Annotated in this window: 105 protein-coding genes and 4 pseudogenes (2 of these 109 running past the window's edge); 54 read left to right on the plus strand and 55 right to left on the minus strand. The window is 60.6% G+C overall.

Annotation, left to right across the window (positions count from 1 at the left end; translation table 11 throughout):
* Positions 1-455: the 3' portion of a PhzF family phenazine biosynthesis protein gene (locus tag ACJ8M3_RS06145; protein WP_089197025.1), read on the plus strand. It extends 442 nt beyond the left edge of the window; 455 of the gene's 897 nt are visible here — the last part of the coding sequence; its start codon lies beyond the left edge, outside the window; it ends in the stop codon at positions 453-455.
* Between the two features lie 48 nt (positions 456-503).
* Here ACJ8M3_RS06145 and ACJ8M3_RS06150 read toward each other — a convergent pair whose 3' ends face one another.
* The 11 genes and pseudogenes from ACJ8M3_RS06150 to ACJ8M3_RS06200 form a co-directional block, all read right to left on the minus strand.
* Positions 504-857, minus strand: coding sequence for a hypothetical protein (locus ACJ8M3_RS06150; RefSeq protein ID WP_089197024.1), 354 nt, complete (start codon positions 855-857; stop codon positions 504-506).
* Between the two features lie 141 nt (positions 858-998).
* Positions 999-1,232: pseudogene (locus ACJ8M3_RS06155) on the minus strand (RHS repeat-associated core domain-containing protein); the annotation flags it as partial.
* An 87-nt stretch (positions 1,233-1,319) separates the two neighbouring features.
* On the minus strand, positions 1,320-1,586 hold the full coding sequence (locus ACJ8M3_RS06160) for an immunity protein TriTu family protein (protein WP_071845145.1): 267 nt from the start codon (positions 1,584-1,586) through the stop codon (positions 1,320-1,322).
* 19 nt (positions 1,587-1,605) lie between these two features.
* Positions 1,606-1,887: pseudogene (locus ACJ8M3_RS06165) on the minus strand (RHS repeat-associated core domain-containing protein); the annotation flags it as partial.
* 108 nt (positions 1,888-1,995) lie between these two features.
* Entirely contained in the window at positions 1,996-2,472 is a 477-nt protein-coding gene (locus tag ACJ8M3_RS06170) for a hypothetical protein (protein WP_089197023.1), read from the minus strand.
* 394 nt (positions 2,473-2,866) lie between these two features.
* Positions 2,867-3,346: pseudogene (locus ACJ8M3_RS06175) on the minus strand (RHS repeat-associated core domain-containing protein); the annotation flags it as partial.
* A 44-nt stretch (positions 3,347-3,390) separates the two neighbouring features.
* A complete protein-coding gene (locus ACJ8M3_RS06180) occupies positions 3,391-4,002 on the minus strand; it encodes a hypothetical protein (protein WP_145957724.1) in 612 nt (203 codons plus the stop codon).
* 10 nt (positions 4,003-4,012) lie between these two features.
* Positions 4,013-5,132 (minus strand): annotated as a pseudogene (locus tag ACJ8M3_RS06185) (RHS repeat-associated core domain-containing protein); the annotation flags it as partial.
* A 148-nt stretch (positions 5,133-5,280) separates the two neighbouring features.
* Complete coding sequence (locus tag ACJ8M3_RS06190) at positions 5,281-5,634, minus strand: hypothetical protein (protein ID WP_016927808.1); 354 nt, start codon at positions 5,632-5,634, stop codon at positions 5,281-5,283.
* Between the two features lie 3 nt (positions 5,635-5,637).
* Positions 5,638-9,936, minus strand: a complete 4,299-nt coding sequence (locus ACJ8M3_RS06195) for an RHS repeat-associated core domain-containing protein (protein ID WP_089197022.1) — start codon at positions 9,934-9,936, stop codon at positions 5,638-5,640.
* 31 nt (positions 9,937-9,967) lie between these two features.
* Positions 9,968-10,399, minus strand: coding sequence for a DcrB-related protein (locus ACJ8M3_RS06200; RefSeq protein WP_089197021.1), 432 nt, complete (start codon positions 10,397-10,399; stop codon positions 9,968-9,970).
* Positions 10,400-10,631: 232 nt separating this feature from the next.
* On the opposite strand from ACJ8M3_RS06200, the gene ACJ8M3_RS06205 reads away from it, so the two are divergent.
* Positions 10,632-11,636, plus strand: coding sequence for an alpha/beta fold hydrolase (locus ACJ8M3_RS06205; RefSeq protein ID WP_089197020.1), 1,005 nt, complete (start codon positions 10,632-10,634; stop codon positions 11,634-11,636).
* Positions 11,637-11,705: 69 nt separating this feature from the next.
* Positions 11,706-12,356, plus strand: a complete 651-nt coding sequence (locus ACJ8M3_RS06210) for a dihydrofolate reductase family protein (RefSeq protein ID WP_047026155.1) — start codon at positions 11,706-11,708, stop codon at positions 12,354-12,356.
* 41 nt (positions 12,357-12,397) lie between these two features.
* Here ACJ8M3_RS06210 and ACJ8M3_RS06215 read toward each other — a convergent pair whose 3' ends face one another.
* The gene (locus ACJ8M3_RS06215) at positions 12,398-14,014 is read right to left on the minus strand and encodes a serralysin family metalloprotease (protein ID WP_042784449.1); all 1,617 of its coding nucleotides are present in this window, start codon (positions 14,012-14,014) and stop codon (positions 12,398-12,400) included.
* A gap of 411 nt (positions 14,015-14,425) precedes the next feature.
* Here ACJ8M3_RS06215 and ACJ8M3_RS06220 point away from each other — a divergent pair, with 411 nt between their 5' ends.
* Positions 14,426-14,779 carry a protease inhibitor Inh/omp19 family protein gene (locus ACJ8M3_RS06220; RefSeq protein ID WP_033650455.1) on the plus strand — a complete coding sequence of 118 codons (354 nt, stop codon included), beginning with the start codon at positions 14,426-14,428 and terminating at the stop codon, positions 14,777-14,779.
* A gap of 4 nt (positions 14,780-14,783) precedes the next feature.
* Here ACJ8M3_RS06220 and ACJ8M3_RS06225 read toward each other — a convergent pair whose 3' ends face one another.
* Together ACJ8M3_RS06225 and ACJ8M3_RS06230 are read right to left on the minus strand one after the other, a co-directional pair.
* Positions 14,784-15,305, minus strand: a complete 522-nt coding sequence (locus tag ACJ8M3_RS06225; protein ID WP_033644268.1) for a chromate transporter — start codon at positions 15,303-15,305, stop codon at positions 14,784-14,786.
* Positions 15,302-15,868: a chromate transporter gene (locus tag ACJ8M3_RS06230; protein ID WP_089197691.1), complete on the minus strand. Its 567-nt coding sequence runs from the start codon at positions 15,866-15,868 to the stop codon at positions 15,302-15,304. The genes ACJ8M3_RS06225 and ACJ8M3_RS06230 overlap by 4 nt, the downstream gene beginning before the upstream one ends.
* A 103-nt stretch (positions 15,869-15,971) precedes the next feature.
* On the opposite strand from ACJ8M3_RS06230, the gene ACJ8M3_RS06235 reads away from it, so the two are divergent.
* Positions 15,972-16,883 (plus strand): LysR family transcriptional regulator, encoded by a 912-nt coding sequence (locus ACJ8M3_RS06235; RefSeq protein WP_033643004.1) that lies wholly within the window; start codon positions 15,972-15,974, stop codon positions 16,881-16,883.
* A gap of 290 nt (positions 16,884-17,173) precedes the next feature.
* A complete protein-coding gene (locus ACJ8M3_RS06240) occupies positions 17,174-18,343 on the plus strand; it encodes a cupin domain-containing protein (RefSeq protein WP_042784444.1) in 1,170 nt (389 codons plus the stop codon).
* A gap of 37 nt (positions 18,344-18,380) precedes the next feature.
* On the opposite strand, the gene ACJ8M3_RS06245 is transcribed toward ACJ8M3_RS06240, so the two are convergent.
* Genes ACJ8M3_RS06245 through ACJ8M3_RS06255 form a run of 3 tightly spaced genes read right to left on the minus strand, consistent with a single transcriptional unit; the run spans position 18,381 to position 22,377 of the window.
* The gene (locus ACJ8M3_RS06245) at positions 18,381-19,685 is read right to left on the minus strand and encodes a c-type cytochrome (RefSeq protein ID WP_089197019.1); all 1,305 of its coding nucleotides are present in this window, start codon (positions 19,683-19,685) and stop codon (positions 18,381-18,383) included.
* 11 nt (positions 19,686-19,696) lie between these two features.
* Positions 19,697-20,155, minus strand: coding sequence for a (2Fe-2S)-binding protein (locus tag ACJ8M3_RS06250; protein WP_046687003.1), 459 nt, complete (start codon positions 20,153-20,155; stop codon positions 19,697-19,699).
* Positions 20,155-22,377: a xanthine dehydrogenase family protein molybdopterin-binding subunit gene (locus ACJ8M3_RS06255; RefSeq protein ID WP_089197018.1), complete on the minus strand. Its 2,223-nt coding sequence runs from the start codon at positions 22,375-22,377 to the stop codon at positions 20,155-20,157. The genes ACJ8M3_RS06250 and ACJ8M3_RS06255 overlap by 1 nt, the downstream gene beginning before the upstream one ends.
* 361 nt (positions 22,378-22,738) lie before the next feature.
* Here ACJ8M3_RS06255 and ACJ8M3_RS06260 point away from each other — a divergent pair, with 361 nt between their 5' ends.
* Positions 22,739-23,878, plus strand: coding sequence for an acyltransferase family protein (locus ACJ8M3_RS06260; protein ID WP_047026160.1), 1,140 nt, complete (start codon positions 22,739-22,741; stop codon positions 23,876-23,878).
* A 25-nt stretch (positions 23,879-23,903) separates the two neighbouring features.
* On the opposite strand, the gene ACJ8M3_RS06265 is transcribed toward ACJ8M3_RS06260, so the two are convergent.
* From ACJ8M3_RS06265 to ACJ8M3_RS06285, 5 genes are all read right to left on the minus strand, one after another.
* Positions 23,904-24,998, minus strand: a complete 1,095-nt coding sequence (locus tag ACJ8M3_RS06265) for a P1 family peptidase (protein ID WP_442514629.1) — start codon at positions 24,996-24,998, stop codon at positions 23,904-23,906.
* 172 nt (positions 24,999-25,170) lie between these two features.
* Complete coding sequence (locus ACJ8M3_RS06270; RefSeq protein WP_089197016.1) at positions 25,171-27,270, minus strand: peptidase domain-containing ABC transporter; 2,100 nt, start codon at positions 27,268-27,270, stop codon at positions 25,171-25,173.
* Complete coding sequence (locus ACJ8M3_RS06275) at positions 27,263-28,537, minus strand: HlyD family secretion protein (protein WP_060660749.1); 1,275 nt, start codon at positions 28,535-28,537, stop codon at positions 27,263-27,265. The genes ACJ8M3_RS06270 and ACJ8M3_RS06275 overlap by 8 nt, the downstream gene beginning before the upstream one ends.
* Before the next feature lie 263 nt (positions 28,538-28,800).
* Entirely contained in the window at positions 28,801-29,079 is a 279-nt protein-coding gene (locus ACJ8M3_RS06280) for a hypothetical protein (RefSeq protein ID WP_069100763.1), read from the minus strand.
* A gap of 315 nt (positions 29,080-29,394) precedes the next feature.
* Positions 29,395-30,138, minus strand: a complete 744-nt coding sequence (locus tag ACJ8M3_RS06285; RefSeq protein WP_033642997.1) for a sulfite exporter TauE/SafE family protein — start codon at positions 30,136-30,138, stop codon at positions 29,395-29,397.
* A 107-nt stretch (positions 30,139-30,245) separates the two neighbouring features.
* Here ACJ8M3_RS06285 and ACJ8M3_RS06290 point away from each other — a divergent pair, with 107 nt between their 5' ends.
* Complete coding sequence (locus tag ACJ8M3_RS06290; protein WP_089197015.1) at positions 30,246-31,127, plus strand: LysR family transcriptional regulator; 882 nt, start codon at positions 30,246-30,248, stop codon at positions 31,125-31,127.
* Positions 31,128-31,133: 6 nt separating this feature from the next.
* On the opposite strand, the gene ACJ8M3_RS06295 is transcribed toward ACJ8M3_RS06290, so the two are convergent.
* The 4 genes from ACJ8M3_RS06295 to ACJ8M3_RS06310 form a co-directional block, all read right to left on the minus strand.
* Positions 31,134-34,703, minus strand: a complete 3,570-nt coding sequence (locus ACJ8M3_RS06295) for a molybdopterin cofactor-binding domain-containing protein (protein WP_089197014.1) — start codon at positions 34,701-34,703, stop codon at positions 31,134-31,136.
* Positions 34,696-35,238 (minus strand): (2Fe-2S)-binding protein, encoded by a 543-nt coding sequence (locus ACJ8M3_RS06300; RefSeq protein WP_046686997.1) that lies wholly within the window; start codon positions 35,236-35,238, stop codon positions 34,696-34,698. Before ACJ8M3_RS06300 ends, ACJ8M3_RS06295 begins: the two co-directional genes overlap by 8 nt.
* An 85-nt stretch (positions 35,239-35,323) precedes the next feature.
* Positions 35,324-35,797 (minus strand): MarR family winged helix-turn-helix transcriptional regulator, encoded by a 474-nt coding sequence (locus ACJ8M3_RS06305; protein WP_028128198.1) that lies wholly within the window; start codon positions 35,795-35,797, stop codon positions 35,324-35,326.
* A gap of 66 nt (positions 35,798-35,863) precedes the next feature.
* The gene (locus ACJ8M3_RS06310) at positions 35,864-36,922 is read right to left on the minus strand and encodes a 2,5-dihydroxypyridine 5,6-dioxygenase (RefSeq protein ID WP_089197013.1); all 1,059 of its coding nucleotides are present in this window, start codon (positions 36,920-36,922) and stop codon (positions 35,864-35,866) included.
* A 326-nt stretch (positions 36,923-37,248) separates the two neighbouring features.
* On the opposite strand from ACJ8M3_RS06310, the gene ACJ8M3_RS06315 reads away from it, so the two are divergent.
* The 5 genes from ACJ8M3_RS06315 to ACJ8M3_RS06335 all read left to right on the plus strand — a co-directional run bounded on the left by ACJ8M3_RS06315 (position 37,249) and on the right by ACJ8M3_RS06335 (position 42,051).
* A complete protein-coding gene (locus ACJ8M3_RS06315) occupies positions 37,249-38,400 on the plus strand; it encodes an FAD-dependent monooxygenase (RefSeq protein WP_033645813.1) in 1,152 nt (383 codons plus the stop codon).
* On the plus strand, positions 38,397-39,191 hold the full coding sequence (locus ACJ8M3_RS06320) for an alpha/beta fold hydrolase (RefSeq protein WP_046686995.1): 795 nt from the start codon (positions 38,397-38,399) through the stop codon (positions 39,189-39,191). The genes ACJ8M3_RS06315 and ACJ8M3_RS06320 overlap by 4 nt, the downstream gene beginning before the upstream one ends.
* A 15-nt stretch (positions 39,192-39,206) precedes the next feature.
* Complete coding sequence (locus tag ACJ8M3_RS06325) at positions 39,207-39,959, plus strand: maleate cis-trans isomerase family protein (protein WP_016927838.1); 753 nt, start codon at positions 39,207-39,209, stop codon at positions 39,957-39,959.
* A gap of 9 nt (positions 39,960-39,968) precedes the next feature.
* Entirely contained in the window at positions 39,969-40,598 is a 630-nt protein-coding gene (locus tag ACJ8M3_RS06330; protein WP_033634448.1) for an N-carbamoylsarcosine amidohydrolase, read from the plus strand.
* A 142-nt stretch (positions 40,599-40,740) separates the two neighbouring features.
* Entirely contained in the window at positions 40,741-42,051 is a 1,311-nt protein-coding gene (locus ACJ8M3_RS06335) for an MFS transporter (RefSeq protein ID WP_016927840.1), read from the plus strand.
* Positions 42,052-42,122: 71 nt separating this feature from the next.
* Here the strand turns inward: ACJ8M3_RS06335 and dcp are convergent, their stop codons facing one another.
* Complete coding sequence (dcp, locus tag ACJ8M3_RS06340; RefSeq protein WP_089197012.1) at positions 42,123-44,324, minus strand: peptidyl-dipeptidase Dcp; 2,202 nt, start codon at positions 44,322-44,324, stop codon at positions 42,123-42,125.
* 292 nt (positions 44,325-44,616) lie between these two features.
* Between dcp and ACJ8M3_RS06345 the strand changes: the two genes are divergently transcribed.
* Positions 44,617-45,870, plus strand: coding sequence for an anti-phage deoxyguanosine triphosphatase (locus ACJ8M3_RS06345; protein ID WP_042784434.1), 1,254 nt, complete (start codon positions 44,617-44,619; stop codon positions 45,868-45,870).
* 64 nt (positions 45,871-45,934) lie between these two features.
* Here the strand turns inward: ACJ8M3_RS06345 and guaD are convergent, their stop codons facing one another.
* Positions 45,935-47,245 (minus strand): guanine deaminase, encoded by a 1,311-nt coding sequence (gene guaD / locus ACJ8M3_RS06350; protein ID WP_060660754.1) that lies wholly within the window; start codon positions 47,243-47,245, stop codon positions 45,935-45,937.
* Complete coding sequence (locus tag ACJ8M3_RS06355) at positions 47,202-47,531, minus strand: hypothetical protein (protein ID WP_139120357.1); 330 nt, start codon at positions 47,529-47,531, stop codon at positions 47,202-47,204. Before ACJ8M3_RS06355 ends, guaD begins: the two co-directional genes overlap by 44 nt.
* A gap of 142 nt (positions 47,532-47,673) precedes the next feature.
* On the opposite strand from ACJ8M3_RS06355, the gene fecI reads away from it, so the two are divergent.
* From fecI to ydfG, 5 genes are all read left to right on the plus strand, one after another.
* Positions 47,674-48,198 carry a ferric citrate uptake sigma factor FecI gene (fecI, locus tag ACJ8M3_RS06360; RefSeq protein WP_046686988.1) on the plus strand — a complete coding sequence of 175 codons (525 nt, stop codon included), beginning with the start codon at positions 47,674-47,676 and terminating at the stop codon, positions 48,196-48,198.
* On the plus strand, positions 48,195-49,151 hold the full coding sequence (gene fecR, locus ACJ8M3_RS06365; RefSeq protein WP_042784431.1) for a ferric citrate uptake sigma factor regulator FecR: 957 nt from the start codon (positions 48,195-48,197) through the stop codon (positions 49,149-49,151). Before fecI ends, fecR begins: the two co-directional genes overlap by 4 nt.
* A 114-nt stretch (positions 49,152-49,265) precedes the next feature.
* On the plus strand, positions 49,266-51,617 hold the full coding sequence (gene fecA, locus ACJ8M3_RS06370) for a TonB-dependent Fe(3+) dicitrate receptor FecA (RefSeq protein ID WP_084710291.1): 2,352 nt from the start codon (positions 49,266-49,268) through the stop codon (positions 51,615-51,617).
* A 199-nt stretch (positions 51,618-51,816) separates the two neighbouring features.
* Positions 51,817-52,338, plus strand: coding sequence for a GNAT family N-acetyltransferase (locus tag ACJ8M3_RS06375; protein ID WP_060660756.1), 522 nt, complete (start codon positions 51,817-51,819; stop codon positions 52,336-52,338).
* Between the two features lie 125 nt (positions 52,339-52,463).
* Positions 52,464-53,213 (plus strand): bifunctional NADP-dependent 3-hydroxy acid dehydrogenase/3-hydroxypropionate dehydrogenase YdfG, encoded by a 750-nt coding sequence (ydfG, locus tag ACJ8M3_RS06380; RefSeq protein WP_089197011.1) that lies wholly within the window; start codon positions 52,464-52,466, stop codon positions 53,211-53,213.
* Between the two features lie 36 nt (positions 53,214-53,249).
* Here the strand turns inward: ydfG and ACJ8M3_RS06385 are convergent, their stop codons facing one another.
* Positions 53,250-53,576 (minus strand): YnfA family protein, encoded by a 327-nt coding sequence (locus tag ACJ8M3_RS06385; RefSeq protein WP_033650474.1) that lies wholly within the window; start codon positions 53,574-53,576, stop codon positions 53,250-53,252.
* A 148-nt stretch (positions 53,577-53,724) separates the two neighbouring features.
* Between ACJ8M3_RS06385 and ACJ8M3_RS06390 the strand changes: the two genes are divergently transcribed.
* Together ACJ8M3_RS06390 and ACJ8M3_RS06395 are read left to right on the plus strand one after the other, a co-directional pair.
* Positions 53,725-54,093 carry a DUF1283 family protein gene (locus ACJ8M3_RS06390; protein WP_033633135.1) on the plus strand — a complete coding sequence of 123 codons (369 nt, stop codon included), beginning with the start codon at positions 53,725-53,727 and terminating at the stop codon, positions 54,091-54,093.
* Positions 54,094-54,182: 89 nt separating this feature from the next.
* The gene (locus ACJ8M3_RS06395; RefSeq protein ID WP_033642988.1) at positions 54,183-54,482 is read left to right on the plus strand and encodes a DUF1161 domain-containing protein; all 300 of its coding nucleotides are present in this window, start codon (positions 54,183-54,185) and stop codon (positions 54,480-54,482) included.
* A 50-nt stretch (positions 54,483-54,532) separates the two neighbouring features.
* On the opposite strand, the gene ACJ8M3_RS06400 is transcribed toward ACJ8M3_RS06395, so the two are convergent.
* Complete coding sequence (locus ACJ8M3_RS06400; protein ID WP_442514630.1) at positions 54,533-56,020, minus strand: MDR family MFS transporter; 1,488 nt, start codon at positions 56,018-56,020, stop codon at positions 54,533-54,535.
* A 509-nt stretch (positions 56,021-56,529) separates the two neighbouring features.
* On the opposite strand from ACJ8M3_RS06400, the gene ACJ8M3_RS06405 reads away from it, so the two are divergent.
* The 5 genes from ACJ8M3_RS06405 (at position 56,530) to clcB (ending at position 61,390) form a co-directional block, all read left to right on the plus strand.
* Positions 56,530-57,246 (plus strand): ABC transporter permease, encoded by a 717-nt coding sequence (locus tag ACJ8M3_RS06405; RefSeq protein WP_033642986.1) that lies wholly within the window; start codon positions 56,530-56,532, stop codon positions 57,244-57,246.
* Between the two features lie 64 nt (positions 57,247-57,310).
* Entirely contained in the window at positions 57,311-58,168 is an 858-nt protein-coding gene (locus tag ACJ8M3_RS06410) for a glycine betaine ABC transporter substrate-binding protein (protein WP_223524993.1), read from the plus strand.
* Positions 58,169-58,176: 8 nt separating this feature from the next.
* Positions 58,177-58,827: an osmoprotectant ABC transporter permease OsmW gene (gene osmW / locus ACJ8M3_RS06415; RefSeq protein WP_004938544.1), complete on the plus strand. Its 651-nt coding sequence runs from the start codon at positions 58,177-58,179 to the stop codon at positions 58,825-58,827.
* Complete coding sequence (gene osmV / locus ACJ8M3_RS06420) at positions 58,824-59,963, plus strand: osmoprotectant ABC transporter ATP-binding protein OsmV (RefSeq protein WP_033642984.1); 1,140 nt, start codon at positions 58,824-58,826, stop codon at positions 59,961-59,963. The genes osmW and osmV overlap by 4 nt, the downstream gene beginning before the upstream one ends.
* Before the next feature lie 125 nt (positions 59,964-60,088).
* Positions 60,089-61,390 (plus strand): voltage-gated ClC-type chloride channel ClcB, encoded by a 1,302-nt coding sequence (clcB, locus tag ACJ8M3_RS06425; protein ID WP_089197010.1) that lies wholly within the window; start codon positions 60,089-60,091, stop codon positions 61,388-61,390.
* Here the strand turns inward: clcB and ACJ8M3_RS06430 are convergent.
* Complete coding sequence (locus ACJ8M3_RS06430) at positions 61,387-61,779, minus strand: helix-turn-helix domain-containing protein (protein WP_033642982.1); 393 nt, start codon at positions 61,777-61,779, stop codon at positions 61,387-61,389. The two genes, clcB and ACJ8M3_RS06430, sit on opposite strands and share 4 nt — an antisense overlap.
* Positions 61,780-61,848: 69 nt before the next feature.
* On the opposite strand from ACJ8M3_RS06430, the gene ACJ8M3_RS06435 reads away from it, so the two are divergent.
* A complete protein-coding gene (locus tag ACJ8M3_RS06435; RefSeq protein WP_033642981.1) occupies positions 61,849-62,343 on the plus strand; it encodes a DUF2938 family protein in 495 nt (164 codons plus the stop codon).
* A gap of 5 nt (positions 62,344-62,348) precedes the next feature.
* Here ACJ8M3_RS06435 and bioD read toward each other — a convergent pair whose 3' ends face one another.
* The 3 genes from bioD to ACJ8M3_RS06450 form a co-directional block, all read right to left on the minus strand.
* On the minus strand, positions 62,349-63,014 hold the full coding sequence (gene bioD, locus ACJ8M3_RS06440) for a dethiobiotin synthase (protein ID WP_033642979.1): 666 nt from the start codon (positions 63,012-63,014) through the stop codon (positions 62,349-62,351).
* 144 nt (positions 63,015-63,158) lie between these two features.
* The gene (mlc, locus tag ACJ8M3_RS06445) at positions 63,159-64,376 is read right to left on the minus strand and encodes a sugar metabolism global transcriptional regulator Mlc (protein WP_033642978.1); all 1,218 of its coding nucleotides are present in this window, start codon (positions 64,374-64,376) and stop codon (positions 63,159-63,161) included.
* Positions 64,377-64,535: 159 nt separating this feature from the next.
* Positions 64,536-65,426 carry a LysR substrate-binding domain-containing protein gene (locus tag ACJ8M3_RS06450; protein ID WP_442514631.1) on the minus strand — a complete coding sequence of 297 codons (891 nt, stop codon included), beginning with the start codon at positions 65,424-65,426 and terminating at the stop codon, positions 64,536-64,538.
* A 147-nt stretch (positions 65,427-65,573) separates the two neighbouring features.
* On the opposite strand from ACJ8M3_RS06450, the gene ACJ8M3_RS06455 reads away from it, so the two are divergent.
* On the plus strand, positions 65,574-66,842 hold the full coding sequence (locus ACJ8M3_RS06455) for an MFS transporter (RefSeq protein ID WP_169539675.1): 1,269 nt from the start codon (positions 65,574-65,576) through the stop codon (positions 66,840-66,842).
* A 50-nt stretch (positions 66,843-66,892) separates the two neighbouring features.
* Here ACJ8M3_RS06455 and ACJ8M3_RS06460 read toward each other — a convergent pair whose 3' ends face one another.
* Both ACJ8M3_RS06460 and ACJ8M3_RS06465 read right to left on the minus strand, forming a co-directional pair.
* Entirely contained in the window at positions 66,893-68,179 is a 1,287-nt protein-coding gene (locus tag ACJ8M3_RS06460) for a glycoside hydrolase family 10 protein (protein ID WP_033642975.1), read from the minus strand.
* Positions 68,180-68,305: 126 nt separating this feature from the next.
* On the minus strand, positions 68,306-70,102 hold the full coding sequence (locus ACJ8M3_RS06465; RefSeq protein WP_089197009.1) for a glycoside hydrolase family 3 protein: 1,797 nt from the start codon (positions 70,100-70,102) through the stop codon (positions 68,306-68,308).
* 366 nt (positions 70,103-70,468) lie between these two features.
* Between ACJ8M3_RS06465 and tus the strand changes: the two genes are divergently transcribed.
* A complete protein-coding gene (gene tus / locus ACJ8M3_RS06470) occupies positions 70,469-71,407 on the plus strand; it encodes a DNA replication terminus site-binding protein (protein WP_033642973.1) in 939 nt (312 codons plus the stop codon).
* Here tus and ACJ8M3_RS06475 read toward each other — a convergent pair.
* The 5 genes from ACJ8M3_RS06475 to ACJ8M3_RS06495 all read right to left on the minus strand — a co-directional run bounded on the left by ACJ8M3_RS06475 (position 71,397) and on the right by ACJ8M3_RS06495 (position 74,865).
* Entirely contained in the window at positions 71,397-71,765 is a 369-nt protein-coding gene (locus tag ACJ8M3_RS06475) for a VOC family protein (protein ID WP_028128189.1), read from the minus strand. The genes tus and ACJ8M3_RS06475 overlap by 11 nt on opposite strands.
* Positions 71,766-71,855: 90 nt before the next feature.
* Positions 71,856-72,545 carry a helix-turn-helix transcriptional regulator gene (locus ACJ8M3_RS06480; protein WP_033642971.1) on the minus strand — a complete coding sequence of 230 codons (690 nt, stop codon included), beginning with the start codon at positions 72,543-72,545 and terminating at the stop codon, positions 71,856-71,858.
* A 61-nt stretch (positions 72,546-72,606) separates the two neighbouring features.
* Positions 72,607-74,004, minus strand: coding sequence for a class II fumarate hydratase (gene fumC, locus ACJ8M3_RS06485; protein WP_089197008.1), 1,398 nt, complete (start codon positions 74,002-74,004; stop codon positions 72,607-72,609).
* Between the two features lie 228 nt (positions 74,005-74,232).
* Positions 74,233-74,565 (minus strand): hypothetical protein, encoded by a 333-nt coding sequence (locus tag ACJ8M3_RS06490; RefSeq protein ID WP_033642969.1) that lies wholly within the window; start codon positions 74,563-74,565, stop codon positions 74,233-74,235.
* A 33-nt stretch (positions 74,566-74,598) separates the two neighbouring features.
* Positions 74,599-74,865: a hypothetical protein gene (locus ACJ8M3_RS06495; protein ID WP_145957723.1), complete on the minus strand. Its 267-nt coding sequence runs from the start codon at positions 74,863-74,865 to the stop codon at positions 74,599-74,601.
* Positions 74,866-75,041: 176 nt separating this feature from the next.
* Between ACJ8M3_RS06495 and manA the strand changes: the two genes are divergently transcribed.
* Together manA and ACJ8M3_RS06505 are read left to right on the plus strand one after the other, a co-directional pair.
* The gene (manA, locus tag ACJ8M3_RS06500; protein ID WP_089197007.1) at positions 75,042-76,220 is read left to right on the plus strand and encodes a mannose-6-phosphate isomerase; all 1,179 of its coding nucleotides are present in this window, start codon (positions 75,042-75,044) and stop codon (positions 76,218-76,220) included.
* Between the two features lie 141 nt (positions 76,221-76,361).
* Positions 76,362-77,894 carry a YdgA family protein gene (locus ACJ8M3_RS06505; RefSeq protein ID WP_089194699.1) on the plus strand — a complete coding sequence of 511 codons (1,533 nt, stop codon included), beginning with the start codon at positions 76,362-76,364 and terminating at the stop codon, positions 77,892-77,894.
* Positions 77,895-77,939: 45 nt separating this feature from the next.
* Here the strand turns inward: ACJ8M3_RS06505 and ACJ8M3_RS06510 are convergent, their stop codons facing one another.
* Complete coding sequence (locus tag ACJ8M3_RS06510; protein WP_089197006.1) at positions 77,940-79,094, minus strand: serine hydrolase domain-containing protein; 1,155 nt, start codon at positions 79,092-79,094, stop codon at positions 77,940-77,942.
* Between the two features lie 103 nt (positions 79,095-79,197).
* Between ACJ8M3_RS06510 and ACJ8M3_RS06515 the strand changes: the two genes are divergently transcribed.
* Complete coding sequence (locus tag ACJ8M3_RS06515) at positions 79,198-80,103, plus strand: LysR family transcriptional regulator (RefSeq protein WP_033650491.1); 906 nt, start codon at positions 79,198-79,200, stop codon at positions 80,101-80,103.
* 29 nt (positions 80,104-80,132) lie between these two features.
* On the opposite strand, the gene blaSRT is transcribed toward ACJ8M3_RS06515, so the two are convergent.
* Positions 80,133-81,269: an SRT/SST family class C beta-lactamase gene (gene blaSRT / locus ACJ8M3_RS06520; protein WP_069100787.1), complete on the minus strand. Its 1,137-nt coding sequence runs from the start codon at positions 81,267-81,269 to the stop codon at positions 80,133-80,135.
* Positions 81,270-81,475: 206 nt separating this feature from the next.
* Here blaSRT and ACJ8M3_RS06525 point away from each other — a divergent pair, with 206 nt between their 5' ends.
* On the plus strand, positions 81,476-82,357 hold the full coding sequence (locus tag ACJ8M3_RS06525) for a LysR family transcriptional regulator (protein ID WP_033650493.1): 882 nt from the start codon (positions 81,476-81,478) through the stop codon (positions 82,355-82,357).
* Here ACJ8M3_RS06525 and ACJ8M3_RS06530 read toward each other — a convergent pair.
* Entirely contained in the window at positions 82,354-83,385 is a 1,032-nt protein-coding gene (locus ACJ8M3_RS06530; RefSeq protein WP_033642962.1) for a Mal regulon transcriptional regulator MalI, read from the minus strand. The two genes, ACJ8M3_RS06525 and ACJ8M3_RS06530, sit on opposite strands and share 4 nt — an antisense overlap.
* Positions 83,386-83,608: 223 nt before the next feature.
* Between ACJ8M3_RS06530 and malX the strand changes: the two genes are divergently transcribed.
* Entirely contained in the window at positions 83,609-85,228 is a 1,620-nt protein-coding gene (malX, locus tag ACJ8M3_RS06535; RefSeq protein WP_046686982.1) for a maltose/glucose-specific PTS transporter subunit IIBC, read from the plus strand.
* The gene (locus ACJ8M3_RS06540) at positions 85,221-86,402 is read left to right on the plus strand and encodes a MalY/PatB family protein (RefSeq protein ID WP_046686981.1); all 1,182 of its coding nucleotides are present in this window, start codon (positions 85,221-85,223) and stop codon (positions 86,400-86,402) included. The genes malX and ACJ8M3_RS06540 overlap by 8 nt, the downstream gene beginning before the upstream one ends.
* Positions 86,403-86,434: 32 nt before the next feature.
* Here ACJ8M3_RS06540 and ACJ8M3_RS06545 read toward each other — a convergent pair whose 3' ends face one another.
* Entirely contained in the window at positions 86,435-86,803 is a 369-nt protein-coding gene (locus tag ACJ8M3_RS06545) for a hypothetical protein (protein WP_033640470.1), read from the minus strand.
* Positions 86,800-87,396 (minus strand): NUDIX domain-containing protein, encoded by a 597-nt coding sequence (locus ACJ8M3_RS06550; protein WP_033642958.1) that lies wholly within the window; start codon positions 87,394-87,396, stop codon positions 86,800-86,802. The genes ACJ8M3_RS06545 and ACJ8M3_RS06550 overlap by 4 nt, the downstream gene beginning before the upstream one ends.
* A gap of 96 nt (positions 87,397-87,492) precedes the next feature.
* On the opposite strand from ACJ8M3_RS06550, the gene ACJ8M3_RS06555 reads away from it, so the two are divergent.
* The 3 genes from ACJ8M3_RS06555 (at position 87,493) to ACJ8M3_RS06565 (ending at position 90,045) form a co-directional block, all read left to right on the plus strand.
* Positions 87,493-88,248 carry a DeoR/GlpR family DNA-binding transcription regulator gene (locus ACJ8M3_RS06555; RefSeq protein WP_060660765.1) on the plus strand — a complete coding sequence of 252 codons (756 nt, stop codon included), beginning with the start codon at positions 87,493-87,495 and terminating at the stop codon, positions 88,246-88,248.
* A gap of 135 nt (positions 88,249-88,383) precedes the next feature.
* Complete coding sequence (gene add / locus ACJ8M3_RS06560) at positions 88,384-89,382, plus strand: adenosine deaminase (protein WP_089197005.1); 999 nt, start codon at positions 88,384-88,386, stop codon at positions 89,380-89,382.
* 117 nt (positions 89,383-89,499) lie between these two features.
* Positions 89,500-90,045 carry an AAA family ATPase gene (locus ACJ8M3_RS06565; protein WP_089197004.1) on the plus strand — a complete coding sequence of 182 codons (546 nt, stop codon included), beginning with the start codon at positions 89,500-89,502 and terminating at the stop codon, positions 90,043-90,045.
* A gap of 11 nt (positions 90,046-90,056) precedes the next feature.
* On the opposite strand, the gene ACJ8M3_RS06570 is transcribed toward ACJ8M3_RS06565, so the two are convergent.
* Positions 90,057-91,061, minus strand: coding sequence for a bile acid:sodium symporter family protein (locus tag ACJ8M3_RS06570; RefSeq protein ID WP_033640474.1), 1,005 nt, complete (start codon positions 91,059-91,061; stop codon positions 90,057-90,059).
* Between the two features lie 73 nt (positions 91,062-91,134).
* Positions 91,135-92,175: an oxidoreductase gene (locus ACJ8M3_RS06575; protein WP_442514632.1), complete on the minus strand. Its 1,041-nt coding sequence runs from the start codon at positions 92,173-92,175 to the stop codon at positions 91,135-91,137.
* Between the two features lie 224 nt (positions 92,176-92,399).
* Between ACJ8M3_RS06575 and ACJ8M3_RS06580 the strand changes: the two genes are divergently transcribed.
* The 4 genes from ACJ8M3_RS06580 (at position 92,400) to rsxC (ending at position 96,548) form a co-directional block, all read left to right on the plus strand.
* Positions 92,400-92,840, plus strand: coding sequence for a DUF2569 domain-containing protein (locus tag ACJ8M3_RS06580; protein ID WP_004938446.1), 441 nt, complete (start codon positions 92,400-92,402; stop codon positions 92,838-92,840).
* A 135-nt stretch (positions 92,841-92,975) separates the two neighbouring features.
* Entirely contained in the window at positions 92,976-93,557 is a 582-nt protein-coding gene (gene rsxA, locus ACJ8M3_RS06585; RefSeq protein ID WP_004938443.1) for an electron transport complex subunit RsxA, read from the plus strand.
* Positions 93,557-94,129, plus strand: coding sequence for an electron transport complex subunit RsxB (gene rsxB, locus ACJ8M3_RS06590; RefSeq protein ID WP_004938428.1), 573 nt, complete (start codon positions 93,557-93,559; stop codon positions 94,127-94,129). The genes rsxA and rsxB overlap by 1 nt, the downstream gene beginning before the upstream one ends.
* Complete coding sequence (rsxC, locus tag ACJ8M3_RS06595) at positions 94,122-96,548, plus strand: electron transport complex subunit RsxC (protein ID WP_089197002.1); 2,427 nt, start codon at positions 94,122-94,124, stop codon at positions 96,546-96,548. The genes rsxB and rsxC overlap by 8 nt, the downstream gene beginning before the upstream one ends.
* A 33-nt stretch (positions 96,549-96,581) precedes the next feature.
* On the opposite strand, the gene ACJ8M3_RS06600 is transcribed toward rsxC, so the two are convergent.
* Positions 96,582-97,475 (minus strand): helix-turn-helix domain-containing protein, encoded by an 894-nt coding sequence (locus tag ACJ8M3_RS06600; protein WP_033642950.1) that lies wholly within the window; start codon positions 97,473-97,475, stop codon positions 96,582-96,584.
* Between the two features lie 365 nt (positions 97,476-97,840).
* Here ACJ8M3_RS06600 and rsxD point away from each other — a divergent pair, with 365 nt between their 5' ends.
* The 5 genes from rsxD to dtpA all read left to right on the plus strand — a co-directional run bounded on the left by rsxD (position 97,841) and on the right by dtpA (position 103,020).
* On the plus strand, positions 97,841-98,926 hold the full coding sequence (gene rsxD, locus ACJ8M3_RS06605) for an electron transport complex subunit RsxD (RefSeq protein WP_033652582.1): 1,086 nt from the start codon (positions 97,841-97,843) through the stop codon (positions 98,924-98,926).
* A 9-nt stretch (positions 98,927-98,935) separates the two neighbouring features.
* Positions 98,936-99,565: an electron transport complex subunit RsxG gene (rsxG, locus tag ACJ8M3_RS06610; RefSeq protein ID WP_033652583.1), complete on the plus strand. Its 630-nt coding sequence runs from the start codon at positions 98,936-98,938 to the stop codon at positions 99,563-99,565.
* Complete coding sequence (locus tag ACJ8M3_RS06615; protein ID WP_033642947.1) at positions 99,562-100,260, plus strand: electron transport complex subunit E; 699 nt, start codon at positions 99,562-99,564, stop codon at positions 100,258-100,260. Before rsxG ends, ACJ8M3_RS06615 begins: the two co-directional genes overlap by 4 nt.
* Entirely contained in the window at positions 100,260-100,901 is a 642-nt protein-coding gene (nth, locus tag ACJ8M3_RS06620; protein WP_089197001.1) for an endonuclease III, read from the plus strand. Before ACJ8M3_RS06615 ends, nth begins: the two co-directional genes overlap by 1 nt.
* 604 nt (positions 100,902-101,505) lie before the next feature.
* On the plus strand, positions 101,506-103,020 hold the full coding sequence (gene dtpA / locus ACJ8M3_RS06625) for a dipeptide/tripeptide permease DtpA (protein ID WP_033642946.1): 1,515 nt from the start codon (positions 101,506-101,508) through the stop codon (positions 103,018-103,020).
* 75 nt (positions 103,021-103,095) lie between these two features.
* Here the strand turns inward: dtpA and ACJ8M3_RS06630 are convergent, their stop codons facing one another.
* Together ACJ8M3_RS06630 and ACJ8M3_RS06635 are read right to left on the minus strand one after the other, a co-directional pair.
* Complete coding sequence (locus ACJ8M3_RS06630; protein WP_089197000.1) at positions 103,096-105,189, minus strand: prolyl oligopeptidase family serine peptidase; 2,094 nt, start codon at positions 105,187-105,189, stop codon at positions 103,096-103,098.
* A 194-nt stretch (positions 105,190-105,383) separates the two neighbouring features.
* Entirely contained in the window at positions 105,384-105,947 is a 564-nt protein-coding gene (locus ACJ8M3_RS06635; protein WP_033642943.1) for a helix-turn-helix domain-containing protein, read from the minus strand.
* Between the two features lie 115 nt (positions 105,948-106,062).
* Here ACJ8M3_RS06635 and ACJ8M3_RS06640 point away from each other — a divergent pair, with 115 nt between their 5' ends.
* Positions 106,063-107,250 carry a benzoate/H(+) symporter BenE family transporter gene (locus ACJ8M3_RS06640; RefSeq protein WP_089196999.1) on the plus strand — a complete coding sequence of 396 codons (1,188 nt, stop codon included), beginning with the start codon at positions 106,063-106,065 and terminating at the stop codon, positions 107,248-107,250.
* Between the two features lie 100 nt (positions 107,251-107,350).
* Positions 107,351-107,854 (plus strand): cupin domain-containing protein, encoded by a 504-nt coding sequence (locus ACJ8M3_RS06645; RefSeq protein ID WP_033652588.1) that lies wholly within the window; start codon positions 107,351-107,353, stop codon positions 107,852-107,854.
* On the opposite strand, the gene ACJ8M3_RS06650 is transcribed toward ACJ8M3_RS06645, so the two are convergent.
* Entirely contained in the window at positions 107,819-108,673 is an 855-nt protein-coding gene (locus ACJ8M3_RS06650) for an aminoglycoside phosphotransferase family protein (protein WP_033642940.1), read from the minus strand. The two genes, ACJ8M3_RS06645 and ACJ8M3_RS06650, sit on opposite strands and share 36 nt — an antisense overlap.
* A gap of 181 nt (positions 108,674-108,854) precedes the next feature.
* Here ACJ8M3_RS06650 and ACJ8M3_RS06655 point away from each other — a divergent pair, with 181 nt between their 5' ends.
* Complete coding sequence (locus ACJ8M3_RS06655) at positions 108,855-109,235, plus strand: RidA family protein (protein ID WP_033644265.1); 381 nt, start codon at positions 108,855-108,857, stop codon at positions 109,233-109,235.
* Between the two features lie 791 nt (positions 109,236-110,026).
* Here the strand turns inward: ACJ8M3_RS06655 and ACJ8M3_RS06660 are convergent.
* Positions 110,027-110,407, minus strand: coding sequence for a nuclear transport factor 2 family protein (locus ACJ8M3_RS06660; protein ID WP_033642939.1), 381 nt, complete (start codon positions 110,405-110,407; stop codon positions 110,027-110,029).
* 276 nt (positions 110,408-110,683) lie between these two features.
* Between ACJ8M3_RS06660 and ACJ8M3_RS06665 the strand changes: the two genes are divergently transcribed.
* Positions 110,684-110,953 (plus strand): hypothetical protein, encoded by a 270-nt coding sequence (locus tag ACJ8M3_RS06665; protein WP_033642938.1) that lies wholly within the window; start codon positions 110,684-110,686, stop codon positions 110,951-110,953.
* Here the strand turns inward: ACJ8M3_RS06665 and ACJ8M3_RS06670 are convergent.
* Positions 110,950-111,342, minus strand: coding sequence for a nuclear transport factor 2 family protein (locus ACJ8M3_RS06670; protein WP_033642937.1), 393 nt, complete (start codon positions 111,340-111,342; stop codon positions 110,950-110,952). The genes ACJ8M3_RS06665 and ACJ8M3_RS06670 overlap by 4 nt on opposite strands.
* Before the next feature lie 200 nt (positions 111,343-111,542).
* Between ACJ8M3_RS06670 and ACJ8M3_RS06675 the strand changes: the two genes are divergently transcribed.
* The 3 genes from ACJ8M3_RS06675 to dapA all read left to right on the plus strand — a co-directional run.
* The gene (locus ACJ8M3_RS06675) at positions 111,543-112,238 is read left to right on the plus strand and encodes an HD domain-containing protein (protein ID WP_080273387.1); all 696 of its coding nucleotides are present in this window, start codon (positions 111,543-111,545) and stop codon (positions 112,236-112,238) included.
* Positions 112,239-112,333: 95 nt separating this feature from the next.
* Positions 112,334-112,597 (plus strand): DUF3811 domain-containing protein, encoded by a 264-nt coding sequence (locus ACJ8M3_RS06680; RefSeq protein WP_033642935.1) that lies wholly within the window; start codon positions 112,334-112,336, stop codon positions 112,595-112,597.
* A gap of 362 nt (positions 112,598-112,959) precedes the next feature.
* Positions 112,960-113,097, plus strand: partial view of a 4-hydroxy-tetrahydrodipicolinate synthase gene (gene dapA / locus ACJ8M3_RS06685; RefSeq protein WP_089196998.1) — the beginning only. Its footprint extends 747 nt past the window's final position; 138 of the gene's 885 nt are visible here — the first part of the coding sequence; it begins with the start codon at positions 112,960-112,962; the stop codon falls past the right edge of the window.

Below are 113,097 nucleotides of genomic sequence, written 5' to 3' on the forward strand. Positions count from 1 at the left end.
TACAGCCGGCGGTGATTGAAGCCGATACCCTGCCGGTTATTGTCAACATGGGCATCCGCTGGCTGATGATGCGCCTGCCGGATGCGCAATCTTGCCTGGCGGTGATGCCGGATCAGGCCATGATCGAACGGTTGCAAACCGCCTGTGATGTGGATGGCGTAGTGATTTATGGCGCCTGTTCTGCGGCCGAACCGGCAGATTACGAAATGCGCGCATTTATGGTGGAATGCGGCGCCTTGATCGAAGATCCGGTAACGGGCAGCGCCAACGCCTGCCTGGCGCGCTTGCTGAAGGCCAACCGCTTCCCCGACGGCGACCGAACCGCGCAGGGCTACCTGGTGCGCCAGGGCACCCAACTGAAGCGAGATGGCCGCGTGAGCGTGCGCTTTATTGACGGCGAGCCCTGGATCGGCGGGCAGTGCTGCACCCTGATTAACGGCACATTGGGTATTTAGTATGCCTCCTACCGTTTCGAACTTTTTCTGCGGCACAAAATGCCGCCATTATTCATACAATATTTTAAAACTACCTGTAACATCGAAAACATGATCATAGGTACTTAACGCAACCCTTGCTTTTCCTGAACTGTATTCCTCCAGCAGGTCAAAGCTTGACTCTGAATACTTCTCATAAGGATAGTCATCGACTTTATAGATAGACATCCTTTCTATATCACTAAAAAAGAACTCTATTTTCACATCAGCCTCATTCAAAACCTCTAACTCGCATGCTGATGACGAAAGCAACGCTTTAATTTTAAATGTGAAAGGAGAAAGACTCACTTCATGTTCAGAGATAATCAAGGCATCTCGCCCTTGAATGAACCCATACTTAGTCTTTATTGCTTGCACCTTCATCTTTAGCTCACTCTCTACTTAAATGATAACTAAGAAAGACATTGCGCTGTATATTCCAGACAAGCTAGTCGTCATATCGGTTAATTTCAATACCGCACTTTTCAGAAGCATTTTATCCCCTGGGAGTTGGTCTCTTCTGCTACTCAATCCCAGCGGATCCACCCACATCCGCGGGTTCGTAGTAGCTGAACTGTAGTGCAGACCGCTTTCGTCGTCCTGATATTGCCCGGCGTAGCACAGCGGCTTCTGGTATTGCGCGCCCTGCCGCTTCGCCGCGTTGGTTACTTCCAGCGGCGCGCTATTCAGATCGGTTTGATACCAGTAAATATCCGCCGAGCGGCTGTCACCCGCCTGCTCCAACGCCGCCAGCGGGCTCGCCGCATCGTTATTCAAAAGTCCATCAGTGCATAAAGCCGAGCATTTAAAATTAGTATGTCAAAATCAGATCAATAATCTTTATAACTAAGTTCTAAGCAACGATACAAACTCTTTAAATGCTTCTATTACAGTTTCCTCGTCTGATAATTCTCTTCGTTCATTAATTATATAGTTCCCGGTTTCAACATCAATGATCTCCAACATACAAGATGCATCATCCCACACCGTAAAACGCGCAATCTTCGTATCGTCATCTATATCAACAACCAGACTATCTGTAAAATCATTAGCATTGTACTTAACTTCATAATGGCTATTGGATAAGATACAATCACTTATTTTTTTGAGCATGTTGAAGTTCCCGTTGTGCTGTTGTGCTTTGCACAACCTTACCTGTGGAAACCTTTTTTTCATATTCTGCCGGTCCCATCCAGCGACCAACAGTAACCTCAGTCAACCCATACGGGTCCATCCACATCAGCGGGTTCGGCGCATACTGATACAGGTTCAACCCGCCGCGCAGCCCTATCGGATCCTGCGTGGTGAAACGCCCCACCTCGGGTTCGTAGTAACGGAACAGGTTGTAGTGCAGGCCGCTTTCGTCGTCCTGATATTGCCCGGCGTAGCGCAGCGGTTGCTGATATTTCGCGCCCTGCCGCTTCGCCGTGCCGGCTATCGTCTGGCCCTGCAACTTGCCAGCTTAGCTCATCATTTCATAGAAATAAACTTTCATCTATGCCACTCACTTTCGTTTAAAGCCTCACCAACTTTTTTCATTTTTTATAGATATGTTATTGTTAGTTATATCAAAAAAGATATAGAAACCCAGCGTAGATTGAAAATAAACACATTTGCCAGCCTCTATAACGTTAACAAAAGGATTAGATGTTGTTGAGTACATGGACCATTTTAATCTATTAGTTCCATCTGTACGTGCAATAAACCCTTCATTGCCCATTTCACCCTCACCACATAACAAGAAATCACCGTCAGGAAGTTGCACTTTGTTATTCACTTGAATCTCTGACCACACCTCGTCATACTGTTCAATCAATGCATTCAAGGTTGTCTCATTACCTAATAAGACTTTATACTCTTTATTAAAGGTGCCTTTGAATTTATAATTCATCTCGAATTCAATATCTATTTCCCTTACAACACCTACATCATTAATGATTACATCTAATCCGACTAGTTGATTGTTTTCCCACTTACTCTGCATTTCTTTAGCTATCATTTGCAACTCCCCATTTTTTTGTTCTTGCTAACAATTGTTGGCTTCTTAGGTGTTCCAGTTGCTGGTAACTGGACCCTAGGAACATCAGAATTCTTAGGTTTAGAGTTCAGTTTTTTATTGAGATTACTCCCATACGTACCTCCAGTTGCTGGTGGTGGTAACGGATCAGATAAATTGACCCTCTTAATTGGTACAGATTCTACATTAGCCATTTGCGCTGCATATAACCTGCGGTTGTCTAGAGAGACTAATTGCCCATCTACTTCGGCAACATTTAATGGTCCACTTCGATTCCAATCCCAATTATTATTAGACATATCAGTATATATCCAGTTACGTTATCAGATATATATGCTTGAGAATAATTTAACGACGAAGGATTAACCCATTCAATACTCAACCCCAGCGGATCCACCCACATCAGCGGGTTCGGCGCATACTGATAAAGGTTCAGCCCGCCTTCCAACCCTATCGGATCCTGCGTGGTGAAACGCCCCACCTCGGGTTCGTAGTAGCGGAACAGGTTGTAGTGCAGGCCGCTTTCGTCGTCCTGATATTGTCCGGCGTAGCGCAGCGGCTGCTGATATTGCGCACCCTGCCGCTTCGCCGCGCCGGCCACCGTCTGGCCCTGCAGCTTGCCGAAGGTGTCGTATTGCCCGGACCAGCACAGGTTGCCCGCCGCGTCGGTCACTTCCAGCGGCGCGCTGTTCAGATCGGTGTGATACCAGTAAATATCCGCCGAGCGGCTGTCGCCCGCCTGCTCCAGCGCCGCCAGCGGGCTCCACGGGCTGGCCGGATCGTAGATCCAGCTGCGGCGGCTGCCGTCGTCGCGCTGCTCCTGCAGCAACCGGTAGCCCTGCCACAGGAAGCATGTAAATAACTAAAGTCGCCCTGTCAATTAAGAATCAACTTAATATCCTAGCGAGGATATATAACAACCTTTCCCTTATTGTTATTAAAATAAATTTCACTAATTTTACCATCATCATAAACACATGATAAAATAACATATGGTAAAGGAGAGTAATTACTTACCGTCAATATACTATCGATTCTGCCATCTTTATAAAAGTAATGATAACCAGATAAATTGCCATCATCATTTGCAAAAAAAGCTTTAGATGGCTGCCCTTGAGAGTTTAAAAAAACTCTACTTATAGCTAAATAGTTGCCCTTTACATCCTGTCTTATTTCAAGAACCTCATCACCATCTCTAATGACATAAGATGTATCCGCCACAACTCCTTTTGAGTTATAGCTGTCGATTTTATTTACAAGGCCATCATTTGAAAAATAGCAATATGCATTACTTTTGTTCTTAGGCTCTTTACTCAATATTTCTCCGGTTTTAAAGCCGGTTAACTCATTGTAAAATGGAATAATACTAAAGGCATTAGTTTTAGACCAAGATACAACCTTTGATTCCGTATGGCTAATAGAAGATATTTTTTCAGCTAATAGCTCTTCATTCGAAAAAAGAGACTGCACTTCATCTAAATCAGCCCTTATACCATCAGCTACTTCTTTCATTTTATCACCATTATAAAGTAGGGATTCTACCATTTGCAAGAGGAAATACCTTACCTCCCTCAAGCTCACTTTTTATTTGCTTAAGAGAAGATAAGAACTCTTTATCCGTCTGACTGTTAATAAGTTTATCATAAACATATTGTTTATATGCATTGCCATGTATCCCATTGCCTTTGTGGGCAGTCGTTAAAGTACCTTCTATACGGTCAGCCCTAGTATTAGGAAGCCAAACTCCATTCTTTGAATTATTAATATCAATATCGAGATCATCCATTCGTTTTCTTAATGCAACCATTCGGGCATCAGAAGAGTTGGACATTATAATATGGTGCGCATCATATTTCCCTCCCCCCATAGGTTGTGGCCCCAGATTTCGGGCAAGCTTAGCTGCATCAGTCGAGCAACTCATCAACCCCAACGGATCCACCCACATCAGCGGGTTCGGCGCATACTGATAAAGGTTCAGCCCGCCGCGCAACCCTATCGGATCCTGCGTGGTGAAACGCCCCACCTCGGGTTCGTAGTAACGGAACAGGTTGTAGTGCAGGCCGCTTTCGTCATCCTGGTATTGCCCGGCGTAGCGCAGCGGCTGCTGATATTGCGCGCCCTGCAGCTTGCCGAAGGTGTCGTATTGCCCGGACCAGCACAGGTTGCCCGCCGCGTCGGTCACTTCCAGCGGCGCGCTGTTCAGATCGGTGTGATACCAGTAAATATCCGCCGAGCGGCTGTCGCCCGCCTGCTCCAGCGCCGCCAGCGGGCTCCACGGGCTGGCCGGATCGTAGCTCCAGCTGCGGCGGCTGCCCTCGTCGCGCTGCTCCTGCAGCAACCGGTAGCCCTGCCACAGGAAACGGGTCGTCTGTTCGGTTTTGCCCTTGTAGCGCACCGCCTTGCGGCTGCGGCGGCCCAGCGCGTCGTAATGATACTGCGCCTCGAATTCGCCCTGCGGGCCGCGACCGTGCGCCTGCACCAGCCGGTTGTCGGCGTCGTAGCGGTAGTGCTGTTCATACAGGCCGTTGCGCCGGCTGATCAGGTTGCCCTGCGCTCGCCCAGCAGGTTATCCGCCAGATCGTACACCAGCCGCGCGCCCGCTTTGCCTGATTGGGTTCGCGGTGTTGCAGCAGGCGGCCTTTGATGCAACTAACAATCTAATGTTTTTACTCTTCCTTTTTTATTTTTAAAGAACCTAATATCTCCTTTTCAAGCTTTGATCTTATATCTCATATTTAATGCTGCACACTAAAGAGCCCCAAAGAAAGGATCCTTTCGACAGCTTGTCGGTCACTCTTCTTCGATGCACTCATCACTTATGATCGATAATCCATCAAGTTGATTAAACGCATTCTTCAAGAATTTGTACCTGCTGAGTTTTTCTGGATTCTTCCCATTAGTGAAAGACACCTTAATTATCGTGCTAAACTCTTTGTTATCTTCCTCTAACCACTCATTAGAGTGAGGAATATAATTATCAGTAATGGTTAACTTGTCCGCATAAAGGCCAGTATATGCAAAGTAAACACCAAAATAGGAACTATCATACTCCGAGCAAGTTATATCCCATTTATCGTCCAGTAATTTGCTCGCTTCTTTTTTTGATATAACACTGCCATATTTTAAAAAATATAATTTTTTCATAATTTATCCACCACATTTACCAGGTATTCTAGTTCCCTTTCCTTTAGCCTTAACTTCAGCAGCAGACTCAAAGACCATTGCGTTCACAGGTCTACCTCCTGACATTTTGGATAATTTTTGCAATGTATCATCAATACCTAATTTCTTAGCCATTTCACTACCCATATCAATTGGTCCAGTGCGCCCTCCTTTTCCTATTCCCAACTGCTCTGCTTTTTGATATAGCTCAGGATGTGAAATAGCAACGTCAAAATCACTAACACGGCCAACATCAAATGGTTGACCTGTAGAGAAACTTACCCCCGATACGGAGCTTCCTTGCATATATGAAACTGTGCCGGGATATCCTAATTTACTCATTCCTGCCTGTAATGCTTCACCGAACTGTTTAAATTGGCCGAAACTATTAAAGCCATGTGGAACTCCTTCTACAGATAACCCCAGCGGATCCACCCACATCAGCGGGTTCGGCGCATACTGATAAAGGTTCAGCCCGCCGCGCAACCCTATCGGATCCTGCGTGGTGAAACGCCCCACCTCGGGTTCGTAGTAACGGAACAGGTTGTAGTGCAGGCCGCTTTCGTCGTCCTGATATTGCCCGGCGTAACGCAGCGGCTGCTGATATTGCGCGCCCTGCCGCTTCGCCGCGCCGGCCACCGTCTGGCCCTGCAGCTTGCCGAAGGTGTCGTATTGCCCGGACCAGCACAGGTTGCCCGCCGCGTCGGTCACCTCCAGCGGCGCGCTGTTCAGATCGGTGTGATACCAGTAAATATCCGCCGAGCGGCTGTCGCCCGCCTGCTCCAGCGCCGCCAGCGGGCTCCACGGGCTGGCCGGATCGTAGCTCCAGCTGCGGCGGCTGCCGTCGTCGCGCTGCTCCTGCAGCAACCGGTAGCCCTGCCACAGGAAACGGGTCGTCTGTTCGGTTTTGCCCTTGTAGCGCACCGCTTTGCGACTGCGGCGACCCAGCGCGTCGTAATGGTACTGCGCCTCGAATTCGCCCTGCGGGCCGCGACCGTGCGCCTGCACCAGCCGGTTGTCGGCGTCGTAGCGGTAGTGCTGTTCGTAAAGGCCGTTGCGCCGGCTGATCAGGTTGCCCCAGGCGTCGTAACGATAAAACAGTTTTTGCCAGTGCGTCAGACGATTGTCGGCGATCGGCGCCAGCGGCAGATGCGCGTCGATGTCGCTCTGCGGGCTGCGCTCGCACAGCAGGTTATCCGCCAGATCGTACACCAGCCGCGCGCCCGGTTTGCCCTGATTGGGTTCGCGGTGTTGCAGCAGGCGGCCTTCGGCGTCATAACCGTAGTGCACTTCGCCGCGCAGCGCGTCGCTCACCCCGGCCAGCTCGCCGCGGCCGGTGTAGCGATAAGCGCGCCACAGCACGCCGTCTTCCGGCCGGGTCAGTTTGTCGTGGCCAAAGGCACTGCTCTGCCAGCTGCGGCGGCCCATGGCGTCGTAACGCCGCTGCTGCTGCAGCGCGCCCTGGCTGCGGCCGGTTTCCCGGTGCAGGCGATCGCGGGTGAACTCGCTCACCACCTGCTGGTTGAATTTGATGGCGCTGGCGTGGCCGGAACCGTAATACAGCCACTGCAGGCGATCGCCCTGGGGCAGCGTCAGCGCCTGCAGGTTGGCCAGCGCATCCCATTGGTATTGCAGTTCGCCATTCACGCCCTGCTCGCCGAGCAGCCGCCCGGCGGCGTCATAGCGCATCTGCACGCTGTCCGGCTCGATGCCCAGCGCCGCGCCGCTCGCCGTCGGCAGGCGGTTCAGCTCGCGCAGCCGCCCCATGGCGTCGAAACGGTAATGCCATTCCGCGCTGGCGTTGCCGCGCCAGACCAGTTGCCCGGCCTCGTCGAAGCGGAAGCGCTGTTCGCGCTGCGTCAGCTCGCCCGCGCTGCCCGGCAGGCCGACCTCACGGTGCTCTTCCAGCAGCCCGGCCGCGCCGTAGCGATAATAGTGGCGGGTGTCGTCCGGGCGCTCTTCGGTCAGCACGCGGCCCACCGCATCGTAGCTGAAGCGGTATTCGCCGCCGTTGCCGTTCTCCAGCCGCGTCAGCCAACCCTGCGGGCTGTAGTGATAGCGCCGGGTGCGGTTGATGCGATCGGTGATGCTGACCGGCAGCCCCAGGGCGTTGTACTGCCAGCGGGTCTGGCTGCCCAGCGCGTCCTGATGTTCGGCCAGCTGGCCGTGCGCGTTCCAGTTAAAGCGCTCTTCGCCGCCGTCCGGGTGGATCAGGGTATGCAGGCGGCCGCCGTTATCCCACAGGTAGCGCGTCTGATGGCCTTCGGCATCGGTCTGCGCCGTCAGTTGCCCCAGCGCATCGTAGGTATAAGCCGTGACGCTGCCGGAACAGTCGGTGTAGCGCGTCAGCTGGCCGCGGGCGTCCCACTCCAGCTTCACTTCCCCGCCCAGCGCGTCGATCACGCTGGCCGGCAGGCTCTCTTCGTCATCCGGATAGCGGTACAGCGTGGCATTGCCCAGCGCATCGACATAACGCGTCGGGCGCCCCAGCGTGTCCCAGTGCTGCGCCTCGCTGCTGCCGTCCGGGTACGCGACGGCGAACAGCCGGCCGCTGTTGCGCGAATATTGATAGCGCGTCACGCGGCCGAGCGGGTCGGTCTCCGACAACAGGCGGCCGTAAGGGTCCCATTCGCTCTGGCGCTGCGCGCCGCCGGGCAGCAGCACGCTGCACAGCTCGCCGCGTTGGTAGATAAAACCGTAGCGGCGCTGGTCGAAATCGGTGTACTGCGCCACGTTGTCGTCGTCATCCAGCCGCCACTCCGCGCGCTTGCCGTCGCCGCGCACCGCGCTGCGGCGCCCGCCGGCGAAGTCATAGCCGAACTCAAGGGATTCTCCGGCGCTGTTGCGATAGGCCGTCACGCGCGGCACGCCGTCGATCTCTTGCCATTGGTATTCGTTCAGCAGCCCGGCGGCGTCCTGGTGGCTGATCATCAGGCCGTCGCGCCAGCCAAAGCGGCGCGTTACCTCACCGGCGCGGTTGCTCACCGTCGTCAGTTGGCCCTGCTCATCGTAACCGTAGCGCGCCAGCGTCCGTTCGCCTTCGGCGGTTTGCAGCGCCACTTCGCGCAGGCGGCCCTGCGCATAGCGGCACATCAGGCGCTGCCCGGCGCTGTCCACCAGTTCGCTCAGCAGCCCCTCGTCGTCGTAAAACAGCGAGGTGGCGTTGCCGATGGCGTCGGTGATCATGCTGAGCCGGCTCGGCTGCTCGCCCGCCAGCGGCGGGTAGTGGAAAATCTGTTCGCCGACGTCAAACAGCTGCCAGCTGCCGTCGTCGTTGTGCATCAGCCAGCATTTTTCGGCTTCGCAATAGGTTTTGTGGCCGCGCGGCACCCTGGGGAAAGCGACGAAGTCGCCGGAAGGCGCGCGCCACACCAGGCCGTCCTGATACGGCTGCAGGCTGCTCTCCCAGAACAGGTTCCAGCCGCGGCCCAGCACGCCGTCGCCGGGGTTACCGCTGCGCCAATAGCGCTGCCAGGCGACCGGCAGGCGCGATGGCAGCACGAAATCGAGATCGTCTTCGCCGTCGAGGAATTTCTGGCCGCTGACGATATCCACCGGCCGGGCGATAATGCCGACGGCGGCGGTCGCGGTCATCAGGGTGCCGGCTCGGCAGGCGATGCGCGCCAGTTTGTTGATGCCGGGCAGTTTGCCCAGCAGTTTGCCGAGCGCCCCCAGCTTGCCGGCGGCGCCGCCCACGCCGCCCACCAGGCCGGCGAACAGCAGCGTCAGATCGGAGACCTTATACAGCCAATCCGGCACTTCGGGCTTGATCGGCAAGGTGGTGACGGTGCCGCCGCCGATAAACACGTTGGGCGAACCTTCCATCACCTGCGCGTCGCAGTTGGTTTTGTCCCCCACGCGCGAGGCGGGCTGGCCGTTGATGCTGACCTTGTCGGAGCCCTGCGCCATCTGCATGCTCGGGCCGTCGTCGCTGCAGGCCACCTGGCTGTTGGTGGCGAGCGCGGCGGGTTTGCCGTTGATGAAGACGTTGGGGGAACCGGTGACGATAGTGCCTTTGGGGGTCAGGCTACCGGCACCGGCGTCGGCAATGCCGTCGCGCGCCACGGTGGCCGCCTCCCCGGTGAGATACCCCACCGCCAGGCTGGCGCCGATGAGCAGCACGCCGACGCCGATACAGGAAGCCGCCAGGCCGGCGACGAACAGCGCACCCGCCGCCACCGCGCCTGCGGCGGCGATCAGGCCGCCGACAATCGTGCCGGCAATCATGCCGGCCAGGGCATGGGAATGCCCGATAATATCGCCGACGCGAGCCGCTTCGGTCATCGTAAGTTCCTTTTACGCAAAGAGTTCATCGTTAGGCCGCCCGGTAGCTGCTCAGCACCTGCAACAGCAGCGCGTCGTCTTGCGGCGTCAGCTTGCGCGCCATCGCCAGGGTGAACACCAGCACCCGGCCTTCCGCCAGCGCGAACACCGCCTGGTTTTGCCAGATGCGTTTGCCGTCGCGCAGGTAGCTGGCGCGCACCCATTCACCGGCGGCCAGCCCGTCACCCAGCGTCGCCGGCTCGCGGCTTTTGAACGCCCAGCCTTTCAGCCCCTGCGCCAGCGCATCAAGCTGGCGAGTGACGTAGCTTTCCAGATTCTCCGCCGGCTGCAGCGCATCGCGGGAAATATTGACTGAGGGGGAAACATCATCGCCGGCCAACAGCACGTTGACGGTGCGATCGGCATAGCCTTCCGGCAAAGCGACGCTGCCTTCGCTGAAAGCGCAGCGGGATAAAGCGGACATGCGAGGATCCTTTTGCATAAATAATGCTTAAGCATCGCATAACTTAGCCTTGAAATAAAACCATCAGATACTGCGAATGTTGCACGGCGTGACCCCGTTCACTGTGAAAAAGACCGTTGTCGGAATCTTGCCGGGAATCAAACCTTAATATTACAGAATTATCTGAAAACACTGGCGCGCCAGCGCGCCGATTGTGGCTATACTCGGCTATCGCCCTTTTCAGGAGATCAGGATGCTGAGATTAACCCGCCGCGCGCTGTTGTGCGCCACGTTGGCCGCGTTCACCGCCGGCGCTACCGAAACGCCGAAATTCGGCCCGGAGCTGCAGGGCTTTCACTACCCCTACCCGTTGCAACAATTCAGCTTCACCTCGCAGGGGCAGCCGTTAAAAATGGGCTATATGGACGTGCCGCCGGAAGGCGCCGCCAACGGCCGCACCGCGCTGCTGCTGCACGGTAAAAACTTCTGCGCCGCCACCTGGCAGGACACCATCAAGGCGCTGAGCAAGGCCGGTTACCGCGTCATCGCGCCCGATCAAATCGGCTTTTGCTCCTCCACCAAGCCGGCGCATTACCAGTACAGCTTCCAACAGCTGGCGCAAAATACCCACGGCCTGCTGCAGAATCTGAACATCAGCAAGGCCATCGTCATCGGCCACTCCACCGGCGGCATGCTGGCCACGCGCTATAGCCTGATGTATCCGCAGGCGGTGGAACGGCTGGTGATGGTCAACCCGATCGGCCTTGAGGACTGGAAGGCGAAAGGCGTACCGTGGCGCAACGTCGATCGGTGGTTCGAGCGCGAGCTGAACACCACCGCCGAGGGCATCCGCAACTATGAGCAGCGCACCTACTACGGCGGCCGCTGGAAGCCGGAGTACGATCGCTGGGTGGATATGCTGGCCGGGCTGAACAACGGGCCGGGCCACCGCCTGGTGGCGTGGAACTCGGCGCTGATCTACGACATGATCTTCACCCAGCCGGTGTATTACGAGTTCAAGGATCTGCAAACGCCCACCACGCTGATGATCGGCACCGCCGACACCACCGCCATCGGCAGCGATATCGCCCCGCCGGCAGTCAAGGCCAAGATCGGGCACTACGCGGTGCTGGGCAAGCAGGCGGCGAAACTGATCCCGCACGCCACGCTGATCGAATTCGCCGGGCTGGGCCATGCGCCGCAAATGGAGGAGCCGGCGCGCTTCCATCAGGCGTTGCTCAAGGCGCTGCAACCCTGAGCGGCCGGTTGGCGCAGCCGGCGCGCGGCGGCTAAACTTTCAGCTGGCACTCAATTGCAGGAGACAGCCATGCGACAGATTATTGCCAGCGCGTTCGTCAGCCTCGACGGCGTGATGCAGGCGCCCGGCGGGCAGGACGAAGACCGCAGCGGCGGCTTTCGCTTCGGCGGTTGGACCGCCCCCTACTGGGATGACGCCGTCGCGGAAACGATGGGCGAACTTTTCTCTGCGCCTTTCGATCTGCTGCTCGGGCGGCGCACCTACGATATCTTCGCCGGCTACTGGCCGCATATCACCGACGAGGCCGACCCGTTTTCCGCCGACATCGCCCGCGTGTTCAATCAGGCCACCAAGTACGTCGCCACCCACCACGGCGAGACGCTGACGTGGGAGAACAGCCAGTGGCTGGGGCAAGACATCCTCGCCCGGCTGCGTGAGCTGAAGCGCACCCAGGGGCCGGTGCTGCTGGTGCAGGGCAGCAGCACGCTGATGCAACAGCTGCTGGCCAACGATCTGGTGGATGAACTGCGCTTGCTCACCTACCCGGTGCTGCTCGGCGGCGGCAAGCGGCTGTTCGATGACAACGCGGCGCCGGCGGCCTTCACGCTGACCCACTCGGTGGTCTCGCCCGGCGGCGTCATTGTGGCTCACTACCGCCGCGCCGGCGCGGTGAAAACCGGCTCTTTCGTGGCGGAAAGCGCCGCGGCGGCCCAGTCGTAAAAAAAGGGCCGGTCGGCCCTTTTCTCTTCCCCTTCCTCACCTCAGGCAAACAAAATATCGCTCTGCTCCACCTGCCCGACCACGTGGATCTTGAAGTCGGCGGCATAGCTGTTGCTCTGGGTGTTCATCAACAGATCGGTGGTGCCGTTGAAGGCGTCGAAGTTGAGCTGGATCTCGCCTTTCTGGCCGCTGAAGGCGCTGCCGCTGTCGATAAAGCGCAGCTCGCTCAGGCTATTGTTGAAGCGCAGGCCGGAGAGATCGATCTTGTCGATGCCGTGCTCGAAGTCTTCAATCACGTCGAACGCCGCCACCGTCGACTCTTTGGCGTTGAGATAGACGAAATAGTCGGTGAAGTTGTTGGCGTCTTTGCCGCCCCACAGATGGTCCGCCCCCCGCCCGCCGTACAGAATGTCTGAACCGGCGTTGCCCGCCAGCAGGTTGTCCTGATCGTTGCCGATGAGCAGATCGCGCCCGCTGCCGCCGATGGCGTTCTCGATGATCGCCCCGCGCGCGATGGCGACGTTCTGCGTGCCGCCGCCGACGCTGGAGAACGCGCCGTCGTTCAGGTTGATCATCTGCTGCTGGCTGTAGCCGGAGAAGTCCAGCGTGTCGTTGCCGCCGGCGTCCCACACCGCGAAGTTGACCGGTTTGCCGTTGTCCGCCGTGGCGGTCAGGAAATCACGGCCGGTGTTGGAGTTGAAGCCGTACACCGTGTCGCCGGTGCGGGTGTTCATGTTGGCGCCGTACAGCTTCTGGATCGCGGCGATGTCATCCACCATCGGCCCATAGCCATACACCCCTTTGGTGTCGGCGCCGGTGTAACCGGCGTTGAAATAGCTCATGATCGAGTATTGCAGCGAATCCTGATAATAAGCCGCGTCATTCTGATAACTCGGGTTGCCTAACGATGCGTCATAAGATCCCGGATGCGCCAGCCCCAGGGCGTGTCCCAGTTCGTGGGTGAAGGTCTGGCTGCTGAAGTCGCCGCTAACCGGCGCCTTATGGGTGGCGAAATTTTTGTTGAACCACACCGTGCCCGCAAAGGCGTTATCGCTGCCCGATTTGGAACTCGGCGGGTAATAGGCGTAAGCGTTGATGGCATTCGGGCCGCTGCCGGCTGCGGTGCTGCCGTCGGCGCGCTGCGTGAAGTAGGCGAAGGTGATATCCGCGCGGTGGTTGATATCGGTGGACGCCGCCTCGGTGAAGGTTACGTTCGCCACGTCGGCCCACGCCTGCATCGATTTCAGCGCCTGAGCCTGCGCCGCCTGGGTCAACGGCTGCAGCCCCTTGTCGCCGTCACCGGTCTGGCCGATGCGGTTCAGCGCGCTTTGCGTCAGGAAGGAATAGGTCAGCGCGACCGGCTGGTGATACACCTGGTCGCCGTTGTGCGTCAGGCCCGGCCGCGTCAACTGATCGGCGGCGCGATCGAAGCTGAAGTTATCACGGATTTTACCCAAATTATTAATCGCCGCCCCGCCGCGCTGGTTACTGTACAGGTTAGCGTTGTCCAGCGTGAACAGCGCGCCGTAGCCCAATCCGTCATAGGGGCTGCCGGGCTGGTGATAGTAAAACTGATAGTTATGATCGTTGGGGGATGTGGCGGCCAGGCTGGTGAACTCATCGTCATCTTGCAAAATGTCGTTGTGGCGACTGCTCATTGCATTCTCCTTTTACACACTAGGAATCCACTCGATTTGTAAGACTATTCATCAGTCGTTCTTATCTAAGCCGAGGCTTAGGATTGACCAGTATAGTGACTCACTCCGGCGGCGCGAGCCCGCCCAGCCTGGCTTCACCGCGCCGGGCGTTAAGAAGGAGATAACCATAACAATTTGTATTCTCACTATATTAATGAGAAAAATAAGCGCAATAACAGGTTAATCACTCGTCTTTTCGCGCCTTTTAGCGACGGTTAGATCAGAATAATCGAGGATTAAAAAACCTAATCCTTGCCTCATCATCCCGCCGGGAACGTGCTAAGGTGTGAACGGACAGCCGAAAGGAGTGACCCGATGCCAACCCATTTCCTTATGCGCGCCTTGCGCCGCGCCAGCCTGACAGGAGTCGTTATGAGCGTATTGTGCAGCAGTGCCCTGGGCAGTTCACTGCCGTTGCTGGAACCCGCCGCGCTGAAGGGCGACTGGCAGCTCGCCGCCATCGGCGACGGTAAAGCCGTCTGCGAGGTGCAGCTGAGCGACGAAACGGTAGCCAACACCAACGCTTTCCGCTTCAGCGCCTCCGCCGAGTGCCTGCAGCCGCTGGCGCTGCACGCGCTGCCAGTCGCCTGGCGGCCGACGCCGGACGGCATGACGCTGACCGACGCTGAAGGGAGCATGGTGGCGTTTCTGGCCCTGACCGCGCCGAAGCGCTATGAGCTGATCGACCGCAACGGCCCTTCACGCTTTGTGCTGATCCCGCGCTAATCCTTCAGGCAAACAGCAGGCCGAGCAGCGCGCCGCCCGCCAGCACCCACAGCGGATGGAGGCGCTTGCTCATGCTCAATCCCGTCGCCAGCGCCACGATCGCCGCCAGCCGCCAATGGGGCGCGGAAGCCTCGGCGATCAAAAGGCCGCTGGCCACCACCAGCCCCACGGTCAGCGGCACCAGCCCGGCCTGCACGATGCGGCGCCACGGACGATCCTTAAAGCGCCGCCAGGCGCCCATCACCAATAGCGTAACGATGGAAGACGGCCCGAACTTGGCGATCGAAGAAACCAGCAGCCCCGCCCAGCCGGCCACGTGCCAACCGACCAGCGGCACGATCATCATGTTCGGCCCCGGCGCGGCCTGCGCCATGGCGAACAGCGCGCTGAACTCCTGGGCGCTCATCCACTGATGCACCTCTACCACCTGCCGCTGCATCTCCGGCAGAATGGTCATGCCACCGCCGAACGCCAATAAAGAGAGCTCGGTGAAGATCAGCGCCAACGCCATCAACACCCCGCTCATGACGGCCACCGCCACATCAGCAGAATGCTCAGCGGCGCCAGCACCAGCATGGTCGGCAACAGCGGCAGGCGCAGCCAGGCAATGGCGATCAGCGCCAGCGCGACGATCGCCAGCGCCGGCCATTTGCCGCGCAGCGGCAGCAGCATCTTGATCCCGGTCGAGAGCAGCAGCCCGGCGGCCGCGGCGGCCAGCCCGGCGAACACATGCTGCACATGGGGATCGTTTTGGAAGCGGGCGTACACCACGCCCAGCCCCACCACGATCGCCGTCGGCGCGCTGATGAGGCCCAGCAAGGCGCACAGCGCGCCGCGCAGCCCGCGAAATTCCATCCCCACCGCCACCGACAGGTTGATCACATTGCCGCCGGGCAAAAACTGGCACAGGCCGAGCAGCTCGGTGAACTGTTCCGCGTTCAGCCAGCGCCGGCGTTCCACCAACATGCTGCGCGCCATCGGCAGTACGCCGCCGAAGCCGATCAGCCCCAGCCACAGAAAGCCCAAAAACAGCGCCGCGTTGCCCGGCGCTACCGCCGGGTGCGGTTTTAACGTATTGATATCTGACATGACATTGCCGTTCCACATCGCTTGTTTTGATGTCTGGTATCATGCGCGTCGCCGTGCCATGATGTCTAATGCATTCCGGAACAAAGAAAGATACCTTTGAGGTATGGCAATGATTGAACTGCGTCGCCTGCGGGCGTTCGTCACCGTGGTGGAAGAAGGCAACATCACCCGCGCCGCCGAGCGGCTGTTTATCCAGCAGCCGCCGCTGACCCGCCTGTTGCAGGGGTTGGAAGACGAATTGGGCGTGAAGTTGTTACAGCGATTGCCGCGCGGCGTGCGCGTCACCGAAGCGGGCGGCGTGCTGTTCGAAGAAGCCCGCGCCCTGCTGGCGCGCGCCGAACGCCTGCGTGAAGCGGTGCAGCGCGCCGCCCGCGGCGAGCAGGGCCACATCGCTATCGGTTTCACCAGTTCCGCCGCGCTGCACCCGTTCGTGCCCAACCTGCTGCGCCGCTACCGCGACATCCTGCCGGGCATCACCACTCAACTGGAAGAAGCCGGCAGCGGCGAACTGATGGAGGCGTTGCTGGAACAGCGCCTCGACGCCGCCTTCGTGCGCTCGCCGGCCAACGGCATTCCCGGCCTGAGCGTCGAGCCAGTGCTCAGCGAGCCGATGATCGTCGCCCTGCCGCTGGGCCACCGGCTGGCGCAAGAAACGCAGCAACCGCTGCCGTTGGCCGAACTGGCCCACGAGGCGTTTATTCTCTATCGCCGCCCGGCCGGCCAGGGGCTGTACGACGCTATCCTGGCCGCCTGCCACCGCGCCGGCTTCAGCCCGCGCATCGTGCAGGAAGCGCCGCGCCTGCCGGCCACCCTCAGCCTGGTCGGCGCCGGATTAGGGGTGTCAATCGTGCCCGGTTCCATGCGGCGGCTGGGCGGCGACGGCATCGTCTACCGCACTCTCGCCGCAGAAGCGCAGCTCAGCGCCCCGCTTTACCTGGCGCTGCGCCGCAGCCCGGCCTCGCCGATCGTCGAGCGCTTTCGTCAGCTGGTGCTGGAGACCGTGGGGCAGTCATAAAAAGCCCGAACGGCCAATAAAAAATGACGTTCGTTTATTATTTATTTAAGCCTGTGAGCGGTGAAAATTAATTCCAATCCATGACTATTCAACTTCCGGTTAATTAATTAAACCCGCTCTCACTTAGTAACAAACGCAAACAAATAAGCGCCTACGCAATACATTCCAGCCGCTAGGATTTAAGGGTCACAGCCTATTCCCGCCGATGACAAAAAATCATTTCAATGGCGATCGCGCCTTCCCTGTCGCCTGCTGCTGCAGGCGCACGGTTTTATATTGGAGAAAACGCTATGCTATCACGTCGTGATATATTGAAAGTCTCCGCCGTCAGCGCGGCCGCCGCCGGCATGATCGGCGGCATCGCCAAAAATGCCGCTGCCGACGACCATCGCAATATCGTGCCCCCCAGCAGCTATCAGCCGCCTGCCGATGCGCAGCATCTCTATAAATACAAATTCACCGACAGCAAAAAGCGCAGCCTGCCCAACGGTTGGGCGCGCGAAGCCACCGTCGAGCAATTCCCGATCTCCGAAGGCGTGGCGGGCGTCGACATGACGCTGGAGCCGGGCGGCGTGCGCGAACTGCACTGGCACGCCATCGCCGCCGAATGGGCGTTTATGCTGGAAGGCCATGCGCGCATCACCATCCTCGATCCCGAAGGCAAATGTGAGGTGGCGGACTTCGGCCCCGGCGACGTCTGGTATTTCCCGAAAGGCTATGGCCATTCCATTCAGGCGCTGGCGGACGGCGCGCATTTTATTCTGGCGTTTGATAACGGCCACTTCTCCGAATTCGGCACCTTCAGCATTACCGATTGGGTGGCGCATATGCCGAAAGAAGTATTGGAAAAAAGCGTCGACATGCCGGCGGCGGTATTTTCCAAGGCCAAACAGGGCGAGGCTTATATTGTCGGCGGCGCCGTTCCGCCCACATTGCCATTGCCGAAAAGCGACGGCGGATTAAATAACGCCCCGCTGACCCATCGCTATGAATTAATGAAGCAAAAGCCGTTCTTTGAAAATGACGCCGGCAGCGTTCATTTGGTGTCGTCGAAAGAATTTCCCATTTCCACCACCATGACCGGCATCATCGAGATCGTGAAACCCGGCGCAATCCGGGAATTGCACTGGCACCCCAATGCCAACGAATGGCAATACTATATTGCCGGCAAAGGCCGCATGACGGTGTTCAGTTCGCACGGCCACGCGCAGACGGAAGAGTACGCCCCTTCGGACGTCGGTTACGTGCCGCAGGGCTTCGGCCATTACATCGAGAACATCGGCGATGAGGATTTGAAGGTATTGATCGTGATGGACAACGGCATTTATCAGGATATTTCGTTGTCCGACTGGCTGGCGAAAACCCCGGCCTACCTGCTGGCGGACAACTTCAATAATCAGGTTGAGGACTGGCAGGATAGACCGAAAGACAAACGGGTGATGTCACGGCGCAGCCGCTGACGCTGCGGCGAGGGAGAAACTCCCTCGCCGCTTTTCGTTACTGCTTGCGCTGCTCCGCCACCTGTTTGGCGGTGACCTTGCCCTGCTTGTCGCCGAAATGGCCGACCACAAAGTTGGCGACCGCCGCCACTTCCTCGTCGGAATACGCGCTGCCGAACGCCGGCATCATCTCATGCCGCTCGCCGACGCTGATGCTTGTCCCCTTCAGGATGGCCTGCACCACGCTGCGCCCCTGCGGATCGTTCACCGCCGTGCTGCCGACCAGCGACGCATACTCACTCTGGCGGCCCGGCCCGTTCCACTGGTGGCAGCCGCTGCAGTCGTTGGCGAACACCCGGCGCCCGAGCGAGCTGTCTTGCCCGCCCGGCAGGATCGGCGTGGAAGCCCCCGCGCCCTTCGGCTGCAAGTTCACCGCTGCGGCGCCGTCGCCGGCGATCGGCTCGATATCGCGCAGGTATTTCACCAGCGCCAGATTATCTTCCGGCGTCAGGAACTGCAGGCTGTTTTCCACCGCTTCCGCCATCGGGCCGCCGGCGCTGCTGCGCCCCGGCGCATGACCGGTGGCCAGATATTGCGACAGCTGCTGGTCGCTCCAGCCGCCGATGCCGGTCTGTTTGTCCGGCGTGATGTTGGCGGCGAACCAGCCCTGCACCACTTCACCGCTCAGGTGCTTGCTCTGGTTGAGGCCGAACCCCAGATTGCGCGGCGTATGGCACTCGCCGCAGTGGCCGAGCGCCGTCGCCAGATAAGCGCCGCGGTTCCACTGCTCGTCCTTGTTGAGATCCGGCGCGAAGCGCTGCTCCTGAAAGAACGCCAGGTTCCAGAATTTCATGCCCCAACGCTGGTTGAACGGGAACGACAGATCGTTTTGCGGGTTGGCCTGTTTCACCGGCGGCAGGCTGAACAGATAATCCTTGATCGCCAGCACGTCGTCGCGGCTCAGCCCGGTGTACGAGGTGTACGGCATCGCCGGGTACAGGTTGCCCTGCGGGCCGATGCCCTCACGCACCGCGCGCACGAACTGATCGTCGCTCCAGTTGCCGATGCCGGTTTCCTTGTCGGCGGTGATGTTGGTGCCGTAAATGGTGCCGAACGGCAGTTTAAAGGCGAAGCCGCCCGCATAAGGCGCGCCGCCCGGCGCGGTATGGCACGCCACACAGTCGGCGGCGCGCGCCAGGTACTCGCCGCGCGCCAGTTTATCGGTCATGCCGGCCGGCGCCCCGGCGATCGGCGCCGCAGGCTCCGCGCCGGCAGGCCGCAGCAGGGTATACAGCGCGTATCCTCCCGCCAACACCACCACGGCGATAATCAGCCATAACAGCCCTTTCAAGGCGTTGCTCATCACGTCTCTCCCTAACCCAACGCCTTGGCGGCCTGGTGGATGGCGGCGCGAATGCGCACATAGGTGGCGCAGCGGCAGACGTTGCCGCCCATCGCCGCGTCGATGTCCGCATCGCTCGGGTTCTTGCTTTGCGCCAGCAGCGCGCTGGCGCTCATGATCTGGCCGGACTGGCAGTAGCCGCACTGCACCACGTCCAGATCAAGCCAGGCTTCCTGCACCGCCTTGCCTTCCGGCGTGGCGCCGACGGCTTCGATGGTGGTGATTTTCTTGCCGGCGGCGGCGGAGACCGGCGTCATGCACGAACGCACCGGCACGCCGTCCAAATGCACGGTGCAAGCGCCGCACATGGCGATGCCGCAGCCGAACTTGGTGCCGGTCAGGCCGGCTTCGTCACGCAAAAACCACAGCAGCGGCATGTGCGGATCGCCCTCGAAGGTCAGCGGCTGCTCGTTTACGGTTAAATGAATCATCAGGTTCTCTCCTTGTCAGACGCCGGATTCGCAGTGGGATTATGCAGCGGTAGGCTCAGCGAGGCGCGCGGCCGCCCGAGCAGCGCCAGCGCGTTGCCGACCGCCGGAGCGATGGTCGGCACCCCCAGTTCGCCCACGCCGGTCGGTTTCTCGGTCGAGGGCACGATGATCACCTCAACCTCCGGCATCTCATTGATGCGCAGCGGGCGGAAATTATTGAAGTTGGACTGTTCGACCACGCCGTCTTTCAGCGTGATATTGCCGTACAGCGCCAGGTTCAGGCCGTAGCCGATACCGCCCTCGATCTGCGCGCGGATCACATCGGGATTCACCGCCACGCCGCAGTCCACCGCGCACCACACTTTATGCACTTTCGGGATGCCGCCTTCGCCGATCGACACCTCGGCCACCTGCGCCACATAGGTGTCGAACGCCTTGGCGACGCCCACGCCGCGCGCGCGTCCGTCCACCACCTTGGCACCCTGCCAGTCAGCGGCTTTCGCTACCGCGCGCAGCACGCCCGCCGCACGCGGCGCATCGCCCATCAGCGCCAGCCGCCCTTCGACCGGATCCTGGCCGGTTTCCTGCAACAGCTGATCGATAAAGCTCTCCACCGCGTGGCCGGTGTGGGTGCTGGCGACCGACCGCAGCGAGGTGGTCGGCACCTTGCCGGGCACGATATGTGCATCGCAGCGGAAGGCTTCGAAGGTATAAGGCACCTCGCTGGCGCCCTCGACCATCATCTGATCGAGGCCGTTGACCACCAGCGCATCCATCGCGCTGTGGCGCGTCCAGGAGTGGCCGACTACGGTATCGGTCCAGCCCACCACCTTGCCGCCGCGAATGGCGCCGCGCAGGCGATGCAGGATCATCGGGCGATACCACCCGTTGCGGATGTCGTCCTCGCGCGTCCATACCACCTTCACGCCGTGGCCGGGGCCGATGCCCTTGGCGGCCGCCGCCATGTCGGCCGCCAGATCCGGCCCCAGCGTCGGGTTGCCCAGATCGATACGCCGGCCGAAGCTGCCGCCCGCCAGAATGGTTTCAATCTGCACCTTCTCCGGCGGCAGCTCGAACAGATCGCACAGCTGCTTGTGGTCGAGCGTCTGGATTTGGCAGCCGTAGCGCGCCTTGACGCTTTCGCCGTCCCAGAACAGATAGCCGTCCAGCGGCTCCATCGGCGCGTGAGCGACGTAGGGGAAGGTGTATTCGGCCTCGATCACCTTATCGGCCTTGTCGAACACCTCGTCCGGCTTACCGAGACTCTTCGCCACTACGCCGGTTTTCTGCGCCACCTGGCGGAATTCGGCGTAGATTTCCTCGGTGTTGCGTCGCTCCGCCTGCGCATCGTCCCAGGTGACCCTAAGCCGATCCCGCCCCTGGATCGCCGCCCAGGTGTTTTTGGCGTAAACCGCCACGCCGGTGGCAACCTGTTTCACCGCCACCACGCCCGGCACCGCCAACGCACGGTCGGCGTCAAACGTCGCCACCTTGCCGCCGAAGCGCGGCGGTTTCTTGAGGGTGACGGTCAGCATGTCCGGCTCGTGGATATCCTGCGAGAACTGCGCGCTGCCGTTGGTTTTCGCCAGTGAATCGACGCGGTGCAGACCGCGCGTTTTGCCGATCAGGGTGAAATTGGCCGGATCCTTCAGCGCCAGGCTGGCGGGATCGGGCGGCGGCAGCGTGGCGGCCAACTCGGCGAACTCGCCGAAACCCGCTTCGCGCCCGCTGGCGGCATGGCGGATCTTGCCCGCCTGCACGGTGATTTCCTGCGCGGAGGTTTTCCAGCTCTGCGCGGCGGCCTGCACCAGCAGCGCGCGCGCCATGGCGCCCATGCGCCGCATCTGTTCATAGGCGTTGGCCACCGAGCTGGAACCGCCGGTGCCCTGGAATCCGAACGCCAGGTTCTTGTAGACGGCGGTGTCCACCGGCGCGGCCACGACCCGCACCTGCGCCCAGTCGGCGTCGAGCTCTTCGGCGACCAGCGTCGCCATGCCGGTATAGACCCCCTGGCCCACTTCGGTGTGTTTACTGATGACGGTGACGATGCCGTCGGCGCCGATCTGGACGAAGGCGTTGGCGTCAAACGCCGTCGCGCCGGCGGCGGCCGGGGCGTTCGAGCGCGCCAGCGCGCCGGTGGACGGCAGATAGGCGCCGATCACCAACGCCCCGGCGCCGACGATAAACCGCCGCCGCGAAAGCGGAACTTGGGATATGCTCATTGCTCATGACTCCAAAAAAACCGAAGGCGTCACTGCCTTCGGCGAAACAGCGCTAATTATGGGAATGGCTTGCCGCGCCGGTCAGGTGACATAGCACAACAGAGCAATAATTAGCGTAGCCTATTATCCAGTAGGCTTAATGTTGAAGAGGGATTTTCTATTGGAGAATCGTGCGGTTCAACGGTGTGCTGTTATCGGATCGCCGTCTGGCCAAAAATCTGAGCAACGCCGTGCATGGCTTCTGTGCTCGTCGAACAACAATTCGTTGCATTGCCTTCAGGTTTACGCTCCCGGCATTGGAATAGGATATACTCCCGACCAAAATACATCGTCACCATTTGGTTCATTTTGGATGTTTTTCATGCAGCAATCCGCCATATCAAAAAAAAATCATGATATCGAAGTATTAAGAACCGTCGCGATCGTTTTCGTCATTCTGGCGCATGTCGCGGGGATACTCAGCCCGGATTCGCTCTACTGGCGAATTTTGGACTATGCACGCTTCGGCAGCGGCGTCGATCTCTTCTTCTGCGTATCGGGCTTTATTATCACCTCGTCAATTTTGTCAACGGTGCCAAAAGACAAAAGCCTCAGTGCTTTTGCCAACTTTACCGTGCCATTCTGGAAAAAACGGTTTTGGCGACTCATGCCTTCGGCTATTTTTTGGATCTTTATCGTTCTGTTGCTGGCTTTTATTTGGGGCGGGAAAGGCCAGATTATTCCCTTTGAGAACATGTTCACTTCGGCGTTGCATGCCCTTACTCAAACGCAGAACTTTTACTTTATCGAGTGTCGGCCCGCAGGCACCTGCGGCGAACTAGGCATTTACTGGAGCCTGTCTTTAGAAAATCAGTTTTATCTGCTCTTACCCCTTCTCGCCTTCTTCTTGACTGACAGGAAGCTTGCGCTCTTTTTCTTCGTCGTTTTTATCATCCAAGTTTTCTTGCCGAGAACATTGAACGCGGCAACGCCAGTCATGTGGCCGTTAAGAACGGATGCGGTCGCACTGGGGGTCATTATTGCAATCTTTGCACATAACGCCCCCTCGTCACGTCCCTATCCCAGACTGCTTGAGAGCAAAGCCTTCTGCGCCGGGGCTTTCATGATCGCGTTGCTCTTGCTGGCTTTGCTTTCCAGCCCTCAACCGTTCCTCAGTTTTTCGGTCGGTATCACCGCCGTGGTTTCCGGCTTTTTAGTGTTACTCGCCAGCTATAACCGCGGTTGCTTTTCAAGTCATCCCACCGTGCGCGTGTTTTGCGATTACATCGGTTCCCGCTCGTACTCTATCTACTTAACTCATGTGGTCGCACTGTCCCTCACCAAAATCCTCTTCTTTTCCGCCGCTACCCGCTACGACGGCCTGCACACCGCCCTGTACCTGGCGTTTTTCTTGGTCGCAACGCTGCTGATGTCGGAATTCAATTACAGAATCATTGAAATGCCGTTAAGAGCGCTTGGCAGGAAGAATAAGCTGAAAAAACCGGTGGCGCCCTTCATTTAGCGCACACCAAGCGTCAGCCCTGCCGTCAGGTTATGCCGCCCGCTGCCAGCCGATCGAGCAGCGGGCCCAGCGCCACGCGCGCATGCTGCTCGAAGCCGCTGACGCCTTCGGCGCTGAGCAACGCATCCAGCACCGCGTATTCGGTGGCGTCCGCCGCCGCCGCGAACAGCGGCTCCAGCCGTTCGTCCGGCAGCGTCGCCCCCAGTAACCGAGTGGAGAACGCCAGCGCGATGTCGCCGGAGCCGTGCCCCCAATGGCTGCCCACCCGCCCCAGGCCCGCGCCCGCGCGGCGGGCGATGCGGTTCAGCTGGCGGCTGTCCAGCGCCCGATCGCAGGCGATGATGATGATGACCGAACCGGCGTCCACCTGCGGCGGCGGATCCGCCAACAGCTTGCCCAGCGCCTGGCCGACGCGCACGCCGCTCAGCGTCAGCGAGTCGAGAGTGCCGAAGTTGGCCAACACCAGCACGCCGAGCGTGGTGCCGAGCCCCGGGCAATAGCGCGAGGCGGTGCCGAGCCCCGGGCAATAGCGCGAGGCGGTGCCGATGCCCCCTTTCAAGCCGAAACTGCTCATGCCGCGCCCGGCGCCGACGCTACCGCGCGCAAAGCGGGTGGAATGGTTATCCAGCGCGCTGAAGACGTGTTCCTCACGCACCGCCATCGCCTGAATATCGTTGAGGTAGCCGTCGTTGCACTCCAGCACCAGCGGGTTGATGGTGGCGCTGCCGCGGCCGATCTGCGGGTAGCGCCGGCAGCTGCGCCGCACCATGGCGTTGAACAGCGTGCCGACCGCGAAGGTGTTGCTCAGCAGGATCGGCGTTTGCAGCACCCCCAGTTCGTTCAGCTGCACCAGCCCCAGCGGCTTGGCGAAGCCGTTGAGCACCGCGCTGCCGCACGGCAGCGGCTGGTTGAACAGATCGCCCGGCGGCACGATGGCAGTGACGCCGGTCTGACATTCGCCGTCGGCCAGCGTGTGATGCCCGACGCTGACGCCCGGCACGTCGCACAGGGTGTCGGTCGGGCCGGCCGGATAACGCGCGCCCGGCAGGCGGCGGTGGCGCCGCCAATAGCTCAGCAGATTATCGAGGCTTTGTTGTTCAAATGCCTGGCTGTCTGTCATGGTTCCCTCATCCGCCGTTAGCCCATCAGAAAACCAGAATATCGCGCAATGCGCCGCGCCGTAAATTGAAAGCGGAAGCGAGCAGTAAAAATAGCCTTGCCCCATCGCCACTTATTGGGTTTTTAGGGAGAAAAGCAATGTAAATGGCTTGTGGCGCAGGTGATATCCCCCCTTATCCAATATGGATAACCCGATCTGCCGACGCAATGGTCGTTTCACGGTGGGCAATGATCAGCTTAGTGATATTGAGTCTCTTAATTGCCTGATTCACGGCAGCTTCGCTCTCCTTATCCAGCGCACTGGTGGCCTCATCCAGGAACAAAATAGCCGGTTTCTTGTAGATTGCCCGGGCTATGAATAGCCGTTGTTTTTGCCCGCCGGACAACCCTTCCCCCAACTCGCCGATCGGGGTTTCATACCCCATCGGCATGCGCATGATCACCTCATGCAGATAGCTGGCACGGGCACAGGCTTCCATCCAGGCATCATCCATCTTGTCCGCGAACCCGCAAATATTTTCGCGGATTGAGCCGGAGAACAGTTTGTCGTCCTGCATCACGCAGGCAATCATTTTGTGGTAGTTGTTGATGCCGAGCTGCCGGATATCGACGCCGTTCACCTCAACCCGCCCTGCAGCCGGGGTAAACAGTCCGCACAACACCTTCATCAGCGTGGTTTTTCCGGCGCCGGACGGGCCCACGATGGCCACGCTTTCGCCCGGCGCAACGCTGATGTCCAGGCCATCAAAGATAGCCGGTGACTGGCTGTCGTAACGATAGCTCAGGGCATGGGTCGTCAATCCCAAAGGTTGCAGGCCCGCCGTGTAAGGGTGATCGGGTTTACGCTCCTCCCGCGGATGCAGGGCGATATCGGCAATGCGCTCGTTATGCAGGCTCATCATGCGCAACTGCAGCAAAAATTCCGTCAGCGACCCGATTCGGTCGGAGAACTGCCCCCGAAAGGCGCCGAACGCCACGAACATACCGAGGGTCATCTGGTTATCGATCACCAGGCTAGTTCCCAACCACAGAATGACGATCTGGTCACACGCCGCTATAAAGGTGTTGATCCCGCCAAACAGCATGTCCATTCGGGTGACGCGGATCCCCGTGTTGATGGTGTCGATTTCAAGGTTTAGCCAGTGAGCGATGCGGCGTTCTGCCATGCCCTGCATCTTGACGGTAGCGATACCGTACAGCGTTTCCATAAAATACGAGCCGGCCCGAGCCTCTCTCACCAGCGCCTCCTCAGACAGCTGACGGTAATAGCCGTAGGTCAGCAGTCGCATCAACACATAAAGCGCAGTGAAAGTGAGCACTACCCAGGTCAGCCAGCCGCCATACAGCGCCATCATCACCAGCACACCGATCACCATGATGCCGTCCATGATGGCGCCGACGATGCTGGTGGTGAAAGTGCTGCGCAGCGTATCCAGTGAACCGAAGCGTGACTGAATGTCCCCCAGCTTACGACGTTCAAAGTAACCGAGCGGCAGGCGCAGCAGATGGGTGAACAACCCGGACTGCCACTGAACGTTGATAAGCGTCGCCATGACCAATCCTGACCATGCCCGCACCATGCCGATGGCGGCCCGCAACAAGATAAACAGCATCAATCCGGCGCAGATGAGCGACAGTAACCCGCGATCTCCGGCAGGAATAGCATGATCCATCACCAGCTGCGTGCCGATGGGCATCACCAGGTTGATGGTTTCGAATACCAGAGACAGGCAAAAAATTTTGCCGAGCGCCCCCTTGAGGCCATGCACGCTGCCGATCAGCGTGCGAAGATGAATGCGATGGCGGACGCTGTCGGCGGTGAATTCGCTGCCAGGCCAGGCCTCAAGCGCTACGCCGGTGAAACTGTGCGACAGTTCCGTCAGGCTGACGGCCCGGCGCCCGCGCGCCGGATCATGCAGCACTGCGCGGTGGCCTTTGACGCTGACCAGCACCACAAAATGGTTGAATTCCCAGTGCAGAATGCAGGGCAGTTTTAGCGCGCCGAGTTCGTCCAGATCCAGAGACAGGGGACGGGTACTCAACCCCAATTGCTCGGCGATACCGGTCAGTCCAACCAGCGTTGCACCGCGGGTTGACAGGTTGAACTGCCGGCGCAGCGCGATCATGTCGATATTTTTGCCGTAATAACCGCAGATCATCGCCAGACAGGCCAGCCCGCATTCCGACGACTCGGTCTGGTGCACCATCGAAACCCGGTGGCGCAACCGCAGATCCAGTTGGCTGACCCGTTGTTTGAATGTGGCCCTACTCATTGACTGGCCCCGTCGCGCTGTGTTTCATGTCGTAGAACGGCGACAGCATCCATTGATAAATCTTCCTTTTTTCCAGAAACAGGGTGCTTTGCGCTTTCATGCCGTTTTCCAGGCTCAGACGTTTACCGTCATAGGCAATGGCCTGTTTCTCCGGCATGACGATCACTTTGTAGTACGGCACGGCGGCGGTCAGCGCCGCTTTGGGCGCTCCCTGATAGGTCAGCATTTCCTGCGGCGAGGCCGGGGCTTTGGAGATGACGGCCACCGTACCGGCAAACTGGCCAAATTTCTCCGCCGGAAAAGCGTCATAGCGCACATTGACCTTATCGCCGGCGGCGATGTAGGGGATAGCGTCGTTGGGCACCCACAGTACCAGGGCATAGCGATCGATGTTTTGCGGGATAATCTGCAGCAGACTGTCGCCGACGTTGACCATTTGGCCAACCGTGACGCTCAGCGAATCGATACGGCCGCCGGCCAGCGCGCGAACGATAATATCGCCAGTGGCATCTATGTTTTGCCGCTCTTTTTGCAGCTCGTAGCGCTGCAGCTCCATCTGGTAAATCTGGTTGTCGAATTCGGCAGCCTGGATATGGATCTGGCTTTCCAGCGCGGTGATCTGCAGCGCATTCTGTTCGTTCTGGCCGGACAGGCCCAGCAGGTTGTTCTGCTGCTGGTAATACAGCGCCACCTGGTTGGTGAGCTGATCCTTATTGATCAGCCCCTTGGTCTGATAGTGCCGGTAGTTCTCCATGTTTTCCTTCATGATGCGAATCCCTTCCTGGGCGCGTTTGAGGATATCGGTGGAACGGGTGAATGCAGCGGTGTATTGCGCCTTCTGTTGTTCCAGCATGATAAGCGTGGCCTGCTTGCTGCTTTCCAGTCGGTTGATGATTTGCGCAATGCGTGCCAGCTGGCCGTCGATATCCCGGCGCTGGTTGTCGCTGATCACACCGCTACGGGTACTCTTGCTGACGTCGATCTGGTAAATGGGGGCACCAGCGGCAATCACCTGCCCTTCGGTGACGAATTGCTTGACCACTATCCCCTGGACGGCGGAATAGACGTTGGCGGCGCGCGGATAAGTGCTGATCTCGCCGGTCACGTTGACCCGCCGGGTATAAGTACCGGCGATCGCGAAGGTGAGAAAGGCGATGAAGAAAAACAGGCAGAGCCCTGTCGTGCCCCAAACGGGAATACCGGGTAGCAGGAGCGCCCTGCCACGCCACTTCATTTTCTGATTCTCGATCGCTTCCTGGCGAAACATGAGCAGCGTCCCTTAGTGATAGCTAACATTCAAATTCACAGACTACTGTATTGACAATAAAATAAGCTGAAGGTCAGTTAATTTTGGTGAGAGGATATGAAACTATTAAAATAAACACCTTTAAATCTTCTGAGTGATTCCTGGCGCCAATAAATTTTTATGAACGTATGCTTCACCCAATAGCAGTATCATATCCAGAGAAAATCCGAGAGATCCAGTTCGACAAGCCTTTTTTATTTTTTTAAATCCTACAGTATCTACTTCTAACTCATTTTCATCGTAGCAAAATAGACGATCGTCATAACAATAACAAAAATAGAACAGAACAATAAATCACCTGAAAAACCTCTCAATGAATCCAAATAATCATTGCTGTTCTTATTTAATTTTTTAATGGCATCGCTTTCGTTCTCAGCCTCTACTTCGATATGATGCTTTCTGAACCCCTTCTGCTTCATGACTTTAATTATTTCTCGCGTAACCACTTCCTTTTTTAGCACTTTTGATTCATCACTCTTTATAAAAACAACATATCTATTCATCATATACCCCATCTCCGTTATCAGACGCTCTTTTTCCACTCCTATCTCGATCCTGCCGTCCACCTGACACCGCATCGAATTGGCTGCTTAAAATTTCCTTCATAAATACTCTCCTATGGGTTTACTGGTTTTACAGTCATTAAAAACAGCTGCAGTGGCAAATGTAAAACACACTAATAACAATCCATAACCACCCTGTATTCCATGAAAAAAACCAATAAGAAAAGTGTGTTCTAAACATTGCAACTCATCATATTAAAATAAACCCCAGAATAATATATCGAACCTAATTACACGCGCATGCTATCGATTCAATTAATTGAATCGCCAAATAATCTCAACGCCCAAGATTAATAACCCAATAAAGAAGAGGCGGCGGAACAGCTGCGGGCGACAATGACGACGCACCCTCTCCCCCAGCCACATGCCGCCCAACGCCGGCAACAGCGCCAACAGCGAACCGCCGAGCAGCGTGGCGGGCAGCGCCTGATGCCAGGCTAAACCGGCGGCCAGCGCCAGCGTCGAGACGGTGAACGACAGCCCCAGCGCCTGCACCAGATCGTCGCGCGCCAGGCCCAACGCATTCAGGTAAGGCACCGCCGGAATGACGAACACTCCGGTGGCGCCGGTCAGCGCACCGGTCACCAGGCCGCACAGCGGCCCCAACCAGGGTTCCGCCGCAGCGGAAACGCGCCAGTCGAAACGGGTAAAACCCAGCAGCGCATAACCGATCAGACACACGCCCAGCGCCAGCGGCGCCAGGCGGCCGTCGCCGGCAGTGAGCGCCCCCGCGCTCAACACCGTGCCAAGCGTGACGCACAGCATCATCGGCCAGAGCCGGCGGCACAGCGCCCCCAGCCGCGCCCCGCGCAGCAACTGCCACAGGTTGGTGATCAGCGAAGGCAGCAACAGCAACGCGGCGGCCTGACCCGGCGGCATCATCAGGCTGAGCAGCCCCATCGACACGGTCGGCAGCCCCAGACCGATCGCTCCTTTGACCGTGCCGGCCAGTGTAAAAATGCCCGTCAGGGCGATAATCTCGAGTAGCGTCAGCGACATGCGTCTATCCTTATGGCGAATCAACGGCTCGATTGTGGCCGGCGGTATGGCGCGGCACAATGCGGCAATGGCAGAGCCTGCCTGCGGCAAAGACAGAGGGAAAACGCATGCATTTTGACTTTATCGATCTGCGGCTGTTGGCGGCGGTGCTCGAGACCGGCAGCATCACCGCCGGCGCCGAGCGCGTTGGGCTGTCGCTGGCCGCCGCTAGCGCCCGCATGCGCGGGCTAGAGCAACAGGCCGGCGTAGCGCTGCTGACGCGCAATCCGCGCGGCGTCCAGGCGACGCCCGCCGGTGAGCGCCTGTTGCATCACGCGCGAGTGCTATTGCAGCAGCGTGAGCGATTGCGCGGCGACCTGGCCGAGTTCGCGCCGGGCCAGCGCAGCCGGCTGCGCATCGTCGCCAATACCGTCGCCGCCGACGCTTTTCTGCCGGAGCTGTTGGCGGATTTTCTGGTGCTGCACCCGCATACCGATATTGTACTGGAGGAGCTGCCCAGCCCGGCCATCGCGCAGGCGATCGCTGAACAGGCAGCGGATATCGGCATCGCGGCGGATCACGCCGATCTGCGTGGGCTGGCAAGCTACCCTTTTCGCCAGGATCGTCTGGTGCTGGCGTTGCCGCCGGGGCATGCGCTCAGCGGCCGCCGCACGCTCAGCTTTGCGGACGCCCTGCCTTTTGATTTCATCGGCCTGCCGGAAGAGAGTGCGCTGCAACAGCATCTGGAACAGCTGGCGATACGCAGCGGCGGCCCGATGCGGCTGCGGGCGCGCGCGGCTCATTTCGACGCCATCTGCCGCATGGTGCTGCGCGGTGCCGGGCTGGCGGTGATGCCGGAAGAGAGCGCCCAACGCCATCCGCAAATTCGGCACAGCGCACTGACGTTGACAGACGAGTGGGCGACCCGGCGCCTGTCGATCGCGGTGCGTGACCTGGCGCAGCTGCCGCTGCCGGCGCAGCGGCTGGTGGCATTCCTGCGCCAAGCCTGAGGCGGCTCAGTGCGTGCCCGGCTCTGCGCGCAGCCGCGCCACCTGAGCCTCCACGTCGCGCCAGGCCGGTTTGTCGCCGGCATAGCGATGGCGCAGATAATTCACCAGCGCCGTCACCTGCCGATCGGAAAAGCTGTCCTTAAAGCCCGGCATAAAGCCCAATTCGGCGGTGGCCGGTTTGGGGATCCCTTGCAGGATCACCTTGATCAGGTTATCGGGGCGATCGCTGAAGATATTGGTGTTATTGGCCAGATCCGGGCTGACGCCGAACAACTGCGGCCCGCCGGCGGCGGCGCTGTGACAGGCCTGGCAAGCGCCCTGAAACAACCGCTCGCCCGCCAGTTGACCCGCAGGCAACGCGCGGGCCGCCAACTGCGCCTGCGGTTCCACATTCAGCGTCGCCTTGGCGCTCAGCGACATCACATAGTTGGCCATCGCCCGCAGATCGCTCTGCGGCAACGTCGCCAGTTCGCTGACCACCGGCCCCATCGGCCCGGCCGCCACGCCGTGCTCGGCGGAATGCCCGCTGCGGAAGTACTGAAACAGCTGTTCCTCGGTCCAGGGTTTGTCCGCGTTGGCCAATTGATTCAGCGCCGGCGCTTCCCACCCGTCCACCATCCCCCCCGCCAGGAAAGCCGCGCCGCCCTTTTCCGCCCCCAGCAGATTGCGCGGCGAATGGCAGGCGGCGCAGTGGCCGAGCCCGTTGACCAGATAGGCGCCGCGATTCCACTGCGCGCTTTGTTGCGGATCGGGTTGAAATTCCCCCTGGCGCAGGAACAGCGCGTTCCAGCCCGCCATCAGCGGCCGCAGGTTAAACGGGAAGCGCATCTGATTGGCCGGGTTGCTCTGGCGCACCGCCGGTTGCGACATCAGATAAGCGTACAGCGCCTGCATGTCGCCGTCGGTCATTTTGCTGAAGGCGGTGTAAGGAAATGCCGGATAGAGGTGGCGACCGTCGCGGGCGATGCCTTGGCGCATCGCCCGATCGAATGCGGTAAATGACCAGTTGCCGATGCCGGTTGCCACGTCCGGGGTAATGTTGGTGCTGTAGAGCGTGCCGAACGGCGTCGCCATCGCCAGCCCGCCGGCGTTGGTCGCCCCTTCCGACGCGGTATGGCAAACCGCGCAGTCTCCGGCGGCGGCCAATTGACGGCCGCGCTCCAGCGTGGCGGCCGACCAGGTGCCGGCGCCGGGCGTCGCCACCGGCGAGATCTCCGCCCGCCACGGCAAGGCGCTGCCGGCGATGCCCAGCACGGCACCGAACAGCCCCGCCGCGCCGCCGAACCACCATTTGCCGCGCTTCTTTTTCTTGGGCGGCGCGGCCTGCCGCTCGGCGTCCGGCCCGTTCAGCGCCTCACGCAGCTTGTCCGAGGTGATCGGCAGCTCGCGAAAACGAATGCCGGTGGCGTCGAACACCGCGTTGGCGATGGCCGCCGCGCTGGGCACCGACGCCGACTCCCCAGCGCCCAGCGGCGGATCGTAAGGGCGAGGCATCATCACCACGTCCACCTCCGGCACCTCCGGGAAGGTCAAGATCGGGTAAGCCCCCCACTCTTTGGCGGAGACCGTCGATTCCTCAAAGGTCACGCGCTCTTTCAACACCCGACTGGTCGATTGCAATACGTTGCCGTGAATTTGGTGGCGCACGCCGTCCGGGTTAACCATCATGCCCGCGTCGTGGCCGACCACGATGCGCGTCACCGCCACTTCGCCGCTGGCTTTGTCGATCGCCACGTCGGCCACCCAGGCGGCCCAGGCCGCGCCAAAGCCGGGAAACTTGCTGTGGATGTAACGGGCATAAGCAAAGCCGCGCCCGCGCAGCACGCCGTCTTCCGCCGGGGTCTGCATCGGTTCGGTGTGCGGCGTCCAGCCGGCGCGTTCTGCGGTGCTGCGCATCAGTTCACTGGCGCGTTCGTCATGGATATAGCGCAGCCGATATTCCAGCGGATCGACGCCGGCGGCGTGGGCCAGCTCATCGATATAAGATTCGTGGGCGAAGGTGTTCGGCAAGGCGGAAACGCCGCGCATCCAGGAGGCGCGCACGATCGGCGCCATGTCCTCGATGCTGACGCGCAGCGCCGGATACTCATAAGGTGGCACCGAGGTGCGGTCGCCCATTTCATAGGCCACCGGCAGCGGTTCGACCCGGCCGGTCAGCAGCAGCGCCAGCGTCGGCGCGCCGTTGGAAGGATAATAGGTGCGAAAATCGTAGGCGACCGGGTGCCCGGCGGCGTCCAGCCCGCCGTCCACCTCCATCAGCTGCGCCGTGCCCTTCGGTTCCCACACATGTTCTTGTTCGCGGGTCAGCTGCACCCGCACCGGCCTGCCCACCGCGCGCGACAGCAACGCCGCGTCGGCGCAGACGTCATCGGCGCAATTGCGGCCATAGCAACCGGCCGCCTCCATGCGAACGATCTCGATCTGCGCTTCCGGGTACTCCAGCAGCCAGGCCAGATCGGCGCGCAGCAGGTGCGGGTTCTGGCTGCCTGACCAGACCTGCAGGCGCTCCGGCCGGTAGTCCGCCAGTGCGCAGGAAGGGCCGATCGAGGCATGCAGCTGATACGGCCACAGGTAGCTGCGGGTGAAACGCCTGTCGGCCGCCGCCAGCGCCGCGTCCACATCGCCGGTATCGTGCACCACCCGGGTCGAGTGCGGATTGTCGCGCAGCGCCTGCGCCACGTCGGTCATCTGCGGCAAATTGCGGCGCCAGTCTTTCCAACTGACCTGCAGCGCCTGCGCCGCCTTGATCGCCTGCTCTTCGCGCTCGGCGACAATGCCGATGAAATCGCCGATCACCACCAGTTTGACGATGCCGGGAATATGCGCGATCGAGGTTTCGTCCACCGCCAGCAGGCTGGTGCCGACAAATTCGCCGCTGTCGTACCCGGCATAGGGCGGCCGCACCACCCGGCCATGCAGCATGTTCGGCAGGCGCATATCGTGTACGTAGGTGGTTTCGCCGGTCGCCTTGGCCGGAATATCGACGCGCGCGGCGCTGGTGCCCACCAGGCGATATTCCGCCTGCGGTTTCAGCGGCGCGTCGCCGGAAATCGGCAGTTCGACATGGTCGCCGGCCACCAGCTCGGCGTAGCTGAGCGCCTGCCCCTGCGGGCTGCGGATCACGCCCTCTTTCAGCGTCAGCTGTTCCACCGGCGCATCGAAGCGCTGCGCCGCTTGGCGCAACAGCCAACGGCGCGCCTCGGCGGCGGCGTTGCGCAGCGGCACGGCGGCGATCTGCAGCGTGGCGCTGGCGATGGTGGCGCCCTGATTCGGCGCGCGTTCGGTATCGCCCAACACCATTTGCACCTGATCCATGCGCAGGTACAGTTCTTCGGCGACGATCTGCCCGAGCGCGGTGCGCACGCCAGTGCCGAGATCGACATGGCCGTTAAAGGCATAGATTTCGCCGCTGCCGCACAGGGCGATAAACAGCCCCTGCTCTTTGGGCTTCAGCACCGGCGTTTGCCCCTTGGGCACCAGCCCCGGCGGCGGTTGCACGCTGTCGACGATCAGAAGCACGCCGTCGCGCTGCAGCAAGTCGGCCTGGCTCGGCGATGGGACACGGGAATCAGTCATGGGCGTGGGCGTCCTCATCGCGGCAGAGAATGATGGCGCGCTGAACCGCACGCAGGATTTCGAGATGGGTGCCGCAGCGGCACAGGTTGCCGGACAGCGCCTGACGGATCTCCGCCTCGCTCGGGGCGGGATTGCGATCCAACAGGGCTTTGGTGGTCATGATCATGCCATTGAGACAGTAGCCGCATTGCGCCGCCTGCTCTTCGATAAAGGCACGCTGCACCGGGTGCAGGCGCTGGCGATCGCCAAGTCCTTCCAGGGTCACGATCGCCCTGCCGGACACGCCGAACGCCGGGATCACGCAGGAGCGCGCCGCCACGCCGTCGATCAACACGGTACACGCACCGCATTCGCCCAGACCGCAGCCGTATTTCGGACCGTTGAGCGCCAGATCGTTGCGCAGTACCAGCAAGAGCGGCGTATCCGCCATCACCTGCGCATGAAGCTGTTCGCCGTTCACCGACAGCATCAGCGGATGCTCCGTCAGCGTGGTTTTAGCGCCGTCCCTGGGCGATTGCACTTCAGATATCGCCATTGTTCGCGTCTCCGCCTGCACGTGATGATCTTATGGGCTGGCCTCTCGCCACCGACCACCAGGCAACCGACGTTGCGCGGGCGAATCAGCCGGTGGCAGGTTCTTCCAGCATTTTATTCAGCAGGAATATCAGCGCTATCCGTTCGGCCGGGTTCAGCGTACCGAACGTCAGTTCTGTGATTTTCGCCGCCTGCGGCACCGTTTCCGCCAGCAGCGCGCCGCCGGCGTCGGTGAGGCCGACCACCACCTTGCGCCGATCGATCGGATCCGGCGTTACCGTGATCAGATCGCGCGCCTTCAGCCGTTCGACGATGCCGCGGATGGTGGCCTGATCCACCGCCGTCACCTGCACCAGCTCGGTCAGCGAGCTCGGCCCCATATCGCGCACCGCGCACAGGGTGATGAACTGCACCGCCGTCAGCTGCGAATCGCCGACGTTTTGCTGGAAAATCGCCACGTGGCGCTGATAAACCTTGCGCAGCAGGTGCCCGACTTGCTCGGTAAAATGATAATTTTCGGGTTGGCCGCTCACGGCTGACGGGTATTCGGGGGGCGTCATTGCGTTACTCTCACCATCTATGGAATCCACGAGAATAGTACAAACCCCCGCCGTTGGCAGCAACGATTACGCCCGGCGCACGCGCGACGCCTCCGGCGCCACCACTTCACCGTCCGCCACCACCGTTTGCCCGTCGAGGCGAATGTCGCAGCGGCGCAGCGCGATATCCATATGGCAAGGCGTTTTGCGCGTGCCGCCCACTTCGGTGTTCGGCCCGGTGGAGAACAGGAAGTTGCCGTAGAACGCGCGCGCGTCCATGCACATACCGTCGTTCTTGTCGTGCAGGCCCATCGCCGTCCACTGGGCGCGCGGCTGCAGGCCCCAGCCGATGTGCGAGATGCCGTACACCTCCGGATCGTCGAAGTATTTCATATATTCGCGCAGGTATTCCGCCTCGAAGCCGCCGTGAATGCGGGTGACGAACCCTTTTTCGATCTCCAGCGTGATGCGTTCGCGCGCATAGCTTTTGAACGGCAGCAAAATATCGCCGACCTCCAGCACCAGCACCCCTTCCGCCTGCTCCTCATTTGGCCAGGTGAACAGGAAACCGCTCGGCCAGTGATCCCAGCGCCCCGGTTCATCGGCATAGCCGTACTCGGTCACCGTCGGGTATTGCCCCAGCGGCGCGCGGAAATCGCTGCCGGCGGCGGAGGTTACCTGCATCAGCTTCGCCTGCTCCAGCACGGCGGCGGCGGCCAGCACCCGCGCCTTGTCCTCCGCGTTGGGCAACATGCGCGCCAGCACCTCCGGCGGCTCCACCGCCAGCAGGATGCGGGTGCCGGTTTTCAGGATCTGTTCCTGCTCCGGCGAATGCAGCAGCATCATGGTATCGACGATCAGGTCGGCGGCCTCCAGCGCACGCTGCGCCGCCAGATTGCCGGTCAGCGCGGTATCGCCGCAATAGGCGGTCATGTCGTTGCCCATCGCTCGCGGATGGTTGAACGCCGGCAGTTCGACGGCATACACCTTGGCGCCCAGCCGCAGCGCCGCGTCGGTCGCGGCGCGCACCGTGCGCGCATCGGAATAATGGCTTTTCAAAATCGCCACGCTCTGCGAAGCATCGACCTTCGACAGCGTAAGCACCTGCTCGAACAGCTGTAACAACTGGGTTTCATTGACCGCCATGGCCTGTCTCCTGTCTCGTCAAGGGTGACCGACGCCCGCAAGGCGACGGTTATTTTTCAAACAATTTAAAGTGAACACACTCGTTTTATCTAAGTCAAAAAAGCAAAGGAAAGCAAGCTGCGAATATCCACCATAAGAAAGTCCTATTTCATCCCGCGTCAATCCTGTGATTAACATGAGCTTAACAGTAATACGCCGTCAATTAGCGTGAGCAAGATCTGATTTAACACTTTTGCAACTTTGCGTTATCTAGCGTGTGCACTATAAATCGATCGTCCAGCCATGCGTTGGACCTACGCTGAAAAAAGCCAACAGACAGGGGAAACATGATGAGCAAACAACCACGCATCGCCGTCGTCGGCGCCGGGCTGGGGGGCGCCGCTGCCGCCGGGCTGCTGCAAAAAGCCGGCTTTACCGTCGATCTGTATGAACAGAGCCCGGCGTTCTCACGCCTCGGCGCAGGCATTCACATGGGGCCGAACGTACTGAAGATTTTCCGCCGCCTCGGTATTGAGCAGCGGTTGGAGCAGATGGCGTCTCATCCCGATTTCTGGTTCAGCCGCGACGCCGAAAGCGGCGACTACCTGTCGCGCATCGAACTGGGCGCCTTCGCCCGCCGGGAGTACGGCGCCGCCTATGTGACGGTACACCGCGGCGATTTGCAGGCGTTGCAGCTCTCCGCGCTGCAGCCCGGCACCCTGCACTTCGGCAAATGCCTGAGCAAAATTGAAGATCGCGGTGACGAGGTGGTGCTGAACTTCGTCGACGGCACCTCGGCCCACGCCGACATCGTGATCGGCGCCGACGGCATCAATTCGCGCATTCGTGAGCACCTGCTGGGCGCTGAAGCGCCGACCTACAGCGGCTGGGTGGCCCACCGCGCGCTGATCCGCGGCGAGAAGCTGGCGAAATACAATCTGACGTTCGAAGACTGCGTAAAGTGGTGGTCGGCGGATCGCCATCTGATGGTCTACTACACCACCCAACGGCGCGACGAGTATTACTACGTCAGCGGCGTCCCGCACCCGGCCTGGGATTTCCAGGGCAGCTTCATCGACAGCAGCCGCGAAGAGATGTTCGAGACCTTCGCCGGCTACCACCCGATCGTGCAGGCGCTGATCGAATCCAGCGAGCAGGTCACCAAATGGCCATTGCTGAACCGCAAACCGCTGCCGCTGTGGAGCGAAGGCCGCCTGGTGCTGCTCGGCGATGCCTGCCATCCGATGAAACCGCACATGGCGCAGGGCGCGGCGATGGCGATCGAAGACGCCGCCATGCTGACCCGCTGTCTGCAGGAAACCGGCCTCGGCGACTACCGCACCGCCTTCCAGCTGTATGAAGCCAACCGCAAGGAGCGCGCATCAAGGGTGCAGGCGGTGTCCAACGCCAACACCTTCCTGCGCACCCAGGAAGATCCGGCCTGGGTCTACGGCTATGACCTGTACGCGCAAGCGCTGAAATCGGAGAACGCCGCATGAGCACCTTCCTCTACGGCGCCCACGTTCACGCCAACGACATTCGCCAACATTACCTGCGCTACGGCGGCCACGGCCCGGCGCTGATCCTGGTCCCCGGCATCACCAGCCCAGCGATCACCTGGGGCTTCGTCGCCGAGCGACTGGGGGAAAAATACGACGTCTACGTGCTCGACGTGCGCGGCCGCGGTTTGTCGTCCAGCGGCCCGGAGTTGGCTTATGACGCAGAGACCTGCGCACAGGACGTCAACGCCTTCGCCGCCGCGCTGAACCTGGGCAGTTACGCCCTGCTCGGCCATTCGATGGGCGCCCGCTTCGCCCTGCGCGCCGCCGCTTTGCAGCCCGACGGCGTGCGACGGCTGGTGCTGGTCGATCCGCCGGTTTCCGGCCCCGGCCGCCGCGCCTATCCCGGCCAATGGCCGTGGTACGCCGACTCCATCCGGCAGTCGCTGCCGGGCATGAGCGCCGAGCAGATGCGCGCCTTTTGCCCAACCTGGAGCGAAGAACAGCGCCAGCTGCGCGCCGAGTGGCTGCACACCTGCTACGAGCCGGCGATCCAACGCGCCTACGACGATTTTCATCAGGTGGACAGCCACCGCGACTACCCGCAGCTGACCATGCCGACGCTGCTGATGGCCGCGGGCAAAGGCGGCGTCATTCAGCCCGAAGACCGGGCGGAGATCCGCGCGCTGCAGCCGGAGATCGCCATCGTCGAGGTCGAGAACGCCGGACACATGATCCCGTGGGACGATTTCGACGGCTTCTTCCGCGCCCTGGGCGATTTTCTGGATTAACTGAGGAACACCGACATGAGCAACCACTACCGCATCGGCCAGATCGTGCCCAGCTCCAACACCACGATGGAAACCGAGATCCCGGCAATGCTGGGCGCGCGCCAACTGATACGCCCGGAGCGTTTCACCTTTCACTCCAGCCGCATGCGCATGAAACACGTCAATAAAGAAGAATTGGCGGCGATGGACGCCGAGTCCGATCGCTGCGCGCTGGAGCTGTCCGACGCGCGGGTCGACGTGCTCGGCTACGCCTGCCTGGTGGCCATCATGGCGATGGGGCTGGGTTACCACCGCGAATCGCAGGCCCGGCTGGCGCAGGTGACGAAAGACAATCAGGCCGCCGCGCCGGTCATCAGCAGCGCCGGCGCGCTGGTCAACGGCCTGAAGGTGATCGGCGCCAAACGCATCGCGCTGGTGGCGCCCTACATGAAACCGCTGACCCAGCTGGTGGTGGACTACATCCAGCACGAAGGCATCGAGGTCAAAGTATGGCGCGCGCTGGAGATCCCGGACAACCTCGACGTCGGCCGGCACGATCCGGCCAGGCTGCCGGGGATCGTCGCCGAGATGGACTTACGCGAGGTCGATGCTATCGTGCTGTCCGCCTGCGTGCAGATGCCTTCGCTGCCGGCCGTCCCGACGGTGGAGGCCCAAACCGGCAAACCGGTGATCACCGCCGCCATCGCCACCACTTACGCGATGCTGACCGCGCTGGAGCTGGAACCGATCGTTCCCGGCGCCGGCGCCCTGCTGTCCGGCGCTTATTGAGGAGGCAGAATGAACGACACCCTCAGCGACAACTATCGCGGCGTCTGGGGCCAGCGCATCGGCTTCGGCCGGCGCCCGGCGCTGCTGGCGATCGACTTTATGCAGGCCTACACCACCGAAGGCGCGCCGCTGTTCGCGCCGGGCGTGGTGAGCGCGGTCGAGGAAAGCCGCGAGCTGCTGGCCTGCGCGCGCCGAACGGGAATTCCGGTGATCCACACCCATATCCGCTATCATGCAGGCCATTTTGCCGATGGCGGCTTGTGGGTGAAGAAAGCGCCGGTGATGAAAGACATGGTGGCGGGCAACCCGCTGGCGGCGTTCTGCCCGCCGGTGGCGCCGCTGGCCGATGAGGTGGTGCTGAGCAAGCAATACGCCAGCGCCTTCTTCGGCACCGCGCTGGCGCCGCTGCTGGTGGCGCAAGGGATCGACACGCTGCTGATGATCGGCTGCTCCACCAGCGGCTGCATCCGCGCCAGCGCGGTGGATGCGGTGCAGCACGGCTTTCGCGCCATGGTGGTGCGCGAGTGCGTCGGCGATCGTCACCCCGGCCCGCACGAAGCCAACCTGTTCGACATCGACAGCAAATACGGCGATGTGGTGCACAAACGGGAGGCGCTCGACTACCTGAACCGGTTATGAGTCAACGATTCACCTGCAACGACAATAACGAAGGCGCAAACAGCGCCTCACGCGACCGCCCGAAACAGGGCGGCGCCCATGCAACGCAAACACAACAGGCGCCTCCTGCGGAGGCCAACACGCACCACCTGGAGACAACATCATGGCCATTGTCGACACCCCGCTGGCGGGGAAAGCGGACGCAGAATCGCTGCTGCTGTACCGCAAAATCACCTGGAAACTGATCCCGTTTCTTTGCCTGTGCTACCTGGCGGCCTACCTCGATCGCATCAACGTCGGGCTGGCCAAGCTGCAGATGGCCGACGCGCTGCAGCTGAGCGAAGCGGCCTTTGGTCTGGGCGCCGGGCTGTTCTTCGTCGGCTATATTCTGTTCGAGGTGCCGAGCAACCTGATCCTGCAGCGCGTCGGCGCCAAGATGTGGATCGCCCGCATCATGATCACCTGGGGGCTGCTGTCCACCGCCACCATGTTCGTCACCACGCCGACCCAGTTCTACGTCATTCGCTTTTTGCTCGGCGTGGCGGAGGCCGGTTTCCTGCCCGGCGTGCTCTTTTACCTGACGCTGTGGTTCCCGACCTATCGCCGCGGCCGCATCATCGCGCTGTTCATGATCGGCCTGCCGCTCTCCAGCGTGATCGGCGGGCCGCTCTCCGGCTGGATCATGGGCCATTTCGACATGCGCCACGGGCTGCACGGCTGGCAGTGGTTGTTTTTGCTGGAGGGCATTCCCAGCGTGCTGTTGGGCGTGCTGACCTTCTGGCTGTTGCCTAACACTTATCAGCAGGCCAAGTGGCTGACGCCCGAGGAAAAACAGCGCATCGCCGACGATTTGGCGCGTGACGACGCCGAGGCCGATCACGGCAAGCACAGCTTCCGCGACGGCTTCTTCAACCTGAAAGTGTGGATGCTCGGCGGCATCGACTTCGCTATTCTGCTCAGCGCCTACGCCATGGGCTTTTGGATGCCGACCTTCATCAAAACCGCCGGCGTCACCGACATCACCACCATCGGCTACCTGACGGCGATCCCCAGCGTCGCCGCCCTGCTCGGCATGCTGCTGATCGGCAGCAGTTCGGACCGGCTGCGCGAACGGCGCTGGCATATCATCGTGCCGTTTATCATCGGCGCGCTGGCGATGGCCGGCAGCACCTTCTTCACCCACAATGCGTTGGCCACGGTGCTGCTGTTTTCCATCGCCCAGGCGGCGATCATCGGCGCGGTGCCGGTGTTCTTCAGCCTGCCGGCCACCTTCCTGCGCGGCACGGCGGCGGCGACCGGCTTCGCGCTGGCCTGTTCGCTGGCCAACATCGCCGGGCTGGTTAGCAATTCGCTGATGGGGTTGGCGCTGGATCTGACCGGCAAGAGCGGCGGCGCGCTCTGGGCCTTCGCCGGCTGCCTGCTGCTCAGCTCGCTGCTGGTGGTGGCCCTGCCGGCCAAGGTGGTGAACCGCTGAGCGTCGGCCACGCCAAAAAGACGAAGGGCGCATAATGCGCCCTTCTGTTTGCTTACCGGGAATGGACGAACTTACTCGTCCTTCAGCCCGCGGTTGATCAGCATCGGCTCGATGCTCGGCTCTTTGCCGCGCCAGTCGATGTACAGCTTCTCCAGATCCTGGCTGTTGCCGCGCGACAGGATCATGTCGCGGAAGCGCTGGCCGTTTTCGGCGGTCAGGCCACCGTGTTCGGTGAACCACTGGAAGGCGTCGTCCGCCAGCATTTCCGTCCACAGATAGGCATAGTAGCCCGCGGCGTAGCCGTTACCCCAGATGTGCTGGAAGTAGCTGGAACGGTAACGCGGCGGCACGTAGCTGAGATCCACCTTGTCTTTTTGCAGCGACTCGGCCTCGAACTTGTCCACATCCTGCTGCGGCTGATCGGCGGTCAGCATGTGCCAGTGCATATCCAGCAGCGCGGCGGACAGCAGCTCGGTCATGCTGTAGCCCTTGTTGAACTTGTCGGCCTTCTTGATCTTGTCGACCAGTTCCTGCGGCATCGCCTCGCCGGTCTGGTAGTGCTTGGCGAAGTGGCTGAACACTTTCGGATCGCTGACCCAGTGCTCGTTGAACTGCGACGGGAACTCGACGAAGTCGCGCGCGGTGTTGGTACCCGACAGGCTCGGGTATTCCTGATCGGCGAACATGCCGTGCAGCGCGTGGCCGAACTCGTGGAACATGGTGATTACGTCGTCATACGACAGCAGCGCCGGCTGCCCCGGCGCCGGTTTGGTGAAGTTGGCGACGTTGTAGATCACCGGCTTGGTGCCATTGAGCTTCGACTGATCGACGAAGTTGCTCATCCAGGCGCCGCCGCCCTTGTTGTCGCGCTTGAAGTAGTCGGTATAGAACAGCGCCAGCGATTTGCCGTCCTTGTCGAACACTTCATACACCTTAACGTCCGGCTGGTAGACCGGAATGTCCTTGCGCTCTTTGAAGCTGATGCCGTACAGCAGGTTGGCGGCGTAGAACACGCCGTTGTTCAGCACGTTGTTCAGCTCGAAGTAAGGTTTGATCTGCGACTCGTCCAGATCGTACTTGGCCTTGCGCACCTGTTCGGCGTAGAACTGCCAGTCCCAGGCCTGCACCTTGAAATCGCCTTTCTGCTGGTCGATCACCGCCTGAATGTCTTTGGCTTCACGTTCGGCGCGCGCGGTGGCCGCCGGCACGATGTTGCGCATAAAGCTCAGCGCGGCATCCGGCGTCTTGGCCATCTGGTTTTGCAGTTTCCAGGCGGCGTAGTTCGGGTAACCCAACAGCTTGGCCTGCTCGGCGCGCACCTTGGCCAGTCGGGAAATGGTCTGGCGGGTATCGTTGCCGTCGCCCTTCTCCGCACGCGTCCAGGAGGCGTCGAACAGCGCTTTGCGGGTATCGCGATCTTTCAGGCTCTGCAGCAGCGGCTGCTGGGTGGTGTTCTGCAGCACCAACAGCCACTGTTTCTCCAGCTTGCGCTCGGCGGCCGCCTGCGCTGCCGCGGCCAGCTCACCTTCGGACAGACCGTCCAGCTTCGCCGGGTCGGTTATCGCCAGCGCGCCGTTTTTGCTCGCCGCCAGCAGTTTGTTGGTGAACTGGGTGCTCAGCGTCGCCGCTTCCTGGTTCAGCGCCTTCAGCTTGGCCTTGTCGGCGTCCGACAGGTTGGCGCCCGCCAGCTCGAAGTTCTTATAGGTGACTTCCACCAGCCGACGTGACTCCGGATCCAGCTTTAGCGCATCGCGATCTTGATAGATGGCCTTGATGCGCGCGAACAGCTTGCCGTTGAGCATGATGTCGTCGTTCAGCGCCGCCAGCTTCGGCGAGGTTTCTTCATCCAGCTTCTGCAGCGCATCGCTGGTATTGGCCGAGGTCATGGCGCCGAACACGTTCATCACCCGCGTCAGCAGCGAACCGGCCTGCTCCAGCGCCACGAAGGTATTTTTAAAGTTAGGCTTGGCCGGGTTGTTGGCGATCTTCTCCACCTCTTCCCGCTTTTGCTTGATGCCCGCTTCGATCGCCGGCGCGTAGTCGCTTTCCTTGATCAGGTTGAACGGCGGCGCCTGGAACGGCAGACGGCTTTGATAGAAGAACGGATTCTGAGTCTTTTGCTTGTCGTGCTGATTGGCTTCACCGGTCACGGTAGCCTCCTTCGCCTGGCCGCTGGGCAGCGCGCTATGGTCGGCGTGAGGTTGGGTTTCTGCTGCCTGTGCCTGCGAGCCCAGCGCCATGCCGATCGCCAGCACCAATGTGGTTAAACGCATCAAATCGAAACTCCTCCATGTTCACGGAATAAGGTCTCGGGGAATGGCTCCCTCTGAGTCATCACCTAGCTTAGGCGCAGTTGGCAGTTTGAGCAAAAACAAGTGATTAGATAAAAAATAGCTTAATATTGATGGTATTCTTTAAGTGTGACAGAATTTTTAATAAATATCACTTAGTAAAGGTAATGTTATTAATTCTAACATTATGATTGCTATAGTATAGTGGAATGTCATTCACGAAATGTATGATGCTTTAATTAATTAATATAAAATCATTAACAAAGGAACAAAAATGGCAAATAAATGGTTAGAAAGAAAAGAGCCTCCATCAACTCAATGGAATGATTATGCTCGAGATCGAGCGAGAATAATTCACTCCGCTTCATTCCGTCGGCTACAAGGTAAGACACAAGTTCTTGGTGTTGGCGAAAGTGATTTTTATAGAACACGCCTAACTCATTCTTTAGAGGTTGCTCAAATTGGAAGTGGAATTACTGCTCACTTGAGTAAGAAATACAAAGACGATTTACCCATAAGAGATTATCTACCAGACGCAAATTTAATCGAAGCTCTAGGGTTGGCCCATGATATTGGTCACCCTCCGTTTGGGCATAAAGGAGAAGCAGCTCTTTCTGAGAAAATGTGGGATTTTGGAGGTTTTGAGGGGAACGGGCAGACATTAAGAATTTGTACAAGACTAGGAGAGTCATCAGAATACAACGGTCTTAATCTAACACGCAGAACACTATTGGGGCTATTAAAATACCCTGGTGTATTTAATGATCTTAAAGCATTAACAGGCCCAACAGAAAAGCCACCTAAGTGCATTCTTGACACAGAAAGAGGAGAGTTAGCTTGGATTATTGATATATTGCCAAATAGTGACAAGGATGAATTCCTAAGAATAGACAATATAAACCCCAGCAATGAAAACGGAAGAACAATTTATAAATCATTTGATTGCAGTATCATGGAGCTATCAGACGATATAGCCTATGCAGTACATGACTTAGAAGACGCTATCGCATTAAAAATAATCAATGCCGAAGATTTTCGCCTCTGGGCAAATGAAAATAATATAGAGGGATATATGAAATACATTGATGATTTGTTCGGCACAAACCACCCCAAAAGAAAGAAAGTCATAAGCGACATGGTACACAGATTTATTGATAGTGTTGAGGTGAAAAAACAAGGGTTGTTTAAGGAGCCACTAATAGACTTAAAGGCTTTTGTTAAAGAAGATATTTCCAAGGAAATCTCCGCATTAAAACGGCTAACTTATAAAAAGGTGGTAAATAAATATGAAATAAAAACAATAGAATTTAGAGGAGGGAGATTAATATCTGAATTATTTGATATTTTAAATCAAAATACTGAAAAACTTTTACCTGAGCGATATATAAACAGAATAAAAGAAAACCCTCAAGTACCAAAAGAAAGATTCGTATGTGACTTCATTGCCGGAATGACGGATAACTATGCATCAATGCTTTATGACCGCATATTTACCACAAACAGTGGCTCTATATTCTCGAAACTTTAACATCCTCAGATGCATCATATAATTGATGCATCTGAATTACATTCCCTTTCAAACACTCTAATATTTAACTTTGATAAACCACCTTACCGTCCACATAGGTGCGATAAATGTTGCGATCGTCCCCCAGGGTCATCAGCACAAACCCTTGCTCCATCAGCGTGGCGCTGTTGGCGTGACGCAGCTGCTGCAGCGGCGTGACCGCCGGATCGAGCACCACGAAATCCGCCTCTTTGCCGACGTTGAAGTTGCCGATTTTGTCGTCCAGCGCCAGCGCGCGCGCGCCGCCCAGGGTGGCATGATAGAACGCTTCTACGGCGGAGAGCCGGTAATGCTGCAGCTGGCCGACCTTGTACGCCTCGCCTAACGTGCGCAGCATATTGAAGGTGGTGCCGGCCCCCACGTCGGTGCCGATGCCGAGCTTCACCCGCTTGCGCCAGGCCTGCTGCAGGTCAAACAGCCCACTGCCGAGAAACAGGTTGGAGGTGGGACAAAAGGCGATCGCCGAGCGGGTATCGCACAGGCAATCCCACTCCTGCTCCTCCAGATGCAGGCAATGGGCGAATACGCTTTTATCGCCGGTCATGCCGTAGCGGTGGTAAACATCCAGATAGCTGCGGTGTTGCGGGAACAGCGCTTTTACCCAGGCCACTTCCTGCGGATTCTCGCTCAGGTGCGTCTGCAGCCAAACGTCGGGATATTCTTCGCGCAGCCGCTGCACCTGCGCCAGCAGCGCCGGCGTACTGGTGGGCGCAAAGCGCGGCGTAATGGCGTAACCAAGGCGGCCTTTGCCGTGCCAGCGTTCGATCAGTTCGCGCGTCTGGCGATAACTCTGCTCCGGCGTTTCCAGCAGCGCCTCCGGCGCATGGCGATCCATCATGACCTTGCCGGCGATCAGGCGCATGTTCAGCGCTGCCGCCTGGCTGAACAGCGCATCGACCGACTGTGGATGCACGGTGCCGAACACCAGCGCGGTGGTGGTGCCGTTACTCAGCAACTGCTGCAGAAAGAAAGCCGACATCGCGTCGGTGTGCTGCTCACAGTCGTAACGGCTTTCTGTCGGGAAGGTGTAATTGTTTAACCAGTCCAGCAGTTGATCGCCATAGGCGCCAATCATTTCGGTTTGCGGATAGTGGATATGGGTATCGATAAAACCCGGCACGATCAGCTTGTCGCGATACTCCGTGACCGCGAAGCCCGGCGGCAGCAGCGCCTCGCCCTGCCGCCAGCTGCCGAACCAGACGATGACGCCGTCGTTCAGCAGCAGCAAACCGTCGGGAACATGCCGCAGGCGTTCTTCGAGCTGTTGCGGCGCCTCCACACAGGCTGCGATATCAAAAAAATTGCCACGAATAGCCGTGGTGAATTGCAGTGCCATTATTTTCTTCCTTGTGACGACCGGCCAAGCCCATCCGCATAATAAATTGCGATGATGAAACAAGGCCCTTTTTACCCAAACGCAAAGACCGGATTAAGCATAGCAAGCCGTGTGCCAACAGGCGGCGATAAAATACATTTTTAAATAAAAACAATTGATTGGTAATTAACCTAAAAGCATAGGCCAGCGAAAGAGAATAAGACCCACGCTCAGTCTTCGACGGCAGATAAATAGCAACCGTTTGCTTGCCGAAATAACACCGCGCCGCTGCACCTTTAATGGGCAAACGACGCTCTTTACGACCGTCCGCTTTATTTCAACGCCGCGTCCGGGGGCGGAACCCCAGCCTGGAGGCAACGGCTAAACTTGAAACGATAACTATTCTCAATTATCATCCGCGCATCTTTTTGACCAGCAATGCGAAAACCATGTCCGCCACCGCCTCTGCCCCGCACGCCGCGCTGTCGCGCCTTTACGCCACCCACCACGCCTGGTTGCAGGGATGGTTGCGTCGGCGGCTGGGCTGCGCTTTCGACGCGGACGATGTGGCGCAGGACACCTTTATGCGCCTGCTGAAAAGCGACGCCGCGGCGACCCTGCGCGAGCCGAAAGATTTTCTGGTCACCGTCGCCAAGCGGGTGATGGTCGATCTGTTCCGCCGCAGAACGCTGGAGCGCGCCTATCTTGAGATGCTGGCGCTGATCCCGGAAGGCTACGCCCCGTCGCCGGAGCAGCGCCAGAGCCTGCTGGAAAGCCTGCAGCAGATCGACGCCATGCTCGACGGCCTGGGGCCGAAGGTAAAACAGGCCTTTCTGTTGTCGCAGCTCGAAGGCCTGGGCTATGCGGACATCGCCGCGCGCCTCGGCGTGTCGGTCAGTTCGGTTAAAAAATACATGGCCAAAGCCACCGAGCATTGCCTGCTGTTCATCCTCGAAAACGACGTTTATTCATGAGCAACGCCATCACCCCCGAGCAGCGCCAGGCGCTGAAAATGGCCGCACACTGGTATGCCCTGCTGTGCGACGAGCACGTCACCGAACGCCAGCGCCAACAGTGGCAAGCCTGGCACCAGCAGCATGACGATCACCGCTGGGCCTGGCAGCGCGTCGAAGCGTTGCAGAGCCAGCTGCAGGGCGTGCCGGGCAAATTCAGCTATCGCGCGCTCGATCGCGCCGGCCGTCAATCGGCGATCGATCGCCGCACCCTGCTGAAAAGCCTGCTGCTGTTGCTCGGCGTGGGCGGCGGCGGCTTCTTCTACCGGTCGCCGCTCGGCCAGGAGCTGCGCGCCGACTACCGCACCGCCACCGGCGAAATCAAACCCATTGTGTTAAGCGACGGCACCCAGCTGGTGCTGAACACCGCCAGCGCGGTGGACGTGCATTACGACGATCGCCAACGGCTGATCCGCTTGCACGCCGGGGAAATCAGCCTGGTTACCGGACGCGATGCCCGGCCGCTGTGGGTGCAGAGCCCGCAAGGGGCGATGCGCGCGCTCGGCACCCGTTTTTTGGTGCGCGAGAGCGGCGGCGAAACGCGCCTGACGGTGCTGGAGCATGCAGTCGAAGCGCAGCTGGCGCAAGACGCGCAACAAAAGCGCCGGGTGAACGCCGGCGAACAGATAAGCTTCAGCGCGGCGGCCTTCAGCGATAAGCAACCGGCTACGGCGGAAGACGGCTGGCTGCACGGGGTGCTGAGCGTCAGCCAGTGGCGGCTGGACCGGGTGATCGCCGAACTGGCGCGCTATCGGCGCGGCCACCTGAGCTGCGATCCGGCCGTTGCCGGCCTGCGCGTCAGCGGCAGTTTCCCGCTCAACGATACCGATCGCGCCCTCGCCCTGCTCAGCCAGACGCTGCCGGTACGCCTGCAAAGCTTTACCCGCTATTGGTTGCAAATCGTCCCCGCCTGAATTTTTTAAATGAAAATGATAAAAAATCGCATTCTTGATTGTCCCTTTTGCTTTGCTCATCCGACTCCCAGGAAAACACTGCAGCAATAAATAAAAAATGATTCAGGAGAAGGTATGAACAACGCTTGGGGAAAGGTCGCTCCGGCTTCGCTTTGGGGAAAACGGGCCACGCCGCTGGCCGTGGCCATTGGCCTGGTCTTCGCTGCACCGCAGATGGCGAGCGCCGCCAGCACCGCTGCCGCCTATCACATTCCGGCCGGTGAGCTGGACGGCGCGCTGAACGCTTTCGCCGCGCGCGCCGGCATCGCGCTCTCGGTGGACGGCGCACTGACCGCCGGTAAACGTTCGCCGGGCCTGAGCGGCAGCTACGGCGTCGATGACGGCCTGAACGCCCTGCTGGCGGGCAGCGGCCTGCAGGCTAAAGCGCTCGGCAACAACGGCTACACGCTGGCCAAACTGCCGCAGCCGCAGAAAGAAGAAGACATCACCGTGGTCGGCGACTGGCTGGCGGAAGGCCGTCAGGCAGACGTGTTCGAACACCCCGGCGCGCGCGACGTAGTGCGCCGCGAAGACTTCGTCAAAACCGGCACCACCACCGTGCGTGAAGCGTTGAACCGCGTGCCGGGCGTGGTGGCCCCGGAAAACAACGGCACCGGCAGCCACGATATGGCGCTGAACTTCGGCATACGCGGCCTCAACCCGCGCCTCGCCAGCCGCTCCACCGTGCTGATGGACGGCATCCCGGTGCCCTTCGCCCCTTACGGCCAGCCGCAGCTGTCGCTGGCACCGGTCTCGCTCGGCAATATGGATGCGATTGACGTGGTGCGCGGCGGCGGCGCGGTGCGCTATGGGCCGCAGAGCGTCGGCGGCGTCGTCAACTTCGTTACCCGCGCCATCCCGAAAACCTTCGGCCTGGAGGCCGGCATGCAGGGGCAGCTCAGCCCGACCTCGCGCCAGGATCACCCGAAAGGCACCGGCAACCTGATGATCGGCGGCACCGCCGACAACGGCTTCGGTGCGGCGCTGCTTTACTCCGGCACCCGCGGCAGCGACTGGCGCGAGCACAGCGCGACCAAGATAGACGACGTGATGCTGAAAAGCCGCTACGCCCCGAACGAGGTGCACACCTTCAACAGCCTGCTGCAATACTACGAAGGCGAAGCGAACATGCCGGGCGGCCTGAGCCGGGCGGACTACAACGCCAACCCGTTCCAGTCTACGCGCCCGTACGACAAGTTCTGGGGCCGCCGCCAGTTGGCGAACTTCGGCTACCAATATCAGCCTGATCAGCAGCATAAGTTCGACGTGCAGAGCTTCTACACCTACACCCTGCGCAGCGGCTATCTGGATCAGGGCAAGAACCTGACGCTGTCGCCGCGCGAATACTGGGTGCGCGGCGTAGAACCGCGCTACAGCCAGAGTTTCCGCTGGGGAGATTCCGCCCATGAGGTCGGCGTCGGCTACCGTTACGTCAGTGAGTCCACCCATGAGCTGCGCTACACCAGCAAGGCCAGCACCGGCAGGCTGCCGTCCACCGCCAGCCCGTACGATCGCGACACCCAGTCCGGCACCGAGGCGCACGCCTTCTATCTCGACGATCGCATCGACATCGGCGACTGGACCATCACGCCGGGCATGCGCTACGAGTACATCAAGTCGTATCAGAACAACTACATCAAGAATAACCGCCTCGACGTCAGCTATAACGCGCCGCTGCCGGCGTTGAACGTGATGTATCACCTGAACGAATACTGGAACCTGTACGCCAACACCGAAGGCTCCTTCGGCACCGTACAATACAGCCAGATGGGCAAAGCGGTCGACAGCGGCAAGATTGAACCGGAGAAGGCGCGCACCTGGGAACTGGGCACCCGCTACGCCGGCGATGCGCTGACCGGCGAGATCGGGCTGTTCCTGATCAACTTCAACAACCAGTACGATTCCAACCAGGTGACCGACAGCGTGACCGCGCGCGGCAAAACCCGCCACGCCGGGCTGGAAGGCAGCCTGCGTTACGATCTGTCGCAGCTGACGCCGAAACTGGACGACCTGACCGCCTACGCCAGCTACGCCTACGTCAACGCCACCATCCGCGAAGACGGCGGCTACAAGGGCAACCAGGTGCCGTTCTCGCCGAAGCATAAAGGCACCCTGGGGCTGGACTACACGCCGGGCAACTGGGCGTTTAACCTTAACGGCGAGTTCCAATCCAACCAGTTCGCCGACAACGCCAACACCGTGGCGGAAAGCGCCGACGGCAGCACCGGCCGCATTCCCGGCTATATGCTGTGGGGCGTGCGCGCCGCCTATGATTTCGGCCCGGAAATGGCCGGCCTGAATCTGGGCGTCGGCGTGAAAAACCTGTTCAACCACGAGTATTTCACCCGCGCCTATGACGACAACAACAAAGGTCTGTACATCGGTCAGCCGCGCACGATCTATCTGCAAGGTTCGGTGAAGTTCTGATCCTCAACGGCGGGCGCGGTTAACCGTGCCCGCCGCCTTTCCCGTCGACGTGACGACGTCACATAAAACCGTTCCTCCGCGTCGCCGCAGCGGCGAAAAATAAGTCGCTTCTGACGCCAATACGCGTAATATCGACGATCCGCCCCGATTTATGTGCGCGGATTTTTTGCCGTTATGGCCTGAAAAGCGAGGAAATAAAATGAATCACAATGACCTTTCTCAGTGCCGCGTTGACACCGACCGTTTGTTGATTGCCCCCTTTACCGCAGCAGACGCCGACGATGTTTACCAGGCGATCACCCCCACGCTGACGCGCTTTATGACCTTTGAGCCGGAGGCGTCGCCGGAAGATTTCGCCAACGTTTGGCAAAGCTGGCTGCCGCTGATGCGCGAAGGCGAAGAAGTGATCTTCGTCGCCCGCCGGCGCGAAGACCGGCAGTTTGTCGGCGTCGGCGGCGCGCACAACCTGCGCAGCCCCACCCCGGAGCTGGGCATCTGGGTGAAAGAGAGCCTGCATGGCCAGGGCTACGGCCGCGAAATCGTGCAGGGCATCGCGCGCTGGGCCAGCGAGCGCTTTCAGCCGCCGCACTTTCTCTACCCGGTGGCCGAGCAGAATACCGCCAGCCGCCGCCTCGTCGAGTCGCTGGGCGGCGTGCTGGCAGGCCGTTGCGAACGCATCAAGTATGACGCCGTGGTCTACCACCTGCCGCCTCAGCGCTAATCAGCATCGGGCCGCTGGCCCGGTGTGACCTTTTTTCCTTTCCGCCGTGATAACCGCTGCCACTGCCTGCGGGTTTGTGCTAATGATAGAAGCATGTAGGGTAAAAACAGTTGAGGAACAGCAACATGATTATATTTGTTACCGGCGCCACCTCCGGTTTCGGCGAGGCCATTGCGCGCCGTTTTATCCGTGAAGGCCACCAGGTGATCGCCGCCGGGCGCCGCCTTGAGCGTCTCGAAGCGCTGCAGGAAGAATTGGGGGAAGCGCTGCACATCGTGCGGCTCGACGTGCGCAACCGCGCCGCCATTCAGCAGGTGATAGAAGCGCTGTCGGCCGAGCTGCGCCAGATCGACGTGCTGGTGAACAACGCCGGGCTGGCGCTGGGGCTGGAGCCGGCGCACAAGGCCAACGCCGATGACTGGGAAACCATGATCGACACCAACGCCAAAGGGCTGGTGAACATGACCCGCGCGCTGCTGCCCGCCATGGTCGAGCGCAACGTCGGCCACGTGATCAACATCGGTTCCACCGCCGCCAACTGGCCCTATGCCGGCGGCAACGTGTACGGCGCCACCAAGGCGTTCGTCAAGCAGTTCAGTCTGGGCCTGCGCGCCGATCTGCACGGCACGCGCATCCGCGTGACCGATATCGAGCCGGGCCTGGTGGGCGGCACCGAATTCTCCAACGTGCGCTTCAAGGGCGATGACGGCAAGGTCAATAAAACCTACGAAGGCGCCGATGCGCTGACGCCGGAAGACATCGCCGAGTCGGTATTCTGGGTCGCCACGTTGCCGGCGCGCGTCAACATCAACACGCTGGAAATGATGCCGGTCAGCCAGTCCTTCGCCGGGCTGAACATCCACCGCGGCGCCTGAGCCCTGTCGGCGGGAGGCGACTCCCGCCGTGTTTCCTCAGGCCGCGCGCCAGCCGGAAACAATAATCAGCATGCCCGCCAGCGCCACCCCGGCGCCGACCCAATCCAGCGTAGACAGCTTCACGCCGTCCACCACTCGCAGCCACAGCAGCGCCGTCGCCACATACACGCCGCCATAGGCCGCGTAGACCCGCCCGCTGGCCGCAGGATGCAGCGTCAACAGCCAGACGAACAGCATCAGGCTCAAGGCCGCCGGCAGCAGCAGCCAGGCGCTGCCCTGCTTCTTGAGCCACAGGTAAGGCAGGAAACAGCCGATAATTTCAGCGAGCGCAGTGGCGAAAAACAACAGCGTAGTTTTTAACATCGGTCGCAGTTTTCTCTCGATAAAGTAAACGAATCGGCGCTTGGCTGGTGAATTCCAGGAGCGCAGTGGTATATTTGTCACCACGCCTGCGGGCGAGGTAACGCCAGTGCCGCCTTCATCAGGCGCACTCACTCATAAGGATGAAACGATGAAAACATTTTCGACCCAACGACTGCTGCGCGGGATGCTGCCGGTCGCCATGCTGGCCGTAATGGGCGCCTGGCAGGCGCCGGCGCTGGCTGCCACCTGCACTCAGGGCAGTACCTGCGTCACCGTCGATGGCAAAGGCAGCGGCGCGATGAGCACCGAAGAAGCGCGCCAGAGCAAAGAGCAGTGGAATGATACCAAATCCCTGCGCCACAAGGTTAACACCCGCGTCGAGAAAGAATTCGACAAGATCGATCGCGCGGCGGATGACGAAGATCGCTGCAACGACAGCAACAACGTCAACGCCTACTGGGAGCCGGACACCCGTAAATGTCTGGATCGCCAGACCGGGCGTCGGATTAATCCTTAATCCGCCTGCGGCGGGCGGGCAAGCGTGAAACCCGGCCGCCGTTGCTGCTATCCTGTTACAGGAAGTCCATTGTCTAAAAGGATGACGTGATGAAAAAAACGCTGATATTAACCGCTGTGTTGCTGGCCGGCGCGCCGATAGCGGCCCTGGCCTCCTGCGAAAGCGTGAAAGCGGACATTTCGCAAAAAATCGTCAATAACGGCGTGCCGGAGTCCGGCTTCAAACTGGAGATCGTGCCAAACGATCAGGCCGATCAAGCGGGCGGCCAGGTGGTCGGCCACTGCGAAAACGACACCCAGAAGATCGTCTACACCCGCCTGAACAACGGCGACGATCGCGGTGATGCGGCGCAGACCGGCACCAGCCAGGATACCTCCAACACGCAGTAAGCCGCACCGGCTACCAGGGCGCTCTGCAGCAGCGCCCGCTCCTTCTTTCCTTACGCCTGTTCCGCCTCTTCCTCTTCGCCCTGCGGCCGACAACGCGCCGGGATCAGCATCGCCGCCGCCAGCGCCAGCAACGACACCAGCGCCGAAACCAGAAACACCCAATGCAGCGAAGCCGCCACTTGCTGGGTCAGCTGCGCCAACGCCTCGCTCCCCATGCTCTGGCGCACCGCCGGTTCCATCAGCCGCTGCACCGGATCGTCAATCTCCGGCAAACGCCACTGCAGGTTGAGATTCAGCGTCGCGCCCAAAATCGCGGTGCCGATGGCCGAGCCCACCATGCGGGTAAACACCGTACAGGCGGTGGCGATGCCGCGAATGCTGTAATGCGCCGCGTTCTGCACCGAAACCAGAAACGTAGTATTGCACAGCCCCATGCCGGCGCCGACCATAAACGCCGCCACCCGCCCCCACAGCAAGCCGCCCTCCGGCTGCAGCAGCAGCAAGATCAGGCCGCCCGCCACCAACAACAGCGCGCCCAGCAGCGCCGTGGCGCGGTACGAGGTCATCAGCATCAAGCGGCCGCTCAGCGTGCTGGCCAGCGGCCACCCGATCGACATCAGCGCCAGCGTGGTGCCCGCCTCCAGCGGCGAGCCCCCCATCACGCCCTGAATGAAGGTCGGCAGAAAGGCGCTGATGCCCATCATCGCCGCGCCGATCACCAGCCCGCCGATGTTACCGGCGACGATCACCCGGCTTTGCCACAGCGCCAACGGGAACAGCGGTTCGACCGCGCGCCGCTCCTGGCGGACAAGCAGCGCCAGCGCCGCCGCCGCCAGCGCAAACAGCGGCACCACCCACCAGCCCAGGCTTTCCATCTGCAACAGCGCCAGCAGCAGCGCCGAAACGAACAGCGTCAGCCAGGCGGTGCCGGCCAGATCCAGCGCGTGCTGGCGCAATGGCTGATGCGACGGCAGATAGCGCCAGAGGAAGAACATCGCCAACAGGCCGATCGGCAGGTTGACCCAGAACACCAACGCCCACGGCAAATGTTGCACGATAAACGCCCCCAACAGCGGGCCGATGATCGCCGACACGCCCCACACGCTCGACAGGTATCCCATCACCTTCGGCCGTTCGGTGGCGCTGTAGATATCGCCGATGATGGTAGAGGCGATCGGCATGATGGCGCCGGCGCCCAGCCCCTGCAGCAGACGAAAGCCGATCAGCCAATACATGTCGGGGGCGAAACCGCACAGTACCGATCCCAACAGGAACAGCGTGGCGCCGAAGAAGAACACCCGTTTGCGGCCGTAGAGATCCGCCAGCCGCCCGTAGATGGGAATGGTGATCGCCTGCGACAGCAAATAGACCGCGAACACCCAGCCCAGCAGCGAGAAACCGCCGAGATCGCCGATGATGGTCGGCATGGCGGTGGCGACGATGGTGGCTTCGATCGCCGACATGAACATCGCCAGCATGCAGGCGATCAGAATCAGCGGGCGGTGAGCGATGGGTGCGGGTGAAACGTTATTTGTCATGGCGTTATGCAGGTTTCCTGGCGTTTTTGTTTTCCCTGAGTATATCAGCAAGCGCCTACACCGAGTCTATCCGCCCTCACATCCCGTCTTCGCCGACGGCGGATCGCACCATTTGGACTTGTTGTTACGGCGTAACGTTATGCGGCGGATTTTTTTCACTTTCCCCCCATCCCAGCGCTGACGCGGGCTGACACGCCGATTGGCGCAAACTCAATCACCTGATTTTGTTCATAAAACTTGGCACGGTCAACGACAGAGTGCTATACCTTCCCTAGCCGGGGTCGTTGGGCTTCGTGCTTTCTCGGGTTTAAATATCAGTATCTTATGCTGATTAACTCACGTATTGAGCCTACGTTCAGCACGCTGTGCCGAACGCACCCTTCGCTCAATGTCGCTAACCTCATGCGAAACGCCCGTTTTGTACCGCCACGCCCGCCGGGCCGTGGGTAACAATCAGAGCGGAATGCGCCGTCTCGTCGGCCGCTCCGCGCAACGGAGGACGCAACATCATGCACAAGTCAGCGCCATACCGGCGCCTGCTCCTCGGGAGCCTGTTGTTTATCGCCGTCATCGCACTGCTGGTTTACGGCATCGGTTGGGACACCCTCAAGTCGCGCCGGGAAGATTTGATCTACCTCGGCCAACAACACATGTTCCTGGTGGCCTGCTCCATGCTGCTGTCGCTGCTGGTCGGTATTCCCAGCGGTATCTTGCTGAGCCGCCCTTTCGCCCGCCGCTGGGCGGAACACGTGATGCAAATCTTCAATGTCGGCAACACCCTGCCGCCGCTGGCGGTGTTGGCGCTGGCGATGGTGATCATCGGCATCGGCGATCGGCCGGCGGTGGTGGCGCTGTTCCTCGCCTCGCTGCTGCCCATCGTGCGCAATACCTATGCCGGCCTGCGTTCGGTGCCGCCGGCGCTGGTCGAGGCCGCCAACGGTATTGGCATGACCGCCGGGCAGCGGCTGCGCCAGGTCGAACTCCCCAACGCCCTGCCAGTGATCTTCGCCGGGATACGCATCGCGATGGCGATTAACGTCGGCACCGCGCCGCTGGCGTTTTTAATCGGCGCCAGCAGCTACGGCGAGCTGATTTTCCCCGGCATCTACCTGAACGACTTCCCGACGCTGATCCTCGGCGCCGCCGCCACCGCGCTGATCGCCCTGCTGCTCGATCTGGCGCTGGCCGGTCTCGGCCGCCGGCTCAGCCCGCACACCGCATCCTGATGGGAGAAACGCGATGACTCGATGGTTACAACGACTCCGCCACGCGCTGCTGTTCTCCTTGCTGATGACCGGCGCGGCCGCCTGGGCCGCCCCGCTGACGCTGGCGAGCAAGAACTTTACCGAACAGCGCATTCTGTCGGCGATCACCGTGCAATACCTGCGGGCCAAAGGTTTTCAGGTCGAACCCAAGACCAACCTGGCCACGGTGATCACCCGCAACGCCATGATCAACAAGCAGATCGACATGACCTGGGAATACACCGGCACCTCGCTGATCATCTTTAACCACATCAATAAGCGCATGACGCCGCAGGAAACCTACGACACGGTGAAAAAGCTCGACGCCAAACTCGGCCTGGTGTGGCTGCAGCCGGCGGACATGAACAACACCTACGCCTTCGCCATGCAGCGCCGGCGCGCGGAAAAAGAGCAGATTCGCACGATGTCGCAGCTGGTGGCCAAAGTGGAACAGGTGCGTAAAACCGACCCTAAACACAACTGGCTGCTGGGGTTGGATCTGGAGTTTGCCGGCCGCTCGGACGGCCTGAAACCGATGCAGGCGCTGTACGACATGCCGCTCGATCGCCCGCAAATCCGCCAGATGGATCCCGGCCTGGTCTACAACGCCATCCGCGACGGCTTCGTCGACGCCGGGCTGGTGTACACCACCGATGGCCGGGTGAAAGGGTTCGATCTGCAGGTGCTGGAAGACGACAAAGGCTATTTCCCGAGCTATGCGGTCACGCCGGTAGTGCGCGCCGACGTATTGCAAAACACGCCGGGGCTGGAAGCGGCGCTGAACACGCTGTCGAAACAGTTCAACAATCAGGTGATCACCGAGCTGAACGCTAAGGTGGATATCGACTACCAGACGCCGCAACAGGTCGCCGACGCGTTCCTCAAGCAGCGCGGCCTGATTTAGGAGGCATGATGAATACCTTACTTTACGCCTGGCAAAACTGGGCCTATATCGCCGGATTGACGCTGGAACACCTGCTGCTGGTCGGCATCGCCGTCGGCCTGGCGATCCTGATCGGCGTGCCGCTTGGCGTGCTGATCGTCCGCCACAAATGGCTGGCGACGCCGGTGCTGAGCCTGGCCACGCTGGTGCTGACCGTGCCCTCCATCGCCCTGTTCGGGCTGATGATCCCGCTGTTTTCATTGATTGGCCACGGCATCGGCTACGTGCCGGCGATCACCGCGGTGTTCCTCTACTCGCTGCTGCCGATCGTGCGCAATACCCACACCGCGCTCGACAATCTGCCCGGCGGGCTGCGCGAAGCCGGCCGCGGCATCGGCATGACGTTCTGGCAACGCCTGCGCTGGGTGGAGATCCCGGTGGCGCTGCCGGTGATTTTCGGCGGCATCCGCACCGCCGTGGTGATGAATATCGGCGTAATGGCGATCGCCGCGGTGATCGGCGCCGGCGGCCTCGGCCTGCTGCTGCTCAACGGCATCAGCAGCAGTGACATTCGCCAGTTGATTACCGGCGCCGTGATGATCAGCCTGCTGGCGATCGTCCTCGATTGGTTATTGCACCGCTTGCAAATTGCGCTAACGCCCAAGGGGATCCGCTCATGATTAAATTGGAAAATCTGACCAAACAGTTCATGCAAAAGAACGGCACGCCGTTCAACGCCGTCGACAACATCAATCTGGACGTGCCGGAAGGTGAAATCTGCGTGCTGCTCGGCCCTTCCGGCTGCGGCAAAACCACCACGCTGAAGATGATCAACCGCCTGATCGAACCCACCGGCGGCACCATTCTGATCAACGGCGAAGACACCAGCGCGCTGGATACCGTCAGCCTGCGCCGTAAAATCGGCTACGTCATCCAACAGATCGGTCTGTTCCCCAACATGACCATCGAGGAGAACATCACCGTGGTGCCGCGCATGCTGGGCTGGGACAAAAAACGCTGCCACGCCCGCGCCGAGGAGCTGATGAGCATGGTAGCGCTGGACCCCAAACGCTTTTTGCACCGCTACCCGAAAGAGATGTCGGGCGGGCAGCAACAGCGCATCGGCGTGATCCGCGCGCTGGCGGCCGATCCGCCTGTGCTGCTGATGGATGAACCCTTCGGCGCGGTAGATCCGATCAACCGCGAAACCATCCAGAACGAGTTTCTCGACATGCAGCGCCAGCTGAAAAAGACCGTGATGCTGGTCAGCCACGACATCGACGAAGCGCTGAAGCTCGGCGATCGCATCGCGGTGTTCCGCCAGGGCAAAATCGTGCAGAACGCCAGCGCCGATGAGCTGCTGGCGCGGCCGGCGAACGAGTTCGTCGCCTCCTTTGTCGGCCAGGATCGCACGCTGAAGCGCCTGCTGCTGGTGCAGGCCGGCGACGTGGCAGGCCAACAAGAGACGGTGACGGTGCGGCGGGAGACGCCGCTGGTGGAGGCGTTCGGGCTGATGGACGATATCGACGCCCGTTCAGTGACGGTAGTGGACGCCGACGGCAAGCCGCTGGGCTACGTCAAACGCCGTGAGGCGCGCGGCGCGCCGGGGGTGTGCGCCGACAGCCTGCACCGTTTCCGCGTCACCGCCCGCGCGGAAGAGAACCTGCGCGTGGTGCTGTCGAAGCTGTACGAACACAACACTTCCTGGATGCCGATCGTCGATGAAGACGGCCGCTACAGCGGCGAAATCTCGCAGGATTATATCGCCGACTACCTCAGTTCCGGCCGCACACGCCGGGTGTTGACGCCGCAATAACCCACGCCGGGGCGCTCGCCGCCCCGCCCATGCCGCAGTTTGCTAAAGATTCACTGGTCATCGGCCGGAGCGCCAAGCACAATGCGCTGATGACCCTTTGATTTTTCTCACGACGCCGCCCACGCATGAAAAGATTGGTCCACCTGCACCACTATCGCGCCCTGCTGCGCAGCCTGCTTATCGCCGTGTTTATCGGCGTCGCCGCCGCCCTAGCGGTGTGGCTGTTTCACCGTTCGATGATTGGCCTCGAGTGGCTGCTGCTCGGCAATGCCGACGGCAGCCTGGTGGCCGCCGCCGCCGCGCTGCCCGGCTGGCGACGCGCGCTGACGCCCGCGCTGGGCGGTCTGGCGGCGGGCCTGCTGCTGTACATTCACCAGCGCTACCGCCACCAGCGCCCGGCGGCGCCCACCGACTATATGGAAGCGATTGAGACCGGCAACGGCAAGCTGGATACCGGCGCCAGCCTGGTGAAGTGTCTGGCGTCGCTGCTGGTGGTGTCGAGCGGCAGCGCCATCGGCCGCGAAGGCGCGATGATCCTGCTGGCGGCGCTGGTGGGATCGCTCTTCGCCCAGCGCTTTACGCACGAGAAAGAATGGAAACTGTGGGTGGCCTGCGCCGCCGCCGCCGGGATGGCCAGCGCCTACCATGCGCCGTTGGCGGGCAGCCTGTTTATCGCCGAGATCCTGTTCGGCACCCTGATGCTGGCCTCACTCGGCCCGGTGGTGATCGCCGCAGTGAGCGCTCTGCTGATGACCAACCTGCTCAACGGCGGCCAGGCGCCGCTCTACCTGGTGACGCCGCTCGCCGCCCCCTTGCCGACGCAATACCTGCTGATGGCGCTGGTCGGCGTGGTGGCCGGCGCCGGCGGGCCGCTGTTTTTGTGGTTGATGACCGCCAGCGGTCGCGCCTTCCGATCGCTGCGCCTGAAGCCGCCATTGCAGCTGGCGTTGGGCGGCCTGATCGTCGGGCTGCTTTCGCTGCTGTTTCCGCAAGTGTGGGGCAATGGCTACAGCGTGGTGCAGGCGCTGCTGATCGCGCCGCCGGGGGTGTTGCTGCTGGGCGCGATCCTGGTGTGTAAACTGTTGGCAATCCTCGCCAGCAGCGGCTCGGGCGCGCCCGGCGGGGTCTTCACCCCGACGCTGTTCGTCGGCGCCGCGCTCGGATCGATAATCGGTCAGCTGTTCGGCCTGTGGCCGGGCATGGATGCGGCGGTGCCGCTGCTGCTGGCGCTGACCGGCATGGCCACCCTGCTGGCCGCCACCACCCATGCGCCGATCATGGCGGCGCTGATGGTGTTTGAAATGACCGGCGAATACGCGCTGCTGCCCGGCATTCTGCTCGCCTGCGTGATCGCCACCACCGTGTCGCGCGGCCTGCGGCCGATCTCGGTGTACCACACGGCGCCGCTGCCCAAACGCGAGGTTTAGAACTCACCCTGCTGCAATATTTTCCTGAACTGCGGGCACTGCAGGTGCTCAGGTTCAGGGCAATCAACCATGTGCCGCAGCCCGTCGCGCACCTGTATCAGGCGCTGGATATGGCGATCCAACTCATCCGCCCGCGCAGCCAGCAACACGCGATCGAGCGCGATTTTGCCCCGTTCGTCAAACAAGGCGCTCATCTCATCCAACGTAAAACCGGCCAGGCGCGCGAGGGCGATCAACCGCAGTTGATCGAGCACCCCGGCGGCGTATTGACGGCGCAAACCGTGGCGGCCTATCGACGCGATCAGCCCCTTTTTCTCGTAATGCCGCAGCGCAGAAGGCGCGACTCCGCTCAGGCGCGCCACCGCGCCGATATCCAGTTCTTTTGCCATTGACTTGAAGCCGGCTTTAAGTTGCACACTGTGCGCACCTTATCACGTCACTGAGCCAAGGACACCCCTATGACCCCCGATTTGTTATTGCGCATTCTGTTAACCGGCGCCGGCGCCACCCTCTGCATGGATTTGTGGGCGTTGCTGCTGAAGCGGCGCTTCGGCATCCCTTCCCTCGATTACGCGCTGGTGGGCCGCTGGTTTCTCGGCATGTTCGACGGCCGCTGGTTTCACGCCACCATCGTCACGGCGCCGCCGCGCCAGGGTGAGAGAAAAATCGGCTGGATACTGCACTACGCCATCGGCTTGGCGTTCGCCTTTATCCCGCTCGGTTTGGCGGGCATCGAGTGGTATGCGGCGCCGGAACCGCGCATCGCGCTGTTGAGCGGCTGGCTGAGCCTGGCGGCGCCGTTTCTGGTGATGCAGCCCGCGCTGGGCTTTGGCGTGGCGGCGGCGAAAACCGCCAATCCGCGCAGAGCGCGGCTCCTCAGCCTGCTCACCCACACGGTGTATGGGCTGGGCCTGCTGATCGCCGCCCGGTTGTTGGCGACGTTCTGCGCCTGAATGGGCTACAGCAACGTGGAAATATCGAGGTAGTGCGCCAGTTCGCGCTGCTCCGCGCGCGGCAGATACGGAATTTCACCCAGCAGCGGCGCGGAAATGCGCTGCTGCAGCGCCGTGATGGTTTCGGCATAGTGTGCCAACCCCGGATTGATGCGGTTGGCCACCCAGCCCAGCAGCGGCAAGCCGTCGTTGATGATCGACTGCGCGGTCAGCAGCGCGTGGCTGACGCAGCCCAGCTTGATGCCCACCACCAACACCACCGGCAGTTGCTCCTGCACCACCCATTCGGCGTACGGCCGCAGATCGTTCATCAGCACGCGCCAGCCGCCGCTGCCCTCTACCACCACCGTATCGGCTTTGGCGGACAGATCGCGCAGGCCGCTGCTCATCAGGCCGTAGTTGATGTCCTCGGTGGCATGCGCATGAAACACCTCATCCAGACAGGTGATGGGATTGATCTCCTCATAGCACAGCGGCAAGGTGGAAGATGCCTGCAACACCAAAGCGTCTTTATTGCGGATGCCCTCGCTGGTTTCCTGGCAGCGCGCGGCGATCGGCTTGTAGCCCGCGACCGAGCGGCCATCGGCGGCCAGCGCCTGCATCAACCCGCGGGAAACCACGGTTTTACCGACGTCGGTATCCGTGCCTGTCACAAATAAACGCTTCAACATGAATAAAATGCCCCAGAATGCCCCGTTAACAATGTATCGCCGCACCGGCGGCGAAGAAGTCTTGCGGAAAAATTCTAGGGGATGCCGCCACGTAGGGGCTTGAGGTAGCTCAATCTTTTGCAGGATTAATAAGAAGTTCTGATGTTAGCCTTGCAGCAGCTGCACCAGCAATGAACCGTTATACAGCGCCTCTTTCACCAGCGCCGCGCCGGGCATGGTGCCCTGATTGAAGAACTGCGTGGATTCAACCTTGACCTGCTCGCTGTAGGCCGGCAGCGCCTGCTGGCGAATGCAGGAGGCGATGGCCGGGTGCAGGATCTCCGCCGCGCGGTTGAGCGGCGAACCCACCAGGATCTTCTCCGGATTGAACAGGTTGACCATGATAGCCAGAATGCGCCCCACGCTGTGGCCGACGCCGAGGATGATGTCCCGCGCCAGTTGATCGCCCGCCAGCGCGGCGTCGCACAGCGATTCAACGGTCAGCGGCGCGCCGTGCAGGCTGGAGCTCATCGAGCCGCTCAGCCGCTGCTGGGCGATCTCCAGCATGTTCTCGATGCTGGCCACGGTCTCGAGGCAGCCGTGGTTGCCGCAGTAGCAGCGTTTGCCGTAAGGATCGACCTGGGTGTGGCCGATCTCCACCACGCTGTGGCTGCCGGCATGCAGCACGTGGCCGCCGGTGATCACGCCGGCGCCGACGTTGTGGTCGATCACCACCTGAATCACGTTCTGGCTGCCGCGCGAGGCGCCGTACAACGCCTCGGCCATGGTCCAGGCGCTGATGTCGTGTTGCAAATAGACGGGCAGACCGGTCCGGGTTTCCAGCGCCGGGCCGAGCGGCATCTCCAGCACGTCGTAAAACGGCATGCGGTGCACCACGCCCGACTGCACGTCGATAATGCCCGGCAGCGTAATGGCGATCGCCGTCAACCGTTCCAGCTTGCTTTGGTGGCGAATAAAGAATTGATCGACTTCGGTCAGGATGCGTTTCAGCAGCGGTTCGGGATCTTCGGCCGCCAGCGGCAGCAGCTCTTCCACCACCAATTTGCTGCTCAGATCGCGCAGCGCCAGCGTGATGCTGCCGCGGCTGATGCGGGCGGACAGGTAGTGCCAGGCCTCGGTGTCCAGCACCAGCCCCACCGCCGGGCGGCCCCGGCTGCCGATTTCCTGGTACTCGGTTTCCTTGACCAGATGGGCTTCCAGCAGTTCGCGCACGATCTTGGTGATGCTGGCGGGCGCCAGCTGTGCGCGTTTTGACAGTTCGATGCGCGAAATCGGGCCCAGTTGATCGATTAGCCGATAAACCGCCCCCGCATTGGTCTGTTTGATTTGATCAATATGCCCAGGCTGCCCAACCGCAATCACAAACCGGCTCCTACTATTTTTCGCGCTTCTAAATAAAGACTAGGGGTTATGGTGGGGCTTTTGTCATACAGCGTCAACTATTTGATTCGTTATGTGATTTGCTGCACAAATTCCTCGCAATTTCAGCGCGAATTGATTTTTATTTGCCCAATCTCAACGTCATTTCAGCATCAACGCCATCAGCGCCTGCGCCGCGGCGGTCAGCGGCCGTCGGCGGTGATGCACCAGCCACACTTCGGTCGTGGCGTCCGGCTCCGCCAGCGGCAAATAACGCACGCCGTCCACCCGCACCCGGGCGAAAGATGCCGGCAGAATCGAGACCCCCAATCCGGCGGAGACCAAACCGATGATGGTCATCGCTTCCCCCACTTCCTGAGTGATATACGGGGTAATGCCGGCCTTGCCGAGCAGCAGCAGAATTTCGTCATACAGCGCCGTGCCCACTTCGCGCGAGAAGAACACGAACGGCTCCTGCGCCAGGTGTTGAAAACGCAGCGCGCCGCCGGACGTTTCCGCCAGCGGATGCCCCTCCGGCACCACCGCCACCAGCGGTTCGCGCAGCAGCAGCTGATAGTGCAGCGCTTCCGGCAGCCGCGTGTTGCGCATTACCCCCAGATCCAGCTCACCGTTCAGCAGCGGTTCGATCTGCTGTTTGGTGTTGATTTCGCGCATCTTGATGTGCACCTGCGGAGAATGCTGACGGAAAGCGCGCAGGCTGCGCGCCACCACGCCGATAAACGGTGCGGAAGAGGTAAAGCCGATGGTCATTTCCCCCAGTTCGCCGCGATCCAGGCGCGCCGCCTTTTCCGCCGCGCGGCCGACCTGATCGAGCACCTGATAGGCTTCTTTGAGGAACATCTCCCCGGCCTGCGTCAAGCTGACGTTGCGATTGTTGCGCGCCAGCAGCCGCGCGCCGACCATATCCTCCAGCGCCTGGATTTGCTGGCTGAGCGGCGGCTGGGAGATACGCAGCCGCTCCGCGGCGCGGCCAAAATGCAGCTCTTCCGCCACGGCGATAAAGTAACGCAGGTGTCTCAACTCGATATTCATATTTAAAAAGTCTTAATTGTAATTATTAATATATTAGACAAAAAAATCGCCGCTCCCTATCATTTTGTTATCTGCAAAGTGTCTGTTTATCTCCCCGAAGTTCGGTAAGGAAACGCTGTGACAACCCCTGTGCGTTCTGCGGCCGTGATGCCGTCGACGCTGGCCGCCAACGATGACGCGGCCGCTGCGCCAAAAGTAAAACGCTCCACCCTCAACAACAAACTCCCCTATATCGAACGCGGCACGCCGCAGTTTATGCGCGTAACGCTGGCGCTGTTTTCCGCCGGGCTGGCGACCTTCGCGTTGCTTTACTGCGTGCAGCCGATCCTGCCGGTGCTGTCGCAAGATTTCGGCGTCTCGCCGGCCGAAAGCAGCCTGTCGCTCTCGGTCTCTACCGGCCTGCTGGCGATCGGCCTGATGTTCACCGGGCCGCTGTCCGACGCCATCGGCCGCAAGTCGGTGATGGTGGTGGCGCTGTTGCTGGCGGCAGTCTGCACGCTGATTTGCGCCTTTATGACCAGCTGGCACGGCATTTTGCTGATGCGCGCGTTGATCGGCCTGTCGCTGAGCGGCGTGGCGGCGGTCGGCATGACCTATCTCAGCGAAGAGATCCATCCCAGCTTCGTCGCCTTCTCGATGGGGTTGTACATCAGCGGCAATTCGATCGGCGGCATGAGCGGCCGCCTGGTGACCGGGGTGTTGACCGACTTCTTCTCCTGGCGCGTCTCACTCGGGGTCATCGGTCTGTTCGCCCTCGCCGCCGCCTTCATGTTCTGGCGCATTCTGCCGGCTTCGCGGCATTTTCGCGCCAGCTCACTGCGCCCCCGCACGCTGCTGATCAACTTCAAACTGCATTGGCACGATAAGGGGCTGCCGCTGCTGTTCGCGGAAGGCTTTCTGCTGATGGGCAGCTTCGTCACCCTGTTCAACTACATCGGTTATCGCCTGCTGGCGGATCCTTATCATCTGAGCCAGGCGATCGTCGGCCTGCTGTCGGTGGTCTACCTCACCGGCTCCTACAGCTCGCCCAAGGCCGGCGCGCTCACCTCGCGCTTCGGGCGCGGCCCGGTGCTGCTGGCGTCGATCGTGATTATGCTGATCGGGATTCTGATTACCGCGTTGCCGCAGGTGCCGGCGATCTTTATCGGCATGATGCTGTTCACCGCCGGTTTCTTCGCCGCCCACTCGGTGGCCAGCAGCTGGATCGGCCGCCGTGCGCGCCGCGCCAAAGGCCAGGCGTCGTCGCTGTATCTGTTCTGTTATTACGTCGGCTCGAGCGTGGCCGGGACCCTCGGCGGCGTGTTCTGGCACAGTTTCGGCTGGAATGGCGTGGCGGCGTTCATCAGCCTGATGCTGTTACTGGCGCTGCTGGTGGTGCATTACCTGAAGCGCCTGCCGGAAGCGGCGCGCCTGTGAATAAAAAAGCCGCGGTGGATTACCGCGGCTCGCTATGCCAATGCCGGTGATTATTGACCGGTTTTCCAGCGGGTGCGCAGGTACTCCACGGCCTTATCCGTTTGCGGCTCGGTCAGATAACGTTGCCGGAACAGGATGGTTCCCCCCATCCCCGGCAAGCTCTCGTTGAGATCCAACTGCCTTTTCAGCTCAGGAACGCCGCCGTCAACGGTCCATGCCGGTTCGCTCGCCGATGGCGTGCCCACTTTATACAGCGCCACCCCGGCATAAAGCCGAACCGGCGTGTCTTTCACCACCTCGGCCCACCAGTTGGCCAGCACGTCGTAGCGAACTATTTCACGATCGAAGGGCCAGTACAGCTGCGGTGCGATGTAGTCGAGCAGCCCCAGTTTGACCCACTGGCGCGTATCGGCATAGGCCGCATCGTACGATGGCGCGCCGGCCTGAGTCGCCGAGCCGGCGGGATCGTCCGCTTTGTTTCGCCAGACGCCCGCCGGGCTGACGCCAAACGCGACAGCGGGCTTTAGCGCCCTGACGGTGGCTGAAACCTGTTTTATCAATTGCAGCGTATTGTCTCTTCGCCAACTGGCCTTGTCTGCAAACCCTTTGCCGTATTCGCGATACGTCTTTTCATCATCCAGCGGCGATTGCGGCGTCTCATAATAGAAATAATCGTCAAATTGAATGCCGTCGACGTCATAGTTTTTGACGACTTCAGCCACCACGCCGGTGATCCAGTTGCGTACGTCGGGTAAGCCAGGATCGAGCGCAAAGCGGTCGTTGGCCGTACGAATCCAGTCAGGATGCAGCGCATAGACGCTGGCCGGCGGGGACTGCAACGTTTGATTAAGCGCATCAATCGTTTGCTGCCGGGTATTCATGGAAACCCGATAAGGATTCAGCCAGGCGTGCACTTTGATGCCGCGCCGGTGCGCTTCTTTCAGCATAAAGGCCAGCGGATCGTAACCCGGATCCTGGCCCACGGTGCCGGTCAAGACCTCCGACCAGGGCAAGATGTCAGAACGCCACAGGGCCGTTCCGTCCGGTTTAACCTGAAAATACACCGTGTTAATCCCGGTTTTCACCATGTCGTCCAGTGCGTCCGTCAGTGCCTGCTGCTGCAGGCGAATTCGCTCTGGCGCGGTTTCCGCTTTCAGGGAGGCCGCCGGCGGCCAGTCCAGCCCCATGACGGTGGCCAGCCAGATGCCCCGCATCGGTGTGACCGGCGGTGCAGGCTGCGGAGGCTTTTCCGGCTCAGGGGGTTTGGCGCATCCGCTCACGCCCAGCATGGCGGCCATCAACAGCCATCCGCCTAATTTTGTTGCGCCTGTCGGCATAAATGTTCTCCTTCCGTGAGTGACGGTTATCCCATGTCGTATCGTGCAGAGCAAGAAACCGCCCGCTTTATCAACGCTATCCCGCGACCGGCGTCGCCCTTTCTGACGACGCCGGTACTTGTCCCATTACCAGCTCAGCCCCGTCCCGCGAGGGAACGCCACCTTGCCCGTATTGGTTTCCTCATCGTAGTCATGCCAGGTGTTGACCGGCAGTTTGCCCTGCGGTTTGATTTTCCCCGTCAGCACCTGTGCCAGAGATATCATCGAGGGACCGCGCCATACACCGCTGTCATACCCGTAGTAAGAATAGGTGGCGACGGCTGCATCCACGTCTGCGGCATAGTTCACAATATCGTAAGGCGCGCGCAATGAGAGGTGAACGCGTTTTTTCCCCTGCTCGGCGGCGTATTTCAACCAGCCCGGATAAGGACTGGTATCATTAGCCGCCCCGGTTGCGGAGGTCACGACCCCATCCTGCTCGGCAGGCGTAAAGCGAGTCGAAAGCGTGCCGAGCAGGAACACGTCGCAATCGGCAATATGCGCCCTGATTTGGGCATCGCTCAGTTCCGTTTCCTTCGCGGCAACGACGTTCTGGTAGCCCTCCTGCGCCATCACGTTAGCGATGCCTTTGGCCTGCTCACCCCACGGGGTCAGGATAAAATAGCGCAGCGCCTTGTCTTTCAACGGCAGCAGGCTGTGGCGGTTAATGACCACGGTAATGGAGCGATCGGCGATGCGTTTTTCCAGCTTATGCGCTGAGGACGAAACGCTGCTGGAACAAGGGGCCTCGCGATGCCCCATCAGGTGATGGCGTAATTTGAGGCGCAAAATGCGCTCGACCGAAGCATCGATATCGGCCTCGTTGAGATGCCCTGTTTTCACCCGGTCCGCAAGGTAACGAATCAGGTCCGGCAGCAGGTTAGCCTGGGCCGGCGAAGCGATGCTGACAGGCATCAGGGCGATATCCACCCCGGCGGCAAAGACGTTTTCAGCCGCCCCTTGCTGGCTGAAATGCTCAGCAATCGCCCCCATATCCAGCGCATCTGAAATCGTTACGCCGGCATAACCCAGCTCATCGCGCAGGATGCGGGTCTGAATTTCATGCGACATGGTGGCCGGCACCGTGATTTTTTCGCCGCTGCGGGTGTCGATCTGGCGGTTATCCAGCGCGGGGTACTGAATATGCGCGGTCATGACCATGTCCGGCGCCGCACAGCGGTCAATGGCCTGTTTGTAAGGCGCGATATCGATGGCAAACGCCTCTTCCCGCGTACGGTCGACGCGCGGCAAACCGGTATGCGAGTCGGTGGAGGTGCTGCCATGGCCAGGGAAGTGTTTGTAAGCGGTGATCAACCCCTGGTGCTTCATCCCCGCCACCATTTTCTCGGCCAGGTGGGAAACGGCGTTCTTATCATCGCTGAAGGCGCGAACGTTAATCACCGGGTTGAACGGGTTGGTGTTGACGTCCACAACCGGTGCAAAGTTGGTATTGATATGCAACGCGCGCATATCCTGGGCCATCAGTTCGCCCTGTTCAACGGCGAGCTGTTTATCCGCGCCGCCCTCAATCGCCGCGGCGAGCGCCATATTGCCGGGGAATGAGGCATAGTCGCCGCGCGGCAGCCGGAAAACGTTACCGCCCTCGTTATCCGTGCCAATGAACAGGCGGATGCCGGCGTGGGTTTTCATCGCGGCATACCAGGCCGTTAACGTATTGATCTGCTGCTTATCTTTCAGATTATTGGCAAACAGGATCACCCCGCCCACATGGTTATCGGTGATCAGCTTGCCAATGGCTTCATCGGGAACGGTCATATCCTGATTGCTGCTACCGTTCCGATCCCAGTAGCGAAAATCCAGCATGATTTTTTGCCCGATCTTCTCTTCCAGCGTCATGTTTTTGACTTTCTGTTTAATATCCACAGTAAACCTCCTGTTAAAGCACCCGTTAATGACAGAAGAAAAGATAACCCCAAGGGCTCATAGCGTCCTGCCATTCTGTTTGTTCCAGCGTTTGGACAACGGCAAACGGGAAATGGATTAAACAGAAGACAAACGAACAGGAAAAAATCCATCAATGAATCAAAACCATAAGAAGAGCAGGTTTATTTTCGACAATCACACTTGCCCGCATGCGTAGCAGACGAGCGAGAGAATTCCCCCTGCTGCCCGCCCTATTTCCCCCTGGTAAGCCGGGTGGGCAGTTAAGCCGAGTATTGTCCCATTGCCGATGTTGCCCCCAGTCCGCTACTCCCCTATAGTATGTTGTAACTAAAATAGGGGCATATGATGAGCAAATACGATGTGATTGGCCGGATGAACGCCTGCTTTGCCGAACTGGAGCAAGCCCTCGGCGCATTGCAGCAGCAGATAACCCCGCTGCGGCTGCTGGCGGCGCGGGTGTTCAGCCTGCCGGAGGTAGAAAAAGGCCAGGAACATCAGGCCATTTCGCATATCGCGGTCGAGCAGCATGTGGGGCAAGCGGCGCGCGATCTGGCGCTGGAACACTATCAGCGGCTCTTCATCCACCATAACCGTGAGAATGTCAGCAGCAAGGCCGCCGTGCGCCTGCCCGGCGTCATCTGTCTGGCGGTGGAGCAACCGGAGTATCAGGCGCTGCAGGCGCAGCTGGCGCTGATCAACCGCCTGAAAGGCGAACTGGAGCAGATTATCACCGTCGATTCCGGCCTGGCGCCGGAGCAGCGTTTCGAATTCGTGCACACCCATTTGCACGGGCTGATTACCCTCAGCGCCTACCGCACCCTCACCGCCCTGACCAATCCCGACTCGGTGCGCTTCGGCTGGGCCAACAAGCACATCATCAAAAACGTCAAACGGGACGACATCCTGGCGCAGCTGGAGAAAAGTCTGAAAGCCGGCCGCGCGGTGCCGCCGCACAGCCGTGAACAGTGGGCCGCCCTGGTCAGCCGCGAAATAGACGATGTCAGCCGTCTGCCGCAGCATGCGACGTTGAAAATCAAGCGGCCGGTCAAAGTGCAGCCGATCGCCCGCGTGTGGTATCAGCAGCAGCAAAAGCAGGTGCAACACCCCTGCCCGCTGCCGCTGATCGCCCTGTGTCAGGTTGAAAGCGGCGCTGCGGTGCCGAAGATCGGCGAACTGCTCAACTACGACGCCGACGCAGTAAAGCATCGCTACAAACCCGACGCCAGGCCGCTGCGGCTGCTGGTGCCGCGCCTGCACCTGTATACCGACGGCACTACTCGCTGAGGGCATATACCCGCAGGCGATGACCGTCCGGATCCCGCGCCACAAAGGTGTAGCCGAATTCCATTTCGGTTGGCGTTTGCTCGATAGGCAGCCCGAGCTCGCGCCACTGGTTATAGCGCGCCTCCACCTCTTGCGGATCCTGGCATAAAAAGCCCAGTTCACCGCCGCCGCCGGTCAGCGTGGCGGCGGGTTTTACCCCCTGTTTGGCCCACATCCCGAGCTTGAAGCCGTTGTTGAGCACGAACAGGGCAAAGCCGGGAGAAAGCTCTACCGGCGCCTGCCCCAGCAGGCGTTGATAAAAGGCGGCGCTGTTGAGCGGGTTATCGACGTAAAGCAGGGTCATGCTGGGAAGGGTCATCGGTCTGTCCTCTGGGTGATGGGAACCGGTTGGTTCCCGATAGGCACAGACTAAAGGAGGCGACTGACAGTTTATGGCAGCAGCGTGTCGTTATTGTTCCGCAATGCCTTCGCTCAACCGCCACTCTTTCAACAGTCGCCGCCGGCCATGCGGATAACGCTGTTCAAGCGGCGTGGCGGCCTGAATGCGATCGAGGCGAAAATGACGAAAGGCCTGACGCAACTCACACCAGGCAACCAGCATCTGGAACTGGTCGAAAAAGCCCAGCGCAAAGGGCCACAGCAGGCGTTCGCTGCGCTGCCCCGCCAGGTCGAGATAGTCGATATGCAGCTTGCGCTCGCGGCGGATGCTGTCACGGATTAACACCCGCATCTCATCCGCCACCGGCGGCGACTGAGCCGGTGCGATAAGCAGCGTGTTGGCCTCCAGCTCCTCCCGCAGCGCCGTCGGCAGCACCGCGGCGATCTTGGCGAGCGCCTGGCCCGCGGCGCTCGCCAACTGGCTGTCGCCGCGGCGGCTGACCCAGCGCATGCCCAGCACCAGCGCTTCTATTTCCGCTTGCGAGAACATCAGCGGCGGCAGCATAAAACCGGGGCGCAGCACATAGCCGAGCCCCGCTTCGCCGACGATCTCCGCTCCCTGCTGCTGCAGCGTGGCGATATCGCGGTAAAGCGTACGCATGCTGATGCCCAGCGTCTGCGCCAACGCATGGCCCGCCACCGGATAGCGGTGGCTGCGCAACAGCTGCATCAGATCGAGTAAACGTTGTGCGCGCGACATCTTAATTTCTCCATAAAAAAGGGGCTTACCTCAGTAAGCCCCCGGTTGCCTCACAGATCAATTATTTCTGCATGCTGCCGACCATCGCCTCCGGGCGCACCCATTCATCGAACTGCGCTTCGGTCAGATAGCCGAGCTTCAGCGCCGCGGCTTTCAACGTCAGCCCTTCCTTGTGCGCTTTCTTGGCGATTTCCGCCGCTTTGTCATAACCGATATGGGTGTTGAGCGCCGTCACCAGCATCAGCGATTCATTCAGCAACTGGGTGATGCGATCGCGGTTCGGTTCGATGCCCACCGCGCAGTGCTCGTTGAAGCCCTGCATACCGTCGGCCAGCAGGCGGATCGACTGCAGGTAGTTGTGGATCACCATCGGGCGGAACACGTTCAGCTCGAAGTTGCCGGAAGCGCCGCCGATATTCACCGCCACGTCGTTGCCCAGCACCTGCGCGCACAGCATGGTCATCGCTTCGCACTGGGTCGGGTTGACCTTGCCCGGCATGATGGAGCTGCCCGGCTCGTTCTCCGGGATCGAGATCTCGCCGATGCCGCAGCGCGGGCCGGACGCTAGCCAGCGCACGTCGTTGGCGATCTTCATCAGCGAAGCCGCCAGCCCTTTCAGCGCGCCGTGCCCCTGCACCAGCGCATCGCAGGTCGCCAACGCTTCGAACTTGTTCGGCGCGGTGACGAACGGCTGATGGGTCAATTCCGCCAGCGCTTTAGCGACGCGCACCGCGTACTCCGGATGGGTATTCAGGCCAGTGCCGACCGCCGTGCCGCCCAGCGCCAGCTCGGCGATGTGCGGGATGCTGTCTTCGATGTGTTTCAGATTGTGCGCCAGCATCGCCGCCCAGCCGGAGATTTCCTGGCCCAGCGTCAGCGGCGTGGCGTCCTGCAGGTGTGTGCGGCCGATTTTGACGATGTCGCGGTAGGCTTCGGCCTTGTCGCTCAGCGTCTTGTGCAGCACTTTCAGCTCGGGGATCAGGTGCTCGCGCAGCGCAATCACCGCCGCCACGTGCATCGCGGTGGGAAACACGTCGTTGGAGCTCTGGCTTTTATTGACGTCGTCGTTCGGATGCACCTTGCGCTCTTCACCTCGCACGCCGCCCAGCAGCTCGCTGGCTCGGTTGGCCAACACTTCGTTCATGTTCATGTTGGTCTGGGTGCCGGAGCCGGTTTGCCAGATGGACAGCGGGAACTGGTCGGCATGGCTGCCCGCCAGCACTTCGTCGGCAGCGTTGATGATGGCGGCGCCCCGCTCGGCCGGCAGCAGCCCCAGGTCCACGTTCACCTGCGCGGCGGCGCGCTTGGTCAACGCCAGCGCATGGATCAGCGCGGTCGGCATCTTTTCGGAGGAAATGCGGAAATGCGCCAATGAGCGCTGGGTCTGTGCGCCCCACAGCTTGTCGGCCGGTACTTCGATGGGGCCCATGGAGTCTTTTTCGATACGAACGCCTGCCATCATTGTCTCCTTAGCATAATTCCTAAAATTGTAGGGTTAGGCCGACGCGCTACCCCCCGTCGGCACGCATTCCCAGTATAGTGACATAATAACTATTCGCATTAAGAGAGTTATCTCACAGCACGATTCATCTCTTTTACCCATTCATGACGCGGTTATTTGCCGTCGGTTAACCCGCGCCGAAATAAAGGCGAAGAAAGAACCGGGATAATAAACGCGGAGATGAAATTAACGCGCGTGACGCGAATTAAAATTATTGATGCGCTGCGCCTGTAAGTGATTGAGTTCATCGATCCGCTGCTGTTGCAAATGATTGATCTCATCGTAGGCATCCTGCCGTTCATTATGGCGATACGCCCCGGTCGCCACCGCGCCGGCGGTGAGCGCCAGCGGATGTGCCACGGGTGCAGTCACGGCGGGAAGCGCGACCGGTGCGGGCGCAACGACGATCGGCGCCGGCGTTACCACCACGGCGCGCGGGGCCGCGTAGGGATAGGTGACGATCACCGCCCCCTGGGCCGCCCCGGTGCAAAGCCCCAACAACAGCAACCATTTTTTCATGCAACAGACCTCTCATTTCGTTAAATCGACTCGTTAACGGCTACGGTAAAGCGGTCTGTCGTTCAGGTTTAAGCTCGGCGTGTGATCGCCCGACTTGGCGCAAAAATAATAATAAGGGAATGGCTCATAAGGTAAAAAATAAATTCCGCCGACATACTTTGACATGCCGATAAATAAATAATGACGTAGAAAGCCTGCGCTGTCGGCAATAATTTCTTTCCCTACAATCAACGATCGATTGGCGGATTTATCGGGCCCTCTTGAGGCCGGTGAGCCATTTGAGACGCCGATCGTTATCACGCTATACTCTGGCCGCGTGGCCGGACGCAACCTTATCCGGCGTTGTTTTGATCGCGCCCATGAGGGTTCCTGCCGACGCGGGCGTATGATGGTTGTCGGCACAGATGAAGCGAATCGTATAAAATCAGTAAGTTATTGCCATTAGTGCGGCAATGACGCAAAGGACGTTTATCGACATGCAAAAAATGACCAACGCGGTACAGAATTACGCCTGGGGCAGCCACGATGCGCTGACCCGTCTTTACGGCATCGCCAACCCGGATAATCAGCCGATGGCCGAACTGTGGATGGGCGCGCATCCCAAGAGCCCTTCCCGCGTGCCCGGCGCCGATGGCGCACTGCGTTCGCTGCGCTGTCTTATCGATGAAGACCAGCCAAAGCAGCTGGGCGCTGACGTCGCCAGCCGCTTTGGCGAGTTGCCGTTCCTGTTTAAAGTGCTCTGCGCCGATCAACCGCTGTCGATCCAGGTCCACCCGAGCAAAGCGGCGGCCGAGATCGGCTTCGCGAAAGAGAACGCCGCCGGCATCCCGTTGAGCGCCGCCGAACGCAACTATAAAGATCCCAATCACAAGCCCGAGCTGGTCTTCGCCCTGACGCCGTTCCTGGCGATGAACGGCTTTCGCGAACTGGCCGATATCGTCTCCCTGCTGCAGCCGATCGCCGGCGCGCACCACGATATCGCCACCTTCCTGCAGCAGCCGGACACCGCCCATCTGTCTACCCTGTTCGCCAGCCTGTTGACGATGAGCGGCGAGCAAAAGTCGCTGGCGCTCAGCGTGCTGAAAGCCGCGCTCAACAACCAGCAGGGTGAACCCTGGGATACCGTGCGCTTCATCGCCGGTTTCTATCCGGACGACAGCGGTCTGTTCTCACCGCTGCTGCTGAACGTGGTGCAGCTCGCGCCGGGCGAGGCGATGTTCCTGTATGCCGAAACGCCGCACGCCTATCTGAAAGGCGTGGCGCTGGAGGTGATGGCCAACTCGGACAACGTGCTGCGCGCCGGCCTGACGCCGAAATTTATCGACGTGCCCGAGCTGCTGGCCAACCTGCAGTTCCGCCCGCAGCCGGCGTCCGGCCTGCTGACCCAACCGGAGCGGCGCGGCAACGAACTGTTCTTCCCGATCCCGGTGGAAGATTTCGCCTTCTCGCTGCACGATTTGACCGCCGCGCCGCAGGCGCTCGCGCAACGGAGCGCGGCTATCGTGTTCTGCGTCAGCGGCGAAGCGACGCTGGAAAAATCCGGGCAGCGCCTGACGCTCAAACCGGGTGAATCCTGCTTTATCGGCGCCTTCGAATCGCCGGTCAACGTCAGCGGCAGCGGCCGCATCGCCCGGGTTTATAACCAACTGGCCTAACCGTTGATAAATTTCAGCAAATTGCTTGCTGAAAGCGAGAGCTGCCCCCACAATTAAACGCCTGCGGGCGTTTTTTGTCGGCCCACATTTGCCCCCTCCCTCGCAACGGAGGGTTATAAGAAAAAAGGATGAAACAGAGCTATGAAAAAATCGTTAGTCGCTGTCAGCGTCATTGTCGTTCTTGGCGCAGCATGGACCGGGGCATCCTGGTACACCGGGAAACAGATCGAGCAGCACATGGGCGAAGTCGTCGACAACGCCAACGGCCAACTGAAAGCCTACCTGCCGAAAGCCGGCGTCAAGCTGAGCTATGAAAATTACCAGCGCGGCCTGTTCAGCAGTAAAGTGCGTTATGTGCTGCGTTCCGACGGCACGGATACCAGCGAAAACGCGGCGCTGAAAGCCGGTGAAGAAGTGGCGTTCCTGGAAACCATCGATCACGGTCCGTTCCCGTTCGCGCAGCTGAAAAAATTCAACCTGCTGCCGAGCATGGCGTCGGTGCATACCGAGCTGGAAAACACCCCGGCGGTGAAAGGCCTGTTTGAAACCACCAAAGGCAAATCGCTGTTTACCGCCGATTCGCGCATCTCGTACAGCGGCGATACCGCGTCCACCATCGACTTTATCCCACTGGACTACCAGAAGGATAAATCTTCGTTGAAATTCAGCGGCGCCACCATTGACGCCGACGTGTCCCGCGATCTGAAAAAAATCGCGCTGGACGCCAATAGCGACACTATCGTGTTCGCCAGCCCGAACGAATTCGGCCAAAACGAGCAGATCACCTTCCAGGGCTTCAACCTGAAAGGCAACAGCAACGAAAGCAAGTTCGGCGTGAAGCTCGGCGATCAAACGATGACCCTGAAGCAGTTCAAACTGACGATCGACGGTAAAGACACCGTGGCGTTGGACGGTTTCAATCTGGTGAGCAAGTTCGGCGAGCAAGGCAGCAGCAATATCGGCGGCCAGATCGATTACACCATGGACGCGCTCAAGGTGCAGGGCAACGACTTCGGCGCCGGTAAACTGACGCTGAAAATCGACAACGTCGACGGCAAGGCGCTGAAAGACTTCTCCGACAGCTACAACCGCCAAACCATGGCGCTGCTGCAGCAGGGCGAGAACCTGGATCCGGACGTCTACGAACAGCAGACCTCCGAGATGCTGCAAAAGAACCTGCCGATGCTGCTGAAAGGCAACCCAAGCCTCAGCATCGCCCCGCTGAGCTGGAAAAACAGCAAGGGTGAGAGCATCTTCACGCTGGATCTGGCGATGACCGATCCGAGCAAGGCCGCCTCCCCGGCACAGTCGCCGGATCAAGTGATCGCTCAGGCGGTTAAAAAGCTGGATCTCAGCCTGACCATTCCGGAAGCGATGGCCACCGAAGTGACCGCGAAGACCGCCTTGTTGCAGGGTTACAATGAGGAAGACGCGCAGAAACTGGCGCAGCAGCAAGTGCAGGGCCTGGCGGCCATGGGTCAGATGTTCAAGCTGACCACCCAGAAAGACGGCGTGATCGCGAGCAAGTTCCACTACGCTGACAATCAGGTTGACCTGAACGGCAACAAAATGTCGCTGCAGGAGTTCATCGGCCAGTTCGCCATGCTGGGCGCCCCGGCGGAAGACGCTGAACCGGCTCAGGAAGCGGAACCCGCTCCGGCACCGGCACAGTAATCGCCTGAAAGCCTGAACAAGGGCCCCCTGCGGGGCCCTTTTTATTTACGCCGCATAAACCGCATCGCGGATCTGCTGCGGGTAGCGGCCGCACATGCCCTCAAATGCGGTATTGGTTAAGACGACTACGCTCAGCTGCGCCTCTGGATCAAAGAACCAGCTGTGGCCGTAAACGCCGCCCCAGGTCAGGGTACCGGCATGCTGCGGCGTCTGCGCAGCGTCGGGATCCACCAGCAGCGCGCCGCCAAAGCCGAAGCCCCAGCCCGGCCCTTGCGTTTGCGCCTGCGCGCCCACGTGCGGGCTGCGCAGCAACGCCACCGTATCCGGTTGCAAAATGCCCTGCCCGCCGCTGCGCAGCGCCTCCACCAGCCGCAGCACGTCGTCGGCATCACCGACCATGCCCGCGCCGCCGGAGGGATAGGCTCCGACGTTAAGCGCGCGCGCCGGCGAGAACGTCACTTCTCCCCCCGCCATGCCTTCCGGCAAGGCGATCCGCACGCCTTCCGGCATGCGCCGCGGCCCCTGCGGCGTATTGTAATAAGGCGTCGCCAGGTTAGCGGCATGGGTCGCATGGAACGCGGTATTGCCGAGCCCCAGCGGCCGCGCCACCCATTCGACAAACAGCTGCGGCAGCGGCATGCCCGTCACTCGCTCCAGCACCGCGCCGAGCACGTCGATCGCCAGCGAATAGTTGAAGCGCGCGCCCGGTTCCGACAGCAACGGCGCCTGCGCCAACAGCCGCAGGTTTTGCTCCAGCGTCAGCGTCGACAGCTCCACGCCGTCCTGGATCCCCAACTGATGGTAAACGCCTGCTGGCGGTTGGTTCAGCCGATAGTCGAGCCCGGCGGTATGACTCAGCAAATGACGAATCTTGATCGTCGGGCGCCGGCCGTCGGCCAGCGCCGGGGTAAACCACGGCAGCCAATCGCTGACCGCATCGTCGAGGCTCAGCTTGCCTCGTTCAATCAAACGCAGCGCCGCCAGCGTGGTATAGGGTTTGGAAACCGACGACAGCCGAAACTGCGTTTCTCGCCGCATCGGTTGCCGCGCTTCGCGATCGGCATAACCGGCCGCACCGGCGTAGCAAATTTCACCCCGCCGCGCCACCAGCACCACGCTGCCCACGATGCGCCCTTCGGCCATCGCCTGTTGATCGATCGCCGCGATCCGTTCTGTTAACGCCCGTTGTTCTGCCGACATGATTTTTATCTCGCTGAGGGAAAGTAAAAATCAGTCTAAAACGTTCGTCATAAATTAAAATAAGGCATAATTTAATGAATTATTAAGCACAGGTTATTGATAGATGAGTTCACTCCTGCAGCTGCTGCCCTATTTCGAAGCCGTCGCGCGGCTGGGCAACTTCACCCGCGCGGCCAACCAACTGGGCGTCACGCCGCCGGCGGTGTCGCAAAACATTCAGGCGCTGGAGAATCAGCTGGGGGTGCGCTTATTCCACCGCACCAGCCGCTCGGTGCGCCTCAGCGACGAGGGCCGGTTGTTCTATCAGAAGGTCTCGCCGGCGATGAACCAGATAGACGTGGCGGCGGACGACGTGCGCGCCCTGGGCGCGCAGCCGGCGGGCCTGCTGCGCATCACGTTGCCGCAGCTGGCCGCTTCGCTGCTGGTGATGCCGCACCTGGCGGAGTTTCAGCGGCGCTATCCCGAAGTGCAGCTGGAGCTGTTTACCGAAGACCGCTTTTCCGATCTGGTGCTGGGCAGTTTCGATGCCGGCATTCGCATGCACGCCATGCTGCAAAAGGACATGATCGCCGTGCCGATCGACAACGGCCAGCGCCGGGTGCTGGTCGCCTCACCCGATTATCTGACGCGTTGCGGCGCGCCGGCCACGCCGGACGATCTGCTCGCGCACCATTGCCTGCGCTACCGTTTTCCCGGCAGCGGCAAATTGGAGCCCTGGTATTTCAGTCGGCACGGCGATGAGCGGGCGCTGGACGTCAGCGGCAGTTTGATCTTTAACGAAGACAGGCTGATCAAGGATGCGGCGTTGGCGGGCCTGGGGATCGCGCAACGTTTTCAGGGCACGGTGGTGCAGGAACTGGCGCAGGGCGATCTGGTGGAGGTGCTGCCGGAGTATGCCAGCGAGGCATCGGGATTTTTCATCTACTTTCCCGCCGGCAGGCATCTGCCGCTCAAGCTGCGCGCTTTTATCGATTTCATGCGCGAACGGCGAGAGCGACAGCACCGGTAACAGGGGCGCCCCGACGGCGCCCCCCACGATCAGCGCTTATCCAGCGCTTGCACGATGCGGTAAGCCGCTTCGACCCGATCGTCGTTCGGGAACCATTTGTTGGCCAGCATCACCACGGCGATATTTTTCGCCGGGATAAACACCGCGTAGGTGGAGAAACCGCCGGTCGAACCGGTTTTGTTATACCAACCGGCGCGCAGCTCCGGCTGCGGCGGTGTGATGGCGGTGGCCGGCGTGCCGTTCATGATCATCCCGGCGTTGTTGCCCTCGATCAGCCGCGACAGTTTCACCGGGTACGCGTAGTTCTCCCACATCAGATCCTGCGTGAACACGCCCGCTTTATAATAGCCGACGTGCGTGGCGGCCAGCGCCTCGCGCCACGGCTGCGCGACCTTCGCCTGCTGCAGGTTGGCGTCCAGGTAACGAATCAGATCGCGGGCGTTGGATTTGATGCCGTAAGATTCGGCGTCCAGCGGGCCGGGATTGACGCGCACCGGCTTATCGTCCTTGTTGTAACCTTGGGCATAGTTGGCCATCTGCGCCGCCGGCACCTGAATGTAGGTGTGGCTCATGCCCAGCGCCGGCAGCATGCCCTGCTCCATGGCCTGGATAAACGGCCGATCGAGGCTCTTGGCGGCGATCATGCCCAGCATGCCGATACCGAGGTTGGAATAGACGCGGTAGCTGCCCGCCGGGTGCTTCGGCTGCCAGGCCCGGTAGTAAGCCATCAGTTGGGCGTTGTCGGTCACGTCGTCCGGCACGAACAGCGGCAGGCCGGATGTGTGGGTCGCCAGATTCAGCAGGCTGACGCCGTCGAAGGCGCTGCCGCGCAGCTCAGGCAGATAATGGCTGGCCGGATCGCTGAACGACAGCTTGCCCTGCTGCTGCGCATAGACCGCCAGCGTCGCGGTGAAGGTTTTGCTCAGCGACCCCACCTCGAACAGCGTCTGCTCGGTGATCGGTTTGCCGGTCTGTTTCGAGGCGACGCCATACGGGTAAATCTGCTGTTTGCCATCGACCGATACGGCGATCGCCATGCCCGGCACGCCGTATTTTTTCATCAGCGGCTGAATAACGGCGTCGATATCCTGCTGCTGCGCGGCGTGCGCGGTCGGCAAGATCAGTGCGGCGATCAGCGCGGCCGCCAGGCGGTTCATTTTCGTCATGATAGAGGCTCTTCGGTTGCAGGGCATCGGCCGCGGCCAAAAGTTTTTATTGGCGTTGCGCACGGCGCACTCCCTGATGGATGATGTCATTCCTTTACGGGCTCCGCCAATTTTGCGGCAGCCGCGCCAAATATCGGTTTTTGCCGCCGGGTTGACAAGCGATAATAATTTCAGCCAGCATAAAGAAAAACTTATGGCTATCAACAATGCGCAACCGACTTCCCCTCAACGCCCTGCGGGCGTTCGAATCCTCCGCCCGCCACCTGAACTTCACCCGCGCCGGTCTGGAGCTGCGCGTCACTCAGGCCGCCGTCAGCCAGCAGGTGCGCATGCTGGAAGAACAGCTGGGCATTCAGCTGTTCCGCCGCCTGCCGCGCGGGTTGGATCTGACCGAAGAGGGCCAGGCGCTGCTGCCGGTGTTGAGCGACGCTTTCGATCGCATCGAGGCGGTGTTACAGCAGTTCGAAGGCGGGCATTTCCACGAAGTGCTGACGGTGGCGGTGGTCGGCACCTTCGCGGTCGGCTGGCTGATGCCGCGGCTGGCGGCGTTCCGCGCGGCGCATCCGTTCATCGATCTGCGGGTGCTGACCCACAACAACCTGGTCAATCTGTCGGCCGATGGCATGGATTTCGCCATCCGTTTCGGCGAAGGTTTATGGCCCGCCACCCGCAATATTAAGCTGTTCGACGCGCCGCTGACGGTGCTCTGCTCGCCGGCGGTCGCCGCGCGGCTGCATACGCCGCAGGATCTGCAGCACGAACTGCTGATGCGCACTTACCGCCAGGATGAATGGGAACGCTGGTTCACGGCTGCGCAGGTGACGCCGTGGCGAATCAACGGCCCGGTGTTCGACTCATCGAGGCTGATGGTGGAAGGCGCGCTCCAGTGCGACGGCGTGGCGCTGGCGCCGGTCAGCATGTTCCGCCGCGAACTGGCCGCCGGCGCGCTGCAGCGGCCGTTCGCCGCCGAGGCCGCGCTCGGCGCCTACTGGCTGACCCATTTGAAATCGCGGGATCTGACGCCGGCGATGAAGGCTTTTATCGGCTGGATTTGCCGCGAAGCGGAAGAGGAACAGCGGCGGGACTAAGCGGAGCCGCGCCGGATCAGCGTCGGCGGCAAAATGACGTTCTGCGCCGGCAGATCGGCGTCATTGATGCGCTGCAGCAGGCGCGCGGCGGCGCTGCGCCCCACTTCCCGCGCCGAGCTGGAGACAAAGGTCAGCGGCGGTTCGGTCAGCTCGGCCTCCGGCACGTCGCCGAAACCGATCAGCGCCACCTGCCGGCCGTAGTAGGCGTCGACCCCGTCCGAACCGATGCTGCGGCCGCTGCGCGTCAGGCCAAAATAGGCGCCAAGCGCCACCGACGCCTTGTGGCAAACGACAGCGGTGATATTCGGGTAGTGGCGCAGCAGCTGTTCCGCCGCTTCCGCCGCCTCACGCTGCTGGCAATCGCACTCGACGATCCATTCGCTGCGAAACGGCAGGCCGTACTGCAACAGCGTGGCGCAAAATCCGCCCAACCTTTCGGCGCGCGTCAACGAGTCGCTCTGGCCGCCGAGATAAGCAATCTGGCTGTGGCCGCGTTTGATCAAAAATTCGGTGGCCAGCTTGGCGGCCTGCATATTGTCCGGCCGTACCACGTCCACGCCCTCGAGACCGCTGGAGCGCGCCACGCATACCAGCGGCACGCCCTGCTCGGCCGCCTTTTCCTTCAGCCCGGCCGCCGCGCGGATGCCGCCCGCCAGCACGATGCCGTCGACGCCCTGCGCCAGCAGCGCGTCAAACGCCCGCTGCAGCCCCTGACCATCGCGCCCGCTCTGGGTTAAAAACAGCAGTTTGTCGTGCGCCTCCAGCGCTTCACTCAGCCCGGCGGTCATTTCGGCATAGAAAGGTTCGCAAATGTCGCGCAGGATCAGGCCGATTACCCCGGATTCGCCGCCGCGCAGCGTCGCCGCCTGGCGATTGCGCACGTAGCCCAACTGCTCTATCGCCTGATTGACCTTCTCGACGGTGGTCGGCGAAATCCGCCCCTTGCCGCTCAATACCAGAGAAACCGTGGTGACCGAAACGCCCGCCTGTTGCGCCACATCGGTAATGGTGATCTTTTTGATGCTCATAGTCTCTGCGAACCCGTTCCTGGGCAACCCGCGCCGTAGTGATCAAGGGTATACCGAATCCGTCAACGCAGTAAAACGTTTTACTGCCCGTCGCATTGTCGCCAAAAACCGGGCGACAGATTTGTGATTGGCGGCGCATTTTTGCTAGGTAAAACGTTTTATCTTCTTTTTACCTACTCAGAAGTCCCCTTTTTGCTCGTCTTTTCGCCAGGAGAAGTCGGTTATGTCAGCAGCCAATAAACCCAAAATCACCCTCTGGGAGTTCTTCCAGAGCCTGGGCAAAACATTCATGTTGCCCGTCGCCTTGCTCTCTTTCTGCGGCATCATGCTGGGGATCGGCAGCTCGCTGAGCAGCCGCGACGTGATCACCCTGATGCCGTTTATCGGCCATCCGATCTTCCAGCTGATCTTCACCTGGATGAGCAAGATAGGCTCCTTCGCCTTCAGCTTCCTGCCGGTGATGTTCGCCATCGCCATTCCGCTGGGCATGGCGCGCGACAACAAGGGCGTCGCCGCCTTCTCCGGCTTCGTCGGCTTCGCCGTGCTGAATCTGGCCACCAACTTCTACCTGACCGCTGCCGGCGTGCTGCCCACCAGCGATCCGCTGGTGCTGAAGGCCAACAACATCCAAAACATTCTCGGCATTCAGTCGATCGACACCGGCATCCTCGGCGCAGTGATCGTCGGCATCATCGTGTATCTGCTGCATGAACGTTTCCACACCATCCGGCTGCCGGATGCGCTGGCCTTCTTCGGCGGCACCCGTTTCGTGCCGATAGTCACCACCGTGACGCTGGGCCTGTGCGGCCTGCTCATCCCCCTGATCTGGCCATGGTTCGCCGCCGGCATCAACGGCCTGGGGCGCATGATCAATGGCGCCGGCATTTTCGGGCCGATGATCTTCGGCACCGGCGAACGCCTGCTGTTGCCGTTCGGTCTGCATCACATACTGGTGGCGCTGATCCGCTTTACCGAGGCGGGCGGCACGATGGAGGTGTGCGGCCACAGCGTCAGCGGCGCCCTGACCATCTTCCAGGCGCAGCTCTCCTGCCCGACCACCACCGGTTTCGCCGAAAGCGCCACCCGCTTCCTGTCGCAGGGTAAAATGCCGGCGTTCCTCGGCGGCCTGCCGGGCGCGGCGCTGGCGATGTACCACTGCGCCAAACCGGAGAACCGCCATAAAATCAAGGGGCTGTTGATTTCCGGCGTGGTGGCCTGCGTCGTCGGCGGCACCACCGAGCCGATCGAGTTTCTGTTTCTGTTCGTCGCGCCGTTCCTTTATCTGATCCATGCGCTGCTCACCGGGTTGGGCTTTACCGTCATGGCGCTGCTGGGCGTGACCATCGGCAACACCGACGGCAACATTATCGACTTCGTGGTATTCGGCATTCTGCACGGCACCGCCACCAAGTGGTATCTGGTGCCGGTGGTGGCCGCCATCTGGTTCGTCGGCTATTACGCCATTTTCCGCTTCGCCATCCAGCGCTTTAACATCAAAACGCCGGGCCGCGAGAGCGACGGCGCCGTCAGCCAAAGCGCGCCAAGCGGCGCAGTGGGCAAATCCGGCTACAATGTGCCGGCGATTTTGGCGGCGCTCGGCGGCCCGGACAACATCATTACGCTGGACAACTGCATCACCCGCCTGCGCCTGTCGGTCAACGACATGAGCCAGGTGGACGACGCGGCGCTGAAGGCCAACCGCGCCATCGGCGTAGTGCATCTCAACGATCATAATCTGCAGGTAGTGATCGGCCCGCAGGTGCAATCGGTGAAGGATGAATTAGACTCACTGATAGCCACGGCGCACCCTGCCGCGGCGCTGCAGGGAGCCACCCATGTTTGATTTCTCTACCCCGATCGACCGCCACGGCACCTGGTGCACCCAGTGGGATTACATCGCCGATCGCTTCGGCAGCGCCGACCTGCTGCCGTTCACCATCTCCGATATGGATTTCGCCACCGCACCGTGCATTCTCGAGGCGCTGCAACAGCGCCTGCAGCACGGCGTGCTGGGCTACAGCCGTTGGCAGCATGAGGATTTTCTCGGCGCGCTGCGCCACTGGTATCAACAACGTTTCAACACCGCTATCGACACCACAACGGCGGTGTACGGCCCTTCCGTTATCTACATGGCGGCGCAGCTGATCCGCCAATGGTCCGTGCCGGGCGACTACGTGGTGACCCATACCCCGGCCTACGACGCCTTCTATAAGGTGATCCTCGCCAACCAGCGCCAGCTGCTGGCCTGCCCGCTGCACAAGGCCGCAGATGACTGGCGCTGCGACATGGCGCACCTCGAAGCGCTGCTGGCGCGGCCGCAGACCAAGATCCTGCTACTGTGCAGCCCGCATAATCCCACTGGCAAAGTGTGGCGCCGCGAAGAGCTGCAGCAGATGGCCGAACTGTGCGAACGCCACGACGTGCGCGTGATCAGCGATGAAATCCACATGGACATGGTCTGGGGCGCACACCGCCATACGCCCTGGAGCCAGGTGGCGACCGGCCCCTGGGCCTTACTGACCTCCGGCTCCAAGAGTTTTAACATTCCGGCGTTAACCGGCGCCTACGGCTTTATCAGCGACGACGCCAGCCGCGAAGCCTATTTCCAGCAGCTCAAATCCCGTGACGGCCTCTCCTCGCCGGCAGTGCTGGCGGTGGCGGCGCACGTAGCCGCCTATCGGCGCGGTGAACCCTGGCTGGACGCCCTGCGCGACTATCTGCAGGATAACCTGACCTACGTCGCCGAACGGCTGGCGGAGGCGTTTCCCGCGCTGGGCTGGCGCCCGCCGCAGGCCACCTATCTGGCCTGGATCGATCTGCGGCCGCTGGCCGTGGACGATCGGGCGCTGCAGCAGGTGCTTATCGAGCGTGAAAAGGTGGCGATCATGCCGGGCTTTACCTACGGCGAAGAAGGCCGCGGGTTCCTGCGCCTCAACGTCGGCTGCCCGCGCAGCAAGCTGGAAGCCGGCATGGACAAGCTGATCGCCGGGTTGAAGTTTGTGCTGGACGAGAAATAACGCGAGGGGGCGAGCCTCTGCCCGCCCCTCGGTTACGCCTGAACAGACGGAATTTCCTCCAGATGACGATAGACCGTCAATCCCCATTCGTTAGCCAACCGCACGTCGTTATCGGCCCCCGCAGACGCCCCTTCGATGCGATACACCGCCTGACACTGCGCAATCAGTCGGTGAGCCACCGGGTAAAGAAACGCCTCGCTGACCGCATCGCCAACCTGAGTGGAACCGGCCGCGGCCGCCAAAGGCAGCGCCAGCCATTCGCCGATCACCGGCACGTGCCCCCGCTGGTAAACCGCCAGCGCCGCCTGTTCGAGGCGCGCCAGATTGGCGGCGATACGCTGCGGATCGCCATCGGTGCCGCTGCGATAAGGGCCGGCGATCAAGATTTGTTGGGCTTTCATCGTTGTTCCTCCAACGTCCGATTCAAGGCGACAAACTGCAGCAGCATGATGGTTTTGGCGTCAACTATCGTACCCTGACGAACCGCCTGCAGGGCCTGCGCCAGCGGCAGCTCGATCACCTCCAAATCTTCCCCCTCCGCCGCCAGCCCGCCGCCCTCGTTGAGGCGGTCGCCCGCCTGATATTCGCCGACGAAAAAGTGCAGCTTTTCGGTGACCGAGCCAGGGCTCATGTACGCCTCAAACACTTTCTCCACGTTCTGCACGAAATAGCCGGTTTCCTCTTCAACTTCGGCGCGGATGCGCGCCTCCGGCGACGCGTCGTCCAACAGCCCGGCGGCGGCCTCAATCAGCATGCCGTCATGACCGTTGACGAACACCGGAAAGCGGAACTGGCGCGTCAGGATCACCGTTTGCGCCTGCCGGTTGAACAGTAAAATGGTGGCGCCGTCGCCGCGATCGTAAGTCTCACGGCTCTGCCTTTGCCAGACGCCGTCGCGCCGCAGAAAATCAAAGGTGGTTTTTTTCAGCAGGTACCAGTCATCGGACAACACCCGGGTTTCGACAATACGAACCCTGTCTTTGGTGGCTATCATCGGTTTACTCCGCCAGAGGAAGGAAATTGATACTATCGTGCAGTTTCGTGTATGATCAAGATATTTCGTGCATAGCAAATTTGAGAGGAAATGGCCATGTTGACCAGCCAGCGCAAGAAGATCATTTTGGAAAAACTGGCCCAGGAGGGTCAGGTCTTGGCCAAACAGCTCAGCGAGATGTTCGGGCTGTCGGAAGATACGGTCCGGCGCGATCTGCGCGAACTGGACGCCGAGGGGTTGCTGCAACGGGTGCATGGCGGCGCCCTGCCGGTTTCTTCCGCCATCGCCAGCTTCGCCGAACGCAATCAATTGGAATCCGGCGCCAAACGCGCGATCGCCAAAGCGGCGGCGGCGCTGATCGCCCCCGGCCAGGTGGTGATCATCGACGGCGGCACCACCTCCGCAGAGCTGATCAGGCAACTGCCGGCCAACCTCAACGCCACCATCGTCACCCACAGCCCCAGCGTCGCCGTGGGCCTGGTCGATCACCCCACCGTCGAGGTGATCCTGATCGGCGGCCGACTGTATAAGCATTCGATCGTCAGCGTCGGCGCCGCTGCCGTAGAAGCGATGTCGCATATTCGCGCCGATATCTATTTTATGGGCGTGACCGGCGTGCACCCCACTGCGGGGTTGAGCACCGGCGATCTGGAAGAAGCCTACATCAAGCGCGCGCTGGCGGCCCGTGCGGCGGAAACCGTGGTGCTGGCTTCCGCCGCCAAGCTTAATGCCGCCTCGCAGTATGCGATCGGCGATATTACGCTGGCGCACACCATCATCGTTGAGCGGGCTACCGATGACGCGCTGATCGCGCCGTTGCAGCAGGCGGGCGTCAGCGTGTTGAAAGCCTGATTCACGACGAAAATGCGATACACCTCGCATTATTTGTGATGTAAGTCACTTTTTTATGCAACGCGATGGCAAGTTTCATCCATTTGTTTTTATACTGTTCTGCACTTTACCTACGATAATTAGCGAGTGCCCAGCATGATCGATCCCCGCCTACCGCTTACCGATATTCACCGCCATCTCGACGGCAACATCCGCGCGCAGACCATTCTCGACCTCGGCCGCCAGTTCAATCTCGCCCTGCCGGCCAACGATTTGGAGAGCCTGCGCCCGCACGTGCAGATCACCCATGCCGAACCGGATCTGGTCAGCTTCCTGCAGAAACTGGACTGGGGCGTGGCGGTGCTGGGCGATCTGGACGCCTGCCGCCGGGTGGCATACGAAAACGTCGAGGACGCCGCCAACGCCGGCCTGCACTATGCCGAGCTGCGTTTCTCCCCTTACTACATGGCGATGAAGCATCAACTGCCGGTCGCCGGCGTGGTGGAAGCGGTGATCGACGGGATCCGTTCGGGCTGCCGCGATCGTGATATCGACATTCGCCTGATCGGCATCATGAGCCGCACCTTCGGCGAGGCCGCCTGTCTGCAGGAACTGGAAGGATTGCTGGCGCACCGCGACGGCATTACCGCGCTGGATTTGGCGGGCGATGAGCTGGGCTTCCCCGGCAGCCTGTTCCTCAGCCACTTCAACCGCGCCCGCGACGCCGGCCTGCGCATCACCGTGCACGCGGGCGAAGCCGCCGGCCCGGAAAGCATCTGGCAGGCGATCCGCGAGCTGGGCGCCGAACGTATCGGCCACGGGGTGAAAGCGGTCGAAGATCCGGCGCTGATGGACTTCCTGGCGGAACACGGCATCGGTATCGAATCCTGCCTGACCTCCAACATCCAAACCAGCACCGTGCCGTCGCTGGCGCAGCATCCGCTGGCCTCCTTCCTGCGCCACGGCGTGCTGGCGTCGATCAACACCGACGATCCGGCGGTTCAGGGCATCGAGATCGAGCATGAATACCGCGTCGCCGCGCCGCAGGCCGGGCTGACGCCGGAAGAAATCCGCACCGCGCAGGAAAACGGCCTGAAGCTGGCCTTCCTCAGCGAGCAGGAAAAACAGGCGCTGCGCGCCAAAGTTCAGGGCTAAATCCCCCCAGGCGCCAAATGGCGCCTTCTTCTCATCCCTCTCCCCGCCGTCTTCTTCCGACTGCTAGTCTTTATCGCTGTGTTACCCCATGACCCTGCTGCAAGAGAGGAATTTCGCATGTCTGACAAAACACGCCGCATCGTGCTGACCGGCGGCCCCGGCTCGGGCAAAAGCACGCTCATCGACGTTCTTCATCGCCGCGGCTTTCCGCACTCGCAGGAGGCCGGCCGGGCGATTATTCAGGATCAGGTGAGTATCGGCGGCCATGCGCTGCCGTGGGGCGATCGCCAGGCCTTCGCCGAGCGGATGCTCGATTGGGAACTGCGCTCATGGCGCGAAGCAACGGGGGAAACATGCTGGTTCTTCGATCGCGGCCTGCCGGATATCGCCGGTTACCTCACGCTGTGCGGACTGCCGATCCCCGCACATTTGACGGCGGCGATCGGCGCTTTTCGCTATGCCGAAAGGGTGTTCATCGCCCCGCCGTGGCAAGCGATCTACGCGCAGGACAGCGAAAGAAAGCAATCTTTCGCCGAAGCCGAGCTGACCTACCGGGCGATGGTGGCCGTCTATCGCCGCTATGGCTATCAGCTGCAAGAACTGCCGCGCGCCTCACCGGACGAGCGCGCCGACTTTCTGCTCGACGCGCTGGGCCGCCGTTAGCGGTCTGCGGCCTATTTGGCCGCCAGCGCCTCCGCCTCGGCCCGCTGTTTGGCGGTTTTACGCGCATAGCGCTGCGCCAGCACCGCGCACACCATCAGTTGCACCTGGTGGAAAATCATCAGCGGCAGCACCATCGCGCCCACCGCCGCGGCCGGGAACAGCACGTTGGCCATCGGGATGCCGTTCGCCAGGCTCTTTTTCGAGCCGCAGAAGACGATGGTGATTTCATCGGCGGTGTTAAAGCCCAGCCAGCGCGCCGCGTAGGTGTTGATCACCAGCACCACCGTCAGCAGCACCAGCGACATCACCAGGATGGTCAGCAGCGACCAGCCGTCGATGCGATGCCAAATCCCTTCCACCACCGCCGCGCTGAACGCGGTATACACCACCAGCAGGATCGACGAACGGTCGGTCAGATTGATCAATTTGCGATGGCGATCGATCCACTTGCCGATCAATGGCCGCGCCAGGTGGCCGATCACGAACGGCACCATCAATTGCAAAATGATTGAACCGATGGCGTGCAGCACGTCGGTATTACCGCCCTGAGTATGCATCAACGCCCCCACCAGCAGCGGCGACAGGAACACGCCGAGAATGCTCGACGCCGAGGCGCTGCAGATCGCCGCCGCCACGTTGCCGCCCGCCGCCGACGTAAAGGCGATGGCCGACTGCACCGTGGCCGGCAGCGCGCACAGATAGAGGAAGCCGAGATAGACCGTCGGCGTCATGATGCCCGGCACCAACAGGTTCATCGCCAGCCCGAGCAGCGGGAACAGCGCAAAGGTGCTGAGGAACACCAGCAGATGCAGCTTCCAGTGACTCATGCCGGCGATGATCGCCTCGCGCGACAGCTTGGCGCCGTGCATAAAGAACAGCAGCGCGATGGCGGCGGTGGTCAGGTGTTCAAAGAAGGTTTTCCAGATGCCTTCGCAGGGGAACAGCGAGGCGACGATCACCACCAAAATCAGAACCAGCAAAAATTTGTCAATGCGCAAACGCTGCAACCAGGACATGAAACGGATTTCCTTGCACGTAGAGTCGTAAAAAGGCCCGACGTTGCGCCGGGCCACAGAAAAGTGGGCGGGATCAGACCACCGGCAGCGCCTGCTGCAGCCGGGCCGATTCCAGCCCCAGTTCGATCAATGCCATCACCGCGATGGCGTCGGCGGCCGGCACCGGATTTTCGCCTATGCCGGCAATCGCGTCGCGCACCGCCGCGTAATAAGCCGGGTAGTTGCCGGGAATATTGAGCAGCGGCTGTTCCGCCAGCAGGTCGACGCGTGACAGCGTCACCACACCCTCGCGCATGTCATAGCCCCAGTCGGCCTGCGGCAAGCGTTCGCCGGCCTTCAGCCGGTCTTCCTGCGGATCCAGGCCGTATTTGACATAGCTGCCGCGGGTGCCGTGCACCACATAGCGCGGGCTCTCCGCCGCCGCCAGCATGCTGGCGTGCAGCACCACACGGCGATCGCCATAGCTCAACAGCGCGTGGAAATAGTCCACCGCCTGCGCCCCCGGCCGCAGCTCACCCAGATCGACAAACAGCCGCTCGGGTTTGCCGAAGAGTTGCAGCGCCTGATCGAGCAGATGCGGCCCCAAGTCGAACCAGATGCCGCTGCCGACGCCGCCCTGTTCGCGCCAGCGCTGACGCACCTGTGGCCGGTAACGATCAAAGTGCGACTCGAAGTACACCACCTCGCCCAGCGAACCGTCGTTCAGCAGCGCTTTGAGGGTCAGGAAATCGCTGTCCCAGCGACGGTTGTGGAACACCGACAACAGCAAACCGCTCTGCTGCGCCTGTTGCTGCAGCGCTTGAGCTTGTGACAATGTCACGGTAAACGGTTTGTCCACCACCACGTGCTTGCCGGCGGCCAGCGCCTGTTGCGCCAGCGGGAAATGGGTATCGTTGGGGGTAGGAATCACGATCAGATCGAGGGCCGGATCGGCGAACAGCGCCTGCGCATCGCCCACCACCGTCATCGACGGCCAGTCCGCGCGCACTTTGCCGGCATCGCTGCTGGAAACGGCGGCCAGCTCCAGCCCGGGCGTACCGGCGATCAGCGGCGCATGAAAGGTTTTGCCGGCGTAGCCGTAACCGACCAGCCCGACACGAATTTTCTCAGCCATGGGATTACCTCTTGCAGGCTCACGACACACCCTTTCGATTTGACACCATGCGGACGGCTGGAACAAGAAGTAAATGAGATGTTAATTCGAAGCGGGGTCGGAGTAGCCAAACGTGCGGCCCGGCCCCGCGACGCCGAGCTATCCGGTTGATAGGGATGACGAAGCCGGTATTACCCGCTAAGCTATGCCGCCTGTGATCCCCGATTCAATCAGGAAGCCGTTTTATGTCTCAAGCTGAATACTCTCGTATCGGCGGTTGGTTGCTGGCCCCGCTGGCCTATCTGATCGTCACCCTGCTCAGCGCCAGCCTGATGCTGCTCCTGTACGCCATGGCGATCTTCATGCCCGAGTCGCGCGACTATCTGTTGACCAACGCCCAGGCGTTTACCCTGCAATGGTACTTTTCGGTGTTGACCACGCTCTTGATGTGGGGCTTCACCCTGTGGCTGGTGTTTCTGTTTTGCCAGCGGTCGCAGCGCTTCCCTAAACTGTTCTTGTTATGGCTGCTGATCACGGTGATCCTGGCGGTGAAAGCCTTCGCCTTCGCGCCGGTGCCGGATGAAGTGGCGGTGCGCAGCCTCGGCTGGCCGCTGCTGATGGCGGCGCTGCTGGTGCCTTACATCAAGCGTTCGCAGCGGGTCAAAGGGACCTTTACCGAACGTTAAAGGCGATTGCAGCACGTTTTATTGGGTGATTTGTGTAAATTTTCACCAAAAAAGGCAATACCCCTGCGATTCATATGTTGTCGTCCGGCCGCCGATTCCCGATAATAGGCGGCTTTTATTTTTTTAGGCATCGCAATGACCGAATACCTGCTCCTGTTTGTCGGCACCGTACTGGTGAACAACTTCGTTCTGGTGAAGTTTCTTGGCCTGTGCCCGTTCCTCGGCGTTTCCAAGAAGCTGGAAAGCGCCATCGGCATGGGAATGGCCACCACCTTCGTCATGACGCTGGCCTCCGTCAGCGCCTGGGTGATCAACACCTTTATTCTGGTTCCGCTGGACCTGGTGTACCTGCGCACGCTCTCCTTCATTTTGGTGATCGCCGTGGTGGTGCAGTTCACCGAGATGGTGGTGCGCAAGACCAGCCCGGCGCTCTACCGCCTGCTGGGCATCTTCCTGCCGCTGATCACCACCAACTGCGCGGTGCTGGGCGTGGCGTTGCTTAACGTCAACCTCGGTTATAACTTCCTGCAGTCCGCCGTTTACGGTTTCAGCGCCGCCGCCGGTTTCTCGCTGGTGATGGTGCTGTTCGCCGCCATTCGCGAACGTCTGGCGGTGGCCGACGTGCCGGCGCCGTTCCGCGGCTCCTCGATCGCACTGATCACCGCCGGGCTGATGTCGCTGGCCTTTATGGGCTTTACCGGGCTGGTGAAATTCTAATGACTGCGTTGTGGATAGCTATCGCGGCTTTGAGCGCGCTCGGGCTGCTGTTCGGACTGGTGCTGGGCTACGCCGCGCGCCGTTTTGAGGTGGAAGAGGATCCGGTCGCCGAGCAGGTCGACGCGATCTTGCCACAGAGCCAGTGCGGCCAGTGCGGCTACCCCGGCTGTCGCCCCTATGCCGAGGCGGTGGCCAACGGCGAGATGATCAATAAATGCGCGCCGGGCGGCGAACAGGTGATGCTGAAACTGGCGGAGCTGCTCAACGTGGAGCCGCAGCCGCTGGGCAGCGAAGCCGCCGCCGAGCCGGAGCGTAAAGTGGCCTATATCGACGAGGCCAACTGCATCGGCTGCACCAAGTGCATTCAGGCTTGCCCGGTTGACGCCATCGTCGGCGCCACCCGCGCCATGCATACCGTCATTACCGACCTCTGTACCGGCTGCGATCTGTGCGTCGCCCCTTGCCCTACCGACTGTATTGAAATGAGACCGGTCGCCACCACCACCGCCAACTGGAAGTGGGACATGAAGACGATCCCGGTGCAAGTGATCCACGTGGAGCAACATGCTTAATCTGTTCGCCGCCTTTAAAAAAGACCGGATCTGGGATTTCGACGGCGGGATCCATCCACCGGAAATGAAGACTCAGTCGAGCGGCGCGCCGCTGCGTGTCGCCCCTCTGCCCAAGACCTTTATCATTCCGCTGCAGCAGCATCTGGGGCCGGAAGGCGAACTGTGCGTCAACGCCGGCGATCGGGTGTTGAAAGGCCAGCCGCTGACCGTCGGCCGCGGGCGCACCGTGCCGGTGCACGCCCCGACCTCGGGCACCGTTAGCGCCATCACGCCGCACATCACCGCTCACCCTTCCGGGCTGTCGGAGCTGTGCGTGATTATCGAGGCAGACGGCGAAGACCGCTGGTGCGAGCGCGAGCCGGTAGCGGATTACCGCCAATCGCCCGCCGCGGAGCTGATTCAACGTATTCATCAGGCCGGCATCGCCGGTCTGGGCGGCGCCGGTTTCCCGACCGCCAGTAAACTGCAAGGCGGCATGAGCGGCGTGGAAACGCTGATCCTCAACGCCGCCGAGTGCGAGCCTTACATCACCGCCGACGATCGCCTGATGCAGGAACATGCCGATCAGATCGTTGAAGGCACGCAGATCCTGCAACACATTCTGCAGCCCAAGGTCACACTGATCGGGATCGAAGACAACAAGCCGGAGGCGATCGCGGCGCTGAAACAGGCGTTGCGCGGCCAGTCCGGCATTGCCCTGCGCGTCATCCCCACCAAATACCCGTCCGGCGGCGCCAAGCAGCTGACCAAGATTTTGACCGGCAAGGAAGTGCCGCACGGCAAGCACTCCTCCGCTATCGGCGTGCTGATGCAAAACGTCGGCACCGCCTTCGCCATCAAGCGGGCGATCGTCGACGGCGAACCGTTGATTGAGCGCGTGGTGACCCTGACCGGCGAGGCGGTCGAGCGCCCTGGCAACCTGTGGGCACGCATCGGCACGCCGGTGCAGCACCTGCTTGATTTCGTCGGTTTCCGTCCGCAGGCGCAGCAGATGGTGGTGATGGGCGGCCCGCTGATGGGCTTTACCCTGCCCGCGCTGAACGTGCCGATCGTCAAGATCAGCAACTGCATTCTGGCGCCGACGGTGGATGAAATGACGCCGCAGGAACCCGAGCAATCCTGCATCCGCTGCGGCCTGTGCGTGGACGCTTGCCCTGCCGGGCTGTTGCCGCAACAGCTGTACTGGTTCAGCCGCGGGCAGGAGCACGACAAGGCGCGCAACCACAACCTGTTCGACTGCATCGAATGCGGCGCCTGCGCGTTCGTCTGCCCCAGCAACATTCCGCTGGTGCAGTACTACCGGCAGGAAAAGGCCGAAATCAAGGCTATCGATTTGGAAGCGGCGCGCACCGCCGAGGCCAAGGCGCGTTACGAGGCCAAGCTGGCGCGTCTGGAGCGCGAGAAACTGGCGCGCGAAGAGCGGCACAAAAAGGCCGCCGTCAAACTGACCGACGACGATCAGGGGGCGGTACAGGCCGCACTGGCGCGCGTACGCAGCAAGAATGCCGAAGCGGCGGTTACGCCGGTCGACGGCCAGCAGCCAGACAACAAAGAGATGATCGCCGCCCGCGAAGCGCGTAAAGCGCAGGCGCGTGAACGGCGCGCCCAGTTGGCGGCCGAAGCGGAACAAGCCTCGCCGGCAACCTCAGGCGACGACGCGCGTAAGGCCGCCGTGGCCGCGGCGCTGGCCCGCGTGAAGGCGCGCAAAGAGGCACCGGCCGCAGACATCACCGCCCCTGCCGCGACAGAGGACGATCCGCGTAAAGCGGCAGTCGCCGCCGCCCTGGCTCGCGTGAAGGCCAAGAAAACGGCGCAGCAGGCGGACGCTCCTGCCGAGACAGAACCGGCTCCGGCCACCGCCGAAGAAGATCCGCGCAAAGCGGCGGTCGCGGCGGCTATCGCCCGCGCCAAAGCCAAGAAAGCGGCGCAGCAGGCGGACGCTCCGGCCGAGACAGAACCGGCTCCGGCTACCGCCGAAGAAGATCCGCGTAAAGCGGCAGTCGCCGCCGCCCTGGCTCGCGTGAAGGCCAAGAAAGCGGCGCAGCAGGCGGACACTCCCGCTGAGACAGAACCGGCTCCGGCTGCCGCCGAAGAAGATCCGCGTAAAGCGGCAGTCGCCGCCGCCCTGGCTCGCGTGAAGGCCAAGAAAACGGCGCAGCAAGCGGACACTCCGGCCGAGACAGAACCGGCTCCGGCTGACGCCGAAGAAGATCCGCGCAAGGCGGCGGTCGCGGCGGCTATCGCCCGCGCCAAAGCCAAAAAAGCGGCGCAGCAGGCGGACGCTCCGGCCGAGACAGAACCGGCTCCAGCTGCCGCCGAAGAAGATCCGCGCAAGGCGGCGGTTGCGGCGGCTATCGCCCGCGCCAAAGCCAAAAAAGCCGCCAGAGAATCGCTGGCGGCGGAAACGGAAGACAAATGATGACGGCGGCGCCTGGCCTACGCCGGGCGCCGTTTAATCGATAGAGATCAGATAGGTGTAGTCCACTTCAATCTGACGCAGTTTGGACTCCGGGTTCCACTCTTTGGTTTGAATGATCTCCATTTCCATACTGCCGCGCACCTTATCCTTCAGCCCCGGCATCACATGCGACACCAGATAACCGAAAAACTGCAGACACTCCTTCGCCGTGCCCTTATGGTTGATGGAGATAAACTCGCGGCTCGGCAGATGGATGGTGTCTATCTGATGATTGGAAAGAATGTCCTTTTTATGTTCAGGATCGACCGCCATCACCAGCGTGGACGACAGCTCGTCACCTTCCCCGGCCTGCGGGCAATAAATGCTGTAAATTCGCCGGCAGTCGACGTGCAACCCCTTGAAGAAGTCATTGAAAATCTCGTCCTTCATCGCCATGCAGGACGCGTACTCCAGCTCTTGTTCGGAGGCGAAATCCAGCCGGCGCGAGAAGCCGACCAGTTGCATCTCGGGCAGCGTCAGCCGCTTCACTTCCGGATAATATCCCGCGCCGTAGCTGGCTTCGAAGTTAAAGCGCGGCATCAGGTTTTTCACGTCCCAGTGCTCCATCGAGCGGTAGCGATTGGGCGTGGTGCCGAAGCGCTGCTTGAACATGCGAGTAAAGGTCTGCTGCGAGTCGAAGCCCAGCTCATCGGAGATGTCGATGATGGAGCGACGGGTGATGCGCAGCGCCACCGCGGCGCGCGTCAGGATGCGCGAACGGATATAGGTGGCGAGTTGAATGCCGGTAATACGCTTGAATTTACGCTGCAGATGCCACTTGGAATAGCCCGAAATACGCGCAACTTCATCCAGGTTTGGCCGTTTCTCCAGATGTATCTCCACCCACTCAATTAGCTCTTCAATAAAAAAAATGTCTTCATTTGTCATTATTATGGATTCACTGACTCAATAATGTTCGCGATAGTAACCTACACGTATTATGTGAAAGTTGTTATTTTGTGCGGAAATCTGGACAAAAATGATATTTCATTCATACGGTTACCCCATTTCTCAGGGGCGATGGCGGCACAAGTTCCACAGACAATTCCTCACGTTAGCCCATTTTCCGGCCAAAAAAAAATCAAATCGCGCCACGCCGATCTCAACGGGTGCGAAAAGCCGAATACCCCTATCATTAAGGCGTATTACCCTCGCATCGAATCAGGTAGAATGCTCGGCTATTATTTTTGCCGCGCCCGCAATTCGGCGCATCGAAACTGCCGCAGGCGCGGCGCAGAAGGTATCGTTACTCTATGAAGTTCAGGCCGGTATCACCCACAGCCGCCAAAGGCTTACACATCGCCAGCTCGCCGTTCACCCACAACCAGCAAAGCACCAGCCGCATTATGCTGTGGGTGATGTTGGCCTGCATTCCCGGCATCGCAGCGCAGATTTGGTTCTTCGGTTACGGCGTGCTGATTCAGGTGGCGCTGGCGGCGATCGTCGCGCTGGCCGCAGAAGGCGCGATCCTCAGGCTGCGCAAGCTGCCGGTGCGCAGCCGGCTGGCGGACAACTCCGCCCTGCTGACCGCGCTGCTGCTCGGCATCAGCCTGCCGCCGCTGGCCCCGTGGTGGATGATCGTCATCGGCACCTTCTTCGCCATCGTCATCGCCAAACAGCTGTACGGCGGCCTTGGGCAGAACCCGTTCAATCCGGCGATGGTCGGTTACGTGGTGCTGCTGATCTCCTTCCCGGTGCAGATGACCAGCTGGTTGCCGCCGGATGAGCTGCGCGCCACCGCGCTGTCGTTCCACGACACGCTGCTGGCCATTTTCAGCGGCCATACCGCTCAGGGCGCGACGCTGCACGAATTGCAGATGGGCGTTGACGGCATCAGCCAGGCTACACCGCTCGACGGCTTCAAAACCGGTTTGCGCAGCGGCCACAGCGTTGAACAAGTGTTGCAGCAGCCGCTGTTCGGCGGCGCGCTGGCGGGCATCGGCTGGCAGTGGGTCAACCTCGGCTTTCTGGCCGGCGGCCTGTTTATGCTGGCGCGCCGCCTGATCCACTGGCAGATACCCTTCAGCATGTTGGCCGCTATCGCCTTCTGCTCCGGTCTGGCCTGGTGGCTCGATCCGGCGCATCAGGCTTCGCCGCTGATCCACCTGTTCTCCGGCGCCAGCATGCTGGGCGCGTTCTTTATCGCCACCGACCCGGTCAGCGCCTCCACCACGCCGAAGGGCCGTTTAATCTACGGTGCGCTGATCGGCGTGCTGGTCTGGCTGATCCGCGTTTATGGCGGCTACCCTGACGGCGTGGCCTTTGCTGTGCTGCTCGCCAACATCACCGTCCCGTTAATCGACCACTACACGCAGCCGCGCGTGTACGGCCATCGCTAAGGAGCCGCCATGCTGAATTCCATGAGAAAGCACGGCACCACGCTGGCGGTGTTTGCGGCGGTCACCACCGGCCTCACCGCCGTGGTCTACGCCCTGACGAAAACCACCATCGCGCATCAGGCGGCGCTGCAGCAAAAAGCCCTGCTCGATCAGGTGGTGCCGCCGGAAAATTACGACAACGTCATGCAGAACGAATGCTTCCTGGTCAGCGATCCGGCGCTGGGCGACGGCGCGCCACACCGTTTATACCTGGCGCGCAAAAACGGGCAACCGACCGCCGCCGCGCTGGAAACCACCGCGCCGGACGGTTACTCCGGCGCCATCAAGCTGCTGGTCGGTGCCGATTTCAACGGCACGGTACTCGGCACCCGGGTGATTGAACACCATGAAACCCCGGGGCTGGGCGACAAGATCGAACTGCGCATTTCCGACTGGATTTCCTTCTTCAGCGGCAAGAAAATCGAAGGCCCGGACGACAAACGCTGGGCGGTGAAGAAAGATGGCGGCATGTTCGACCAATTCACCGGCGCCACCATCACCCCGCGTGCGGTGGTCAATGCGGTGCGCCGCACTGCGTTGTATATGGAAACGCTGCCGCCTAAACTTGAAAGCTTACCTGCGTGTGGAGCCAGCGAATGAGTGAAGCCAAAGAATTGATCGTCCAGGGGTTGTGGAAGAACAACTCCGCCCTGGTGCAGCTGCTGGGCATGTGCCCGCTGCTGGCGGTGACCTCCACCGTCACCAACGCGCTGGGCCTGGGGCTGGCCACCACGCTGGTGCTGACGCTCACCAACGCCTCCATCTCCGCGGTGCGTCGCTGGGTGCCAAGCGAAGTGCGTATTCCAATCTACGTCATGATCATCGCCGCGGTGGTGAGCATCGTGCAGATGCTGATCAACGCCTATGCCTTCGGTCTGTATCAGTCGCTCGGCATTTTTATTCCGTTGATCGTGACCAACTGCATCGTCGTGGGCCGCGCCGAAGCGGTGGCCGCCAAGAAACCGGTCGGCCTCTCGGCGCTGGACGGCATGGCCATCGGCCTCGGCGCCACCGGCGTCATGGTGACGCTGGGTTCAATGCGCGAGCTGCTGGGCAACGGCACGCTGTTCGACGGCGCCGATCAACTGCTGGGCGGCTGGGCCAAATCGCTGCGCATCGAAGTGGTGCACTTCGACAGCCCGTTCCTGCTGGCCATGCTGCCGCCAGGCGCCTTTATCGGCCTGGGCCTGCTGTTGGCGGTCAAGTATCTGATCGACGAAAGAATGAAGGCGCGCAAAGCCCGCGCCGTGGCGGCGGAACCGCTGCTGGAACAAGGACGTGCTGAGAAGGCCTGATGAACAAGCAGAAACGACTGGAAATTCTGACCCGGCTGCGCGCCAACAATCCGCATCCGACCACCGAGCTGGTGTACACCACGCCGTTTGAGCTGCTGATCGCGGTATTGCTGTCTGCGCAGGCCACCGACGTGAGCGTCAACAAGGCGACCGCCAAACTCTATCCGGTCGCCAACACCCCCGCCGCCATGCTGGCGCTGGGGGTTGATGGCGTCAAGGAGTACATCAAGACCATCGGTCTGTTCAACAGCAAGGCCGAAAACGTGATCAAGACCTGCCGCATGCTGCTGGAGCTGCACGGCGGCGAAGTGCCGGAAGATCGCGCCGCGCTGGAGGCGCTGCCGGGCGTTGGCCGCAAAACCGCCAACGTGGTGCTCAACACCGCCTTCGGCTGGGCGACCATCGCCGTGGACACCCATATCTTCCGGGTGTGCAACCGCACCCACTTTGCGCCGGGCAAGAACGTCGATCAGGTGGAGGAGAAACTGTTGAAGGTGGTGCCCGCCGAATTCAAGGTCGATTGCCATCACTGGCTGATCCTGCACGGCCGCTACACCTGCATCGCGCGCAAACCGCGCTGCGGCTCCTGCATCATCGAAGACCTGTGCGAATATAAAGAAAAGGTTTATCCGGAATCCTGAGTCAGTTGGGTGCGGCAAACCGCACCCGCCGCGTCCTCTTCCCTCGCCAACGCCGCTTTTTTATCAAAAATGTGATATCGCGCAGCAGTAACCCCGGCGTTATCGCGGTTTTCAGTAAGAAACCCATCGCTGCGTTATTTTCAAGCAAAAAATTAGTCGAAAATTGCGGTGAACGTCACGCTTTCAGGATCACAAGGCGTTCACAAATGCCAGCCCCGTTTTCCTAAATTTCTATAATTTTACAAATCGCGCCATATACACAACATTCCAACGGATTAATAACCTCACGTACACTGATGCGCTAAAAAATAGCAATTCAGCAGAATATATCCCTGTTTAAAATTCGTATAGCTTTTAATCAAAACAAAAAATCGATAAACCACTAAAAGCCGAAAGTTAATACTGCATAACATTTGCAACATCGCGGCATAATCCTGCCGGCGTTAAATGTAACAGAATATGACAAACTGCTTGCCACGTTGACAAAGATAGTGAACATTAACCGCCGTCCCCATCCTATAACAACGCAAAAGGATGCCGTTCCGCATCAACTTTTGTACTTTCCCGTCCCCTAAAGACGGGCTGCGAAAAAACAGAGGTACCCGTGTCAACAGCAAACAACCAACACCAGGAGAGCGTGAGCCTTAACGCGTTCAAACAACCGAAAGCATTCTATCTGATCTTCTCGATCGAACTGTGGGAGCGCTTCGGCTATTACGGCCTGCAAGGCATCATGGCGGTTTATCTGGTCAAGATGCTCGGTCTGAGCGAAGCCGACTCCATCACCCTGTTCTCTTCTTTCAGCGCCCTGGTATACGGCTTCGTCGCCATTGGTGGCTGGCTGGGCGACAAGGTGCTGGGCGCCAAACGCGTGATCGTGCTCGGCGCGCTGGTGCTGGCCGCCGGTTACGCCATGGTGGCCTACTCCGGCCACGACATCTTCTGGGTCTACCTGGGCATGGCGACCATCGCCGTGGGCAGCGGCCTGTTCAAGGCTAACCCGTCCTCCCTGCTCTCCACCTGCTATGAGAAAGACGACCCACGTATCGACGGCGCCTTCACCATGTACTACATGTCGGTGAACATCGGTTCCTTCTTCTCCATGCTGGCTACCCCGTGGCTGGCGGCGAAGTACGGCTGGAGCGTGGCGTTCTCCCTGAGCGTGGTCGGCATGCTGATCACCCTGGTCAACTTTATGATGTGCCACAAGTGGGTGAAGAAAAACGGCTCCAGGCCTGACTTCAAGCCGCTACATCTGCCGAAACTGCTGATGGTGCTGGTCGGCATCGTGGCGCTGGTCGCCGTGTCCAGCTGGCTGCTGCACAACCAGGTGATCGCGCGCTGGGCGCTGGCCTTCATCTCCGCCGGGATCGTGATCGTGTTCGCCAAGGAAGCCTTCGCCCTGCATGGCGCCGCACGCCGTAAAATGATCGTCGCCTTCCTGCTGATGCTGGAAGCGGTGGTGTTCTTCGTGCTGTACAGCCAGATGCCGACGTCGCTGAACTTCTTCGCCATCCACAACGTGGAGCACAGCATCTTCGGCGTCGCCTTCGAGCCGGAACAGTACCAGGCGCTGAACCCGTTCTGGATCATGCTCGCCAGCCCGATTCTGGCCGCGTTGTATAACAAGATGGGCGATCGCCTGCCGATGCCGCACAAGTTCGCTTTCGGCATGATCCTGTGTTCCTGCGCCTTCCTGGTGCTGCCATGGGGCGCCAGCTTCGCTAACGAACAGGGCATCGTGTCGGTCAACTGGCTGATCCTGAGCTACGCGCTGCAGAGCATCGGCGAGCTGATGATTTCCGGTCTGGGTCTGGCGATGGTGGCGCAACTGGTGCCGCAGCGTCTGATGGGCTTCATCATGGGTTCCTGGTTCCTGACCACCGCCGCCGCGGCACTGATCGCCGGTAAAGTCGCCGGTCTGACCGCCGTCCCCAGCGACATCAACGACGCGCACGCTTCGCTGGCCATCTACAGCCATGTGTTTATGCAAATCGGCATCGCCACCGCCGTCATCGCCATCCTGATGATGCTGACCGCGCCGAAACTGTACCGCATGACGCTGGACACCAGCGAAGACCTGAATCAGAAAGCGCAGGAAGCCACGGCGGCTCACTGATCGCCTGCGGATTGAGCGTAAATAGAAACGCCGGGGTTAACCCCCGGCGTTTTTTTATGCCCGCAAGAAACGTGTTTACGCTGGCTTGCGCTTGCCGCTCAGGTTAGCCCACATGAATTCGCTCACCAGCGCGCTGTGGAACGCCGCCTGTTGCTTGTCGGCGGCGGCACTGTGCCCACCCTCGGTATTTTCGTAGAAGTAAGCCTGCTGATACCCCATCGCCTGCATGCGCGCCGCCATTTTGCGCGCGTGGGCCGGGTTGACCCGATCGTCGCTGGTGGCGGTATAGAACAGCACCGGCGGATAGGCCGTTTTCGCCTGAATATTGTGGTACGGCGAGAAGGTTTTGATATAGGCCCACTGCTCCGGCTTGCTCGGATCGCCATATTCCGCGATCCACGACGCGCCGGCGGAAAGCTGGGTATAGCGCTGCATGTCCAACAGCGGCACTTCGCAGACGATGCAGCCGAACAGCTGCGGATACAGCGTCAGCATATTGCCTACCAGCAGGCCGCCGTTGCTGCCGCCGCGCGCGCCGAGATGCGGCGCGGAAGTCACCTTGCGAGCGAACAGGTCTTCGGCCACGGCGGCGAAATCCTCATAGGCGCGATGACGATTCTGCTTGAGCGCCGCCTGATGCCAGGCCGGACCATATTCACCGCCGCCCCGAATGTTGGCCACCACGTATACCCCGCCGCGCTCCAGCCAGGCCGGCGCCTTGCCGCCCAGATAGCCCGGCAGCAGCGGCACTTCAAACCCGCCGTAGCCGTACAGCAGCGTCGGCGTGCTGCCGTCCAGCTTGAGATCTTTGGCGGCGATCTGGAAATACGGCACGCGGGTGCCGTCCTTGGAGCGCGCGTAATGCTGGTTGACCTGATAGCCAGCGGCGTCAAAGTCCTGCGGCGCCTGTTTCAGCAGCGTCGCTTCCCCGCCGTCGAGGTTGCCCATATACAGCGAGGTCGGCTGCAGGAACCCGCTGACCGTCAGGAAATAGGCGTTGCTCTCGTCGTCGATGCCGCCGGCGGAAAGGGTGCTGATGGCGCCGGGGTTGCCCAGCGGGCGACGTTGCCAGCTGCCGCCCTGCGGCGTCAGCACTTCCAGTCGGTTGACCACGTTATCCATGATGCTGAGGATCAGGTGATCGCGAGTGCCGCTGTAGCCGCTCAGCGCCTGCTCCGCCGTCGGGGTAAACAGCGGCTGCAGCTCGCGCTTGCCCGCCAGATAGTCGTCGAAATTGGCCGCCAACAGCGAGCCGGACGGATAGCGCTTGCCGCCCACGTCCCAATCGCTGCTCGGCTTGATCAGCAGCCATTCCCGATGCGTATCCAGCTCGGCGTCGGCGGGGATGTCGATTTTTTTCTGCCGGCCGTCCTGAGTCAGCAAGAAATAGTCGCGGCGGTAGAAGTCCAGGCTGCGGCCGACGAAATCGCGCTCAAAGCCCGGCGTGCGGTCGTGATAGGCGAAGACCGCCATGTCCTCGGGCTGCGCTTCGTACAGCGTTTCGGCGGCGCTCAGCGGCGTGCCGCGCCGCCAGCGTTTGGCGATGCGCGCGTAGCCGGACTGGGTCATCGAGCCGGGGCCGAAATCGGTGGCGATGAACAGCGTGTCCCGATCGACCCAGGAAACCCGGCTTTTCGCCACCGGCACGTTGAAACCCTCTTTGACGAAGCGTTTGGCAACCAAATCGAATTCGCGGATTTCGGTGGCGTCACCGCCGTCCGGCGACAGCTGCATCAGGCAATAACGGTATTCCGGCGCCAGCGGCTGCGAGCCCTGATAAACCCAATCCTTGCCCTCCGCCTTGCCCAGCGCATCGATATCCAGCACCGTCTCCCAGGCCGGTTTGGCCTTGCGGTACTCGTCCAGCGTGGCGCGTCGCAGCAGGCCACGCGGGTTGGCCTGATCCTGCCAGAAGTTGTAATAGTACTCGCCGCGTTTGCTCACCCACGGGATCTGGGTGTCTTTATTGAGGATATCCAGGACTTCGCGCTCAATGCGCTGAAAGTCTTCGCCCTGGCCGAAACGTGCCACGGTGCGCTGATTTTCCTGCTGCACCCATTGCAGCGCTTTTTTACCCTGCAGCTCTTCCAGCCACAGGAATTCATCGCCGGCGGCCGCGCCGCCCTCCGCCGCCATCGCCAGGCGGATACTGTTGGGTAATGAAGTCATCGCGAATACGGCTCCTGCGGTTTGCGCACTGAGTTTAATAAACTGACGTCGATTGGTGACCGGCAAAATCAAGCTCCTTTTGAATCGGCTGCAACGCCGCCCCGTCATGGGCGACAGCCTGTGAAATAAGAGTCATTTTCAACAAGGTAGGCGTTTGGCGGCGCGGAGTCAAAGCCCGCGGCCGCCGCGTTGAGTCAGGATTGAGGATAGTGGATCAGATCGTGAATGCGCACCGTGTGTGAACCGGCGTTGCGGTAGGCATGAGGCCGATCGGCCTGAAAGCGCATCGCCTCGCCGGCTGCCAGGCTGTGCCACTCGCCGTCTATCGCCAATTCCAACCGGCCGCTGATCACGATCACATGCTCAATCACGCCCGGCTCATGCGGCGACGATTCGCTGAGCGCGCCCGGCGCGAGATCGATGACGAACATGTCGAAACCCAGCTGGCGATCGTAGGGAAACAGCGGCACCACGCGCATATCGGCGTTGTCCTGATCGTACACCGGCAGTTCGCCGTAGCGGTGCAGCGTCGCCTGCTGCTGCGCGGGCGACGCCTCAAGAAAGGCGGAGAACGCCACGTTGAAACCGGTGGCGATCTTCCACAGCGTCGCCACCGTCGGGCTGGATTCGCCGCGCTCAATCTGCCCGAGCATCGCCTTGCTGACGCCGGTGTATTCCGCCGCCTGCGTCAGGCTCCAGCCGCGCTGCGCGCGCAGCGTGCGAAGGGTGTGCGCCAAATGGCCGGCAAGTTCCTGCATCCTGTTCTCCTCTGCATATCGCGCTCGATTATACCCGCTTGTGCGCTATAGCGCACGGTGCTATGCTGATTTCTTACCGTGCGTTATAACGCACACTCACCGATTGGAGCTCCTCATGCGCCCAGCCCTCTCCTTGCGCCATCTGACCCTGCCCGCCGTCATGGCCGGCTTTGTCGCCGTTCTGGTCGGCTACACCAGCTCTGCCGCCATCATTTTCCAGGCCGCCGCCGCCGCAGGCGCCACGCCGGCGCAGATCGGCGGCTGGCTGAGCACGCTTGGGATCGCGATGGGCGTCACCTCGCTGGGGCTTTCGCTGTACTATCGCACCCCGATCCTCACCGCGTGGTCGACGCCAGGAGCGGCGCTGCTGGTCACCAGCCTGCCCGGCACGCCGATCAATGAGGCGATCGGGGTGTTCATCTTCGCGTCGGGCCTGATCCTGCTCTGCGGCGTCACCGGGCTGTTCGCCCACCTGATGGATTATATTCCGCAGGCGATTTCTGCCGCGATGTTGGCGGGGATCCTGCTGCGTTTCGGGCTGGACGCCTTCGCTTCACTGCAGCTCAATTTCCTCCTCAGCGCCGGTATGGGGCTGGCCTATCTGCTCAGCCGCCGTTACCTGCCGCGCTACGCCGTCGTACTGACGCTGGCGATTGGGCTGGCGATCGCCGCGCTACAGGGCGATATCCATCTGGCGCAACAGGCGCCGGAGGTCGCCGTGCCGGAATTTATCGCGCCGCATTTCAGCTGGCCGACGCTGCTCGGCATCGGCGTGCCCTTCTTCGTGGTCACCATGGCTTCACAGAACGCCCCCGGGATCGCTACGCTGCAGGCGGCGGGCTACCGTGTTCCCACCTCACCGCTGATCGCCTGGACGGCGCTGACCGCGCTGCTGCTGGCGCCATTCGGCGGTTTCTCGGTGTGCATCGCCGCCATTACCGCCGCCATTTGCATGGGGCCGGACGTGCATCCCGATCCACAGCGGCGCTATATGGGCGCGGTGGCCGCCGGCGGCTTCTATTTGTTGGCCGGGTTGTTCGGCGGCGCCATCGGCCTGCTGTTCAGCGCGTTGCCGGTCACCTTGATCCACACCATCGCCGGGCTGGCGCTGCTCGGCACCATCGGCGGCAGCCTGCAACGCGCGCTGCATGATGAAAAACAGCGCGACGCGGCGCTGATCGCCTTCCTCATCACCGCCTCCGGCGTCACGTTGCTCGGCATCGGTTCGGCATTCTGGGGCATTGTCGGCGGCGCCATCGCGCATCTGCTGCTGTCGCTGCCGCGGCGAAACACCGTGACGTAAGGGGCGGTCTACATTGACAAGCGGCGCCGTGGCGCCTTCACTTTCTCTGTCGTCTGAATGTCAATTCACATAATAAGTGACGCCGTCACCAAGGAAGCTTATGACCGAGAAAGCCGCGCTGTTAGCCCAGCGCTTGATACGCAATGTCGAACAGGTAGAGATGAAGCATGACCGGCGGCCGCCGCTGTATGACAGCGTCGGCGCTCGTCTCGGCACCGGCACCGCCGCCGACAAGCTGGGCGCCTCCTTCGATTGTGTGGCGCCGGGCATGCGTTCCTGCCCCTATCATTTTCACTACGCTCAGGAGGAAATGTTCATCATTCTGGAAGGCAGCGGAACGCTGCGGGTAGCCGGAGAAATGCTGCCGATCGTCAGCGGAGATGTCATTTTCATTCCGCCTGGCCCGGAATACCCGCACCAGATCATCAACACCTCCGATGCGCCGCTGAAGTATCTGTCCGTCAGCACGCGCGAACAGCCGGAAGTGGTGATGTATCCGGACTCAGGTAAATACCAGGCGATGGCGCGCGGCAATGATGGCGAGCAGGTGCGTTATCTGCAGCGCCCTTCAGCCTCGCTCGATTACTGGCAGGATGAACCCTGAATCGCCGTCCGGCAACGTGAGATCCAGCGCGCGCGCCGCCAGTTCAGCGACGCGAAAATCAATGTCCGCCGCCTGCCCGTCTTCCATAAACCAGGCGGCGGAAAGCCCCGACCAGGCCAGGATCCATTGCAGCAGACGCCGGCGATCCAGCCCGGCCAACCGGCACACCTGTTCCACGCGGCGATGGAAAATGGCCGGATCGGTGGCGACGCCGTAGTTAGGATTGCAGAAGATGTTGGCGTAATCGAAGCCCCGTTCACCGTACAAACGCTTGGGATCGATCGCCAGCCAACCGCGTGCGCCAAAGTCCAGCACATTGTCATGGTGGATATCCCCGTGCAACACGCTTTCTTCTCGCGGGCTGCTCAACAGCTCCGCCGCCGCCGTGGCGCTGAGACGCAGCATGCCGCCGTGCGCCTGGGCCGCTGGCCACAGCGAGCTGAACCACTCCTGCAACGGGATAAGCTCAGGCAACGGCGCCGCCCGCGGCGCATGCAAGGCGGCGATCGCCCGGCACAGGATCTGCGTGGCTTGTTCATCGTCGCCGTCACGCACCAGCTGCGCCAACGACCCTTCGCCCTGCGCGCGCTCCAGCAAAATGCCGTCGTCGTGCCACGCCAGCACCTGCGCGGCGCCTTCTCCACGCCACCAGCACATCAGCTGCCCGCCGAAGCGCTCCTCCTGCTCGCGGGCGATCTTCAGCATGGCCGCCGCGCCCCGGTAACGCACCGGCATCAATAGACTGCTGTGGGTTTCGAAGGCTTTGCCGTCCTGCTCCAGCCGCCAGCGCTGCAGGTAAGGCGTAAAAAGCGGGTTCATCGTCTCTGCGTCCTTGTTGCCGATCTGCGCCGCACTGTCACATTCGCGTGAGAGACGGCGTATAACATAAAGGGGGATGATTCTCTCAGATATCATCGGCGTGCGGCGCTTTGCCGCGTTTTCTCCAGTATCCTAACCAAGTTTGTCGATTTTATTAACCGGTCTTGCGCGGGGTTTGACCATGACATCATTAAAACGCATTAATTATCCGCAATTGCCTACGCCGGGTGGCCCTTATGTGCACGCCGTGCGCCACGGCGATCGCCTGTACGTATCGGGCTTGACGGCCTTCGCCACCGACGCGCAGGGCTTGAGCGCGCCGCAGCAAACGCAGGAGATCCTTGAGCAATTGGCGACCATCGCCGCCAGCGAAGGCGTCAATCTCAAGGCATTGATTAAAATCAGCGTGTTCCTGACCGACATCGCCGATCTGGCGAGCGTGCGCCCGGTGCTGTTTGACTATTTCGACGGCGCGCTGCCGGCCTGTTCTTTGATGGCGGTCAGCGCGTTGTTCTCACCCGCAGTGTGCGTAGAGATAGAGGCGGTGATGGCGTTGCAATAAGGCGCGGCTAGAGCACAATGCTGATTCAGTTAAGCGTTTTTCTGCAGGCGTTCGTGACATTTTCGGTCGATAAAAGTGAGATGCCCCATGTGGCTCACGCACCTCGACCGAGCCAGGGGCCGAAGGCGCGGCCCCTGGCAACCCGCGCCTTTGCCCTATCAGACGGTTGGCTTTGCCAACGTTACTCAGCCCATCCCTGGGCCTCGCCCCTTCGGGGCCGCTGCAAGCAGCGTTCAAATCTGCTCCAGGCAGATTTGTCCTCTCTCCGCCATAGCACATTGAGGCCGGTTGCGACAGGCGTCCCTGCCTGTCTCACCTGAAACCGCCGTCCATGGCGGTTTCTCCTAATGCGCTATGCCTGCGTTCGGCGTCTTCAAGGGCGTCCAATACCGTGCTCATCTCCGATTTCTCTTCTCTGTCATAACCTCATAAGGGACAGGTTGCCCGGTAGCTGCCAGCTCGGGTGTTGACCTTTAGCGCGCATCACCGGCTGCCGAGCAAGGCGGCGTTGTCAGGGGCAACCGGCCAGGGAAGGCCGGTTGAGGCGAGACTAACAGGGACGTTTGTCGCAGCCGACCCGCCCGACAATGCAGACACGGCGAGGGTATCCGCGCAGCGGACAGGCGGTGTTAAGCAAAGGCGCGGGTGTAGGGGCCGCGCCTTCGGCCCCTCCAATTGCCGTTCATATTGGCCACAAATAAATGCGGAACATTGACGGCAATTCCCCTGCACAGAACGCCCAGAGGCTGGATAAAAAAATGCCACTCAGGCTTAAGTGAGCGGCATTGCGGCTAGAGCGCGCCTTCGTCCGGCACGCAGGGGCCGATCTTGAACCAGGCTTTGGCGATCCGCCCCTGTTCCACTTCGTAAATGGCGATGACATCCATTTTGCCGCGCCCCTGCGGGAAGTTGCGCGTCACCACCTCCTGATCGACCACCATATTCCCCACCGCCATGCGTTTTATCCGTTCGCCGTACAGGCTCGGCTCGCGAAAGCGCGCCAGATGCCGTTCGCGGATCGCCGCCTTGCCGCTGGCCAGCAGCGTGTCGGGGTGTTCGTAATACTGCGCGTCATCCGCCCAGCAGGCCATAAAGGCCTCAATATCGCGGGCGTTATAGGCGTCAAGCTGTTGTTGAACCACATCCTGCGGGCGTGCCGTCTTATCGTTCATCATGTTCTCCTGCCGAAGTTAACCGCCGCATGCGTCGAACCCATCACGTTAACCGCCCAGTGCTACGGCTTGATGATACAGCGATGATTGAATAAAAACCCATAAATAGCGAATAAATAACCTATCACACCCGATAAACAATACCAGCGTCTGCGCATAAATTTTCAGCGTGCCCCGGGGAACGCTGAAAACCGCCTGACGGCGTGCGTTAATCTTTGCGGCAGTTGGCAGGATTCTGCTAATTTAGCGTGAACAGCCTGATGATAACGAAACGCTATGCAGCAAAAACCGGTGTTGGACGAAGCCAGACAGTTAAAACGACTCAACGCCGCCACGCGGCGCCAATCCCATATGTACAAATGGATCGCGCTGATTGCTGCGCTGGATGCGCTGTTGGTGTTTTGGTATGACCGGGATATGCGCAACGTCACCTTCTCGGGAGCGGTTGCGCTGGTGTGCGGCTATTTGTGGATCCGCGATCGCAACAAGGCTCGGGGTTACCGGCGCGAGTTTGACCGCAAATTCGGCAAGCACAGCGGCGATTAAGGCTGCATCGCTTCCAGCACTTTAGCGCTGTCGACAATCTGCACGAACTTCACGATCTTGCCGGCGCGCACCGTATAAATATGCGCAAAGGAGGCGCTGAAGGCTTTGCCGGTGGCCCGGTAAGTGCCGTGATAAAAACCCTGAGCAATCACGTTGTCGCCGGCGTCGTAAAAGTGATCGACATCGGCGCGGTAACCTTGCCATTCGCTGCCCAAACGCTGATGCACGTTCTTGATGATATTCTCCGGGCCGATATAAGTACCGGCGTAAGGGAAACCGGCGGCTTCGGTCCACTCGGCATCGGGGGCCAGCGCCGCCAGCAGATTACGGCCGTTTTCTTCGGAACTGCCTTCGTAAGTCGCGCGCACTATCTCAAGAGGGGTTGGCATGTCTCTTCTCCCATGGCTGATAAGGATATTCCGACCATCTCCGCGGACACAGGCTCTCACCAGGCGGAGACGGCGGAATGCGGCTATTCTAGGTTGCTTGTTTCGCTGCAAAAACCGCAGTTATGACAATAGTAGGTTGCACTTTAGTAAACAATAGTCGTCTTCTGTCATTCTCTCGACCTCCGACGCGGCTATGCTGATTGCCCGATTTCCCCCAACAGGAGCTGAACGTGTCTTTACCCCCGCTGACGCAAGAGCTGTTACAGCCGTTTTCCCCCTACCAGACGCTGGCGCAAACGCTGCTGCCGCTCACCCTCGAATCGGACGATGGCTCGCACGATGTGGCGCACCTGCACCGAGTCTGGAAGAACTGCCGCCGCATCAGCAAGCTGGAAGGCGGCGACCGGCGCATTCTCTGCGCGGCGGTGCTGCTGCATGACGCCGTGGCGGTTGAAAAGAATTCGCCGCAGCGTCACCTGGCTTCGCGCATGGCGGCGCAGCAAGCCACGCTGACGCTGACCCAGCTCGAATGGTCGCCGGCGGACATCGCGGCGGTGGCCCACGCTATCGAAGCACACAGTTTTTCCGCCGGCATCCCTCCGCAAACGCTGGAAGCGAAGATCCTGCAGGACGCCGATCGTCTCGACGCCATTGGCCTGATTGGCGTAGCCCGCTGCTTCTATATCGGCGGCCGCATGCGCAGCGCGCTGTATGACGCTGCGGATCCGCGGGCCGAGCATCGTCAATACGACGACAAGCGTTTCAGCCTGGATCACTTCGAAACCAAGCTCTTCAAGCTGCAAGACGGCTTCCAGACCGCCGCCGGGCGACAGATGGCCGAGCAGCGCACCGAACGGATGCGGCGCTTTGTCGACGCTCTGCTGGAAGAGGTGTAACCTGGGCTTACAGGGCATTTTCGTTATGCCCATAACATTTTCGGTCACATAACGCCGTTAAACTGAAAGCCAACTTCACCGAACGGGCGGCAAAGATGAAAAAGTTGACGTTGAAAGAGATGACGGAAAGCGAGCAACGGGAAGTCAAAACCGAGCTGGACAAAGCGCGTAAAAGCCACGGCCGGCCGCTGACCAACGCCGAACAGCACAAGGTCAAAGATGAAGTGGTGGCGCGCATCATGGCCGCCAGAGCGAAGCTCGCCAAGGCAGAGCGCGCGGAACGCAAGGCCAACCGCTACCGGCCAAGCGGCGACACCTTCAGTTGGTCCGCCACCATCGGTACCCGCCCGCCGCGCTGAATCAGCCAAACAATCCCCGCCGCCGCGGGGATTGTCGTTTATTAGCCAAACTCATCTGCCCTCACCCATCATGAATAACAATGTTATCAATCTGTTGTAAATTGACAGCCTGATGAAGAATATTCATTATCACCCCCACATCCTCTTTTCACGAGACTGCCATGGCCTATCCGCGCAACGTTAATACACCGATTCTCCCGGCGTTGCCCGTTGGCGGTTTGGCGGCGGTTACATCGAAGAAACAGACGCTCATTTGACCGGGGCGAGCTGTCCCGTCAGATGAGCTGACTGGATGGTCTGCAATGCCCCGCCTTCAATTTTCTCATCTGGCTTCTCTGTCGGTCACACAGAAGGAATATTTTATGGCCTCATTTTCGGGTATTTGGGTAGCGATGGTTACCCCTTTCAATCAAGATGCCGTCGATCTGCCGGCGGTTAAACGCCTGGCGCGGCACCTGCTCGACGCCGGCATCGACGGCCTGGTGGTCTGCGGCTCTACC

Source organism: Serratia sp. CY55921, assembly GCF_052167655.1.
Taxonomy (GTDB): domain Bacteria; phylum Pseudomonadota; class Gammaproteobacteria; order Enterobacterales; family Enterobacteriaceae; genus Serratia; species Serratia ureilytica.

Coding starts and splice junctions, on each gene's coding strand:
- ACJ8M3_RS06150 (WP_089197024.1), bottom strand. CDS start 857: ATGAAGGTGCAAGCAATAAAGACTAAGTATGGGTTCATTCAAGGGCGA.
- ACJ8M3_RS06160 (WP_071845145.1), bottom strand. CDS start 1,586: ATGCTCAAAAAAATAAGTGATTGTATCTTATCCAATAGCCATTATGAA.
- ACJ8M3_RS06170 (WP_089197023.1), bottom strand. CDS start 2,472: ATGATAGCTAAAGAAATGCAGAGTAAGTGGGAAAACAATCAACTAGTC.
- ACJ8M3_RS06180 (WP_145957724.1), bottom strand. CDS start 4,002: ATGAAAGAAGTAGCTGATGGTATAAGGGCTGATTTAGATGAAGTGCAG.
- ACJ8M3_RS06190 (WP_016927808.1), bottom strand. CDS start 5,634: ATGAAAAAATTATATTTTTTAAAATATGGCAGTGTTATATCAAAAAAA.
- ACJ8M3_RS06195 (WP_089197022.1), bottom strand. CDS start 9,936: ATGACCGAAGCGGCTCGCGTCGGCGATATTATCGGGCATTCCCATGCC.
- ACJ8M3_RS06200 (WP_089197021.1), bottom strand. CDS start 10,399: ATGTCCGCTTTATCCCGCTGCGCTTTCAGCGAAGGCAGCGTCGCTTTG.
- ACJ8M3_RS06205 (WP_089197020.1), top strand. CDS start 10,632: ATGCTGAGATTAACCCGCCGCGCGCTGTTGTGCGCCACGTTGGCCGCG.
- ACJ8M3_RS06210 (WP_047026155.1), top strand. CDS start 11,706: ATGCGACAGATTATTGCCAGCGCGTTCGTCAGCCTCGACGGCGTGATG.
- ACJ8M3_RS06215 (WP_042784449.1), bottom strand. CDS start 14,014: ATGAGCAGTCGCCACAACGACATTTTGCAAGATGACGATGAGTTCACC.
- ACJ8M3_RS06220 (WP_033650455.1), top strand. CDS start 14,426: ATGAGCGTATTGTGCAGCAGTGCCCTGGGCAGTTCACTGCCGTTGCTG.
- ACJ8M3_RS06225 (WP_033644268.1), bottom strand. CDS start 15,305: ATGAGCGGGGTGTTGATGGCGTTGGCGCTGATCTTCACCGAGCTCTCT.
- ACJ8M3_RS06230 (WP_089197691.1), bottom strand. CDS start 15,868: ATGTCAGATATCAATACGTTAAAACCGCACCCGGCGGTAGCGCCGGGC.
- ACJ8M3_RS06235 (WP_033643004.1), top strand. CDS start 15,972: ATGGCAATGATTGAACTGCGTCGCCTGCGGGCGTTCGTCACCGTGGTG.
- ACJ8M3_RS06240 (WP_042784444.1), top strand. CDS start 17,174: ATGCTATCACGTCGTGATATATTGAAAGTCTCCGCCGTCAGCGCGGCC.
- ACJ8M3_RS06245 (WP_089197019.1), bottom strand. CDS start 19,685: ATGAGCAACGCCTTGAAAGGGCTGTTATGGCTGATTATCGCCGTGGTG.
- ACJ8M3_RS06250 (WP_046687003.1), bottom strand. CDS start 20,155: ATGATTCATTTAACCGTAAACGAGCAGCCGCTGACCTTCGAGGGCGAT.
- ACJ8M3_RS06255 (WP_089197018.1), bottom strand. CDS start 22,377: ATGAGCATATCCCAAGTTCCGCTTTCGCGGCGGCGGTTTATCGTCGGC.
- ACJ8M3_RS06260 (WP_047026160.1), top strand. CDS start 22,739: ATGCAGCAATCCGCCATATCAAAAAAAAATCATGATATCGAAGTATTA.
- ACJ8M3_RS06265 (WP_442514629.1), bottom strand. CDS start 24,998: ATGACAGACAGCCAGGCATTTGAACAACAAAGCCTCGATAATCTGCTG.
- ACJ8M3_RS06270 (WP_089197016.1), bottom strand. CDS start 27,270: ATGAGTAGGGCCACATTCAAACAACGGGTCAGCCAACTGGATCTGCGG.
- ACJ8M3_RS06275 (WP_060660749.1), bottom strand. CDS start 28,537: ATGTTTCGCCAGGAAGCGATCGAGAATCAGAAAATGAAGTGGCGTGGC.
- ACJ8M3_RS06280 (WP_069100763.1), bottom strand. CDS start 29,079: ATGAATAGATATGTTGTTTTTATAAAGAGTGATGAATCAAAAGTGCTA.
- ACJ8M3_RS06285 (WP_033642997.1), bottom strand. CDS start 30,138: ATGTCGCTGACGCTACTCGAGATTATCGCCCTGACGGGCATTTTTACA.
- ACJ8M3_RS06290 (WP_089197015.1), top strand. CDS start 30,246: ATGCATTTTGACTTTATCGATCTGCGGCTGTTGGCGGCGGTGCTCGAG.
- ACJ8M3_RS06295 (WP_089197014.1), bottom strand. CDS start 34,703: ATGACTGATTCCCGTGTCCCATCGCCGAGCCAGGCCGACTTGCTGCAG.
- ACJ8M3_RS06300 (WP_046686997.1), bottom strand. CDS start 35,238: ATGGCGATATCTGAAGTGCAATCGCCCAGGGACGGCGCTAAAACCACG.
- ACJ8M3_RS06305 (WP_028128198.1), bottom strand. CDS start 35,797: ATGACGCCCCCCGAATACCCGTCAGCCGTGAGCGGCCAACCCGAAAAT.
- ACJ8M3_RS06310 (WP_089197013.1), bottom strand. CDS start 36,922: ATGGCGGTCAATGAAACCCAGTTGTTACAGCTGTTCGAGCAGGTGCTT.
- ACJ8M3_RS06315 (WP_033645813.1), top strand. CDS start 37,249: ATGATGAGCAAACAACCACGCATCGCCGTCGTCGGCGCCGGGCTGGGG.
- ACJ8M3_RS06320 (WP_046686995.1), top strand. CDS start 38,397: ATGAGCACCTTCCTCTACGGCGCCCACGTTCACGCCAACGACATTCGC.
- ACJ8M3_RS06325 (WP_016927838.1), top strand. CDS start 39,207: ATGAGCAACCACTACCGCATCGGCCAGATCGTGCCCAGCTCCAACACC.
- ACJ8M3_RS06330 (WP_033634448.1), top strand. CDS start 39,969: ATGAACGACACCCTCAGCGACAACTATCGCGGCGTCTGGGGCCAGCGC.
- ACJ8M3_RS06335 (WP_016927840.1), top strand. CDS start 40,741: ATGGCCATTGTCGACACCCCGCTGGCGGGGAAAGCGGACGCAGAATCG.
- dcp (WP_089197012.1), bottom strand. CDS start 44,324: ATGCGTTTAACCACATTGGTGCTGGCGATCGGCATGGCGCTGGGCTCG.
- ACJ8M3_RS06345 (WP_042784434.1), top strand. CDS start 44,617: ATGGCAAATAAATGGTTAGAAAGAAAAGAGCCTCCATCAACTCAATGG.
- guaD (WP_060660754.1), bottom strand. CDS start 47,245: ATGGCACTGCAATTCACCACGGCTATTCGTGGCAATTTTTTTGATATC.
- fecI (WP_046686988.1), top strand. CDS start 47,674: ATGTCCGCCACCGCCTCTGCCCCGCACGCCGCGCTGTCGCGCCTTTAC.
- fecR (WP_042784431.1), top strand. CDS start 48,195: ATGAGCAACGCCATCACCCCCGAGCAGCGCCAGGCGCTGAAAATGGCC.
- fecA (WP_084710291.1), top strand. CDS start 49,266: ATGAACAACGCTTGGGGAAAGGTCGCTCCGGCTTCGCTTTGGGGAAAA.
- ACJ8M3_RS06375 (WP_060660756.1), top strand. CDS start 51,817: ATGAATCACAATGACCTTTCTCAGTGCCGCGTTGACACCGACCGTTTG.
- ydfG (WP_089197011.1), top strand. CDS start 52,464: ATGATTATATTTGTTACCGGCGCCACCTCCGGTTTCGGCGAGGCCATT.
- ACJ8M3_RS06385 (WP_033650474.1), bottom strand. CDS start 53,576: ATGTTAAAAACTACGCTGTTGTTTTTCGCCACTGCGCTCGCTGAAATT.
- ACJ8M3_RS06390 (WP_033633135.1), top strand. CDS start 53,725: ATGAAAACATTTTCGACCCAACGACTGCTGCGCGGGATGCTGCCGGTC.
- ACJ8M3_RS06395 (WP_033642988.1), top strand. CDS start 54,183: ATGAAAAAAACGCTGATATTAACCGCTGTGTTGCTGGCCGGCGCGCCG.
- ACJ8M3_RS06400 (WP_442514630.1), bottom strand. CDS start 56,020: ATGACAAATAACGTTTCACCCGCACCCATCGCTCACCGCCCGCTGATT.
- ACJ8M3_RS06405 (WP_033642986.1), top strand. CDS start 56,530: ATGCACAAGTCAGCGCCATACCGGCGCCTGCTCCTCGGGAGCCTGTTG.
- ACJ8M3_RS06410 (WP_223524993.1), top strand. CDS start 57,311: ATGACCGGCGCGGCCGCCTGGGCCGCCCCGCTGACGCTGGCGAGCAAG.
- osmW (WP_004938544.1), top strand. CDS start 58,177: ATGAATACCTTACTTTACGCCTGGCAAAACTGGGCCTATATCGCCGGA.
- osmV (WP_033642984.1), top strand. CDS start 58,824: ATGATTAAATTGGAAAATCTGACCAAACAGTTCATGCAAAAGAACGGC.
- clcB (WP_089197010.1), top strand. CDS start 60,089: ATGAAAAGATTGGTCCACCTGCACCACTATCGCGCCCTGCTGCGCAGC.
- ACJ8M3_RS06430 (WP_033642982.1), bottom strand. CDS start 61,779: ATGGCAAAAGAACTGGATATCGGCGCGGTGGCGCGCCTGAGCGGAGTC.
- ACJ8M3_RS06435 (WP_033642981.1), top strand. CDS start 61,849: ATGACCCCCGATTTGTTATTGCGCATTCTGTTAACCGGCGCCGGCGCC.
- bioD (WP_033642979.1), bottom strand. CDS start 63,014: ATGTTGAAGCGTTTATTTGTGACAGGCACGGATACCGACGTCGGTAAA.
- ACJ8M3_RS06450 (WP_442514631.1), bottom strand. CDS start 65,426: ATGAATATCGAGTTGAGACACCTGCGTTACTTTATCGCCGTGGCGGAA.
- ACJ8M3_RS06455 (WP_169539675.1), top strand. CDS start 65,574: ATGCCGTCGACGCTGGCCGCCAACGATGACGCGGCCGCTGCGCCAAAA.
- ACJ8M3_RS06460 (WP_033642975.1), bottom strand. CDS start 68,179: ATGCCGACAGGCGCAACAAAATTAGGCGGATGGCTGTTGATGGCCGCC.
- tus (WP_033642973.1), top strand. CDS start 70,469: ATGAGCAAATACGATGTGATTGGCCGGATGAACGCCTGCTTTGCCGAA.
- ACJ8M3_RS06475 (WP_028128189.1), bottom strand. CDS start 71,765: ATGACCCTTCCCAGCATGACCCTGCTTTACGTCGATAACCCGCTCAAC.
- ACJ8M3_RS06480 (WP_033642971.1), bottom strand. CDS start 72,545: ATGTCGCGCGCACAACGTTTACTCGATCTGATGCAGCTGTTGCGCAGC.
- fumC (WP_089197008.1), bottom strand. CDS start 74,004: ATGGCAGGCGTTCGTATCGAAAAAGACTCCATGGGCCCCATCGAAGTA.
- ACJ8M3_RS06490 (WP_033642969.1), bottom strand. CDS start 74,565: ATGAAAAAATGGTTGCTGTTGTTGGGGCTTTGCACCGGGGCGGCCCAG.
- manA (WP_089197007.1), top strand. CDS start 75,042: ATGCAAAAAATGACCAACGCGGTACAGAATTACGCCTGGGGCAGCCAC.
- ACJ8M3_RS06505 (WP_089194699.1), top strand. CDS start 76,362: ATGAAAAAATCGTTAGTCGCTGTCAGCGTCATTGTCGTTCTTGGCGCA.
- ACJ8M3_RS06510 (WP_089197006.1), bottom strand. CDS start 79,094: ATGTCGGCAGAACAACGGGCGTTAACAGAACGGATCGCGGCGATCGAT.
- ACJ8M3_RS06515 (WP_033650491.1), top strand. CDS start 79,198: ATGAGTTCACTCCTGCAGCTGCTGCCCTATTTCGAAGCCGTCGCGCGG.
- blaSRT (WP_069100787.1), bottom strand. CDS start 81,269: ATGACGAAAATGAACCGCCTGGCGGCCGCGCTGATCGCCGCACTGATC.
- ACJ8M3_RS06525 (WP_033650493.1), top strand. CDS start 81,476: ATGCGCAACCGACTTCCCCTCAACGCCCTGCGGGCGTTCGAATCCTCC.
- ACJ8M3_RS06530 (WP_033642962.1), bottom strand. CDS start 83,385: ATGAGCATCAAAAAGATCACCATTACCGATGTGGCGCAACAGGCGGGC.
- malX (WP_046686982.1), top strand. CDS start 83,609: ATGTCAGCAGCCAATAAACCCAAAATCACCCTCTGGGAGTTCTTCCAG.
- ACJ8M3_RS06540 (WP_046686981.1), top strand. CDS start 85,221: ATGTTTGATTTCTCTACCCCGATCGACCGCCACGGCACCTGGTGCACC.
- ACJ8M3_RS06545 (WP_033640470.1), bottom strand. CDS start 86,803: ATGAAAGCCCAACAAATCTTGATCGCCGGCCCTTATCGCAGCGGCACC.
- ACJ8M3_RS06550 (WP_033642958.1), bottom strand. CDS start 87,396: ATGATAGCCACCAAAGACAGGGTTCGTATTGTCGAAACCCGGGTGTTG.
- ACJ8M3_RS06555 (WP_060660765.1), top strand. CDS start 87,493: ATGTTGACCAGCCAGCGCAAGAAGATCATTTTGGAAAAACTGGCCCAG.
- add (WP_089197005.1), top strand. CDS start 88,384: ATGATCGATCCCCGCCTACCGCTTACCGATATTCACCGCCATCTCGAC.
- ACJ8M3_RS06565 (WP_089197004.1), top strand. CDS start 89,500: ATGTCTGACAAAACACGCCGCATCGTGCTGACCGGCGGCCCCGGCTCG.
- ACJ8M3_RS06570 (WP_033640474.1), bottom strand. CDS start 91,061: ATGTCCTGGTTGCAGCGTTTGCGCATTGACAAATTTTTGCTGGTTCTG.
- ACJ8M3_RS06575 (WP_442514632.1), bottom strand. CDS start 92,175: ATGGCTGAGAAAATTCGTGTCGGGCTGGTCGGTTACGGCTACGCCGGC.
- ACJ8M3_RS06580 (WP_004938446.1), top strand. CDS start 92,400: ATGTCTCAAGCTGAATACTCTCGTATCGGCGGTTGGTTGCTGGCCCCG.
- rsxA (WP_004938443.1), top strand. CDS start 92,976: ATGACCGAATACCTGCTCCTGTTTGTCGGCACCGTACTGGTGAACAAC.
- rsxB (WP_004938428.1), top strand. CDS start 93,557: ATGACTGCGTTGTGGATAGCTATCGCGGCTTTGAGCGCGCTCGGGCTG.
- rsxC (WP_089197002.1), top strand. CDS start 94,122: ATGCTTAATCTGTTCGCCGCCTTTAAAAAAGACCGGATCTGGGATTTC.
- ACJ8M3_RS06600 (WP_033642950.1), bottom strand. CDS start 97,475: ATGACAAATGAAGACATTTTTTTTATTGAAGAGCTAATTGAGTGGGTG.
- rsxD (WP_033652582.1), top strand. CDS start 97,841: ATGAAGTTCAGGCCGGTATCACCCACAGCCGCCAAAGGCTTACACATC.
- rsxG (WP_033652583.1), top strand. CDS start 98,936: ATGCTGAATTCCATGAGAAAGCACGGCACCACGCTGGCGGTGTTTGCG.
- ACJ8M3_RS06615 (WP_033642947.1), top strand. CDS start 99,562: ATGAGTGAAGCCAAAGAATTGATCGTCCAGGGGTTGTGGAAGAACAAC.
- nth (WP_089197001.1), top strand. CDS start 100,260: ATGAACAAGCAGAAACGACTGGAAATTCTGACCCGGCTGCGCGCCAAC.
- ACJ8M3_RS06630 (WP_089197000.1), bottom strand. CDS start 105,189: ATGACTTCATTACCCAACAGTATCCGCCTGGCGATGGCGGCGGAGGGC.
- ACJ8M3_RS06635 (WP_033642943.1), bottom strand. CDS start 105,947: ATGCAGGAACTTGCCGGCCATTTGGCGCACACCCTTCGCACGCTGCGC.
- ACJ8M3_RS06640 (WP_089196999.1), top strand. CDS start 106,063: ATGCGCCCAGCCCTCTCCTTGCGCCATCTGACCCTGCCCGCCGTCATG.
- ACJ8M3_RS06645 (WP_033652588.1), top strand. CDS start 107,351: ATGACCGAGAAAGCCGCGCTGTTAGCCCAGCGCTTGATACGCAATGTC.
- ACJ8M3_RS06650 (WP_033642940.1), bottom strand. CDS start 108,673: ATGAACCCGCTTTTTACGCCTTACCTGCAGCGCTGGCGGCTGGAGCAG.
- ACJ8M3_RS06655 (WP_033644265.1), top strand. CDS start 108,855: ATGACATCATTAAAACGCATTAATTATCCGCAATTGCCTACGCCGGGT.
- ACJ8M3_RS06660 (WP_033642939.1), bottom strand. CDS start 110,407: ATGAACGATAAGACGGCACGCCCGCAGGATGTGGTTCAACAACAGCTT.
- ACJ8M3_RS06665 (WP_033642938.1), top strand. CDS start 110,684: ATGCAGCAAAAACCGGTGTTGGACGAAGCCAGACAGTTAAAACGACTC.
- ACJ8M3_RS06670 (WP_033642937.1), bottom strand. CDS start 111,342: ATGCCAACCCCTCTTGAGATAGTGCGCGCGACTTACGAAGGCAGTTCC.
- ACJ8M3_RS06680 (WP_033642935.1), top strand. CDS start 112,334: ATGAAAAAGTTGACGTTGAAAGAGATGACGGAAAGCGAGCAACGGGAA.